This is a genomic window from Pseudoclavibacter endophyticus (assembly GCF_008831085.1).
In the GTDB taxonomy this organism is placed as follows: domain Bacteria; phylum Actinomycetota; class Actinomycetes; order Actinomycetales; family Microbacteriaceae; genus Pseudoclavibacter; species Pseudoclavibacter endophyticus.
Genome location: NZ_WBJY01000003.1, coordinates 1 through 112,364, shown reverse-complemented (window position 1 = coordinate 112,364; position 112,364 = coordinate 1). Strand labels below are relative to the sequence as shown.

Here is a 112,364-nt window from a genome sequence, read left to right as displayed (position 1 = left end):
GCCGCGACGTCACATGACGTCAAACCGTTGGTGACCGGGACATCCCTGCCTACCGTTGTCGGCACGCACCGCCCACGGGTGCCGACGAACGGAGGCCGACCATGGCGACACGTCGCCCCGCCGCGCGCCGCGGCCGGCGCTTCAGCGCCCTCCTGCGCTGGCTCTCGGTCGGCGTGCTGCTGCCCGACGCGCAGCTGTTCGACGCGCAGCGCGCTGCCGCGGCCTGACGGGCCGCTCGCCCCGGCAGCCGCGGGACCGACGCCAGCCGGCTATACCTCGCCGGCGAGCTCCTGCGCGAGCGCCTCGAGCTCCTGCCCGCCGGCCATGAGCCTCGTGAGCTCGTCGATGGTGATGTCGGCCTTCGCCCGGTTCGCGATCGAGCTGCCGCGCTTGAGCACGAGGAAGCGGTCGCCGACGGGGAATGCGTGGTGCGGGTTGTGCGTGATGAACACGACCCCGAGTCCCCGGTCGCGGGCGCGCGCGATGTAGCGCAGCACGATGCCCGACTGCTTGACCCCGAGCGCGGCCGTCGGCTCGTCGAGGATCAGCACGCGCGCGCCGAAATGCACGGCGCGCGCGATCGCGACGCACTGCCGCTCGCCCCCGGACAGCGTGCCGATCGGCTGTTCCACGTCGCGCAGATCGATGCCCATATCGAGCAGCTCCTGCTTCGCGATGCGCTTCATCTCGTTGACCCGGAGCGCGCCGAGGGCGTTCGTGAGCTCCGAGCCCAGGAAGAAGTTCCGCCACACGGGCATGAGTCCGACGACGGCGAGATCCTGGTAGACGGTCGCGATGCCGCGCTCGAGCGCCTGCCGCGGCGACGCCAGCGACGTGGGCTCGCCGTCGATCAGCAGCTCGCCGGAATCGTGCCGGTGCAGGCCCGCGATCACCTTGATGAGCGTCGACTTGCCGGCGCCGTTGTCGCCGAGCACGCACGTCACGCGCCCTGCCTCGACGGTGAGCGAAACCCCCTCGAGCGCGTTGACGCTGCCGTACCGCTTGCCGATGTCGCGCAGCTCCACGAGCGGCGCGTTGCCCGTGCTCATTGCGCCCGCTCCGCGCGGCGCTTGACGACGACGTTGATGACGGTCGCGACGAGCAGCATGAGCCCGAGGAAGAACTGGAACCAGTCGGGGTTCCACTGCGCGTACACGATGCCGCGATTGGCCATGCCGAAGATGAACGCGCCGATGGCCCCGCCGATCGCCGAGCCGTAGCCGCCCGTCAGAAGGCAGCCGCCGATGACGGCAGCGATGATGTACAGGAACTCGTTGCCGACTCCCTCGCCCGACTGCACGACCCGGTAGTTGAACAGCAGGTGCATGCCGGCGATCCATGCGCAGAAGCCGACGCCCATGTACAGCCCGATCTTCGTCTGCACGACCGGCACCCCGACCGCCCGGGCGGCCGCCGCGTCGCCGCCGACCGCGAAGATCCAGTTGCCGACGCGGGTACGCATGAGGATCCAGGTCGCGACGGCCACGAGCGCGATCCAGACGAACACCGTGATGTTCAGCTCGATGCCGAACACGGGGACGCTCGACGCGAAGACCGCGCGCGCGGATGCGAAGCCGTCCATGTCGTCGATCTTCGGTGACGCGACACCGCCCGTGACGGCGCGCGTGATCGCAAGGTTGAGGCCCGCGAGCATGAGGAAGGTGGCGAGCGTGACGATGAAGCTCGGCAGTTTCGTCTTGACGAGCAGCAGGCCGTTGACGAAACCGATCGCGAGCGAGAACACGAGCGCGACGAGCACGCCCACCCACACGTTGGCGGAGAGGCTCCACGCGAACATCGACGCCACGAGCGCCGACGAGATCACGGCGACACCCGTCGACAGGTCGAACTCGCCGCCGATCATGAGCAGCGAGACGCCGACCGCCATGATCCCGTAGGTCGACGCCCCGTACAGCACGGTCGCGATCGAGCTCGGCTGTGTGAATACGGGGTTGGCGACGACCGCGAAGAGTGCGAAGAGCACGACGGCGCCGACCACGGCGCCGAGCTCGGGGCGCCGGAGCAGGGCCGCGAATCGGCTCCGCGGCTGCCGGCCCTTCGGCACGGGGGTGCGATGGTTCCGGATGCTCATTTCGCTCATGTGCGTGCGTCGCCTAGCGCTTGCCCGCTTCCGCGTACGCCAGCACGTCGTCGATGTTCGTCTCGTCGACCATCGCGGGGCCGGTCAGCACGGCCTGCCCGCCGCCGACGACGAAGCCGCCGTCGTGGTGCAGTACGAGCGACTCGACGGCGAGGTAGCCCTGCAGGTAGGGCTGCTGGTCGACGGCGAACGAGATGCCGCCGTCGCTGACGGCGCCGGCGACGTCACCATTGAGGTCGAACGAGACGACGTCGATTTCCGACCCAAGTCCCTCGGCCACCTGCGCGATCGTGAGCGCGAACGGCGCGCCGAGGCCGACGATGACGTCGGCGTCGGGCGTCGACTGCAGCTTGGCGGTCACAGTCGACTCCACCTGAGTCATGTCGGAGCCCTGCACGTAGAGCAGTTCCGTGCCGGGCACCTTGTTCGTGATGCCCTGGCAGCGGGCCTCGTGGCCGACATTGCCCTGCTCGTGGATGACGCAGACGGGGTGCGTGCGGCCCTCCTGCGCGAGGCGATCCCCGACGGCCTCGCCGGCGACGAGCTCGTCCTGACCGAAGTGCGCGAGCACGCCGAGGTCTTGCCACGCATCGGCGCCGGAGTTGACCGAGACGACGGGGATGTCCGCGCTCACGGCCTGCTCCACCGACGAGCTCATCGCCTCGGGCTTGGCGAGCGAGACGGCGATGCCGTCGACGCCCTGGTCGACGTACTGCTGCACGAGCTGCGCCTGCTGCGCGCCGTCGGGGTCGTTCCCGTAGAGCAGGTTCACGCCGTAGATGGCGGCGGCGTCTTCGGCGCCCCTGCGCACGATGTCCCAGAACGTGTCTCCGGGAGCGCTGTGGGTGACGAGCGCGATCGTGAGGCCGGACTCGGTTCCCGGCGCGACCGCGTCGTCGCCCTCGTCGCCGCCCTGCGCGCCGCCAGTGCTCGAGCAGGCGGCGATGGTGAACGCGAGCGCGGCAGCACCGAGACCGGCGAACAGCTTGGTGATCTTCTTCACGTGATGGGCTCCTTCGACAACCTCGTGATCGGATTCGCGCGATCGTGACGAACGCATCCGACGGTCCGGGCGACCGCCCAATCCATGAAGGAGCATATTCCACCCCTGGCCTGCCGCGGGCGACGCCGGCCGTCCCGGGACCCGCGGAAGGGCCCGGGAGCCGCGTCGACTACCGCTGCAGGTACTTCTGGAGCTCCGCGAGCTCCTCCGCCGATGGCTGGCCGGGCGCACCGCTCGTCTCGTCGCCGCCGGGGCCGGCGGCGGCGCCGAAGACCGACCCGCCGAGCGAGGGCGTCGGCCGCTGCTCTTCCTGCGCTTGCTGGGCCGCTTTCGCGGGGTTGCCGCTGCGCGCCTTGCCCTTGCCCTTCTTCGCCTTGCCCGCCTTCAGCTGCTTGGCCCTGCCACCGCCGCCGCCCATTCCCGGGATCGGGCCCATGCCCGGCATCTGCGGCATGCCGCCGCGGGCGACGGTCTTCATCATCTTCGCCATCTGGTCGAAGCGCTTCATGAGCTCGTTGACGTCTTGCACCGTCCGCCCGCAGCCGCGCGCAATACGGGCGCGACGCGAGCCGTTGAGCAGCTTCGGGTTCTGGCGCTCAGCCGGGGTCATCGACTGGATGATCGCCTCGGTGCGTACGAGTTCGCGCTCGTCGAAGTTCTCGATCTCCGACTTCATGTGGCCCATGTTGGGCAGCATGCCGATCATCTTCTTGAAGTTGCCGGCCTTGCGCATCTGCTGCAGCTGCTGCAAGAAGTCGTCGAGGGTGAACTGCTCGCTCGCGAACTTGTCGGCGACCTTGCGGGCCTCGTCCTCGTCGAACGCCTGCTGTGCCTGCTCGATGAGCGAGAGGATGTCGCCCATGTCGAGAATCCGGCTCGCCATGCGGTCGGGGTGGAACACCTCGAGGTCGTCGAGTCGCTCGCCCGTGGACGCGAACATGATGGGCTGGCCCGTGACCTTCGCGACCGACAGGGCAGCGCCGCCTCGGGCGTCGCTGTCCAGCTTCGAGAGCACGACGCCCGTGAAGCCGACGCCCTCTTGGAACGCGTTCGCGGTCGCGACGGCATCCTGACCGATCATCGCGTCGATGACGAACAGCACCTCGTCGGGGTTCGTCGCCTTGCGGATGTTCGAGGCCTGCTTCATCAGGTCCGCGTCGACGCCGAGGCGGCCGGCCGTGTCAATGATGACGACGTCGTAGAGCTTCTCCCGGGCGAACTTCACGGCATCCTTGGCCACCCGCACGGGATCGCCGACGCCGTTGCCGGGCTCGGGCGCGTGGACGTGCACGCCCGCCTGCTCGCCGACCACTTGCAGCTGCTGCACGGCATTCGGACGCTGAAGGTCGGCCGCGACCAGCAGGGGCGCGTGCTTCTCGCCCAGGAGCCGCTTCGCGAGCTTGCCCGCGAACGTCGTCTTGCCGGTGCCCTGCAGGCCGGCCAGCATGATGACGGTCGGCGGCTGCTTCGCGAACGAGAGGCGCCGCACCTCGCCGCCGAGGATCGCGATGAGCTCGTCATTGACGATCTGCACCACTTGCTGAGCCGGGTTGAGCGCCCTGTTGACGTCGTCGCTCAGCGCGCGCTCACGCACCTGCGCCGTGAACTCCTTGACCACGGGCAGGGCGACGTCGGCCTCGAGCAGCGCGCGGCGGATCTCGCGCACCGTGCCGTCGACGTCGGAGGCGGAGAGCTTGCCCTTCGTGCGCAGGTTCGCGAGCGTCGCGGTGAGTCGCTCAGACAGGTTTCCAAACATGGCCATAGTTGCGGCAGTCTACCGTTCCGCGTCGCGCGACCGGCCGGATGCCGACGGTCGGTGCCCGAACCGACCGGGGCGCACGGGAGCCGTCGGATTCGACGGGGTGACGCCCGAAGGGGCGCATGTCTGAGGTCCCTGGGAGAATCGAGCCATGACCGACCACGGCCCGCTCATCCTTCCGTTCAACGGCATCGCACCGCGCATCCACCCGACCGCGTGGATCGCGCCGACCGCCGTCATTGTCGGTGACGTCGAGATCGGACCAGACTCCTCCGTCTTCTACGGCTGCGTGCTGCGCGCCGACGTCGGCCCCATCCGCGTCGGCGCCCGCACGAACATCCAGGACGGCTCGGTGCTGCACTGCGAAGACGACGCCCCCGCCGTGCTCGGCGATGACGTGACGCTCGGCCACCAGGCACTCGTCCACGGTGCCACGATCGGCGACGGCACCCTCATCGGGATGAAGGCGGCGGTGCTCTCGCGCGCGGTCGTGGGCCCCGGCTCGCTCATCGCCGCGGGCGGCGTCGTGCTCGAGGGCGCCGAGATCCCAGCGAGGTCACTCGCGGCCGGCGTGCCCGCCAAGGTGCGGCGCGAGCTGACTCACGAGGAGTCCGCGGCGTTCATTCCGCACGCCGGCGGCTACGTCGCGCTGTCGAAGGCGCAGGCGGGCCTCGAAGAGGCGGTTTCGCGCAGCGACGTCGCGGCGCCGCGTGAGCCGCACGGCGACGGAGAGTGAGCAGACCATGGCGGACACCGTGTCGATGACACACGGGCCTCGCACCGTGCCGCGAGCATCCGTGCGGATGTTCGCGGCAGCGAGCGTGATCGCGCTGCTCGCCGGGTGCGCCGGCGGTGAGGCCGAGCCGACGCCGGATGGCGCGGGATCGACCGAGACGGTCGCCGGCACCGAGGCGCCCGGGGGCGACGACGACGCGACGCCGGCGCCGATCCGCGATCCGTGGGCCGAGCTGCCCGGCCCCGTCACCGCGACGAGCGACGGTGCCGACGACCTCGCCACAGGACTCGACGCGCCTTGGTCGGTCGCGCGCTTCGCGAGTGGCGCGGCGGTCGTGAGCGAGCGCGACTCGGGCCGCATTCTCGAGGTGCTCCCCGACGGCACGACGCGGGAGGTGACCACCGTCGCCGGCGTCGCGCACGGCGGTGAGGGCGGGCTCCTGGGGCTGGCGATCGCCGAGCGTGGCGGCGGGCAGGGCGCCGACGGGGCGTTGCTCTTCGCCATGTTCACCGCCGACGACGGCAACCGAATCGTGCGCTTCGACGTGACCTCGGCGGATTCCGGGCAGGTCGCGGTCGCCGAGCAGGTCGACCTCGTCACGGGCATTCCGAGCGCTTCAAACCACAACGGCGGACGGCTCGCGATCGGGCCAGACGGGCACCTCTACGCCACGGCCGGCGACGCCGGGCGGCCGGAGCTCGCGCAAGACGAGTCGTCGCTCGCCGGCAAGATCCTGCGCATCGGGCTCGACGGGTCGGTGCCGGCCGACAATCCGTTCGGCAGCGAGGTCTACTCGATGGGGCACCGCAACCCGCAGGGCCTCGCATGGGACCGCGACGGGCGATTGTGGGCGAGCGAGTTCGGGCAAGACACGTGGGACGAGCTCAACCTCATCGAACCGGGCGCGAACTACGGCTGGCCGCTCGTCGAGGGCGTCGGCGACGACCCCGCGTTCCGCGACCCCGTGCTGCAGTGGACGACGAGCGAGGCGAGCCCGTCGGGCCTCACCTGGGTCGGCGACACCCTCTTCATGGCGTCGCTGCGGGGTGAGCGGCTGTGGCGCATCGACCTCAGCGGCGAGGAGGCCGTCGCCGAAGCGATGTTCGTCGGCGACTACGGGCGCATCCGCGATGTCGTCGTCGGCCCGGAGGAATCGATCTGGATCCTCACGAACAACACCGACGGCCGTGGCTCGCCCGGCGGCGACGACGACCGCCTCGTGCAGCTGCCCGTCGTGCGGGCCTAGTCCGCGTCCTCTGAGCAATCACGCGACAGCAAGCCTGGAATGCTCGGACCATGGCCGAGCAACCAGCGACGGCGGGTGGTGGCGCCCATGGAACACTTGAGAGATGCACGCGAACGACGAGGCGCCCCCGCCGAGGCGGGTCGACGCGCGCGCCACGCACGGGCATCCCCGAAATCTGCTCGAGCTCAGCAAACACCTCGACCTCGTCTCGGTCGACCGGGTCGAGTACGGCCCGCGGTGGCGGCGCGCGGCGGGCGCCGCGGTCCTGTTCCTCGCGCTGCTGCTGGCCGTCTCGGTCGGCGGCGCCATCTCGATCGTCGTCTTCGTCGACGCGCCCGCCGCGGGCGGTGTTGTGCTCGCTGTGCTGGCGGCACTCGCGCTGGTCCGCGCGGTCGTCTTCTCGTTCGCTCCCCCGCTGCGTTCCGCCATCAGGTCGGCAGAGCGCCTGCTCCGGTTCATCGTGCGCACGGCGGCGATCGTCGCCACCGCCCTCGGCCTCGCCATCGTCGTACTGCTCGTCGCCGTTCGCTACGAGTTTCCCGACGAGTGGACCACCGACGAGGACGACGCCGTCTACGCCGTCATCGCCGTCGCCGTCGCCAGCGTCATCATCGTGTTCATCGCGCGCGATCGCGCGCCCCTGCTGCGTGCGCACACGGCGTTCACCGACCTCGTCAACAGGGCTCGCCCCATCACGGCGATCCTGCTCGCCGTGCTCACGATCGCGGGGGCGGTCGTCGTACCGATCGTGCCCCGCGACGGCAGCCAGGCGGCCCCCGTGACCGCGATCATCCAGACGCTCGCAGCCGTGGCGTCGATCATGCTCGCCGGCGGGTTCGCGTGGATGACCGTAGCGGTCACGAGCACCCACCACGACGAGCGCACGGCCCGCGAACTCGCGGTCGACCTGCTGGCCCTTGCCAACGGAGCGAGGCGGATGCGCGCGGCGGTCGGACGGGGACGATCACCCGGCGACGAATCGGCCGAGAGCGACGCGCTGCTCGACGCCCTCACACGCGTGAGCACCGCCACCGGCGGGCGACTCGTGCGCCAGACCTTCGTGCCGATCACCGCGAGCCAGGGCATCCACTTGGCCTTCGAAGGCACGCTCTCGGGCCTCTACGGCATCCCGCTCGGGCCCGTCGCCGCGCGATTCGCGCGGTCGATCGACGGCGCGTTCGACGACGCGGCGATACCCGACGTCGGCACCCGGTTGACCGATCTCGAGATGTTCGCCCGCGAACTCGCCGCGCGCGCCCGCACGGGCGAGACGTCGGCGCCGGCGGCGTACGCGCGCAATCTGCGGGCAGCCGCGTCGTCGGCCGCTCAGACCACCGGCCGGAACCGAAACGCGCCGCGGTAGCCGAGCACAGTGCCGAGCAGCGGGTTCCGCACCCGCACGGCGACCGTGTGGCACGCGCGCTCGGCGTCATAGCCGTTGCACACATCGGCGCGCACGCCGAGGGCACTCGGCAGCCGAACCCGAAGCCGGCCGACGCGCACGTATGAGGCGACCGAACGCATCCGGAACCACCCCTGGCGCGTGACGGCGCACGCCAGCAGCAGCTCCACACGGCCGGCGTCGCCCAGGACGTTGCGCACGGTGCCGGGTTCCCTGCCGGGCACCAGCACATCGCCGAACGACTGCGGGCCGGTCGCGAACCACAGGGTGCGCCGCATACGTATGGCGGTGTGGCCGCCGGCGACGCGGGCCCCCGCGCCCTCGAGTTCGAAGGGCACGCTTCGGCCCTTCCCCGTCACGAGGAGACCGGGGCCCATGACCGGGCGGGCGAGCAGCCCGATCCGGCCGAATCGGCTCCCGGCAGCGTCGAAGACGCCCTCGCCGCGCATGGAACCGCCGAGGGCCTGGAGATACGCATGCACCTGCGGGTGGAGCCTGCCGGCGTTATCGCCGATGGCGGTCAGCAGCACCGATCGCTCGGCGCCGGCCGCTGGGCCACCGGGAGGCGGATGGGCGCGCCCGGCTCGGCCGGCCATGCGGCGTGACTGACGCCCCCGCCCACGCCGGGTCACTCGCGCCGCTCCTCACGGTACGGCTTCGCCGTCACAGGTGCGTCGGTGCCGTCGACGAACGTGCACGTGAACTCGCCTCGATACCCGAACAGCCGTCCGAACCGCCGATTGCGCACCTCGAGGTCGATGACGTACCGCTCCCGCGCATCGTCGTAGTGCTCGGTGAGGACCGCGCGGCCACTCAGCAGCATTGGGAACCGGAAGGCGATCGGCCCCTCGTAGAAGCGCTGCTCGCCCGAGACGAGCCGCAGTCCACCATCGCGAGTCACCGACAGCGCGAGATCGACCGCGAGGTGCTGGTGCGTGCCGAGGTAGTCGACGACCCGCTGCCTCGCGTCGCTCCAGACCATCGTCGCGTCGAACCGCCTGCGGACGCCGCCGCGGAGCGACATGGTCCGCACGAACGTGACCGTCTCGCGCCCGAAGCCGTCGATATAGGCGTAGTTGTCGATCTGGAACGGGATGTTCCTGCCGCGCTCGGGGAACATGATGTTGCGGGTGGCGCCGAACGCGAGGAACAGGCGCGTCCACAGCGGCCCCGGCCGCACGTCGGTCATGATTCCCGTGCCGACGCAGCCGTACCCCGCCCCGACGCCGACCCCGAAGCGACGCTGCAGCATGGGGTGCAGGCGGGCGAAGTCGTCGCCGAGGGCCCGTTGGAAGATCCCTGGCGAGACCATCTCACCGCGGTGCTCGCTCACTGCTCCCCCTCGCGGTCGAGCTGAGCCAGGGTCGCCGGCGCCTCACCCATCACGCCTGTCCGCGAGCGCCGCGCGGGCGCCGACCGGCAGCGGGATGCCCGGGCCCGTGGGCGCTTCCCGGGCAGCAGGCCGCGCCACCACGTCAGTCGCTCGGGTGGTGTGCCCGTCTCCGCCCAGATCCGCAGGCGATCGAAGCTGTACGCGGTGAGCCACCACACGAAGCGGCGCGTGATGATCGGATCGAGGATGCGGCCCACCGCGCCCCAGCCGGGCTCGTAGTCGTAGCCGGTGATGAAGCGCACGCCCGCGTCGGTCGGCACGTAGCGCCAGTACCCGCGGCCCTTGCCGAGCGGCGAGAGCCGGTCGTCGGTGTCGAACTGCAGGGCCGAGGTGCGCTGACCACCGGCCGCTCGGCGCTCGCCGAGCGAGACGCCCGTGCCGCGAATCGTGTGCAGCTTCAGATCGAGCTCGTAGCGGAACTCCTGCGCGCCGTCGGGGCGGGCGCGAGTGGGAATGATCGCCGAGAAGCGCGCATCCCATCGCGGATGCTCGGCCGAGTCCTGCGTCAATCGCCAGATCTGGTCGATGGGGGCATCGATCAGCGTTTCGACGTAGAGCGCCCGGTCTCGACGACGGCCGGCGCGCGGCTCGTCAGCCGACGAGCTTCTGCGCATAGACGTGCGGCTCGAAGCCCGCGAGATCGTCGATGCCCTCGCCCTGACCGATGAGCTTGATCGGCAACCCGGTGCGTTCCTGCACCGCGAGCACGAAGCCGCCCTTCGCCGAGCCGTCGAGCTTGGTGACGACGAGGCCGGTGACGCCGGCGTGCTGGATGAAGGCCTCGGCCTGATTGACGCCGTTCTGCCCCGTCGTCGCGTCGAGCACGAGCAGCACCTCGCTCACTGGCACGAGCTTCTCGACGACGCGGCGGATCTTGCCGAGCTCGTCCATGAGCCCGCCCTTCGTCTGGAGGCGGCCGGCGGTGTCGATGATCACCATCTCGATCTGCTGGCGGAGTGCGGCATCGACCGTTTGATAGGCGACCGACGCCGGGTCTTGCCCGGGCTGCTGGGGCCGCACGATGAGGGCGTCGGCGCGGGCGGCCCACGTCGTGACCTGGTCGACGGCCGCGGCGCGGAACGTGTCGGCAGCGCCGACGACAACCGAGCGGCCGTGTTGGCGCAGGAACTTCGCGAACTTGCCGATCGTCGTGGTCTTGCCAACCCCGTTGACGCCGACGACGAGCGTCACCGCGGGCCGGTCGCTGAGCTTCAGCGTCGTGTCGAAGCGGTCGAGGCGCTCCTCGATCGTCTCGCGCAGCAGCCGCTTGAGATCCCGCGGGTCTTCCATTCGGAACTCGTCGACCTGGCCACGCAAGCGCTCGACGATCTCGTCGGTGATGTCGGGGCCGAAGTCGGCGCCGATGAGCGCCTCTTCGAGGTCCTCCCATGTCGACTCGTCGATCGTGGGCTTACTGAACATGCCGCGAAGCGCGGCACCGAGTGACCAGGGAGTGCGTTCCGCCATTCGGCCAGCGTACCGGCGGAACGCGGCAGTCCGAGTGCTGCTCGTGCCTCGGCACGGAGCAGTCGACGGCGCGTCGCGCACCTGGTGCACTCAGAATGACGTAGACAGATCATCTTCAGCGACGGGAGCAGCATGCGCATCGGCCTCATTCGACACGGCGAGACCGAATGGAACGCGAGAGGGCTTCTCCAGGGCACGACCGACATCCCCCTGAACGCTCGGGGCCGCGACCAGGCTGAGGACGCCGCGTCGCTCCTGCGTGACGGCGGCTGGCAGCGCATCTATTCGTCGCCGCTGCTGCGGGCACGCGACACGGCCAAGATCATCTCCTCCCTCACGGGCATCGCCTCGGCGGGTGTGCACCCGGGCTTCATCGAGCGCTCGTTCGGTGCACTCGAGGGCCAGCCGTACGCCACGCCGCAGGGCACGCGCCGACCGCTCGACCACCCGAGCGTCGAGACGACCGCGCAGGTGCAGGCCCGGGCGCTCGCGGCCCTCGAGGTGATCGAAGACGCGCATCCCGACGACTCGACGCTCGTGATCTCGCACGGTTCGGTCATCCGGCTGCTCCTCGACCTCTTCCTTGCGTTCAAGGCGCCGAGCATCAACAACCTGGCGCTCACGGTGATCGAGAGAAGCGACACGGCGAGCGGCGGTCTCGCGATGTCCTCTCGCGTCGTCACGATCGCCAACGGCTACCCGCTGCCCCTCGCGGCGACGCACCGAGATCCCGTGCCCGAGACCGCCGTGCTCGCGCGGCCCTGACGCTGATGCCCAACATGCTCGATTCGTTTCTCGGTCTGCCGCTGCACCCGCTCGTCGTGCACGGCCTCGTCGTCATCGGGCCCCTCACCGCGGCGACGGCCATCGTCTACGCCGTCAGGCGGCGCTGGCGGCGCGCACTCCGCTGGCCGCTGCTCGTGGCTCTCGTCGCCACGGGCGTGCTGGCGATCGTTGTGAGGCAGAGCGGCGAAGCGCTTCGCGATCGGCTCTATCCGATGCTGTCGTCGGGCGGCGCCCCCGTGCAGGGATCGGAGCCGGTTTGGCTGCACTCGCAGCTCGGCTCGACCGCCGGCATCATCGGCCTCGTCTGGGCCGTCATCGCCATCGTGCTCGTGTGGTGGTTCGTGCGGCCGCCGGGCGCGCGAGGCTGGCGCGGCCGCATCGATGTGAGGGACGAGGATGCGCGGGGCAAGACCCCGCTGACGGTCACGGACGTCGTGTGGGCCGGCGTCCTCGCGGCCGCGTCGATCGCCGCGCTCGTCTGGATGCTCGTCGCGGCGCACTCGGGCGCGAGCGCCACCTGGGGCAACCTCCTCTGAGCCGCCCGGCCGGCACATCTACCGACACGCTCTCGGCTTCGTCGATCGACTCGTGTAACCTCGCCGCCGAAGGGGAGTATTCCTCTCGCGATGTCCTCGTCATCACGGAGCCGCAGTCGGCCGCCCGGGGCATCGGCCGATCTCATCGGCGGAAGAGACCTTCACCGATCGGCCGACCCCGCTTACCTTTTCGAGGTCGGCCCGTGTGAAGGGATAGTCCATGGACGTTTCGCTCTGGGTATGGGGCATTTCGATCGCCGGCATCGTCGGCTTCTTCATCTTCGACTTCTACTCGCACGTGCGCCACGCGCACGAGCCGTCGTTGAGAGAGTCGGGCTTCTGGTCGGTCTTCTACATCGTGATCTCGGTGCTGTTCATGGTCGGGCTCGGCTTCGTGTGGGACTGGGAGCACGCGGGCGAGTTCATCGCCGGGTACACCACCGAGAAAGCGCTCTCGGTCGACAATCTGTTCGTCTTCCTCATCATGATGACGAGCTTCAAGGTGCCGAAAGAGGCGCAGCAGAAGGTGCTGCTCATCGGCATCGCGATCGCGCTCGTCGTGCGCACCGCGTTCATCATCGCCGGTGCCGCGCTCCTCGACGCGTGGGCATGGGTGTTCTACATCTTCGCCGCCTGGATGTTCTACATGGGCGTCAAGCAGGCCATCGAGTCGTTCAAGCACGACGACCTGGAGATGCCCGGGTGGGTGAACATCGTGCGGCGGTTCATCCGCACGAGCGACAACTACAACAGCGACAAGTGGACCATCGTCGAGAACGGGCAGCGCGCGCTGACGCCGATCGTGCTCGTCGTTGTGGCACTCGGGGCCGTTGATGTGCTGTTCGCGCTCGACTCGATCCCCGCGATCTTCGGCATCACGCAGGAGCCCTACCTCGTGTTCATGGCGAACGCCTTCGCCCTGCTCGGCCTGCGCCAGCTGTACTTCCTCATCGGAGGCCTGCTCCAGCGCCTCGTGTTCCTCGACCTCGGCCTCGCGTTCATCCTGAGCTTCATCGGCGTCAAGCTGCTCTTCCACGCCCTGCACGAGAACGAGGTGTGGTTCATCAACGGCGGCGAGCACGTCGAGTGGATCCCCGAGATCCCGATCTGGTTCTCGCTCGTGTTCATCTTCGGCGTGCTCATCGTCGCCACCGTCGCAAGCCTCATCTACTCGAGCACCCAGAAGGACACGGCCGAGCCCGGCGGGAGCGGCCGCTCCGGCGCCGACGCGGGGGGCGACGCGACCGGTGCGGCGCACGGCGACGACGTGGACGGCCGGCTCGCCGCGCCCGGTGACGCCGAGACCGACCCCGACCGCGGCGCCGCGGCAGTCCCGGCGACCGGCGACGCACCAGCCGCCGGCCTGCCGGCCGCAGGCGACGCTGCCGGGCACACGGCCGATGGCGTGGCAGACGAGGTGCTCCGTCGCGCACGGGCGGGGCGCGAGGGCGGCACCGGCGAGCGGTGACCGCGTGACGCGCAGGCCCGTTCGCATCTCCCGTCGCGGGGTCACGCCAGGGCCGTCGCATCCCCTCCACTCGGACGTGCGCGCCGATCTCGGCGCGGACGGCGCGACACCCGCCATGTCGTGAGGCCGACCGCGACGAGGGCGAGGACGGCGAGCGCCGCCAATCCGAATGCCGACCAGGCCGCCGCGGCCGATTCGGCGGCGTGAAAGACGACGACGGCCACGAAGCCGCGGGTGTCACCCGCGTGCACCTTGACGTTTCGCCACGTGATCGCGCCGACGCCCGCCGACGATGTCGTGCCCGCCGAGCCAGGCGCCAGCACCTGCAGGCGAGCCTCATCGCTGATCGCCGAGAGGTCATGCGCGCCGTCGCCTCGCACGAGGGCGAGTCGCTCGCCGCCGTTCGAGGTGCCGGCGAGCAGTTCGCCCCGCCCCGCGACGCGCTGCGACAGGTACACCTCGATGAATCGGTCGGCGCTCTGGAACGCCCCGCCCGTCGCCGGATCGACCGCTGTCTGCGAGAAGAGCATGATCTCGGCGGCCACCCGCTCGACCGTGTCGACTGCGGCCGTCGACGCCACGGAGCGCAGCGCGAGCGACGCCGCCATGACGAGCACGGCGAGGCACGCGGCGACGACCCCCACGACCCGGCCGGTTTCGAGCATTCGCTCGCGGCAGGGACGCCCGGCCCGGGTGGATGCTGCACCGTCGGGCGCCGATGGGCGGGCGGATGATGTGCGTGGCGTCGAGTCGGGGTACGGGGTCTCGCCGCCCGCCGAATCAAACGGCGGTTCATCGACGGCGGCGGTATTTCGCGGCACCGAGGCCCAGAAGGGCGCGGACTCGGTAACCGGGGGCGCTGCCCGCCGAGGGTGTCGTCCCGGGCGCCCGAACGGCTGGGTCGCGTCGGTGGTCGACCTCGCCCGGCGGGCACGGTGCGGGGCATGTGTCGTGCTGTCGACGGGGGTCATAGCGGCCTTTCCGGGGAGCCGGTGCTGACACGGCCGGTTGCGAACGACTCGGCCCGCACCGGTACGGCCTGTTCGGGCCGATAAGAGGGAACCTACGAACGCGGGGTGAGGCACGTGTGAGGGCTCGATGAGAGGGCCCTCATCCGCACGCGTTCGCGCCCTGTGCACGCGCCGCCGCGGGGCGCCAGCGCCCGATCCACGACCTGACCCCGCCCCTCGAAACCGCGCGGCGGCGGCCGTCATGCCCCGGCGCCCGTCACGCCCGGCGCCCGTCACACCCCTGCGGCGGGAGCACCCGGCGGTCGCCTCAGAGGTGCACGAGCCCCGTGACCGTCACGATGGCCTCCCCGGCCTCCCCCGACGCGACGAGGTCGACCTCGGCCTCGATACGCCAGTCGTGGTCGCCGGCCGGGTCGTCGATGATCTGCGTGACACGCCACACGCCAGACGGCTCGCCCTTCTCGTCGCGCCGGTGGGCATCCGACTCATCGATCTCGCACAGCCGTGGCGAGCGCGCCGACCCGTCGGTGCCGATATCGTCGTGCTCGGCGAAGTAGCGGTCGAGGAAGTCGGGCCAGTCGACGCCGGGGTCGAGGGCCGTCAGCTCGTCGTCGCGCTCCGTGGCGGCGAGCTGGATGCGCCGGAAGAGCTCGTTGCGCACGAGCACGGTGAACGCCCGCCGGTTCTGCACGATGCTCGGCGGCGCCGGGGGCACGATCGGCGCCTCCCCTTCGGCGGCGGGGCGGGGATCGACGAGCTCGGACCATTCGTCGACGAGGCTCGAGTCGACCTGACGCACGAGGGCGCCGAGCCACTCGATGAGCTCGTGCAGCTCTTCGTTTTTGTCGTCGTCCGGCACCGTCTGGCGGATGGCGCGGTCGGCGTCACTGAGGTAACGCAGCACGAGGCCCTCGCTGCGAGCGAGTCCGTAGTGCGAGACGTACTCGGTGAACGTCATGGCGCGCTCGTACATGTCTCGCACGACTGATTTTGGACGAAGCTCGAAGTCACGCACCCACGGCTGCGTCTCGGCGAACGTCTCGAACGCCTCCTCGAGCAACTCCGCGAGCGGCCGCGGGTGCGTGATCTCCTCGAGCGCCTCCATGCGGGCGTCGTAGTCGATCCCCTCCTGTTTCATCGCGGCGACGGCTTCACCGCGCGCTTTGAACTGCTGCTGCGAGAGCACGGGGCGAGGGTCGTCGAGCGTCGCCTCGATGACGCTCACGACGTCGAGCGCGAAGTTGCCGCTGCCCGGGCCCTGGTCAGTGCCGTCGTCTTCGGGATCGAGCATGTCGATGACCGCGAGCGCGAACGGCGAGAGGGGCTGGTTGAGGGCGAAGTTCGGCTGCACGTGCACGGTCAGGCGGATCGATGGACGCCCGTTCGGCAGCGGCTGATCGCGGTCGATGACGACGACGCCCGAGATCACGAGGGTGCGGAAGATGGCGATGGCCCGTCGCGCGAGCTCGTAGCGTTGCGCGGGGGTCGCGTGGTTGTCGCGGATGAGGGTGCGCACGTGATCGTAGACGTCGCCGCCGCGGGCGATCACGTTGATGAGCATGGCGGCCGTCATGCGCATCGTCGGCCGCAGCGGCTCGGGCTCCCCGCCGATGAGCTTCTCGAACGACTTCTGCCCCCAGCTCACGAAGCCGGCCGGCGGCTTCTTGCGCACGACCTTCTTGCGCTTGCGCTCATCGTCGCCGGCCTTGCGGACGGCCTGGGCCGTCTCGATCTCGTGCTCCGGCGCGAGGCACACGACCGAGCCTGCGGTGTCGTACCCGGCGCGGCCGGCGCGGCCCGCGATCTGGTGGAACTCGCGGGCCGAGAGCTGGCGCATGCGCTCGCCGTCGAACTTGGTGAGCGCCGTGAACAGGACGGTGCGGATGGGCACGTTGATGCCGACGCCGAGCGTGTCGGTGCCGCAGATCACGCGCAGCAGGCCGCGCTGCGCGAGGGTCTCGACGAGCCGCCGGTAGCGCGGGAGCATGCCGGCGTGGTGGACGCCGATGCCCGCCCGCACGTACTTCGAGAGGGTCTTGCCGAAGCCGGTGTTGAACCGGAACCCGCCGATGGCCTCGGCGATCGCGTCGCGTCCCGCGCGATCGACGATCCGGATCGACGTCAGCGCCTGTGCCCGCTCGGCGGCCGCGGCCTGAGAGAAGTGCACGACGTAGACCGGGCCCTTGCCGTCACTCAGGAGCTGCTCGACGGTCTCGTGCGCGGGCGTGTCGACGTAGGCGAAGTCGAGGGGCACGGGGCGCTCGACGCCCGTCACGTGCGCAACCTCACGACCCGTGCGGCGCTCGAGATCGTCACTGAGTTCGGAGACGTCACCGAGGGTCGCCGACATGAGCAGGAACTGCGCCCTCGGCAGTGAGATGAGCGGCACGTGCCATGCCCAGCCGCGGTCGGACTCGCCGAGGAAGTGCACCTCGTCCATGACCACCTGGCCGACGTCGGCGTCGGCGCCCTCGCGCAGGGCCTGATTCGCGAGGATCTCAGCGGTGCAGCAGATGATGGGCGCGTCCGCGTTGACAGACGAGTCGCCCGTGACCATGCCGACCCGCTCGGCGCCGAAGATGTCGATGAGGTCGAAGAACTTCTCGCTCACGAGCGCCTTGAGGGGCGCCGTGTAATAGGTGCGTTCGCCGCGCGCGATGGCGACCGCGTGGGCCGCGACGGCAACGAGCGACTTGCCCGTGCCCGTCGGCGTGCTGAGGACGACGTGGTTGCCGGCGGCGAGCTCCATCGCCGCCTCGTCCTGCGCCGGGTACAGCGCAATGCCGCGGTCTTCCGCCCAGCCGACGAACGCGTCGTAAACGGCGTCCGCGTCATAGGCGCCGACGGCGCTGGCGAGTGCGCCACCGCCGCGGCCCGGCAGCCGCTCGGGCAGGGGCAGGGGCAGGGGGTGCGCGGTGTCGCTCGCGCTCGCAGCTTCAGCAGTCATCCCCTCGAGTCTGTCACCCATCGGTGCCGGCGTGGCGACGCTGCGGAGCGCACGACGACGTCACGAGCGCCCCGGGATCGACACCCCTCCGCCACTCGGACGGCGTCATGCCGTAGGAGCGCCGGAACGCCCGCGTGAATGTACTCGCGTCGCGAAAGCCACACCGCTCACCGACGGTTGCTGTCGACAGCGACGCGGTCTCGGAGGAACGCAGCATGGCTGCGGCTAGACGGAGGCGCACGGCCCGAAGAAAAGCTCCGGGTGATTCACCAGCGGTTTCGAAAACGGCGTACGCCCTCCGCACCGAAACGAAGCAGGCGCGCGCGAGCGCCGGCACGTCGAGGTCGGGATCGTGCGCGTTCGACACCGCGTGCGCCCTAAGCACGGCGAGCAGTGCGACGTCGTCGTCGCCCGCGGGCGGCCGGACCGCGCCCACGGCGGACCGCACGACGCTCGACAGCAGCTGCCCGAGCACGACGCCGAGCTCGGCGTCGATCCGTTCCACACTCCCGTGATCGGCCACGAGTCCGGTGACGTATCCCCCGAAAGCCGCCATGCCAGGTGCGGACGCCGAGAGCGCCCTGGCGCACGCGAGTCGAATCGCCGCGTCACCGAGCCCTAGCGCCGGGCGCGAGAGCCGCACCACCGCGAGATCCTGCCCATCGCGCGGCATCGACAGCCGATACGGGAAGCGCGTGTCGTAGAGCGCGGCCGAGCCAGGCGTGAGCACCGCGACACGATCGAACTGCGATACGGCACCGGTCGATGCGAGCTGAACGGTCACGAGCACGTCGTCGCGGGCATCTGCGCGCGTCTGTCGCAGCGTGCGCTCGACGCCAATCGCTCGCGAGCGCACGCGAGAGACGGAGGCGAGCCGACCGAGCGAGCGCGTCTCGATGCTCGCGCGAAACGCGGGAACTGGCGACCGGCACTCGAGTTCGACGAACCGGGCGCTCGAGAGGTCGCGCCACTCAGTGATGCTGTCGGCCGTCGCAACCTCCATGCCACCGCTCCTTCCAGTCACGAGTTCGCGGGCGGAACGCGGCCCGACCTCGCGCGCGAGCCTGTGCGACCGAAGCTAGCAAGCGAGGCAGAGAACGCCACCGGTGATGCAGAAAACGCCAGTGAGCATCCCGCCGCCGCCTCGTAGCGTGAGCGCGGGCCAAGATTCAACGAAGAAAAGGACCATGCCATGACCTCCACGATCCGTATCGCCGCCGTGCAGGCCGAGCCCGTGTGGCTCGAAATGGAAGCGACCACCGAGAAGACGATCCGCCTCATCGAGGAGGCCGGCGCCGGCGGGGCGCGGCTCGTGGCCTTTCCCGAGACATGGATCCCGGGCTATCCCGTGTTCCTGTGGTCGTATCCGGTGTTCGAGCAGGCTCCGTTCGTGGCTCGCTACCACGCGAACTCTCCGGCCGCCGACGGGCCCGAACTGAGGAGCATCCGGGAGGCGGCACGCCGCGCGAGGGTCACGGTCGTCGTCGGCTTCAGCGAGAAGGACGCCGGGTCGCTCTTCATGAGCCAGCAGCTCATCGGCCCGGACGGCGAGGTGCTGCAGCACCGGCGCAAGCTCAAGCCGACCCACGCCGAGCGCACCCTGTTCGGCGAGGGCGACGGCAGCGACCTCGCCGTGGTGGACAGCCCCGTCGGCCGACTGGGCGCGCTCAACTGTTTCGAGCACCTGCAGCCGCTCACGAAGTATGCGATGTACGCGCAGAACGAGCAGGTTCACGTCGCCGGCTGGCCGTGCCTCGGCATCCTTGGCACCGTGCCGGCGCTGAGCCCGGATGCCCTGCTCGCGACGACGCTCACGTACGCGCTCGAGGGCGGCACATTCGTCGCCATGGCGACGCAGATTATGAGCGACGAAGGTGCGCGCGCTTTCCCGACGGCTGACGGTGGCCCGACCCCCGTCTACACGGGCGGAGGCGGCTTCGCGCGCGTGTACGGACCCGACTCGTCGCTGCTCACGGAGCCCCTCGACCCGATGGCCGAGGGCATCGTGTACGCCGACATCGACCTCGCCGCGATCGACCTTGCCAAGAACACGGTCGACCCTGCCGGCCACTATGCGCGCCCCGACGCGACACAGCTCGTGCTTAACCAACAGCCGCGGCGCCCCGTTCTGCGGCCTCGCGACCTCGACTCGACCTTCGCGAGTGCACCGCGACAGGACGCTTCGGCGCCCAGCCAGGATGCGTCCGAACCGGAGGCCGTGTCTGCAGTGGAGACGCCGTAGCGCTGACTCCACGCGCGCCTCCGTTTCCGTTCGGTGTTGATCGGACGAGGACCGTGGCCCCTACGCGTCTGCCCGGCCCGGAGCATCCACCGCGAATCGCAGCCATGAGATCTGGCCGGCCTTGCGAGCATCAATGAGCGAGAGGCGATCCGATTCGACGCGGCGCGGGAACACCGGCTGGCCGCCGTCGAGCGCGACGGGCATGAGGTGCAACTCGATCTCGTCGAGCGCACCCGCGTCGGAGAACTGGCCGGCGAGGTCTCCCCCGCCGACGATCCACACGTCGGCGTCGCCCGCAGCCTCGCGGATTTCAGGCAGTACCTCGGCCACGTCGCCGCGCCGGACCCGGATATCGCTCCGCTCGGGCAGCTTCACCTCGCTGGTCGTGAACAGGAACACGGGACGCTCACCGGAGAACCCGAGCCACTTCTCGGGGTTGTCGAGCACGTCTTCGTGCGCGAGCAGCCACTCGTACGTACTGCGGCCCATGACGAGGGCGCCGGACGTGTCGAGCCGGTTCTCGATGCCAACATCGGTCGACTCGACGGCGAAGAGCCAGTCGAGCGAGTGGTTCTGATCGGCGATGTGGCCGGTGATGGTCGTGGCGGTGCTGTAGACGAAAGAGGTCATGTGCGTAGCCCAACACGACCCTCCGACAAATCGGGCAAGAGGTCTCCCGCTCGATCGGCGGCCTGTCGGGCTGAGGCAGCCGTGCGCCGCGACGCGCCGTCACTCGGGTCGTTCGTACCGCCCGTAGATGTCGGCGGCAGCCTCGCCGAGCCCGCGCGGCTGCCCCACTTCGCCGAACGTCGCGGCGATCTGACGCATCTCATCGTCCCAGCGCCAGCCCTTCGCGACGGCGCTCGACCGTGCGCGTTCGAGACGACGCGCGAGGTCCGGCTGCGATCTGGCCCATTCGGCGTGCAGGATATCGGCGACGCCGTACGCCTCGGCCGTGCCGTCGGCAGCGAGCACGAGCGCGGCGCTGATCTTGGTCCACGACGCGTACGTCATCTTGACGGCGGATGCGCCGAACTCGCCCGCCTCGACCGTCACCGCCTCGACGCGCGAGCCATCGAAGAGGGCAGCGATTCGGACCGCCTCGTCGCCGGAGAGGTAGAGCCGCGTGGTTCCGTTCTCGGTCGGCGGAGGCCCGACGACCCCGCCGTCGACGAAGGTCGCGCCACCGTTGCGGACGATGCTTGCGACCTCTGCGCTCCGGCCGGGGCTGATGGCGTTGGCGTCGACGTAGATGCCGGTGAATCCCTCGACCCGAGCAGCGGTCTCGACAGCGGCGGCCGGCGGCACCAGGGAGATCACGACGTCGGCAGCGCCGACGTCGGTCCAGGGCGCGAGACCGGCCGCGAAGGCCCGGTTGGCCGTGGCGGGGCTGCGGCCCTCGGGCAGCCACCCGACGTCGTGGCCGACATCGCGCAGCGCATGACCGACGGCCGCGCCCATGGCGCCGGGGTGGAGAATCGAGATGCGTGCCATGCCTGCCATGATCCCTTCCGCACCGGTGTCTCACCAGGCCGCGGCGTCAGTCGACGCGACGTGGGACGACTCCGCGGCGTCGTAGTCGTATCACCCGAATTCCGGTCTCAAGCTCATCATCGAGGACCGCGGACGGCACCGATCGCCGACGACCGTGGCGATTCACCGCGTGCGACGAGCGCGCCCTAGCTCGAGACGGGCAGGAACAGGTCGGTGCGCAGCGTCGACGGGTCCATGTCCGGCGTCGGCTCGGTGACGTAGACCTCCCAGAAGTGGCCGACGGGCCGGTGCCCGTGCGCCGCGGCCCACTGCAGCAGGCGCTCCCACGCGGTGCCGAGCCCGTCGAAGCCGCCGAGGTGGCTGAGCGTGGCGACGTGCCCGCCCGAGAGCTTCGACGTGATCACTTTCGTGTCGCCGGGGAACTCGAGGCCCGCGTACTCGGCGTCGGTCGGGAAGCCGAGCTCGACCGTGAACGGCTCGGTCGGCATGCGGTCGTAGTGGGCGAATGCTGGTCCCGCCGGCTGCAGCTGGGCTCGGCTCAGGGCGGCGCCGATCGCCTGGAACCCCTCGTCGAAGCGCTGCTCGATGCCCTCCTGGGATTCGAGGTGGTACCGCACGGCGATCGTCGGCTGCTCGGGCAGGCGAACGAGCTCGGGCTCGAGTCGGGGGGCGGCGGGGATCGCTTCGTGGGTCACGTGGGCTCCAGCTTCGTCGGTGGCGGCTCGAGGCGGACAGTTCAGACCGCCTCCTTTAGCGTGCCAGACGCGGCGGGGATGCTCGAGGAATCTTTCGGCGCCTCGGGCGTTGTCCCGTGCGTGACTACCCCGCTCTCAGTGCTCGACCTCGCGTTCGTCGCCCCGGGGCAAACCCCGGCCGACGCCTTCGCCGCCTCCGTCCGCCTCGCCCAAGCAGCGGAGCGGCACCGATTCGAGCGGGTCTGGTACGCCGAACACCACAACATGGCCGAAATCGCCTCGAGCGCCACCTCGGTCCTCATCGAGCACATCGCGAGCCGCACCGAACGCATCCGCGTCGGCGCGGGCGGCATCATGCTGCCCAACCACTCGCCGCTCACGATCGCCGAGCAGTTCGGCACGCTCGCCACGCTGCATCCGGGTCGCATCGATCTGGGGCTCGGGCGCGCGCCAGGCAGCGACCAGCGCACCCTGCACGCGCTCCGCCGCGACGCGATGAGCGCCGAGAGCTTCCCGCAAGACGTCGTCGAGCTGCAGGCCTACCTGCGGGGCGCGAGCGTCGTCGAGGGCGTCAGCGCGTACCCCGGCGCGGGCACCGACGTCGAGCTGCACATCCTCGGCTCGTCACTCTTCGGCGCCCAGCTCGCCGCCGCTCTCGGCCTGCCCTACGCGTTCGCGTCGCACTTCGCGCCCCAGGCACTCATGCAGGCCGTCGCGGCGTATCGAGAGCGGTTCGAGCCCTCGGGCGTGATCGACGAGCCGCGCGTCATCGTCGGCGCCAACGTGATCGCGGCCGAGGACGAGACCGAGGCCGAGACGACGCGCGACCGCGTGCTGCGCCAGCGCGCCCGACGCTTCATCAACCACGCCGAGCGTTACACCGACGAGCAGCTCGACGCGATCATCGCTTCGCCCCAGGGCCGACAGATCGCCGACATGATGCGCTACACCGCTGTCGGCACGAGCGAACAGGTCGGCGCTTGGCTCGACGACTTCGCGGCGAAGACCGGGGCCGACGAGATCATGATCGCCTTCCAGTCGGACACCGTCGAGGGCCGCATCCGATCGCTCGAGCTGACCGCGGCATCCGGCGCCATGGCCCCGGCGATCTCATGGCAGCCCTCCGGTGCCCACGCCGACGCGGAGCGCGCGCCGGCGCACCGCGCAGGTTGACCATTCGGGCTCGTGCCCGGCGGTATCACCCCGACACGCCTAGTTTTGACTCTTTCAAGAAAAGGCGAGACCATGAGGGCATGACCCCTGGACAGCGTTCGACGACGACCGCCGGCCAGGTACGGGCCCACGACGGGTCGCAGGTTCTTCGCACCGCATCACTCCGCGTGACGAAGCCGCGCCTCGCCGTGCTTGCGGCCGTCGCCGAGCATCCGCACGCCTCGACCGCGGTGGTCATCGCGGCGGCGCGCGAAGAACTGCCCGACGTGTCGCACCAGGCGGTCTACGACACGCTGCACACCCTCACATCGGCGGGCATCTTGCGCCGCATCCAGCCGTCGGGGTCCGTCGCGCGCTACGAGACTCGAGTCGGCGACAACCATCACCACCTCGTGTGCCGCGCGTGCCACTCGATCGTCGACGTCGACTGCGTCGTGGGCGAGTCGACCTGCCTCACGCCGAGCCACGACCACGGGTTCCGCGTCGACGAGGCCGACGTCACCTTCTGGGGCCTGTGCCCGTCGTGTTCGGCCAAACTCGAGGCCGACGAGCACGACGCCGGCGACCGCCCGCCCGCCGCCCACGAGTAGCCCCGCAAGGAGCGCCCGCGAGGAGCGCCCGCCAGGAGCGCCCGCCAGGAGCGCCCGCCAGGAGCGCCCGCGACGAAGAAGACCCCCGACCCAACGATCAACCTCGCCAGTCGTCAGCACGAAAGGATCAGCATGACAGACACCCAAACCGAGGCCGCGACCTGCCCGATGGGCTTCGGCAGTAGCCAAGCCGCCAATGAGGCAGCGCCTGCGGCCCCCGCGCTCGTGAGCCCCGTGAACGGCAACACCAACGACAAGTGGTGGCCGAACCGCCTCAACCTCTCGATCCTGGCCAAGAACCAGCCGGCCCGCGACCCGTTCGACGCCGACCTCGACTACGCCGCCGAGTTCCAGTCGCTCGACCTCGCTGCCGTCAAGGCCGACATCGCCGAGGTGCTCACGACCTCGCAGCCCTGGTGGCCGGCCGACTTCGCCCACTACGGGCCGTTCATGATCCGGATGGCGTGGCACTCGGCCGGCACGTACCGCGTGCAGGACGGCCGCGGCGGCGGTGGTGAAGGCCAGCAGCGGTTCGCGCCGCTCAACGCGTGGCCCGACAACGTCGGCCTCGACAAGGCGCGTCGCCTCATGTGGCCGGTCAAGAAGAAGTATGGGCGCAAGATCTCGTGGGCCGACCTGTTCATCCTCACGGGAAACGTGGCCCTCGAGACCATGGGCTTCAAGACCTTCGGCTTCGCGGGCGGCCGCGTCGACGTGTACGAGCCCGATAGCGACGTCTACTGGGGCTCCGAGACCGAGTGGCTCGGCACCGACAAGCGTTACTCCGGCGACCGCGAGCTGCAGAAGCCGCTCGCGGCGACCACGATGGGCCTCATCTACGTCAACCCCGAGGGGCCAGAGGGCGTGCCCGACCCGATCGCGGCCGCGCGCGACATCCGCGAGACCTTCAAGCGCATGGCGATGGATGACGAAGAGACCGTCGCCCTCATCGCCGGCGGTCACACGTTCGGGAAGACGCACGGCGCCGGCCCGGAGTCGCACAAGGGACCGGACCCGGAGGCCGCTCCGCTCGAGAACCAGGGCCTGGGCTGGCAGAGCAGCTTCGGCACTGGCCACGGCAACGACGCGATCGGCTCGGGCATCGAGGTCACCTGGACCTACCACCCGACGCGCTGGGACAACGAGTTCTTCCACATCCTGTTCGCATATGAGTGGGAGAAGTTCGTGAACGAGGGCGGCCACGTGCAGTGGCGCCCCATCGACGGCGGTGGCTCCGACATGGTGCCGATGGCGCAGGGCGACGGCCGCCGCGAGCCCCGCATGCTCACGACCGACCTGTCGCTGCGCTTCGACCCCGAGTACGAGAAGATCTCGCGTCGCTTCAAGGACGACCAGGCGGCGTTCGAGGATGCGTTCGCTCGCGCCTGGTTCAAGCTCACGCACCGCGACATGGGCCCCAAGGACCGCTACCTCGGCCCCGAAGTGCCCGAGGAGGATCTGCTCTGGCAGGACCCGGTGCCGCACGGCACGCCCCTCACGGACGAGCAGCTCGCCCGCGTGAAGCAGGCAGTCACCGAGTCGGGCCTCACGGTCTCGCAGCTCGTGTCGACGACGTGGGCCGCGGCATCCAGCCACCGAGTCAGCGACTACCGCGGCGGCGTCAACGGCGGGCGCCTGCGCCTCGAGCCGCAGCGCAGCTGGACCGCGAACGAGCCCGCGAAGCTCGCCTCGGTCATCCCCGTGCTCGAGGGCATCGCCTCGCAGTACGGAGCGTCGTTCGCCGACGTCGTCGCGGTCGCCGGCGCAGTCGGCGTCGAGCAAGCCGCTGCGGCCGCCGGCGTGCCCGTCACGGTGCCCGTCTCCACGGGCCGCGGCGACGCGACGCAGGAGCAGACCGACGCCGAGTCGTTCTCGTACCTCGAGCCGCAGCACGACGGGTTCCGCAACTACCTCGAGGACGGGCTACCGCTGCCCGCCGAGTTCCTGCTGCTCGACAAGGCGAGCCTGCTGGGGCTCACCCCCGTCGAGCTCACGGTGCTCGTCGGCGGCCTGCGCATGCTCGGCGTGAACTACGAGGCCTCCGACGTCGGCGTCTTCACGGACCGCCCGGGGCAGCTGACGAACGACTTCTTCGTCAACCTTCTCGAGCTCGGCAACACGTGGAAGCCCGTCGACGGCCCCTCGGAGTCGGCCACCGTCTACGAGTGCATCAGCGCGACCGGCGAGAAGCTCTGGAGGGGAAGCCGCGTCGACCTCGTCTTCGGCGCGAACTCCGAACTTCGCGCGATCGCCGAGGTCTACGGCGCCGACGACGCGCATGAGAAGTTCGTGAAGGACTTCGTCGCCGCGTGGTCGAAGGTCGTCGAGCAGGACCGGTTCGACATCTAGGTCGCAGCACACGGGCGCGGGCGGCCAGCCGCCGCGCACGAGGGCCCGTCACCGTCTCCCGCGGTGGCGGGCCCTCGCCGGTCGGGAACGAGGAGTTCGGCTAGGCCGCGTCGTCGTCACGGGCGATGCGTTGACCGACGACCGCGCTCACGCCGTCCTGCCGCATCGAGACGCCGTAGAGCGCGTCGGCGATCTCCATCGTGCGCTTCTGGTGCGTGATCACGATGAGCTGGCTCGACGCGCGCAGCTGCTCGAACACCTGCAACAGCCGCCCCAGGTTCGCATCGTCGAGCGCCGCCTCGACCTCGTCCATGATGTAGAACGGGCTCGGCCGGGCCTTGAAGATCGCGATCAGCAAGGCCACGGCCGCGAGCGAGCGCTCCCCGCCCGACAGCAGGGTGAGCCGCTCGATCTTCTTCCCCGCCGGGCGGACACTCACCTCGATGCCCGTGCGAAGCAGGTCGTCCGGCGCCGTCAACGAGAGGTCGCCGGTCCCCCCGGGGAACAGCACCGGGAACACCTCGTGGAACGCCTCGCGCGTGTCGTCGAAGGCCGCCTCGAACACTGTCTTCATCCGCTCGTCGATGTCATCGACGATCTGCAACAGGTCGGTCCGCGTTCGCTGCAAGTCGTCGAGCTGCTCCGTCAAGAATGCGCTCCGCTGCTCGAGCGCCGCGAACTCCTCGAGGGCGAGCGGGTTCACGCGGCCGAGCTGTGCAAGCTGCTTCTCCGCCGCCGCGAGACGCCGCTCCTGCGCCGCGCGGTCGAACGGCACGCCGTCCTCGGGTTCATCGTTCGCCGGCCGGCCGCCCTCGCCCTCGTGTCCGCCATGGGCCGGATGCCCGTCCTGATCGTGGGGCGACGGTTCCGTTGGACCTGTGGTCGCCTCGGCGGCCGCGCGCTCCTCGTCGCTCGCATGCAGGTCGCCGAGCCCGCCTTCGAGCTCGGCCTCGCGCCGTTCGCGGACGGACGCACCCCAATCGGCGGACCCCGGGCTTGAGCCCGGGCCCAGAGCGCCCGGCTGCGCTGGCGAGTCCTGCGATTCGGGAGCAGAAAGCCCCGGCTCGGCGGACGCGTCATCGTCCTCGCGGAGCGCCGCCGCCTCGGCGGCCAGGGCCGCCGCCCGCTCCGCGTGCGAGCGCAGCGCCTCGTCGTCACGCGGCACGAGCCGGTCTGGACCATACTCCGCGACCAGCACCTGCTCCCCCATCGATAGCTCGCTGGCGGCACGATCGAGCACGTTCTTGAGTTGCAGCTTCTTCTCGTAGATCCCCAGCTCGAGCGCGTGCACGTCTTCTGTGATCTCGCCGAGCCGTTGACGTAGCGTCGACTCCTCGGCCCGCAGCGCCGCCAGCTCCTCATTTTTCGCCTCGCGGTCGCGCTCGGCGTCATGCTGCGCGGTCCGCGCCTCGTCGACCGCTCCCTCGAGCGAGGCGAGCACGGTGGGCATCACCGCGAGCGCGGCTTCGATGCGGGCGAGCTCCCGGCGCCGGAGCACGGCCTCGCGAGCCGCCCGGTCAGCCGCCTCCCGATCGGCCTCGAGCTGGGTCGCGAGCCGTTCGGCCCTCGCACGCTCGCCCCGCACCCGCTCCTTGCGGGTCTCGACGGCCAGCCGCGCCTCGACCTCGGCGTCACGGGCGCGCTCGACGCGCGCCGCGGCCTCGTCACGCACGCCTGCCTCGAGCGTCGGGCGTGGCGTGGCCAGGTGCTCCTCGTACGCTCGCTTCGCCGCGGCGGCACGCTCCTCGGCCTCGCCGACCCCGGCGCTTGCCGTTTCCAGTGCCGTGACGGCGCGGGCATGCTCAGCCACCGCCGCGTCGCTGCGGGCCTGCGCGCGATTGAGCTGCTCGCGCTGCGACGCGAGATCGGCGTCGAACGCGCGAAGCGCATCCAGGGCCCCGGTCGACGCCTGCTTCGCTGCGCTCAGCGCCCCGCGCAGCTCGGCCACCTCGATCGACGCGGCGTCACGCGCGCGCGTGACCTCGTCGAGCCGCGCAACCGTGCGCTCGAGGTCGGCGCTCAGCTCGAGCCGCGATTGCCCGACGCCGCCGGACCCGCCGCGGTACACGCGCGGTGCCAGCACGTCGGCCTCTCGCGTCACGACCGTCGCACCCGCACGGGCCAGGGCCGCGCCGGACGGCCCGTCGAGCAGCGCGCCCGCCACCGCCAGGTCGTCGACGACGACCACGTCGCGCAGCATGGCGCGCACGGCCGCCGGCGCTGAGAGAACGACCTCGGATGCCCGCGTCGCGCCCGAGCCGGGCGTCACGTCGAAGCCCCGGTCCTCGGTATCGACATCGGCATCGACATCGACATCGACATCGACCACGAGTTCGACGCGTCCGAGCTTTTCGCCGCGCGCTCGCTCGAGCACGCCACGCCCGGCGGCGGCCCCGTCGACGAGCACGGCGTCGGCGAGCGACCCGAGCGCCGCCGCGACGGCCGCCTCGTACCCCTCGGCGACGCGCACGTGATCGGTCACGGTGCCACGCACGCCGACGAGCCCGGCCGCGAGCAGCGCGTCGGTGCCGTCCGGCGTCTTCGCCGCGAGTGCCAGCGCCGCCCGTCGCGCCTCGAGGGCGTCGCGCTCGCGCTCGAGGCTGTGCAGTCGGTCACGGGCCTCCTCGAGGTCACCCTCGGCGCGCGTCACGGCCTCGGCGGCCTCCCGGTAGGTTTCATCGAGCTCGGACGAGTCGGCCTCGCCGCGCGCCGAGGTTGCGAGCAGCTCGTCGAGGGTGGTCGCCGCCGCGTCGAGCCGCGACCGAGCGGCGTCACGGGCGTTCGTCTGTCGCAGCACCTCCCCGCGCACCGACGCGAGCCGCCCCGCGGCCGATTCGGCGCGCCCCTTGAGCTCGGTCTGCCGCACCTCGTGCTGTGCGATCAGCGCCGAGGTCGCTGCGACCTGCCGGTCGACCTCGTCGAGCGCTTGGCGCGCCACGCGGGTCGCCTCCTGCGCCTCGGCCCAGGCGGTCTCGGCATCGCCCACCTCCGACGCCAGTCGGCGGGCCTCGTTCACTGCCGACTCGACCTCCTCACGCGTGACGCTCGGGGTGAACTCGGGCGCTTCGAGGCGCTGGGCGACGAGCCCGCGTCGCTGCGACGCGAGCATCTGCGTGTTGCGCATCCGTTCCAGCACCGATTCGAGCTCGAACCGCGTCTTGCGGGCCCGGTCGACCTCGTCGCCCCGCTGCTCCGCGATGATGCGCTCGGCGCGCGCGAGTGCGCGCTGCAGCTTCTCGTTCAGCACGGCGCGCTCGGTACCGCGCTCCTGCTCGGTCGCCGTGGCCTCCCGCACCGCGCGGCGGAGACGGACCACGTCGTCTGCGAACAGCCTGGCTCGAGCATCCCGGGCGATCGCGGCGATGCCGTGCGCGCGCCTCGCGACCTCTGCCTGTCGCCCGAGGGGCTTGAGCTGGCGGCGCACCTCGGTCGCGAGGTCGTTCAGGCGCGTGAGGTTGGCCTCCATGCCCTCGAGTTTGCGCACCGTCTTCTCCTTGCGGCGGCGGTGCTTGAGAATGCCGGCGGCCTCCTCGATGAAGCCGCGTCGCTCTTCGGGGGTCGCGTGCAGCACGTTGTCGAGCCGGCCCTGGCCGACGATCACGTGCATCTCGCGCCCGAGCCCCGTGTCGCTCAGGAGCTCCTGCACGTCGAGCAACCGCGCCTGCTCGCCGTTGATGGCGTACTCGCTGCCGCCGTTGCGGAACAGCGTGCGGCGGATCGTCACCTCGGAGTAGTCGATGGGCAGCGTGCCGTCGACGTTGTCGATCGTGAGCGTCACCTCGGCGCGGCCCAGCGGCCCGCGCGTCGACGTGCCCGCGAAGATCACATCCTCCATCTTCCCGCCGCGAAGACTCTTGGCGCCCTGCTCGCCCATGACCCATGCGAGGGCATCGACCACGTTCGACTTGCCCGAGCCGTTCGGCCCCACCACGCACGTGACACCCGGCTCGAACACGAGCGAGGTCGGGTTCGCGAACGATTTGAACCCCTTGAGCGTCAAGCTCTTGAGGTGCATGCGGGCTCCGGTTCGGCGGGTGACGGGTGGATGCTGCTGCCGGCGCCGACGTGGCCGGTGCGCGGTCGCCGGTGCCTTCCGGCAGACTACCCGGCCGACTGCGCGCTGGCGGGGCACCGCGCGCCTCCTCGGCGCGCGGTGCGAGTACGATGCGGGGCATGATCCGCCGCAACGCCTCGGGCCCGGAGCAGGCGCTCCCCAATGCGCGCCGCCTGGCCGCGGCGGTGGCCGCTGCGTCGGTGACCGCCGCGCTGCTCGCGGCATGCGCCGCGGCTCCCCTGATGGAGGGGCTCCTGTATGAGCGCTTCGAGCGGGTGCCGCCGGTGACGACCGCGCCGGCCGACCCGACGGAGGCGCCTGACGGCATCGACGAGGCGCCAATCGCGACCGCGACCGTCTCGCCGCGTCCGACCGAGACCGACGACCCCGGGCCGAGCGGCCTGATCGGCAGCGGCATCCCGGTCGCGCCGGTCGCCGGGGAGGGCGCCGCGCCTCTGCGCTAGCTCGCGGCTAGCTCGCGCATCCCCGCGGCGGGTCCGCCGCGGTCGTCTCGCGAGCTCCGCGCGCTGCTACCGGCGCACGCCCTGCTCGGCGAGGCTGTCGAGGATGCGCTTCGCCACCTCGTCGACGCGCCCCTCGCCGTCGACGTCAACGAGCACGCCGCGGTCGCCGTAGATCGCGACGATCGGCTCGGTCTCCCTCGCGTACACGTCGAGGCGATTGCGGATGACCGTCTCGGTGTCGTCGACCCTGCCCTCTTTCACCGCGCGATTCCGCAGCCGGTCGACCACGACCTCCGTGTCGACGATGAGCCGCACGACCGCGTCGATAGCGGCGCCCGACGCCCCCAAGTGGTCGGTCAGGAAGTCGACCTGCTCGACGGTGCGAGGGTAGCCGTCCAGCAGGAAGCCGCCGTTGCAGTCGTCTTGCGCGATGCGGTCACGAACCAGCTCGTTCGTGAGGGAGTCCGGCACGAGCGAGCCGGACTCGATGATCGACTGCACCTTGAGACCGAGGTCGGTGCCGTTCTTGATGTTCGACCGGAAGATGTCGCCCGTCGAGATGGCGGGAACACCGTAGGCGCGCGCGAGCCCCGTGGCCTGCGTGCCCTTGCCTGCACCAGGGGGGCCGACGATCAGAAGCCGGACAGCGTTGTCTGCGGTGCGTGCGGTCATCGAAGGAGTCCCTCGTAGTTTCGTTGCTGGAGCTGGGCGTCGATCTGCTTGACCGTCTCGAGGCCGACACCGACGATGATGAGCATCGATGCCCCGCCGAACGGGAAGTTCTGATTGGCGTTCACGGTCGCCAACGCGATGAGCGGGATCACGGCCAGGATGCCCAGATACAGCGACCCAGGGAACGTGATGCGCGTGAGCACGTAGTTGAGGTACTCCGCCGTCGGACGACCGGCTCGGATGCCCGGGACGAACCCGCCGTGCTTGCGCATGTTCTCGGCGACCTCCTCGGGGTTGAACGCGATCGCGACGTAGAAGTAGGCGAAGCCGATAACGAGCAGGAAGTACACCGCCATGTAGAGCGGGTGGTCACCGGTCGTGAAGTTGTTGGAGATCCAGGTCACCCAGCCCGGCAGCTCACCGGTCACGGGGTCGGGCGTCTGGTTGAACTGCGCAACGAGCATGGGCAGGTACAGCAGCGATGACGCGAAGATGACCGGGATCACGCCGGCCTGGTTGACCTTGATCGGAATGTAGGTCGAGTTGCCGCCGTACGTGCGCCTGCCGACCATTCGCTTGGCGTACTGCACGGGGATGCGCCGCTGCGACTGCTCCACGAAGACGACACCCATCATGATGAGCAGGCCGATCAGGAGGATCATGACGAGCGTGATCATGCCACTGTCACCCTGCGCCATCGAGCCGATGGCCGACGGGAACGTTGCCGAGATCGAGGTGAAGATGAGCAGCGACATGCCGTTACCAATGCCGCGCTCGGTGATCAGCTCGCCCAGCCACATGATCACGGTCGTGCCGGCGGTCAGCGCGAGGATCATGAGAACCATGCGGATGACGTTGTTGATCTCGGCGCCGGGCTCGGTTGCCGGCAGCATGTCGAGGATGTTCTGACAGGCCGGGTTCGTCGAACCGCCGAACAGGGCACCGGAACGAGCGACCGTCACGAGCGTCGTGGCCTGCAGCACCGCGAGGCCGATCGTCATGTAACGCGTGTATTGGGTCAGCTTCTGTTGCCCGGTTTGACCCTCCTTGTGGAGCGCATCGAAGTGCGGGATCACGACGCGAAGCAGCTGCGTGATGATCGACGCCGTGATGTACGGCATGACGCCGAGCGCGAAGATCGAGAGCTGCAGCAGCGCGCCGCCGGAGAACAGATTGATCATGTCCTGGAAGCCGGCGGTCGTGCTGCCGGACGCCAGACACTGTTGCACGTTGGGGTAGTTGACGAACGGCCCCGGGATCACGGTCCCGAGGCGATAGATCGCCACCATGGCCAGGGTGAACAGGATCTTCCGACGGAGGTCGGGAGTCTTGAACACCCGCGCAATGGCACTGAACACGCTCTCGTCCTGCTTTCGTTGAAGTTACGACGCCGGCTGCAACTCGGCGCACGGCCACGATAGGCCGTTCACGTGACGAAGCGGGGGCCGGCTTCCGCCGACCCCCGCCTGAGACCCGACTTGTCTCGGGCGTGACTACTCGACCGAACCGCCGGCCGCCTCGATCTTCTGCTGAGCAGAGGCCGAGACCTTGTCGACTGCAACGTTCAGCTTAACCGCAATCTCGCCGCCGCCGAGCACCTTGACGAGCTCGCCTCGATTGATGACGCCCTTCTCGATGAGTGCGTCACGCGTGACCGAGCCGCCCTCGGGGAACAGCTCGCCGAGCTTGTCGAGGTTCACGACCTGGTATTCGGTGCGGAACGGGTTCTTGAACCCGCGCAGCTTCGGCGTGCGCATGTGCAGCGGCATCTGGCCACCCTCGAAGCCCGCGGGAACGCCCTTGCGAGCCCGCGTGCCCTTCGTGCCGCGGCCGGCCGTCTTGCCCTTGGAGCCCTCACCGCGGCCGACGCGAGTCTTCGCGGTCTTCGCGCCGGTCGCCGGACGAAGGTGGTGCACCTTCAGCTGAGGAACGGACTTCTTCTCGTTCTGCTCTTCGTTCTTGGTCATTCGCTGATCTCCTCGACCTTCACCAGGTGAGCGACCGTCTTGACGTAGCCGCGGTTCACGGCGTTGTCTTCCTTGACGACCGAGTCGCCGATCCGCTTGAGCCCAAGCGAACGGAGCGTGTCGCGCTGGTTCTGCTTCTCACTGATGACCGACTTGGTCTGCGTCACCTTGATGTTCGCCATTACGCACCAACCTTCGAGGCTTCGGCGGCCTCGACGCGGGCCTGCTCCTCAGCGCGCAGGATGCGCGCGGGAACCACCGCGTCGACGTCGAGCCCACGGCGGGCCGCGACGGCACGCGGCTCCTCGAGCTGCTTGAGCGCTTGGACGGTCGCGTGGACGATGTTGATCGTGTTCGACGACCCGAGCGACTTCGAGAGCACGTCATGGATGCCGGCGCACTCGAGGACGGCGCGAACCGGACCACCGGCGATAACGCCAGTACCAGCAGCCGCGGGCCGCAGCAGCACGACACCCGCGGCGGCCTCACCCTGGACGGGGTGCGGGATCGTCTTCTGCACGCGCGGGACGCGGAAGAAGTTCTTCTTGGCCTCTTCGACGCCCTTCGAGATCGCGAGGGGAACCTCGCGGGCCTTGCCGTAGCCGACGCCCACGAGGCCGTTGCCGTCGCCCACGACGACGAGCGCCGTGAAAGCGAAGCGACGGCCGCCCTTGACGACCTTCGAAACGCGGTTGATGGTGACGACGCGCTCGAGGAACGGGTTGCTCTTGTCGTCGCCGCCACGGTCGCGGCCGCCGCGTCCGCCCTGGCGATCTCCACGGCCGCCGCGACGGTCTGTGCGGCCACCGCCCTCGCGCTGCGAGGACTCGCTCGCGGCGGCCGTCTCGACGGGACGGTCGCTGATGTTGTCGGGAACGTTCTGTTCCGTTGTCTCGGTCACAGGTTCAGCCCTGCCTCTCGTGCTCCGTCAGCGATCGCTGCGACACGACCTGCGTACTTGTTGCCGCCGCGGTCAAAGACCACCGACTCGATGCCCGCCGCCTTGGCGCGCTCGGCGACCAACTCGCCGACACGCTTGGCCTTGGCCGACTTGTCGCCATCGATGCCACGAAGCTCTTGCTCCATGGTCGACGCGCTGGCGAGGGTGCGACCCTTGGCGTCGTCGACGACCTGCACGAACACGTGACGGGTCGAACGGGTGACGACGAGGCGAGGGCGCACCTCGGTGCCGACGATCTTCTTGCGAAGACGGTCGTGACGACGGCCGCGTGCGGCCTGCTTGCTCTTTCCTCGGGTACCGAGTCCCATGACTACTTCCCAGCCTTTCCGGCCTTGCGGCGGATCTGCTCGCCCTCGTAGCGCACGCCCTTGCCCTTGTAGGGCTCGGGCAGGCGAAGCTTGCGGATGTTGGCGGCGCACTCGCCGACAGCCTGCTTGTCGATGCCTTCGACGGTCACCTTGTTCTGGCCCTCGACCTTGAACGAGATGCCGGCGGGGGGCTCGACGAACACGGGGTGCGAGTAGCCGAGCGCGAGCTCGAGGTTCGCGCCCTTGGCCTGCACGCGGTAACCGGTGCCGACGACCTCGAGGCTCTTCGTGTAGCCCTGGGTGACGCCGATGATGTTGTTGTTGATGAGCGTGCGCGTCAGCCCGTGCAGGGCACGCGACTCGCGCTCGTCGTCGGGACGGGTGACGAGGACCTGTCCGTCCTCGACCGCCACCTCGATCGGCTCGGCGACGGTGAGCGACAGCTCACCCTTCGAGCCCTTGACGGTGACCTCGCGCCCGTCGAGCTTGACCTCGACGCCCGCGGGAATGGCAATTGGGAGTCGTCCGATTCGCGACATGTTCGATCACCACACGTAGGCGAGGACTTCCCCACCCACGCCCTTCTGCTCGGCCTCGCGGTCGGTGAGAAGACCGGAGGAGGTGGACAGGATGGCGACACCGAGGCCGCCGAGCACCGTGGGGAGCTCGGTCGAGCGCGCGTACACGCGCAGGCCCGGCTTCGAGACGCGCTTGATGCCACCGATGGACTGCTCGCGGTTGGGACCGAACTTGAGCGTCAGCGTCAGCGTCTCGCCGACCTTGGCCGGCGTCGTGGCGACATCGGCGATGTAGCCCTCGCGCTTGAGAATCTCAGCGATGCGGGTCTTGAGCTTGGACGCCGGCATTGAGACGGTGTCGTGGTGCGCCGAATTGGCGTTGCGCAGACGCGTGAGCATGTCTGCGACGGGATCGGTCATCGTCATGATGAGTGCCTTTCGCCTGGTTTCACGCCCCGTACACGGGGTCGTGACCTGTGGTGGATGCGCTGGGCGGCTGCCCAGCGCAGGGAGGACTAGGCCTGCTGCGCCTTTTCGCGGTAGGGGAACCCGAGCTTCGTCAGCAGGGCCCGCCCCTGGTCATCGCTCGTCGCCGAAGTGACGACGGTGATGTCCATACCGCGGGTGCGGTCGATCTTGTCCGGATCGATCTCGTGGAACATGACCTGCTCCGTGAGACCGAACGTGTAATTGCCGTGGCCGTCGAACTGCTTGTCCGAGAGACCGCGGAAGTCGCGGATGCGGGGAAGCGCGAGGCTCAGGAGGCGGTCGAGGAACTCCCACATGCGGTCGCCACGAAGCGTGACGTGCGTGCCGATGGGCTGGCCCTCGCGCAGCTTGAACTGAGCGATCGACTTTCGCGCCTTGGTCACCATGGGCTTCTGACCCGTGATGGCGGTGAGGTCGGCGATCGCGCCCTCGATGATTTTGCCGTCGCGCGCGGCCTCGCCGACGCCCATGTTGACGACGATCTTCACGAGACCGGGAACCTGGTTGATGTTGCTCAAACCGAGCTCCTCAAGCAGCTCGGGCTTGATCTCGTCGCGGTACTTCTGCTTCAGCCGGGGCTGGATGTTGCCAGCCACCGTCGCGGTGTCCGTCATCGTTACTCGCTGTCCTTCTCGGCGGCCGTGTCGTCCGAAGCGTCCGCGTCGGCCTTCTTCGCCTTGGCGGGCTTCTTGGCCGCGCTGTCGCTCGTGGCCTTCTTCGTGTCGGCCTTGGTGTCGTCCTTGGCCGGCTTCTCCGCCCGGCGCGACGGCTTGAAGTAGCGCGTGCGAACGGTGCGGGTCATGCCGTCCTTCGTGACCTCTTCCTCATGGAAGCCCACGCGAGCGGGCACCTTGGTGTCGGGGTCGACGAGGGCGACGTTGGAAATGTGAATGGGCGCCTCGACGGTCTCGATGCCGCCGGTCTTGCTCCCGCGCTGCGACTGGCCGATGCGCGTGTGCTTCGTGACGTAGTTCACGCCCTCGACGATGACGCGGTTCTGCTCGGCCAGCACCTCGAGCACCGTGCCCTGCTTGCCGCGCTCGGCGCGAGCACCCGAGATGACCTCGACGAGGTCGCCCTTACGGATATTCGCCATGGGTTACAGCACCTCCGGAGCGAGCGAAATGATCTTCATGAACTTCTTGTCGCGCAGTTCGCGCCCGACCGGTCCGAAGATGCGGGTACCGCGCGGGTCACCGTCGGTGCGGAGCACGACGGCCGCATTCTCGTCGAAGCGGATGTACGACCCGTCAGCGCGACGCGTCGGCTTGATCGTGCGAACGATCACGGCCTTGACGATGTCGCCCTTCTTGACGTTGCCGCCGGGAATCGCGTCCTTGACGGTCGCGACGATGACATCGCCGACGCCCGCGTAGCGACGGCCGGAGCCGCCGAGCACGCGAATCGTGAGCAGCTCCTTCGCGCCGGTGTTGTCGGCGACGCGGAGGCGGGATTCTTGCTGAATCATGTGTCTGGTTCCTTACCTACAAGGCGCGAGGCGCGCGGCCTACTTCGCCTTCTCGAGGATCTCGACGAGGCGCCAGCGCTTCGTGGCGCTGAGTGGACGGGTCTCGGTGATGAACACGAGGTCGCCGATGCCGGCGGCGTTCTGCTCGTCGTGCACCTTGACCTTGCTCGACCGGCGCAGCACCTTCCCGTAGAGGGGGTGCTTCACACGGTCTTCGACGAGCACGATGATGGTCTTGTCCATCTTGTCGCTCACGACGTAGCCGCGACGCGTCTTGCGGTAGTTGCGCTGCTGCGCGTCCTGCTCCGTGGCAGTTGTCTCGTGGGTCATGATCAGCTCTCCTCCTTCGCGGCCTTCTTCGCGCGCGCCTCGACGACCTCGGGCGTGGCCCGGATTCCGAGCTCGCGTTCGCGGATGACGGTGTAGACACGAGCGATGTCGCGCTTGACGGCCTTGATGCGGCCGCGCTCCTCGCCCTGACCCGTCGCCGCCTGGAAGCGCAGGTTGAACAGCTCTTCCTTGGCCTTCTTCAGTTCCTCGAGCAGACGTGCGTCTTCGAAGGTGTCGAGCTCGTCAATGGCGAGCTCCTTGGTACCGATCGCCATGGCTTACTCGCTCTCCTCACGGGTGATGATGCGTGCCTTCAGGGGCAGCTTGTGGATTGCTCGGGTCAGTGCCTCGCGGGCGAGCTCTTCGTCAACACCCGCGACCTCGAAGAGGACACGGCCGGGCTTGACGTTCGCGACCCACCACTCGGGTGAACCCTTCCCCGAACCCATGCGGGTCTCGGCGGGCTTCTTGGTGAGGGGGGCATCCGGGAAGATGTTGATCCAAACCTTGCCGCCACGCTTGATGTGGCGGGTCATCGCGATACGCGCGGCCTCGATCTGACGGTTGGTGACGTAGGCCGGCGTAAGCGCCTGGATTCCGTACTCACCGAACGACACTCGCGTGCCGCCGGACGCCTGACCCTTGCGGTTCGGGCGGTGCTGCTTGCGGTGCTTGACTCGACGTGGGATCAACATGGTTATGCCTCAGCTCCTGCCGTGGCCGGCGCCTGGTCACGGCGCGAGCCGCGGCGCGGACGGTCGTTGCGGTCGCCGCGCGAGGGCTTCATGTTGGCCTGCTCGCGAGCGAGTTCCTTGTTCGTCAGATCGCCCTTGTAGATCCAGACCTTCACACCGATGCGGCCGTACGTGGTCTTCGCCTCGTAGAAGCCGTAGTCGATGTTGGCGCGGAGCGTGTGCAGGGGCACGCGGCCCTCGCGGTAGAACTCCGAGCGGCTCATCTCGGCGCCGCCGAGGCGGCCCGAGACCTGGATCCGAATGCCCTTGGCGCCGGCTCGCTGCGCGCCCTGCAGGCCCTTGCGCATCGCGCGACGGAAGGCCACGCGAGCGCTCAGCTGCTCGGCGATGCCCTGCGCGACGAGCTGGGCCTCGGCCTCAGGGTTCTTGACCTCGAGGATGTTGAGCTGGATCTGCTTGCCCGTGAGCTTCTCGAGTTCGGAGCGGATGCGCTCGGCCTCGGCGCCGCGGCGACCGATGACGATGCCGGGGCGGGCGGTGTGGATGTCGACACGCACGCGGTCACGGGTGCGCTCGAGTTCGATCCGGGCGACACCGGCGCGGTCGAGCGACTTCGCGAGGTGCTGGCGGATCTTGATGTCTTCCTTCACGTAGTCGGCGTAACGCTGACCAGACTTCGTCGAGTCGGTGAACCACCGCGACACGTGGTCGGTGGTGATTCCGAGGCGGAAGCCGTACGGATTGATCTTCTGTCCCATGACTACTCCCCTGCCTCGGTCTCGTCGATCTCTGGCGTCGCGAGCACCACCGTGATGTGACTCGTGCGCTTGTTGATTCGGAAGGCCCGGCCCTGCGCTCGCGGCTGGAACCGCTTGAGCGTGGTGCCCTCGTCGACGTATGCAGTCGCGACGTAGAGGTCGCGCTCGTCGAGGTAGGCGTTCTCGCTGTCGGCCTTCACTCGCGCGTTGGCGATAGCCGACGCGACGACCTTGTAGACCGGCTCGGATGCGCCCTGTGGCGCAAATTTCAGGATGGCGAGCGCCTCGAGGGCCTGCTTGCCGCGGATCAGGTTGACGACGCGACGGGCCTTGCGAGGGGTCACGCGGATGTGTCGCACGCGGGCGATGGACTCCACCATGCTTGTTCCTCCTTCACATCGCCGCGTTAGCGACGACGCCCCTTCTTGTCGTCCTTCACGTGACCGCGGAAGGTGCGGGTCGGCGCGAACTCGCCGAGCTTGTGGCCGACCATGGTCTCGGTGACGAACACCGGGATGTGCTTGCGTCCGTCATGCACGGCGATCGTGTGTCCGAGCATGTCGGGCACGATCATGGAGCGGCGCGACCAGGTCTTGATGACGTTCTTCGAGCCGCTGTCGTTCGCCTTCAGCACCTTCTGGAGGAGGTGCTCGTCGACGAAGGGACCCTTCTTGAGACTACGAGGCATATTCTGCTCCTCCTGCTAGCGCTTCTTCTTGCCGGTCGGGCGGCGGCGGACGATGAGCTTGTCACTTTCCTTGTTGGGGCGACGCGTGCGGCCCTCGGACTGACCCCAGGGGCTCACGGGGTGACGACCACCGGACGTCCGGCCCTCACCACCACCGTGCGGGTGGTCAACGGGGTTCATCACGACGCCGCGCACCGTGGGGCGCACGCCTAGCCAGCGCTTACGGCCGGCCTTGCCGAGATTGATGTTCGACTGCTCGGCGTTGCCGACCTCACCGATCGTCGCGCGGCAGCGTGCGTCCACGTTGCGCACCTCACCCGAGGGGAGACGCAGCTGGGCGTACGGGCCGTCCTTTGCGACGAGCCGGACCGACGAACCGGCCGAGCGGGCGAGCTTGGCGCCGCCACCCGGCTTGAGCTCGATTGCGTGCACGACGGTACCGGTGGGGATGTTGCGCAGCGGCAGGTTGTTGCCGGGCTTGATGTCGGCGCCGGCGCCCTGCTCGATGATGTTGCCCTGCTTGATGCCGGCCGGCGCGAGAATGTAGCGCTTGGTCCCGTCGACGTAGTGCAGGAGCGCGATGCGAGCCGTGCGGTTGGGGTCGTACTCGATGTGCGCGACCTTGGCGTTGACGCCGTCCTTGTCGTGGCGACGGAAGTCGATCACGCGGTACTGGCGCTTGTGGCCACCACCGATGTGACGGGTCGTGATGCGACCCTGCGCGTTGCGACCGCCGGTCTTCGACAGGGGGCGCAGCAGCGACTTCTCGGGCGTCGAGCGCGTGATCTCCGTGAACTCGGACACCGAGGCGCCGCGACGACCGGGGGTCGTGGGCTTGTAATTGCGAATAGCCATTGTTCTTCGTCCTCTGTGTTCCGACTAGCCGGCGTTCGAGAAGATGTCGATGGAGCCGGACTTCAGCGTCACGATGGCGCGCTTCGTGTCCTTGCGCTTGCCATAGCCGAAGCGCGTGCGGCGCGTCTTGCCCTGGCGGTTCAACGTGTTGATCGTCGCGACCTCGACACTGAAGATGTGCTCGATGGCCTGCTTGATCTCGGTTTTGTTCGATCGGGGGTCGACCTCGAAGGTGTACTTGCCCTGGTCGATCAGGCCGTAGCTCTTTTCGGAGATCACCGGCTTGATGATGATGTCGCGCGGGTTCTTGTTGTTGCCGCTCATGCCTGCTCCTCCTCGCTGGCCTCGTCAGCTGCATCCGCGGCGGGCGCCGTGGCGTTGCGGTCATCACGACCGGCACGGCGCTCGACGAAGGTGTCGAACGCGGCCTTGGTGAAGACGATGTCGTCCGCGACGAGCACGTCGTACGCGTTGAGCTGATCGGCGTACACGCCGTGCAGCTGCGGGATGTTCCGCACCGACAGGGCGCCGAGGTCATCGTCGCGGTCGAGCACGACGAGCACGTTGCGCTCGGCACCGAACCGACGGATCGTGGCAAGCGCCTCCCGCGTCGACGGCGTATCGCCCGCGACGAGCGACTCGACCACGTGCAGCTTGTCGCCGCGGGCGCGGTCGCTGAGCGCCCCGAGGAGCGCCGCCGCGATCATCTTCTTGGGCGTGCGCTGCGCGTAGTCGCGAGGCACCGGACCGTGCACGACGCCACCGCCGGTGTGTTGCGGCATGCGGATCGAGCCCTGGCGGGCGCGGCCCGTGCCCTTCTGCTTGAAAGGCTTGCGTCCGGAGCCCGAGACCTCGCCACGGTTCTTGGCCTTGTGCGTGCCCTGGCGGCGGGCCGCGAGCTGAGCAGTGACGACCTGGTGGATCAGCGGGATGTTGGTCTGGGCGTCGAAGAGTTCGGCGGGGAGCTCGACCGAGCCGGACTTCTTACCGGCGGCGTCGAGAACGTCGATCGTTGCAGCCATTGGACTAGGCCCCCTTCACTGCGTTGCGGACGAACACGAGGCGGCCCTTGGCGCCGGGAACGGCGCCCTTGACGAGCAACAGACCCCGCTCGGCGTCCACGGCGTGGACGGTGAGGTTCTGCACGGTCACACGGTCGCCGCCCATGCGGCCGGCCATGCGCGTGCCCTTGAAGACGCGGCTGGGCGTCGCCGAGGCACCGATCGAGCCCGGCTTGCGGTGGTTCTTGTGGGCACCGTGCGATGCCCCGACGCCGGAGAAGTTGTGCCGCTTCATGACGCCGGCGAAGCCCTTGCCCTTGCTGGTACCGACGACGTCGACCTTCGAGCCGGCCTCGAAGACCGTCGCGTCGAGCTCTTGGCCGACTGTGTAGTCGGCGGCGTCAGCGGTGCGCACCTCGGTGAGGTGACGACGCGGGGTCACGTCGGCGGCGGCGAAGATGCCGGCGGCGGGCTTGTTCACCTTGCGCGGGTCGATGGCGCCGGCGGCGATCTGGATCGCGCTGTAGCCCTGCTTCGCTTCGGACAGGACCTGGGTGACGACGTTGGTCGGCACCTGGATGACGGTCACGGGCACGAAATTGCCGTTGTCGTCCCACACCTGGGTCATGCCGAGCTTCGTCCCCAGCAGACCTTTGTATGCCTTGGTCACGGTAGACATGTGTTCCTCTACGCTCCTCGTCGCCTTAGAGCTTGATTTCGATGTTGACGTCGTCGGGCAGGTCGAGGCGCGTGAGCGAGTCGACCGCCTTCGGCGTCGGGTCAACGATGTCGATGAGGCGCTTGTGTGTGCGCATCTCGAAGTGCTCGCGGCTGTCCTTGTACTTGTGGGGCGAACGAATCACTGCCACCACGTTCTTTTCGGTGGGGAGCGGCACCGGGCCGATGACGGTTGCACCGGCACGGGTCACCGAGTCGACGATCTTGCGCGCCGTGGCATCGATGACCTCGTGGTCATACGACTTCAGTCGGATGCGGATCTTCTGTCCCGCCATGTCCTAACTCTCTCTCTGTGTCGCGCCGCCGGGGCGGCCTCGCGTGCTGGCCAGCGGCATGCCGCTGGCCGGGTTCGCACCACTGTTCTTCTGTCAAGTGCACCCGCACGCGCTGCTCGCGCAAGCGAACGGATGACGGTGGCATCGGGGAGGGGTGGCCCTCTCGCACGCGCCGCCACCGATGAACCTGCGTCCTTCGATGTCTTGCGTGCCCGGTACGACCGGAGCTGTGCTCTGCTGCCGGCGGCGGGACCTGCGCCACTGTCTCCTCGGAGACGTTGCCCGGCAGGCAAGCCCTCCGGGGCGGGCGATCACGCACGACTCGGCAGTGATTCGAGCACGCATGTCACATGCCGCTCGAAATACTGAACTAGGAAAGTCTAGGCCGGAGGGGCATGTTTATGCAACCCGGGCGTGTCGCGCCCGGGAGACGAGAGGACCGGGAGGTGTCTGGCTCCGTTGCCAGCATTGCGCCGCCTTCTTCCGGTGCGGACGACGAAGCGGGGCCCAGCCCGAAGGCTGGACCCCGCTCGCGGGAGTCTGGACGACTACTCGGTGATCTTCGTCACCGTACCGGCGCCGACCGTGCGGCCGCCTTCACGGATGGCGAAACCGAGGCCCTCCTCCATGGCGATCGGCTGGATCAGCTCGACCGACATGTCGGTGGTGTCGCCGGGCATCACCATCTCGGTGCCCTCGGGCAGCGAGATGACACCCGTGACGTCGGTGGTCCGGAAGTAGAACTGCGGACGGTAGTTCGTGTAGAAGGGGTTGTGGCGGCCACCCTCGTCCTTCGAGAGGATGTAGGCCGTGCCCTCGAACTTGGTGTGCGGCGTGACCGAGCCGGGCTTGACGACGACCTGGCCGCGCTCCACATCTTCGCGCTTCGTGCCGCGAAGGAGCAGGCCACAGTTCTCGCCGGCCCACGCCTCATCGAGCTGCTTGTGGAACATCTCGATGCCCGTCACCGTGGTCTTCTGCGTCGGGCGGATGCCGACGATCTCGACCTCGGAGTTGATCCCGAGGGTGCCGCGCTCGGCGCGGCCCGTGACGACCGTTCCACGACCGGTGATGGTGAAGACGTCCTCGACGGGCATAAGGAACGGCTTGTCCTTGTCGCGCACCGGGTCCGGCACGTGCTCGTCGACGGCGTCCATGAGGTCGAGGACGGCCTGCGTCCACTTCTCGTCGCCCTCGAGCGCCTTGAGGCCCGAGACCTGCACGACGGGTGCGTCGTCACCGGGGAAGTCCTGGCTCGAGAGGAGCTCGCGAACCTCGAGCTCAACGAGCTCCAGGATCTCCTCGTCATCGACCATGTCCGCCTTGTTCAGCGCGACGACCAGGTAAGGAACGCCGACCTGCTTGGCAAGGAGGACGTGCTCGCGCGTCTGCGCCATCGGGCCGTCGGTCGCCGCGACCACGAGGATCGCGCCGTCCATCTGGGCCGCACCGGTGATCATGTTCTTGATGTAGTCGGCGTGACCCGGGGCGTCGACGTGCGCGTAGTGGCGCTTCGGCGTCTCGTACTCGACGTGCGAGATGTTGATCGTGATGCCGCGCTGGCGCTCCTCAGGAGCCGAGTCGATCGAGCCGAAGTCGCGCTGCACGTTGGTGTCGGACGGGAACTTGTCCGCCAGGACCTTCGAGATCGCTGCTGTCAGCGTCGTCTTGCCGTGGTCGACGTGACCGATCGTACCGATGTTGACGTGCGGCTTGGTCCGCTCAAACTTGGCCTTAGCCACTATGGTCCTCCTCAGGACGTTGGTAGGTCCGCCCGCGGTGGTCGTGCGAACTGGTTGCGGGAATGTGCAATTGGGTAGCTTACCGGTCGCGGGGATGCACGGCCCACGCGCCCGGAATCGTCAGGCGGGCTATTCGCCCCTGCTCTTCTGGATGATCTCTTCGGCGACACTACGCGGGACCTCATCGTAGGTCTCGAACGCCATCGAGTAGACCGCACGGCCGGACGTCTTGCTGCGCAGGTCGCCGATGTAGCCGAACATCTCCGAAAGTGGCACGAGGGCCCGGATGATCTTGACGCCGGAGGCGTCCTCCATCGACTGCACCTGACCGCGGCGCGAGTTCAGATCGCCGATGACTTCGCCCATGTACTCCTCAGGCGTCCGCACCTCGACCGACATGATGGGCTCGAGGATGACGGGGCTGGCCTTTGGCGCGGCCTCCTTGAAGGCCATGGAGCCCGCGATCTTGAATGCCATCTCCGAGGAGTCGACATCGTGGTACTGGCCGTCGAGCAGGCTGGCCTTCACACCGACCATCGGATACCCGGCGAGGACGCCGACCTGCATGGCATCCTGCATACCGGAGTCGACCGAGGGGATGTACTCCCGCGGGACGCGGCCGCCGGTGACGGCGTTCACGAACTCGTAGACGTTGTCGCCCTCGACCTCGAGCGGCTCAAGGCGGATCTGCACCTTGGCGAACTGGCCGGATCCACCGGTCTGCTTCTTGTGGGTGTAGTCCCACTTGTCGACCTTCTTGCGGATGGTCTCGCGGTAGGCCACCTGGGGCTTGCCCACGTTGGCCTCGACCTTGAACTCGCGCTTCATCCGGTCGACGAGCACGTCCAGGTGCAGCTCGCCCATACCGCCGATGACGGTCTGGCCGGTCTCCTGGTCGAGCTCCACGCGGAACGTCGGGTCTTCCTCGGCGAGCTTCTGGATGGCGAGGCCGAGCTTCTCCTGGTCCGCCTTCGTCTTCGGCTCGATCGCCACGTTGATGACGGGCTCGGGGAAGGTCATCGATTCAAGGGCGATGAGGTGGTTCGGGTCGCAGAGCGTGTCGCCGGTCGCCGTGTCCTTCAGGCCGATCACGGCGTAGATGTGCCCTGCCGACAGCTTTTCGACGGGGTTCTCCTTGTTGGCGTGCATCTGGAAGATCTTCCCGATGCGCTCCTTCTTACCCTTGGTCGAATTGATGACCTGGGCGCCCTGCAGCACCTCGCCCGAGTACACGCGTACGTAGATGAGGCGGCCGAAGAAGGGGTGCACGGCGATCTTGAACGCCAGCGCGGAGAACGGCTCCTCCGACGAGGGGCGGCGCGTGAGCGCCTCTTCCTCGTTGTTGGGGTTGATGCCCTCGATGGCCGGCACGTCGACGGGGCTGGGGAGGTAATCGACCACCGCGTCGAGCATCGGCTGCACGCCCCGGTTCTTGAACGCCGAGCCGCACAGCACGGGGTACGCGTCCCCGTTGACCGTGAGCTTACGGATCGCGGCCTTGATCTCGGCGATCGTCAGCTCTTCGCCACCGAAGTACTTCTCGAGCAGCTCGTCGTCGGTCTCGGCGACGGCTTCGAGCAGCCTCTTGCGGTACTCCTCCGCGCGCTCCTTGAGGTCGGCGGGGATCTCCTGCGTCTCGTACGACGCGCCGAGGGTGGTGTCACCCTTGGAGTCGGCCGGCCAGACCTTCGCGTTCATCTCGACGAGGTCGATGACGCCGATGAAGTCGTTCTCGGCTCCGATCGGCAGCTGCAGCACGAGCGGGGTCGCGCCGAGCCGTCCGACGATCGTGTCGACGGTGAAGTAGAAGTCGGCACCGAGCTTGTCCATCTTGTTGACGAAGCAAATGCGCGGCACGTTGTACTTGTCGGCCTGGCGCCACACCGTCTCCGACTGGGGCTCAACGCCCTCTTTCCCGTCGAACACGGCGACCGCGCCATCCAGCACGCGGAGCGAGCGCTCCACCTCGACCGTGAAGTCGACGTGGCCGGGAGTGTCGATGATGTTGATCTGGTTCGTGTCCCAGAAGCACGTCACCGCGGCGGAGGTGATGGTGATACCACGCTCCTGCTCCTGCTCCATCCAGTCCGTCGTCGAGGCGCCGTCGTGCGTCTCGCCGAGCTTGTGGTTGACGCCGGTGTAGAACAGGATGCGCTCGGTGGTCGTGGTCTTGCCGGCATCGATGTGCGCCATGATGCCAATGTTGCGGACCTTCGAGAGGTCACTCAGCACTTCCTGTGCCACAGGGGGTTCCTTCCGCGAGGAGTGGATGGTGAAGCGAGTTGGTGATCGAGGGCGCGTGCCCGAGGGGTGCGACTACCAGCGGTAGTGCGCGAACGCGCGGTTCGACTCTGCCATCTTGTGGGTGTCTTCGCGGCGCTTGACCGCGGCACCGAGTCCGTTGGACGCGTCGAGGATCTCATTGGTGAGACGCTCCGTCATCGACTTCTCCCGGCGGGCCTTCGCGTAGTCGGTGAGCCAGCGCAGCGCGAGCGTGTTGGCGCGGTGCGGCTTCACCTCGACGGGCACCTGGTAGGTCGAACCGCCGACGCGGCGCGAACGCACCTCGAGCGTCGGGCGGACGTTGTCGAGCGCCTTCTTGAGCGTCGCGACGGCGTCCTGGTCGGACTTCTTGCCGACAGCGTCGAGAGCGTCGTACACGATGCGCTCGGCGAGGCCCTTCTTGCCGTCGACGAGAATCTTGTTGACGAGCTGCGAGACGACGGGCGAACCGTATACGGGATCGGCGACGACGGGGCGCTTTGGGGCGGGACCCTTGCGTGGCATTACTTCTTCTCCATCTTCGCGCCGTAACGGCTGCGCGCCTGCTTGCGGTTCTTCACCGACTGCGTGTCGAGCGAACCACGGACGATCTTGTAGCGGACACCGGGGAGGTCCTTCACACGACCACCGCGCACGAGCACCATCGAGTGCTCCTGCAGGTTGTGGCCCTCGCCGGGGATGTAGGCGGTGACTTCCGTGCCGTTTGACAGCTTGACGCGAGCGACCTTGCGAAGGGCCGAGTTCGGCTTCTTCGGGGTCGTCGTGTAGACACGAGTGCACACACCGCGCTGCTGCGGGTTGGCCTTCAGGGCAGGCGTCTTCGACGCAGTCGCCTTGGGGCGACGTCCCTTACGGACCAACTGCTGAATGGTTGGCACGGGTTTACTCTCCTTGGGTTGTTGTACTGCTCGTTTGGATTCTCGGGCGGTTTCGCACCTGCCCGGTGACGGGCCTCTCCGATTACAGGCCTGCCCGTCTGGACCCACCGGCGGTACGAACAACGTGGTGATTGGTATCGCTGGCTGGTGAAGCGGTCATGGTCAGAAACCACGCCATGCTTCGGCGGGCGTCGTCCGACCGAAGAGGCCGAAACAACGCAGAGTTTCGGGCGCGATCGAGCGCGCGCACCAGAAAATCCTATCCCCATCCCCCTGTACGGTCAAGGCGGGGCCGACTCCTCGCCCGATCCGAGGCCGTCGCGGCCCGTTCGGGGATGCCGTCGCGTGTGCGTGCTCGCGTGTCAGGCGTCTCGCTCGGCCTCGTCCGGCGGCATGAGCTCGAGGCCCCGCACCATCGCGCGAAGGTCGTCGCCGATCGCCTTGACCTGCAGCACGCTCGCCGTGCCGACGGCGGTCAGCACGTCAGTGATGCCGTCGTGCGGGACGACGGCGGTGCGGTAGACGACGAGGAGCTCGCCGAGTCGCGGCTCGCGCTGCACAGCCTCGAGATAGACACCGTCGGGTTCGGTCAGGCCGGTCTCGACGCGCTGCTCGCGCCCCTTCACCTGCCCGATGCGAGCGCGCAGCACCTCGAGGCTCTGCTCGGCGGTCGCGGCGATGGGCCAACGCTCGACCGTGATGAGCACGTTCGCGTTGAAGCCGCCCGAGCCGACGACGTGGTGAGCGCCGAACACGGCACCGCCCTGCACGAAGGGCGTCCAGCCCGCCGGCAGCGGCACCGACGCCGCGGGGAACGCCGGGAACTTCGGTGAGGGCCAGCCGACGCGTGCGCCGGTCATCGTGCCGCGTCCCCGCCGCGGCGGCCACTCAGGTCGGCGTCGTGAGTTGCGTCGCGTGCGCGAGTGGCGTGCTCGTCATCCGCGGCTGCGGAGAGGTCCCGTTCGTAGCGCCGTTTCGCCATGCGGTTCCTCGCGTACAGGCGGCGCCCTCGCGACGCGATGATGGCGCCGAACCAGGTGACGACGAGCGCTGCGGCGAGCGCGGCGACGAGGCCGGCAGGCAGGTGCGCCTGGTCGGTCACGGTGGCCAGCGGGTCGACGAGCGTGAGGCCGCCCGTGTTGAGCGACAGCTGCAGGGCGACGCCGAGGTGGTAGCCGACATACCCGATCGCCGCGGCGAAGAGGCTCGCGACGGCGTACGACCAGTGCCCGGCGCGGTTGCTGACGACGGCCCACACGATGAAGAAGACGCCGACGAGCGCCGCCGGCACGTAGAAGGGGGCCGTAGGCAGGAACTCGAGCATCGACGCGACGATGTCGGTGTGCTCGGTGTAGAGCGCTCGGAGCCCGGCGAACGCGACCAGGAACAGCGCCGCGCACACGAGCGACCCGACGAGGGCCATCGCGAACGCGAACCCGCGGTTGCTCAACGGCCTGGGCGGCGACGGCACGCCGGCCGGTTCCTGGTCGTTCAGCCCGAGTGGCGCGAAGGTGTGCTCGTCGTCGTTGCGGTCGCCGGCGCGCCGATCGACTTCGATGGTCTTGGTCGACGACCGCGGTGCCGCCGCATCGTCGTCGGCCGCCTCCGCGCCGACTCGTGCGCCGACTCCCTCGGTATCGTCGGGGGCGTCCTCCGTCGTGTCGTCTGTGTCGTCGTACGAGGCGTTGTGCGCGGCGTCGTCTAAGGCGTCGTGCGGGGCGTCGGTCGCGGATGCGCGCGTGCTCGCGCGTTCGGCATCGCGCCCTCCGGCCGCCTCCGCCATCGGCATCGGCATGTCCGCATCCGCGGCCGGGGCGTCGGCACGCGCACCGGTGTCGGCACGCGCACCGGTGTCAGCACGCGCGCCGGTGTCGCTGAGGCGCCCATCGGCGCTGTGCGGGGCATCCGCCTCGGCTTCCCCGCCCTGCCCGTCGGTCGGCGGGGTCTCGTCGGCGGCCGGGACGTCCCCGCCGACGACGGCGGAGTCGCGCACCGGGACGCTCGCCGCCTCCGGGAGGTCGGAGCGCCCGGAGTCCTCCGCTGCCCACCCGGGCGCTGCGGCCCCACGGTCGGCGCCGGCGGCAAGACCCGGGTCATGCTCGGGTGGCTGCACCGCCGGCTCGAACGATTCGTGGCTCGGCTCGACACGGCTCACGCCGAGGTCGTCGGTGTACGCGCCGCGCGCGCCGTCCGCCGCCACGTCGTCATCGAGGCCTCCGTCGCGGCCGATCGCGCGGCTCCGAGCGACCGCGGCATCAAGGTCGCTCGTCGCGGAAGCGTCGTTCGGAGTGTCGGAACCGGGCGTCTGACTCATGGGCCTCAGCGTACGTGCGGACACCGCCGGCGAGCCGTCTCCGCGCCGTGTGTGTCGAAACCGCCCGGCAGCGCCCCGGCCGGCAGTGCCGGGATGCTAGCCGGAGGGTGCCTCGAGCGGCAATCCGGTCTCGGCGTCGACGCCGAGCATGTCCGCGATGAACTCGTCGACGTCATCACCGGACTGCACGCCGTCGAGGATGGGCGGCTTCGACTCCGTGCCCTCGCCGAGCGCGACCTCGAAACCGGCCTCGTCGTCCGGATGCCGGCGAACGAACATCGTCGACGACTGCTCGTCCACGTACTCGACGTTGAGGAAGACCGGATCGCCGCCCGGCGCGGCGGCCTCCAATCGCGCGGCCAGCATCCCCCCGATGACGTCCAGCAGGTGCTCGCCGCCCGGCACGAGCGTGACGATGAAGCTCCCGAGCGGCGCGGGGGCGATGAGGATGAGGGCGTCATCGACGGCAAGGCCGATCATCGCCTCGCCCGCGTCGTCGCCGATGGCGCCGAGCGTGATCCATGCCTCCAGCCGCTCGGCCGCCCGCGACAGCAGTGCCGCCTCGCGGACGGGGAGGAACGTCTCGCCGTCGGTCGTCACCAGCTGACCTTGCGCGAAGAGCGAAGAGCCGCCGACGAGCCGCGTGTTGTCGTTGACCTCGATCTCGGCGTAGCCGAGCTTCTGCGCCGTCTGCACCGCGGTGGGCGTGGGCTGCGCGAGAAGGGCATAGAGCAGCTCGGCCCTGCCGAAGCCCATCGTGGGCTCGTCGCCGCCGTCGGTCGAGAAGGGCACCCATTCCCGTGGTGTCGTCACGATGCGTCCGCTCCGTCCGTCGTCCCAGCCCCGTCACCGACATTGCCGCCGGCGACGTCGTCCGGGCCCCGCAGCGCCGCGTTCAGCACCGCGTCGAGCTCGTCCTCGGTCAGCACTGTGACCGCGTCTGCCGGCTCGTCGTCAAGGTCCTCGGTGATCGCGACGACGAACGCGGTGCCCGCGGCGGCATCCGCGTCGCGGTCTTCGCGCACCAGCACCAGCTTCGACGCCGAGCCGTCGGGGAAGACCGCGCCGATCACGACGGTTGCGTCCTCGACGGCGTGGAGATGCCGCTCGATGATGTCCCACACCACACCGGTCAGCCCGTCGGCGAGATTCGCCGGCGCCACCTGGAAGCTCATGAGCGCTCGCGGCACGACGAGCAGCGCTCCGCTCGGCGCTTGGATGAGGAAGACAGCATCCTGCCCGCCGGTCGGCGTGAAGAGCAGCAGGCTCACCCACCGGCTGGCGTTGGCCGCCGCGTGCGCGACGAGCCGCCCGACGCCGGCCGGTTCGATGGTCTCGCCATCGCCGGTCTCGAGCAGGCCGCGTGCGAACAGGCTGGCACGGCCGTACATGAGTGGCGCGGGCTCGAACAGCGCCTCGTCGTCGAGCCCGAGCAGCGAAGCGGTCACGCCGGAGCCGGCGGTGTTCTCGTGCATCACGAGGGCGACGAACTCGGCGACGCCGAGACCCGTGTAATTGGCGTCGCGATTGATCTGGCTCGTGCGCTCGGCGATCGTCTCGGGTGTCGTCATGGCCTCGCTCCTTGCGGCTGCGTGCGGGGGCGCGTGCCGGGGCCGGCGCGCCGTGCCGGACGGTGAGACGGGCGCCGGCCCGGAGTACCGCCGGAGGGCCCGCTCCGGTTCAGGTGGGCACTGTACACGCCGCGTACGTCGCGGCCGTGGCTCACGCGAACGCCGTGGCGTCCGCGCCCGATCAATCGAACGGGTTGATCGCGCGGATGCCGCTGCCGAACCAGTGCACGAGACCGTCGAACCAACTGCGGAAGGCCGGAATGTGCTCGTACAACGCGAAGCCGATGCTCGCGCCGCCGGCGGCCCAGCCGACCGAGCCGGGCACGAAGGCGGCGGCGCCGAGCACGGCGCGCAGCGTTCCCAGGAACCCGCCGTCATTGTGGCCAAGCTGCGGGACCGGGTTGAACCCCGTCATGCCGCCGACGAAATCGCGGCCCGTGCTTTCCTTCGCGAAGACGGCCACGGGTCCGCCGTCCGGAGCGCTCAGGGTCTGCAGGCCGGTCAGGCCTCCGGATCCGCCGATCGACTTCGCGACCGGCTCGGCCGCCGAGCCTCCTCCCCCGTTCCAGCCGCTGCCGCCCTGACTCAGGACACGATCGGCGGCGGCCGCGGGCTCGGTCGCGCGCGACGCGACGGGAGTGGATATCGTGGGCGCGGCGATCGCGGACGGGCTGGCCGTCACGGCGCGTTCGGCCGGGGTGCCCGTCGGGGCCCAGTCGGCCGCGTACGCCGTGATCTTGGTCCAGCTCACGGCGAAGATCGGGCCGAACAGACCGGGCTGGGCGATCGCGTACCCCGATTCGACCACGAACGCGCCGCCGGCCGCCCCGACCCCCGGCGGGACCAGATCGGGCAGCATCCGGAGCAGGTTCTGCCAGAGGGGCGGCCACTGCAGGGGAAACGAAGAAGGCTGCGGGAAACTCGCGGGAGGCTCCGATATCCGTCCGATGGGCGCTGTGAGGCGCGGGCCGCTGGGCTGCGGCCACACCGCGTACCCTCCAAGCCACGTCCCGAAGCCTCCGGACGAGCCGTCACTCTCGCTCGCTGCGTCTTGCTCGTCCGCCTGTCGCGCGAGCACGTTCGCCTGCACCTGGAGCACGATCGACAGGGCCCGGAGTTCCGTGACGAGAAACGCCTCGTAGTCTCCCTTGAACGCGTCGGCATCGGGACCGATCCAGTCTGTCGCCTCGACTTCCCTCCTGGTCGTCGCCGCGACCCCTCGGACGAGGTCGCTGCGAAGCTCGAAGCGCCGCGCGATCATGCGCAATTCGCCCGGATTCGCTCCGTACATTCCCGTGGCCAATGTCCCGCCCAACTCCCCGCCGACCGCTGCTCCGTTGACCGTGCTTCAGCGGCCTAGCCGAACGGGTTGATGGCGTTCCAGACGGACTTCGCGCCATTCGCGATGCCGCCCGCAACCGCGTCGACCGTGTTCTTGACCACCGGGATGTTCTCGTAGGCCGCGATACCGACGCTGACGCCGGCCGCCGCCCACCCGACGGGGCCGGGGATGAACGACATACCGCCGAGGACGGCCTTCGTCGTGCTCCACGCCGCCGAACCGTACTCGCCGTTGCCGAACTGCTGCACCGCGGCGAAGCCGTCCATGCCCACCGCGAACGCGCCGAGGCCACGACCGAGCAGGCGCCCCTCCTTGCCCAGGAACGACTGAATCGCGTCGCTCGTGCGGCTCAACTTGCTGACGTCGGTGACGCCGTCCGCGCCCGTGACGAAGTGCTGCAACGGCTTCAGGCCGAGCGCACCGTCGACGACGTTGGCGAGCTTGTTCTCAAGGAACACGGAGAGCGGCTTGCCCTGCAGGAAATCGGTCACCGTCTTGAGCGGCTTGTAGAGGAAGCCGGCGCGGCTGGCCTCGAGGGCAGCCTCGATGCCGGCTCCCGTCTTGCCCCAGCCGTTCACGTAGCCCGTGATGCCCGTCCAGTTCGTCGTGAAGAACTTGCCGAACACACCGGGGTGCGTGATGGCGTAGCCCGCCTCCATGAGGAAACGGAGGCCCCGCAGGGGGTTGCGGATGTCCGGGTAGAGGTGGGCGAGGTCGCGCCAGTCGAGCCGCAAGTGTTTCAAGAAGTCGAAGGGGCCCGGTCCGCCCTCGCCGGGCGAACGCTGGCCCGGTCCGCCGCCCGCCCCGCCGGCCAGGCTGGCGTCGTCCTGCTCGTCGGCCTGGCGGAAGAGCTCCTTCTCACGGTTCTCGAGCACGATCGCGAGCGCCTTCAGCTCGGTGACGACGCGCGTCTCGTAATCGTCGCGATAGGCGTCGGCGTCGGGGCCGAGCCACTCGATGGCGCGAACTTCGCCCAGCGTGTGCGAGGCGACGGACCGCACGCCATCGCTGCGACGCCCGAACCGTCCCGCGATGACGCGGAGCGCCGTCGTATTTGCGCCGTACATGCCGTTCGCCATGGGTGACCCGATTCCTCTCGATGGGGGTGGGCGCGCCGGGATCCACATCCCGGCGGTTGTTCAGTTGTCAGAGGTGCCGCGCCCGGAACGCTCGGTCAGACGGACGTCGTGGGCGATGGCTCATCGGCCGGCGCCGGAGGACGCCGAGCACGTCGTGCTCGCCCTCTTCCCCTGCAGCAGCCCGTGCCCGCCCACGCTCCCTGTCGTCAATGCGCCGCTGTCGCTTGGCAACCGCACCAGAGACCCACCTCGTGCGATTCCGCTCACAAAGTTAGGGGCCCGCGCGCCGGTTGTCGTTGGGGAGAACTCCCCATGCGCGTGTCGTGTCGTCGGACGCGCCGTCAGTCGCGGCCGTCGCCGCGACGACCCTCGGCGTCGAGGCGGTCGCTGCGCAGCGCGCGCCGCGCCTGCACGAAGCCCACCCAGCAGTTGAGCAGCGCGATCGCCAGCACGACGAGGGTCACGATCACGCCTCCCGTGTCACCCGCCCATGCGAAGCTGATCGCGAAGCCCGTTCCCGCGACCAGCGACACGACCGCGGCGACGGGCGCCAGCCAGACCAGGTATTTCGCGTAGGGCTCGGTCTCCTGCAGGCGCCCGTTCGCGTCGTGCTGGGGACGCACAGCAGGCTCGGCGGGCCTCCCCGGCCGGCGTCCATCCCGCCTCGACCCGCGGCCGTTCGGCCCCGGTCGTCCCGCGGGACCGGCCGATCCCGGCATCCCCGACGTCGAGTCCACCGGATCCTCCCGTCTGCCCGGGCCGCTCCCGCGCATCGCGAGGGTATCCGCCCCACGTGTCGACGGGCGGAAGGTCAGCAGTCGCTCCGAGCATCCCCGCGCGGGGGAGCTCTTCGGCGGGAACGCCATCGGCCCCCGACCGGAGTCGGGGGCCGATGATCGGCGCGGCGCGGGCGCCGGCTATCCTCGCGCCTCAGCGGCGCGACTTGAGTGTTACTTGTACGACCCCTCCTGGAAGTCGTCGCTCGTGAACGCCTCGTAGTCGACGAAACTCAGGTCGTTGTCGTCGAACTGACCATCGAGGGCCACGCCGTACGGGTAACGCTCGGCGCGCGCCTCCTCGGTGGGCTCCACGACCATCTCGCGGTACTTTGTGAGCCCCGTGCCGGCCGTGATGAGGCGACCGATGATGACGTTCTCCTTGAGGCCGACGAGCGGGTCCTTCTTGCCCTCCATGGCCGCCTGCGTGAGCACGCGCGTGGTCTCCTGGAACGACGCGGCCGACAGCCACGACTCGGTGGCGAGCGACGCCTTGGTGATGCCCATGACCTCCTGGCGACCCGAGGCGGCCTTGCGCCCCTCCGCCACGGCCGCGCGGTTCACGGCGGCGAAGTGCTGACGGTCAGCCAGCTCACCCGGCAGCATGGTGGTCTCACCGTGGTCAATGACCGTGACCTTGCGCAGCATCTGGCGCACGATGACCTCGATGTGCTTGTCGTGGATCGGCACACCCTGCGAGCGGTACACCGTCTGCACGCCGCCGACGAGGTACTTCTGCACCTCCCGGGCGCCCTTCACGCGCAGCACATCCTTCGGGTCGATCGGGCCCTCGTGCAGCTGCTGACCGAGCTTGACCTCTTGGCCGTCCTCGACGAGCAGCTCGGCACGCTTCAGCACGGGGTAGATGTGCGGCTCGTCACCGTTGTGCGGCGTGAGCACGATCTTGCGAGACTTGTCGGTCTCCTGGATCTCGATACGGCCGTCCGCCTCGGCGAGGGGCGATGCCCCCTTCGGCGTGCGTGCCTCGAAGAGCTCCTGCACGCGGGGAAGACCCTGCGTGATGTCGCCGGCCGACGAGACACCGCCCGAGTGGAAGGTGCGCATTGTCAGCTGCGTACCAGGCTCGCCGATCGACTGGGCCGCGATGATTCCGACGGCCTCGCCGATGTCGACGAGCTTGCCCGAGGCGAGCGAGCGACCGTAGCAGGCCGCGCACACCCCGACGGACGACTCGCAGGTCAGCACCGAACGCACCTTGACGTCGGTCACACCAGCGGCGATGAGCAGATCGATCTGCTCGTCGCCGACGTCGCCGCCGGCGGTCACCACGACCTCGCCGGCCGCGTTCGTCGCGTCGACCGCGAGGCTGCGGGCGTAGACCGAGTTCTCGATGTTCTCGTCGCGCACGAGCTCGCCGAGCGCGTTCGTCGTCGCGATCGGCAAGTCGAGGCCGCGACGCGTACCGCAGTCGTCATCACGGATGATGACGTCCTGCGACACGTCGACGAGACGACGCGTGAGGTACCCAGAGTCGGCCGTGCGGAGCGCCGTGTCGGCGAGGCCCTTGCGCGCGCCGTGCGTCGAGATGAAGTACTCCGCCACCGTGAGGCCCTCGCGGTACGAGTGCACGATCGGGCGGGGAATCGTCTCGCCCTTCGGGTTGGCGACGAGACCGCGCATGCCGGCGATCTGGCGGACCTGCAGCCAGTTGCCGTTCGCGCCGGCCGTCACCATGCGGTGGATCGAGTTCGTGCTCGGGAACGCCTCCTGCGTGTCGGCGGCCACACGAGCCGTCGCATCGTTCCAGAGCGCGATGACCTCCTTGCGGTACTCGCTCTCCGAGAGCAGACCGTCCTGCCACTGCTCGCGAATCTCGGTGACGCGCGCCTCCGTCTCGTCGACGATGGCCGACTTCGTCTCCGGCGTCACGACATCGCTGAGGGCGATCGAGATGCCGGAGCGGGTGGCCCAGTAGAAGCCCGCGTCCTTGATGCGGTCGAGTGTGAGGGCGACCTCGTCCTTCGTGTACCGCTCAGCGAGGTAGTTGACGACGCCGGAAAGGCGCCCCTTCGTCATCGTGTCCTCGGCGTACGGGTACGAGGCGGGAAGCAGCTCGTTGAACAGCGCGCGGCCGAGCGTCGTCTCCAGCACGACCGGCGCGCCCTCGACGTGCCCCTCCGGCGCCTGGCCCGGCGCCAGCGCGATGCCCGTGAGGCGCAGGCGGACCGGCGCGTTCAGGTGCAGCTCACCGCGGTCCATCGCCATGATCCCCTCGGCGACCGACGAGAAGACGCGGCCGGCGCCCTCGACCTCGTCGCGACGCGTCGTGAGGTGATAGAGACCGGCGACCATGTCCTGTGACGGGAGCGTCACGGGACGACCGTCGGACGGCTTGAGGATGTTGTTCGACGCGAGCATGAGCACGCGCGCCTCGGCCTGCGCCTCGACCGAGAGCGGAAGGTGCACCGCCATCTGGTCACCGTCGAAGTCGGCGTTGAACGCACCGCAGACGAGGGGGTGCAGCTGGATCGCCTTGCCCTCGACGAGCAGCGGCTCGAACGCCTGAATGCCGAGACGGTGCAGCGTGGGCGCGCGGTTGAGCAGCACGGGGCGCTCGCGGATGACCTCTTCGAGGACATCCCACACCTCGGGCTTCGACCGTTCCACGGCGCGCTTGGCCGCCTTGATGTTCGAGGCGTGACCGAGGTCGATGAGGCGCTTGATGACGTAGGGCTTGAAGAGCTCGAGCGCCATCTGCTTGGGAAGACCGCACTGGTGCATCTTGAGCTGCGGGCCGACCACGATGACCGAACGGCCCGAGTAGTCGACGCGCTTGCCCAGCAGGTTCTGGCGGAATCGGCCCTGCTTGCCCTTGAGCATGTCGCTCAGCGACTTCAGCGCACGGTTGCCGGTACCCGTGACCGGGCGGCCGCGACGGCCGTTGTCGAACAGCGCGTCGACCGCCTCCTGCAGCATCCGCTTCTCGTTGTTGACGATGATCTCGGGAGCGCCGAGATCGAGCAGGCGACGCAGGCGGTTGTTGCGGTTGATGACGCGGCGGTACAGGTCGTTGAGGTCGCTCGTGGCGAAGCGGCCGCCGTCGAGCTGCACCATGGGGCGAAGCTCCGGCGGGATCACGGGAACGACGTCGAGCACCATGGCTGCCGGGCTGTTGCCCGTCTGCAGGAACGAGCTGACGACGCGCAGGCGCTTGATGGCGCGGATCTTCTTCTGGCCCTTGCCCTCGGAGATCTGCTGGCGGAGCAACACCGACTCGGCCTGCAGGTCGAAGTCGGTGAGGCGCCGCTTGATCGCCTCGGCGCCCATCGCGGCCTCGAAGTAGTCGCCGAAACGGTCGACGAGCTCGTAGAAGTCGGTGTCCTCAGGCTTGAGCTCACCGATCTTGAGGTTCTTGAACCCCTCCCACACGCGCTCGAGCCGGGCGATGTCCTCGTCGAACCCCTTCCGGAGCTGACCCATCTCCTTCTCGCCGGCGTCCTTGGTCTTCTTCCGGACGTCGGCCGCGGCACCCGCAGCTTCGAGCTCGGCCAGCTCGTTCTCGAGACGCTGCAGGCGCGAGGCGATTGCAGCATCCTTCTGGTCGCCCAGCGTCTTGAGCTCGAGGCGTACCTCCTGCTCGAGCTCGGGCAGGTCGTCGCGACGACCTTCCTCGTCGAGCCCGATGATCATGTAGGCGGCGAAGTAGATGACCTTCTCGAGGTCCTTCGGCGCCATGTCGAGCAGGTAACCGAGGCGCGAGGGCACGCCCTTGAAGTACCAGATGTGCGTCACGGGCGCGGCGAGCTCGATGTGGCCCATCCGCTCGCGGCGCACGGAGGACTTCGTGACCTCCACGCCGCAGCGCTCGCACACGATGCCCTTGAAGCGCACGCGCTTGTACTTGCCGCAGGCGCACTCCCAGTCGCGAGACGGGCCGAAGATCTGCTCGCCGAACAGACCGTCGCGCTCGGGCTTCAGGGTGCGGTAGTTGATGGTTTCCGGCTTCTTGACCTCGCCGTGCGACCACTTCCGGATGTCATCGGCCGTTGCGAGGCCGATGCGCAGTTCGTCAAACGTTGTTGCGTCGAGCACTGAATTTTCTCCTTGAAAAGCTTCTTTGACCTGCGGATCCGGCTTAGATCTCGTCGACGGACGACGACTCGAAGCGGGAGGAGATGTTGATGCCGAGCTCTTCCGCAGCGCGGTAGGCCTCGTCATCCGTGTCGCGCAGGCTGACGGTCTGGCCGTCCGCCGCAAGCACTTCGACGTTCAGGCAGAGCGACTGCATTTCCTTCATGAGCACCTTGAAGGACTCGGGAATACCCGGCTCCTGGATGTTCTCGCCCTTGACGATCGACTCGTAGGCCTTTACGCGGCCGACGATGTCGTCGGACTTGATCGTGAGCAGCTCCTGCAGCGTGTAGGCGGCGCCATAGGCCTCGAGGGCCCACACCTCCATCTCGCCGAAGCGCTGGCCACCGAACTGCGCCTTCCCGCCGAGCGGCTGCTGCGTGATCATCGAGTACGGACCCGTCGAGCGCGCGTGGATCTTGTCGTCGACCAGGTGGTGCAGCTTCAGGATGTACATGTACCCGACCGCGATCGGCTCGGGGAACGGCTCGCCCGAGCGACCGTCGAAGAGCCGCGCCTTGCCGTCGCGGCCGATGAGCCGCTCGCCGTCGCGCGTCGGGCGCGTCGACTCGAGCAGGCCCTCGAGCTCCACCTCGCTCGCACCGTCGAACACGGGCGTCGCGAGCTTCGCGCCAGGCTCGACGTCGTGCATGTCCTCGTGGAGCTGGCCTGCCCACTCGGGCTCGCCCTCGATCGTCCAGCCGTTCTTGGCGACCCAGCCGAGGTGGGTCTCGAGCACCTGACCGAAGTTCATGCGCTTCGGGATACCGAGCGGGTTGAGGATGATGTCGAGCGGCGTGCCGTCCTCGAGGAAAGGCATGTCCTCCTCGGGCAGGATCTTGGCGATGACGCCCTTGTTGCCGTGACGGCCCGCGAGCTTGTCGCCCTCGGTGATCTTGCGCTTCTGGGCGATGAAGACGACCACACGCTGGTTGACACCCGAGCCGAGCTCGTCGTCGCCGTCCTCGGCGTCGAACATCTTCACCGCGATGATCGTGCCGGCCTCACCGTGGGGCACCTTCAGCGAGGTGTCGCGGACCTCGCGGCTCTTCTCGTTGAAGATCGCGCGAAGCAGGCGCTCCTCCGCGCTCAGCTCGGTCTCGCCCTTCGGCGTGACCTTGCCGACGAGGATGTCGCCCGGCTGTACCTCGGCGCCCACACGGATGATGCCGCGCTCGTCGAGGTCCTTGAGCAGCTCGGGAGAGACGTTCGGCAGGTCGCGCGTGATCTCTTCCTTTCCGAGCTTCGTGTCGCGAGCATCCACCTCGTACTCCTCGATGTGGATCGAGGAGAGCGTGTCGTTCTTCACGAGGTTCTGGCTGAGGATGATCGCGTCCTCAAAGTTGTGGCCCTCCCACGGCATGAACCCGACGAGCAGGTTCTTGCCGAGCGCGAGCTCACCGTTCTCGGTCGACGGGCCGTCGGCGATGACCTCGCCGGCCTCGACTCGGTCGCCGACCGAGACGATGACGCGGTGGTTGTAGCAGGTGCCGTGGTTCGAGCGATCGAACTTGCGGAGGAAGTAGGGCTGCGTGCCCCCCTCGTCGAGCTGCACGACGACCTGGCTCGACGACACCGACTCGACGACGCCTGGCGCCGACGCCGTGATGACGTCGCCCGCGTCGATCGCGGCGTAGCCCTCCATGCCGGTGCCGACGAGCGGCGACTCGCTGCGCAGCAGCGGCACGGCCTGACGCTGCATGTTCGCGCCCATGAGAGCGCGGTTCGCGTCGTCGTGCTCGAGGAACGGGATGAGGGAGGTGCCGACCGACACCATCTGGCGCGGCGAGACGTCCATGTAGTCGACCTCGTGGTTGGGCACGAGTTCGACCTCGCCGCCCTTGCGACGCACGAGCACGAGCTCGTCGGCGAAGCGGCCCTCGCTGTCGAGCGGGGCGTTCGCCTGTGCGACGACGAATTCGTCTTCCTCGGAGGCCGTGAGGTAGTCGATCTCGGCGAGCACCTTGCCGTTGTCGACGCGGCGGTACGGCGTCTCGATGAAGCCGAACGAGTTGATGCGCGCGAACGACGCGAGCGAGCCGATGAGGCCGATGTTCGGGCCTTCCGGCGTCTCGATGGGGCACATGCGGCCGTAGTGCGACGGGTGTACGTCGCGCACCTCGACGCCGGCACGCTCGCGCGAGAGACCACCGGGGCCCAGCGCCGAGAGCCGGCGCTTGTGCGTGAGGCCCGCGAGCGGGTTGTTCTGGTCCATGAACTGCGACTGCTGCGAGGTTCCGAAGAACTCCTTGATCGCCGCCACGACCGGGCGCACGTTGATGAGCGTCTGCGGCGTGATCGCCTCGACGTCCTGCGTCGTCATGCGCTCACGCACCACGCGCTCCATACGGCTGAGCCCCGTGCGCACCTGGTTCTGGATCAGTTCGCCGACGGCGCGGATGCGGCGGTTGCCGAAGTGGTCGATGTCGTCGACGTCGAGGCGCACGTCGATCGGCTGGCCCTTGCGCACGCCGGGCAGCGTCGCGTCGCCCGCGTGGAGGGCGACGAGGTACTTGATCGTCGCGACGATGTCCTCAACCGAGAGCACCGACGTCGACATGGGCGCGTCGAGGCCGAGTTTGCGGTTGATCTTGTAGCGGCCGACCTTGGCCAGGTCGTAGCGCTTGTCGGAGAAGTAGAAGTTGTCGAGAAGGGCGCGAGCCGCCTCGGTGGCGACCTGCTCACCCGGCCGAAGCTTCCGGTAGATGTCCTTGAGCGCGTCTTCCTTCGAGACGATGTCGTCCTTCTCGAGCGTCATCTCGATCGACTCGTAGCCGGCGAACTGCTCACGGATGTCATCGTTCGTCAGACCGATGGCCTTGAGGAACACCGTGACCGATTGCTTGCGCTTGCGGTCGATGCGCACGGCCACCTGGTCGCGCTTGTCGACCTCGAACTCGAGCCACGCGCCGCGCGACGGGATGATGCGCGCCGAGAAGATGTCCTTGTCGCTCGTCTTCTCGGTCGTGCGCTCGAAGTACACGCCGGGCGAACGCACGAGCTGCGACACGACGACGCGCTCGGTGCCGTTGATGATGAAGGTGCTCTTGTCGGTCATGAGCGGGAAGTCGCCCATGAAGACCGTCTGCGTCTTGATCTCGCCAGTGTTGTGGTTCATGAACTCGGCCTCGACGTAGAGCGGGGCCGAGTAGGTCTTGCCGCGCTCCTTGCACTCGTCGATCGAGTACTTCTCGGGCTCGAGGTAGGGGTTCGCGAAGCTGAGTTGCATCGTCTCGTTCAGGTCCTCGATCGGCGAGATCTCCTCGAAGATCTCCTCGAGGCCCGAGGGGGCGACGGTGTCGCCTTCGGCCGGCGTCGCATTCGCGCGCCACTCGTCGGTACCGACGAGCCACTGGAACGAATGGCTTTGCAGTGCCAGCAGATCAGGCACCTCAAGCGTGTCGCTGATCTTGGCAAAGGAACGCCGGTGAGCGTTCCTGCCGGTTGCGGGGGTAGACGATGCGTTGCGCGCAGCAGCCAAGAGTGTTCCTCCGCGGACTCGCGTCGCATGGCGCGCAGCCCGTTCGTGTCATCGGTAGGTGGCAGGGGCCTCGCTCATGACGAATCGCCCCGGCGAGGGCCGCGCACCCGCACGACGACATGACGTGCAGAGTGGACCACCGAGGGCGACTGCCGTGCCGACCGCAATATGAAGGCAAGGAGAGACGAAGCGCAAAGAACCAGTGTAGGGACGGCGTATGCAAAAGTCCAGCGGTGTGCTTGCGTTCCCTGGGAATCTCCGGTAAAGGTGCGCGTCCTCGTCGTCGGCCGGAACCATCATCGACAGCGCAGGAGCCGATCGGTACCGTGGCGGCATGAGTCCGGTTGCCGCCTCCCCCGCAGACCTCGAGGTCACCGTCGACGACGCCGGTGCCGTCGAAGTGAGCTTCGCAAGCGTCTCGGACGAGAACAACATCGCCTACCTGCTCGTCGAGGTCGCGTCGGGAGCGGCCCTGCTCATCGACGCGGCCGACCACGCCGAGCTCATCGGCGAGCTCGTGTCGCGCGCCGCCGAACGCGCCGGCGCGCGCGGGACGCCCTCGCCCCGCGTCGAGCACATCGTCACGACGCACCAGCACTGGGATCACCACCGTGCCCTCGAGGCGTTCGCCGCCGAGACGGGCGCCACGATCTCGGCCGGGGCCGATGACGCGCCGGAGCTCCCCGTCGAGGCTGACCGGCGACTGCACGACGGCGACACCATCGGCCTCGGCCAGGTCTCGCTCGATGTCGTGCACCTCCGCGGCCACACTCCGGGCTCAGTCGCGCTCGCCCTCACCACCGACCCCGAGACGCCCCGCCTCTTCACCGGCGACTCGCTCTTCCCCGGCGGTGTCGGGAACACCTTCGGGAGGGCCGAGGACTTCGCGAGGCTCATCGACGACGTCGAGCACCGCATCTTCGACGTCTACCCGGACGCGACGGTCGTCTATCCGGGGCACGGGGCCGGCACGACGCTCGGTGCCGAGCGCCCGCGCGTCCCAGAGTGGCGCGAGCGCGGCTGGTAGCGAGCGCCCCGCCCCGCATCCGCACGGTCCCCGCGACCGCGCACGGGCGTCGCGGTCTCCCGCGCGTCACTCCGACCCGCTACGGTGCGCCCCGCATGGCGCGGCCGGAGTTCGACGGCCTCGTCGTCCGGTGTGCGAAGGGGGATGCGCATGGCAGGCAGCGAGCGGGTCACAGCGACCGAGCCGGCGACGCCGAGAGTGGACCCAGCGCGGCAGCCGGACCGGCGAGCCAGGGGGCTCCCTCCCCTCGACATCACGCACGAGCGCACGGCAGCCCTCGATGTGTTCGGCGTGGTCGTCGAGCCGGCGGAACACGACGGCGACGAGCCGCGCACCTACCTCGTGGTTGATCGCGCGACCGGCGAGGCGATGCTGATCGATCCTGCCGGCGACCGAGCCCGCGTGCTCGAGCTCGTCTACGACGCGCAGGAACGCGCGCAGGACGAGGGAACACCCGAGCCGCGGGTCGCGCGAATCGTCATCACGCGGCGCGACGAACGCGCGTGCGCCACCCTCGGACGCGTGCGCCGCCGGCTCGCCGCGCCCGTGTTCGCCGGCGCCCCCGACGGCGGTCCGGTCGACGCCCCGCTCGGCGCGTCGATCGACGCCGTGGCCCCCGTCGGCGGCGAACTCTCCCTCGGCGCATCGCGCGTGCGCGTCATCCCCCTGCACGCCGGCTCGCCCGACGGGATCGGCCTCATCGTCTCGACCCCGTCGGCGACGAATGGTGCCGATCAGGTCTTCGTGGGCGACGCCATCGGGGCATCCGGACCCCCTTCGCTCGGCCGTGACCGTATCGCCGCCATGACGCTCACGATGCAGCTCGAGCGCGGACTGCTCGAGGGCGCCGACGACAACGCGGTCGTGTGGCGCCGGCGCGCGGGCCGTGCCATCGTCCGCGAGCTCCGCGGCGCGACGACGGCGTGGCGGCGCGGCTACGGGCTGCCGGCGACGACCGCCGACTCGCCGGTGTGGTTCACCCCGGCGGGCTCGACCCTGCGCGTACGGCGGTTGCACGCCGACCCGGAGCATCCCGACCACCGCTTCGTCATGTTCATGATCGGCTCGACCGTGCACGGCCTCATCGACCCGGACGACCCGTTCGCCTTCTCCCCCGCCTTCGGCGTCTTTCCGCCCATCGCCGCGTTCCTCGGTCTCGGGCCGGGCGACCGGTCCCGCAGCCGGCGACGCGCGGGCGACGGCGCCGTGCGGGCGCTGCACCTCGGCGCGGGCGCGCTCGTCGTCCCGCGCATGATCCACGCGGCCCTGCCCGGGTCGACGCACGTGGTCGTCGACATCGAGCCGATCGTCGTCGACTTCGTGCGCGAGCACCTCACGCTGCCGCCCGGCATCGCGTTGACGGTGATCGGCGACGACGCGCGAGCCGCGATCGAGCGGTTCGCGAACGAGGATGCGAGCGCGTTCGACGTGATCGTCGTCGATGTCTTCGACCGGCTCACCGTTCCGCGATCGATCTCCAGTGTCGAGGCGTTCCGCGTCCTGCGCCGGGTGCTCGCGCCGAGCGGTACCGCGATCGTGAATCTCCCCGCCGACCCGGGCTCCGAGGCGGCCCGCGTCGTCGTCGCGGCCATGCTGCGCGTCTTTCCGCACGTCGCTCTCGCCGGCCCGGCGCGGGTCGTCGACGACCTCGCGGCCGGCAACGTGATCGCCGCCGCGGCGGAGACCGCGATCGATCTCGACGACGTGAACCGTCGCCTCGCCGCCGACGCCACGCCCCACGTGACCCTCGCGGGCGACGACCTCAGGAGCTGGCTGGGCGATAGCGCAACGCGCGCCCTGCACGACGCCTAGCGCCGCTTCGGACCGGACGCGCTGGGTGCATGCTTGGATGGGGCCGTGGGATCACGGCGCGACGGAGCACGACGACGGGGCCGGCGCAGCGATGCGCGAGGGGTCGACGGCGCGGCCGCCGACCGCGACGACCTGAGCATCACGCTCGGGTCGGGCGCCCGAGCGCACCTCGAGCGCGATGGCGCGGAGTGGATCCTCGTCGTCGACGGGACGCCGCAATCGGCGATCGACGTCGACGATCCGCGCCACCTGAGCTTCGCGTACATCCGTCATATGGGGCATGTCATCGACCTGGCGTTCCCCGAGCACGAACCACTCACCGCACTGCACCTGGGAGCGGGCGCCATGTCGATCCCCAGGTTCATCGACGCGACGAGACCCCGATCGCGCCAGCAGGTCATCGAACTCGAGCCCGACATCGTCGAGCTCATCAGACGCGTCGCCCCGTTGCCCGCGAACGCGAGCATCCGCCTGCGGTACGGCGACGCGCGCGCCGAGCTCGCCCGGCTCCCCCGCGGCCTCGTCGGCGCGGTTGATCTCGCCGTGGTCGACGTGTTCGCGGGCCCGCAGACGCCGGCGCACGTGACCACCGTCGAGTTCTTCGAGGAACTCAGCGCCTTCGTCGCGCCCGACGGCGTCCTCCTCGTGAACATCGCTGACGGACACGGGATGCGCTTCGCGCGTGGCGTGCTCGCGTCGCTCCACGATGTGTTCGGCCACGAGACCGTGATCGGCGATCCCGGCGTGCTGAAGGGCCGCCGTTTCGGCAACCTCACCGCCGCCGTCACGCGGCAGCCCCGCGACCTGCCCGGACTCGCGCGCCTCACCGCGAGTGGCTTTCCTGCTGCGTCGGTGCTCGCGGGCGCGGACGTCGCCGAGTGGCTGCGCGGGGCAGCGCCCGTTCACGATGAGAACGCGACGCCATCACCGCTCCCGGGCGGGACCGTCTTCAGCGAGCGGTAGCCGACCCGCGGCGCGGCGGGCGAATTCCGGCCGCCGGCCGTGTCTCGCCGCGCGACCGGCTTGGGCGACGCGCGGACCCGATCGACCACGCTCGGCGGGATGCGCGGGTACCCTCGTCGCGTGCCCGAACCGATCATCCTTGGCTACGACCCCGAGACGCTGCGCGAGCGAATCGATGTCGAGGCCGCCGAGGCGCGGCTCGACGAGGTTCGCCAGTACCGATCCCTCGCCGCGCTCACCGAGCAGGTGGTGCTGCTGCGAATGCTCGGTCGGCTCGACGAGGCCTTCGAGGTGGCGCAGGCGGCGTATCGGCAGTCGCGCTTCACCGGCGCACGCGAAGACGCGCTCGGCGCGCGCATGCGACGAGCGCAGGTGCAGCACTACCAGGGCAAACTCGACACCGCGCTCGTCGAGCTCACGGGGTGCGTCGACGAGGCCGTCGCGCACGAGTGGCACGAACACGCGGGGTTCGCCCTGCAGTACCGGGGCCGCGTGAAGTTCGAGCAGGCCGACTACCGGGGGGCGCTCACCGACTTCGAGGCAGCGCAGGACCACCGCGAGCGCCAGGGCGTTCCGCCGAGTCAGCTCGAGCCGACGACATTCGCCATCCGCGTCACCCGAGCGGTCCTGGAGGGCGCCGAGTCGCCGGCCGATGACGCGCCGCTCGGTGTCGGCATCCCCACCCTCGACGCCTAGGCGATGGCCGACCTCGCCGAGGTTGAGCGCCTCGCGATCATGCTCATGCGTCAACATCTGCCGGCTGGCTGGTCGTTCGCCTTCGACCGCGCGAAGAAGCGCGCCGGTGCCTGCGACCACACCAAACGACGGATCACGCTGTCCAGATACCTCGCGGCGAAGCATCCCATTGACGCGATGCAGCAGACGATGCTCCATGAGATCGCACACGCCGTCGCAGGCCCCAGGGCGGCGCACGGGCCGGATTGGCGCACAACTGCTCGCCGGCTCGGCTACACGGGCGGCACGACGCACACCCTCGAGGTCGCGACGGAGTACGCCCGCTGGATCGGGCACTGCCCGCACGGCCACGAGTTCGTGCGGTTCCGACGCCCGGCCGCGGGCCGCGCCAGGTCGTGCGGCCGGTGTTCGAGCCGGTTCGACCGCCGCTACGTCATCACCTGGCGTGAACGGACTCCGTCGACCGACGCCGCCGCGTGAGCGCAGACCGCGTGCCCCAAGTCGGGCGGGTGCCCCAAGATGGAAGGCATGGCATCGCACTCCGAGACGACCGCAGCATCCGCCGCGAACCCTGACCCCCGCCGCTCCGCGTCAACTGCGCCAGACCCCCGACACGACGTCGAGCACCGCGGCTTCTCGAGCGACAACGCCTCGGGCGCGCACCCCGAAGTGCTCGCGGCGATCACGGCGGCGAACGGCGGCCACGTCACGGCGTACGGGGCCGACCCGTACACCGGGGCCCTCCGCGACTGGGCGAGGCGGGAGTTCGGCGAGCGCGCGCTCATCCTGCCCGTCTTCAACGGCACGGGCGCCAACGTCGTCGCACTGCAGGCCATGTCACCGCGCTGGGGAGCCGTCATCTGCACGGCGGATGCCCACGTCGCCACCGACGAGAACGCGGCGGCCGAGCGCGTGGCCGGCCTGAAGCTCCTGACTCGCCCGACGCCTGACGGCAAGCTCCGGCCCGACGACGTGCGGGCGTTACTCGCCGGGCGCCGGGACGTGCACACGGCGCTGCCGACGGTGCTGAGCCTGACACAGTCGACCGAGATCGGGACGGCCTACTCGGTCGACGAGCTGCGTGAACTGAGCGCGCTCGCGCACGCCAGTGGCCTGCGCGTGCACGTTGACGGCGCACGGATCGCCAACGCGGCCGTGGCGCTCGGCCGCGGCATCGGCGAGCTGGCGCTCGAGACCGGCATCGACGTGCTGAGCCTCGGGGCGACGAAAACGGGGGCCCTCGGCGCGGAGGCGATCGTCGTGCTCGATCCGGACGCCGTCGACGGCGTCGAGTTCCTGCGCAAGATCGACCTGCAGCTGGCGTCGAAGCAGCGCTTCCTCTCGGCGCAGCTGCTCGCCATGTTCGACGGCGACCTGTGGCGGCGGACCGCCGGGCACGCCAACGCGATGGCGCAGCGCCTCGCCCGCGGGTTGCAGGGCCTTCCCGGCGTCTCGCTGCCCCTCCCCGTCGAGGCCAACGGCGTGTTCCCCGTGCTGCCCTCGCACGTCGCCGCGGCGCTGCACGAGCACGCCTACTTCTACGACTGGGTCGAGCCCGGCATGGTGCGCCTGCTGTGCTCATGGGACACGACCGACGCCGAGGTCGACGCCTTCCTCGAGGTGGCGCGAGCGGCGACGAACTCGGGTGCCGCGTAGGCGAGCCGCGCTACTGGCGCCCGCGCCCGGTCCCGCCGCCCGGCGTCGCGGTCGGCCACGACAGCGGCGTGGCCCCGGGGTGTGCGACCGGACGCGCCGCAGGGTGCCCCGCAGGATCTTGCCGCTGAGGTGCCAGCGGCCCCGGGGCACCGTCACCGACCCCGCCCGCGGCGCCCGCGGCGCCCGTCTCGCGCAGCATCCCGAGCACGAGGCCGCTCGGCTCGGGCGCGGGGCGGCGCACCGCATCCTCCGCGATCAGGAAGTCGCGGCGGGTGAGCTCGAGCCAGCCGTCGCGGAGCTTCTCGCCCCAGTACCGGCCGCTCGTGAACTCGAGCAGGTCGCGAAGCGGGCGCACCGGGGCGATGCGCGCCTCGTGCATCCACTCGATGTGGCGCCGCCACGGCGACGCGCCTCGGCCGCCAGGCTGGTACGCCTCGCCGGGCAGCACACGGCCCGCCTGCACGAAGGCGCGCAACGGCTCGCCGTCGGGGTTGTGTGCTCGCGGGCTGTAGAGCACGACGCCGTCCGCCTCGCGCATCGCATCAACCGGCTCGCGGGCGCCGCCGGGAACTTGCACGAACCCGCCCTCGACCTGCAGCCGTGCACGGTCGAGCGGCTGCACAACGAGCCAGTAGCGAATGGACACGCTGGCATTCTGCCCCGCTCCCCCGACATCCGCCTCCCCCGCCGCGGGCGACCGAGTCCGGGCGCTCCCACTTCTCCTGCTACCGACTTCCCCTGACCGAGCTCATTGCGAGAGGCACAGCGGAGCGCTCGTACGGCCTCACGGGGCCATCGTCACCGCGAACGGTCAGCGGGCAAGGAGCAAGGCGACCGGCTTACGGCCACGCCCCGAGGTGGCCGATGGCTGACCGGAGGACCGCGCCGCGCCCGCCTTCGAGCTCGTCGAGCAGGTCGGGGTCGAGGGCCTCTTCGGCGGTCAACCACGTCAGCTCGAGGGCGTCCTGCCGCGGATTGCAGTCGCCCTGCACGGGCACGATGTACACGAGCGCGACCGCGTGCTGGCGCGGGTCGTACAGGCCATCCCACGGCATCGGGCCATACTCGGCGATCGTGAACGGCGTCAGCGTGGCCGGCAGCTGCGGGAAGGCGACCGTGCCGAGGTCCTTCTCGAGGTGCCGCAGCAGGGCGCTGCGCACGGTCTCGCCGTACTGCACGCGCCCCGAGACGAACGTGCGGGCCATGATGCCCGTCGCGCCGTCGGCGCGCAGCAGCATGCCGAGCTGCTCGAGCCTGCCGGTGGCGTCGAGCCGCACGGGAATGGCTTCGACGTACAGCATGGGCACGCGCCGCCGCATGCGTTCGAGCTCGTCATCGCTCAGCCAGCCTGACTCGGGATCGGGAGTTCGCACGCTCATGTGCTCATTGTGTCGCAGCCGGGCTGCGCGGTGGGGATCTGTCGATGCGGGCAGGCGTGCCCCGCATCCCACCTCCCGCCCGGGCATTCTGAGTGCATCGGAGGCGCGACACGCCGTGCGATTCGCCGCGCCATGGCACGAGCGGCACGCTCTTCGCCATTTGCCCGATCCAGCCATCCGCTCGGCGCGCTACCGTGCTGCCATGACCAGTGACGCGCACGCCGACCACGCCGGGGCGACCGCAGCATCCGGCACGTCATCGCCCACCGACGCCGTCGTGCTGTGGTCCGAGCCGGTCGCCGAGGGGCGCCCGCTCGTACTGCTCCTGCACGGCTACGCCTCGAACGAGGCCGACCTCTTCGCCCTCGCCGAGCGGCTCGGCGACCGCGACGCGGACGGTCGTGACGGCGCCGGACGAGCACGGCCGGTCTTCGCGTCGCTGCGCGCGCCCGGACTGAGCGACACCGCCTTCGTCGGGTACGCGTGGTTCGACCTGCGGGTCGGCCGTGACGGGGCGCTCCTCGGCGCTGGCGACACCGACGCCGACCGTGAGGCGACCGCCGACCTCGATGCGGGCGCGACGCGCGCCGCCGAACACGTCATCAGGTGGCTCGACGGCGTGCTCGCATCGGGACCGACCCCGTCGAGCATCGGGCTCGTCGGCTTCTCCCAGGGCGGCATCGTCGCGCTGCAGATGCTCCGGATGCACCCGCGGCGGTTCGCTGCGACGGTCGCGCTCGGGAGCATGGTCGCGCCGGGCCTGCACCCGGGCGATGAGGCGCTCGCAGCGACGCGTCCGCCCCTGTTCGTGGGTTGGGGCGGCCACGATGAGGTCATCCCGCAGGCCGCCACCCGCTTCTCGCTCGACTGGGCCACCGAGACGACGACGCTGACCGAGTACGGCGAGCCCGGCGCCGGGCACGAGGTGACGCCCGCGCAGCTCGACGCCGTTACGAGGTTCCTGGCCGAGAATCTCACGTGACCCGTCGCGTCCGGCCTGCCGATGAGCGCCGGATGCGCGGCTGACGGCGCGGACGGCGCGAGGCGGGTGCCCGGCGACTCGTCGCCGAACACCCGCCTCGACGCACTCCGCGACGGATCGCGAACGCCCTACGACGCCCCGAGGTACCCGTTCGGGTCGAGCACGTACTTCTTGGCCGCGCCGCCGTCAAACTCGGCGTAGCCGCGCGGCGCATCCTCGAGCGTGATCGCCGTCGCCTTGACGGCCTTCGCGATCTGCACCTTGTCGTGCAGGATCGCCATCATGAGCTGCCGGTTGTACTTCATGACGGGGCACTGGCCCGTGGTGAATGACAGCGACTTCGCCCAGCCGAGCCCGAGCCGCAGCGAGAGCGATCCGACCTTGGCCGCCTCGTCGACGCCGCCCGGGTCGCCCGTCACGTAGAGGCCGGGAATGCCGAGGGCGCCACCGGCCGCGGTGATGTCCATAAGCGAGTTGAGCACGGTCGCCGGCGCCTCGGTCGACGCGTCCTCGCCGTGGCCGCGGGCCTCGAACCCGACGGCGTCGACGCCGCAGTCGACTTCGGGAACGCCGAGCAGTTGCTCGATCTGATCGCGCGGGTCCCCCTTCGAGACGTCGACGGTCTCGCATCCGAACGATCGCGCCTGCGCAAGCCGGTCCTCATTGAGGTCGGCGACGATCACGGCCGCCGCGCCGAGGAGCTGCGCGCCCACGGCAGCGGCAAGGCCGACCGGGCCGGCCCCGGCGATGTACACCGTCGACCCCGGGCCGACGCCGGCCGAGTAGGCGCCGTGGAAGCCTGTCGGGAAAATGTCAGAGAGCATCGTGAGATCGAGAATCTTCTCGAGCGCCTGGTCCCGGTCGGGGAACTTGAGCAGGTTCCAGTCGGCGTAGGGCACGAGCACGTACTCGGCCTGCCCGCCGACCCAGCCGCCCATGTCGACGTAGCCGTACGCCGAACCGGGGCGTTCGGGGTTCACGTTGAGGCAGATACCGGTCTTGCCCTCTTTGCAGTTGCGGCATCGGCCGCAGGCGATGTTGAACGGCACCGACACGATGTCGCCCACCTTGATGAACTCGACGCCCGGGCCCACCTCGATGACCTCGCCGGTGATCTCGTGGCCGAGCACGAGACCCTCCGGAGCAGTCGTCCGGCCTCGGACCATGTGCTGGTCAGAACCGCAGATGTTCGTCGCCACCGTCTTCAAGATCGCGCCGTGCGGCACTTTGCGCCCCACGTTCGCCGGGTTCACGCCCGGCCCGTCCTTCAACTCGAACTCCGGATACGGGGTGTCAATGACCTCGACGACTCCCGGCCCCTTGTACGCCACCGCTCTGTTTCCCGACATCGTTGTCCTTTCGCTCAGTGCGTGCGCGACAGCTCAGCCGCGCGTGGTGTCCGACAAGGGTGGGGTACGCACCTGAATATCGACCTGCATGACGACGGCGAGGGCGACGAGATCGTCGCCACGGGATGGCTGCCGGGGGGCGCGCCAGCGGGTTCGCGCCCCGGCGGCAGCCGCACCGCCAACGCGACGCCCGAACGGTGAGCCGATGCGCTAGCGCCCGGCGGGTTCGGCCTCGACCGGATCCGCGCGGTCTCGACCCCGGGACCGCGAGGACCCACCGCGCGCGAGGGCCACGCGCAGCCGGCCGATCGCGTGCATCACGACCGAAACCGCCAGGAACGCGACGAACACCTGGGCCGTCGTGGCAAGCACCTGCGCCCAGCCGCCGGGCCCGAGGGGATCCAGGAACCCGTACGGATACCAGGCCGCGGAGCCGCCGCGCGCCCACGTGTAGAGAAGGTAGGCGACGGGGAAGAGCAGCCAGGCCAGCGGGCGGCCCCAGCCCGATCGGCGCGTCATGCTCACGAGTGCCCAGTCGAGCACGGCGAAGACCGGGGCAACGCGGTGCAGGGCGATGCCGGTCCAGCCGATGTCCCACGTGAAGAGCTCGCCGGGCGGCGCGACGAGAATCGCGTAGATGAGGCCCGTCATGACGAGGTAGAAGGCGACGGCGCCGCGCACGTCGTCCCACCACGCCGGCAGTCGCCTGCGCACGCTCACGGCGCCGACACCGAGCACGGCCACGAGCATGAGGTTCGACTGGATCGTGAACAGGGAGAAGTGCTGCACGAGGTCGGTCTCGCCCGCGCCCGTCGCCGCGTCGATCGTGTTCTTCACGAGGGCCGCGCCGGCGAAGGCGGCGACGGCGATGCGCAGCACGCGTACCCATGCCCGATCCGGATGCATGGCGAGGTTGAACCGGCGGTTGCGGGTGACGGGCGGCGTGAGCCGAGGTTCGCTCATCCGTCAAGTCTGGCACCGGGGGCACGGCCGGACGCGACGCGACGTGCCCCGAGTTCGCGGGGCTGGTACCGGCGTTGCGAACGTGGAGGCGGATGCCGGGCGCGGGAGGCGGGAGCGGCGGTGTCGGCGGTCTGTGATTGGCTTGCGCCATGGCTCAAACCGACCCGCCTGGCGACGGTCTCGACGCCTTCTCGCGCCCGACGCGCGAGTGGTTTCGAGGCGCGTTCGACGCGCCGACGCGCGTGCAGCGCGAGGCGTGGAACGCCATCGCGGCGGGACGGCACGCGCTCGTGGTCGCGCCCACCGGATCCGGCAAGACGCTCGCCGCGTTCCTGTGGGCGATCGACACGCTCGCCCGCGAACGGGCAGCTGCCGAGGCGGTCGCCGGGCGCGACCCCGCATCGCCGGCCACGTCGCACGCGAAACGACGCACGCGCATCCTGTACCTCTCGCCGCTGAAGGCACTCGGGGTCGACGTCGAGCGCAACCTGCACTCGCCACTCGTCGGCATCACGCAGACCGCGAGGCGCCTGGGGCTCGCGGCGCCGCCGATCACGGTCGGGGTGCGATCTGGCGACACCCCGACGAGCGAGCGTCGGCGGCTGTTGCGCGCGCCGCCTGACATCCTCATCACGACGCCCGAGTCGCTCTTCCTCATGCTCACCTCGCAGGCGCGGGACACACTGGCCGGCGTCGAAACGGTCATCGTCGACGAGGTCCACGCGGTGGCCGCCACCAAGCGCGGCAGCCACCTGGCGCTCACGCTCGAGCGGCTTGACGCCCACCTCGAACGGCCCGCCCAGCGAATAGGCCTGTCGGCGACCGTGCGTCCGCTCGACGAGGTCGCACGGTTTCTCGCCGGCAACGCACCGGTCGACGTCGTCGCGCCGGCGAGCACGAAGGCCTTCGACCTGCGGGTGACCGTGCCGGTCGACGACATGAGCGACCTCAGCGTCGCCCGCGTCCGGCGCCACACGCACGAACCCGAGCGGGAGGACCCCTTCGACGTGACGCCCGGGGTCGGCGCGGGCACGGGCGCGGGCACGCGATCCGCGCCGGCAGGTCCACGGGATCCCGATGCTCCGAGCGACGGGCGCGGCGACGCGAGGGCCGGGTCGATCTGGCCACACATCGAGGCATCGATCGTCGAACGCGTGCTCGCTCATCGGTCGACGATCGTGTTCGTCAACGCGCGCGGGCTGGCCGAGCGCCTCACCGCCCGCCTCAACGAGCACTACGAAGAACTGCTGGTCGAGGCCGAGCAGGAGACCGGCTCCGCCGGGTCAGGCGGAGAGGCCGGTGGAGACGCCGGCGGCGGCACGGCCCTCGCACGCGACGGGTCGGCGCGCCTGCCCCTGCCCAACCGCACGCCACCGGCCCAGCTGCTCGCGGGCTCGGGGCAATCGTTCGGCGCCGACCCGGTGCTCGCTCGCGCGCACCACGGCTCGGTCTCGAAAGAGGCGCGGGCGGAGGTCGAGGAAGCGCTCAAGTCCGGCCGGTTGCGCTGCGTGGTCGCGACGTCGAGCCTCGAGCTCGGCATCGACATGGGCGACGTCGACCTCGTCATCCAGGTCGAGTCGCCGCCGTCGGTCGCCTCGGGCCTGCAACGCGTGGGCCGCGCGGGCCACCAGGTCGGCGCGGCGTCACGGGGCGTGCTCTACCCGAAGCACCGCGCCGACGTTCTGCACTCCGCCGTCGCGGCCGCGCGGATGGCCTCGGGCCAGATCGAGCGCATGCGCGTGATCGCCAATCCCCTCGACGTGCTCGCGCAACAGACCATCGCCGCCGCCTCGGTCGACGAGCTCGACGTCGAGGAGTGGTTCGACACGGTTCGCCGCTCGGCGCCCTTCGCTTCGCTGTCACGGCCCGTGTTCGACGCGACGCTCGACCTCGTGTCGGGCCGGTACCCGTCCGAGGCGTTCAGCGAGCTCCGCCCGCGCGTGGTCTGGGATCGCGACAACGGCACGCTGACGGGGCGGCCCGGCGCGCAGCGACTCGCCGTCACGAGCGGCGGCACGATCCCCGACCGCGGCATGTTCGGCGTGTTCCTCATGGCGTCGAGCGACGCCGCGCAACCCGGCGTCACCGACGAGGGCGCGTCGACGCCCGCGGCGCGGCGCGGCGGCATGCGCGTCGGCGAGCTCGACGAAGAGATGGTCTACGAGTCGCGCGTCGGCGATGTCTTCGCCCTCGGCACCTCGAGCTGGCGCATCGCCGAGATCACACACGACCGGGTGCTCGTCACGCCGGCGTTCGGGGAGCCCGGGCGCCTGCCGTTCTGGATCGGCGACGCGCAGGGCCGCCCCGCCGAGCTCGGTGAGGCCATCGGCCGCGTCACCCGCGAACTCGACCGCGCCGCATCCGTCGCGTCTCGCGCGGCGCTCCCGCAGGAGCTTGCCGAGGTCGTCGACGAGCGGGCCGCCGCGAACCTGTTGTCGTACGTGCGCGAGCAGCGCGAGGTGACCGGCGCCGTCCCGAGCGACACGACGCTCGTCGTCGAGCGGGTGCGCGATGAGCTCGGCGACTGGCGGCTCATCCTGCACTCGCCGTACGGCCGTCCCGTGCACGCGCCGTGGGCGCTCATCGTCGCCGATCGCGTGCGCGACCGATTCGGCATCGATGGGGCGGCCGTCGCGAACGACGACGGCATCGTCGTGCGCATCCCCGACGGGGACGCGGCTCCGCCCGGCGCCGAACTCTTCGTGCTGGAGCCCGACGAGATCGAGCCCATCGTGACGCGCGAGGTCGGCGGCTCGGCGCTGTTCGCGGCCCGGTTCCGCGAGGCGGCGGCGCGAGCGCTCCTCCTCCCCCGCCTGCATCCGGGCAAGCGCGCACCCCTCTGGCAGCAGCGGCAGCGATCAGCGCAATTGCTCGAGATCGCGCGGCAGCATCCAAGCTTTCCGATCATTCTCGAGGCCGTCCGTGAGGTGCTGCACGACGTGTACGACCTCGACGCGCTCCAGTCGCTCGCGCGCCGCATCGAGCAACGCACCGTGCGGGTCGTCGAGGTCGCGACCGAGACGCCGTCGCCCTTCGCCACGACGATCCTGTTCGGCTACGTCGGCTCGTTCATGTACGAGGGCGACTCGCCGCTCGCCGAGCGCAAGGCGGCCGCGCTCGCCCTTGACCCGACCCTGCTGGCAGACCTGCTCGGCCGGGTCGAACTGCGTGAACTGCTCGACGCGAGCGTCATCGACCGGATCGAGCTCGAGCTGCAACGGCTCGCACCGGGGCGCCAGGCGCGCGGTCTCGAGGGCGTCGCCGACCTCCTGCGGCTGCTCGGCCCCCTGACCGTGGCCCAGATTGCGGCGCGGCTCGAAGATCCGGATGCCGACACGGCGGATCTCGACGGAGCTGCTCCATCCGAGGCGACGCACGAACACCCAGCGGGTCCCTCGCCCGCCCGGCTCGCCCTGACCGAGGCGCACGTCGCCGAGCTCGTGGCGGCTAAGCGCGCGCTACGGGCGCGCATCGCGGGCGAGGAGCACATTGCGGCCATCGAAGACGCCGCCCGACTCCGCGACGCGCTCGGCGTGCCCCTGCCGATCGGCGTGCCGGCCGCCTTCGTCGATCCCGTCGACGACCCTGTGGGCGACCTCGTCGCACGATTCGCCCGCACGCACGGCCCGTTCGCGCTCGCCGCGATCGCCGCCCGTTTCGGGCTCGGACGCGCCGTCGTCCGCGAGGCCCTGCAACGTCATGAACTCGCGCGGCGCGTCGTCGAGGGCGAGTTCCGACCGGATGCGACCGGTACCGAGTGGGTCGACGCGCAGGTGCTCCGGCGCATCCGAGCACGCTCGCTCGCGGCACTCCGCAGCGAGATCGAACCGGTGCCGGCTTCGTCGTACGCCCGTTTCCTGCCCGAGTGGCAGCACGTCGGCGGCGGCCTCCGCGGTGTGGACGGCGTGGTCACCGCGATCGACCAGCTCGCCGGCGTGCCGATTCCCGCGTCCGCATGGGAGTCGCTCGTACTGCCGGCACGCGTCCGCGACTACACGCCGTCGATGCTCGACGAGCTCACGACCACCGGCGAGGTGCTGTGGCGCGGCCACGGGGCGATCCCCGGCGGCGACGGGTGGGTGAGCCTGCATCTGGCCGACACCGCGGCGCTCACGCTGCCGGCCGAAACCCCGTCGTCGGCAGCGGGTACGCGCGCCGGGGCCGCGAACACGAGGGCCGCGAGCGCCGCCCCCCGCGCAGACGACGACACGACGGCATCCGCGGCCGGCGGCCGGGATGCGCGGCAGCCCGACGCGCTCGGCGCACGCGTCCTCGAGGTGCTCGCCGACGGGGCACAGTTCTTCCGGCACCTGAGTGACGCGCTCTCGGCCCGTGGTGACGCGATCGACGACCAGGCCCTCACCGATGCCCTGTGGCGGCTCGTGTGGCAGGGGCACATCACGAACGACTCACTCGCGCCCCTTCGGGTGCTCGTCTCGGGCGCACCCGGAGGCTCGTCATCGTCGGCGCACCGGGCACCGCGGCGAGCGGCCCGCGGGCGCCTCTATCGCGGGCGGGTCGCGATGCAGCCGACGGTGAGCGGCGACGGATCTCGCGCCTCCGGGCTGCCCGGCCACGCAATACCTCCACACGCGGCCGGCCGGTGGGCGCTCGCCGTTCACGGCGACCCCGACCCGACCGAGCGCGGGCTGGCAGCGGGCGAACTGCTGCTCGACCGCTACGGCGTCGTCACGCGCGGCGCCGTCATGGCCGAAGACCTCCCCGGCGGCTTCGCCTTCGCCTACCGCGTCCTCGCCCGCTTCGAAGAGTCGGGGCGCGCGCGCCGCGGGTACTTCATCGAGCGACTCGGCGCCGCGCAGTTCTCGACGGCCGGCGCCGTCGATCGACTCCGAACGTTCCAGGTCGATCCCGCCGACGTGCGCCGCCGACTCGCCGCCGTCACCCTCGCCGCGACTGATCCCGCCAACCCCTTCGGCGCGGCGCTGCCCTGGCCCGCGTCGGCCGGCGACCCCGGCCGAGGGCACCGTCCGGGACGGAAGGCGGGCGGGCTCGTGACGATCGTCGATGGCGAGCTGGTGCTCTACGTCGAGCGCGGGGGCAGAACGCTGATCGCCTTCACCCGCGATGATGACGTGCTGCGGGCGGCCGCGGCATCGCTGGCCGAAACGCTCCGGGCCGCGCGCATCCCGAACCTCGTCCTCGAGCGCATCGACGGCGGCTACGTGCTCGACCACGCGATCGCGACGCCGCTGCAGGAGGCCGGGTTCACCGCGACCCCGAAGGGCCTTCGTCTGCGAACGGGCGCTCATGCCTGAGGGCGATAGCGTCTACCGCGCCTGCGCCGATTTGCACGTCGCGCTCGCCGGCCGTCGCGTCACCCGCGTCGATCTGCGGGTGCCGCGACTCGCGACGGCCGGCGCGGCACTGCGCTCACGCACCCTCGACGAGGTCGTGCCGCGCGGCAAGCACCTGCTCATGCGGCTCGGTGATCACACACTGCACTCGCACCTCGGCATGGACGGCGCGTGGCGCCTCGTGCGCCCGGGCGGCCGCTGGCCCGCGCCCGCGCACCACGTGCGCGCGGTGTTGGAGACCGCAGACGCAACCGCCATCGGCACCCTCCTTCCGGTCCTCGAGCTCCTCCCGCGCGACCGCGAGGCCGATGCCGTCGGCCACCTCGGGCCCGACCTGCTCGACCCCGCCTGGGGACCGCAACTCGCGGCGGACGCCGCCGCCAACCTGCGGCGAGATCCACACCGCGAGATCGCCGCGGCACTGCTCGACCAGCGCAACCTCGCCGGGCTCGGCAACGTGTACGTCACCGAGCTCTGCTTCCTCCGGGGCGTGCGCCCCACCGTGCCCCTCGCACGGGCCGGTGACCTCGACGCGCTCGTCGCACTCGCGCGCCGGACGCTGCACGCGAACCGGATGCGCCCGGCCGGCCGCGTCTTCACCGGAATCGACCGCCGAGGGGCGCGCACGTGGGTGTACGGGCGTGAGGGGCAGCCGTGCCGACGCTGCGGCACGCCAATCGAGGCCGGCAGACACGGTGACGACGGCGACGGCAACGAGGAGCGGTCGGATCGCTCCCGACGCAGCGCGTGGTGCCCGCGCTGTCAGCCGCCGCCCGAGTGACGCTGCGAGGATCGCACCCATGGCACCGTCGCCCGACGCATCCGACCAGCCCACGGCATCCGGCGCGAACCTGGCCCCCGACCCAGCGACCGGCCGCATCCCGGTCGGCACCACCGAGCCACATCTCTCGGCCCCGGGATTCCGCATGTTCGACCGCGGCGCGCACGTCACCCACTGGCGACCCGGGGACGCACGGCATCCGGTGCTCTACTCGTCGAGCCTCGCGAGGATCGGGCCCGGCACGGCGTGGCGCGGCGGCATTCCCATCTGCGCGCCCTGGTTCGCGTCAGGCCCCGACGGCGCACGAACCCCGAGCCACGGACCGGCCCGCACGGCCATGTGGCTCCGCGAGGCCGAGACGGCCGGCGGCACGCACCACGCCCTCACCATCGACGTCGACGCGTCGGGCGCCCCCGCGCTGCTCGAGCTCGAGTACACGACGAAGCGCAGCGATCGGTCGCTCGAGGTGGCGCTCACGATCACGAACACGGGACGCGACGCCGCGCTTGTCGAGGCCGCCCTGCACACCTACCTCGCCGTGAGTGACGTGCAAGGCATCACCGTGCGCGGGCTCGAGAACGCCGCGTTCTTCGACAAGGCCGCCGATGCCGATGTCGGCCCCGGAGCGCCCCTCGAGTTCGGCGAACTGGTCGACCGCGTCTACGACGACGCGGCGTCGGTCGTGGAGATCAACGACACCGAGTGGTCGCGTCGGCTCATCGTCGAACGATACGGGGCCACGAAGGCGGTCGTGTGGAATCCGGGACCGTCGGCGCCCGCCGACGTGGGCGAGGGCGAATGGCGCGCATTCGTCTGCGTCGAGGCGGCGATCGCCGGCGACCGCGCCGTCACGCTCGCCCCCGACCAGTCGCATTGCCTCGCGACGACCGTTGTCGCGCACGGGCCGGGGTGACGACCGGCTGCTCGAGGCGCGGACGCGTGACCGCGCACCATCGACGCGGCTGTGACACGCCCGGGATGCGCGCCGGCGGCGCTGGCTGTCACGTTTCGGGCCCGAGCGGTGACTCATGAGCATGCGAACGAACGATGACCGACTCCACCGGCTTCCGGCGACTGACCACGACACCCCGGCGACCGGCCCCCGTCCCCGGTCAACGCAGCGAGTGCAGGTACCGCACCCCCCGCGCGCGATCCCGCCCCAGGCGGCCACGACGGCATCGGCCCGGACTCCCCGCGCGGCCGAGACACTGCGCGTGGTCGTCATCGGCGCCGGCTATGCCGGCGTCATGGCGGCGAACCGGCTCGCGGGGCACCGGACCCGATCCGCCGCGCCGATTCGCGTCGCGCTCGTGAACCCCGTCGACGTGTTCACCGAGCGCATTCGCCTGCACGAGGCCCTCACGGCGGGCGGCGACGCGTCGATCCCGCTGCATGAGCTCCTCAACGAGCACGTCGAGCTCGTCGTCGGGCGCGCAACGCTGGTCGACCGGGACGCGGCCGTCGTGCGTCTCGACGACGACCGGACGCTGCCGTTCGATCGCGTCGTCATCGCGACCGGCAGCTCCGCCGCCGGGCCCGCGGGAACGCTGCCCCTCTCGACACGCGAACATCTCGCGCCGCTGCGGCAGGCCCTCGAGGCGACGGACACGTCGGACACCCCGAGCATCCGGGTCATCGGTGGCGGGCTCACGGGCATTGAAGTGGCCGCGGAGCTCGCGAGCGCGCCGCGGAAACCGTCCTCCGCCCGCCTCGGCGTGCCCCGCGCCGGCCGCAGCGTCGAGCTCATCGACACCCGCATCGTGGGCGGCACCCTCGGGGCCCGGGCCCGACAGCACGCACGTGCGCGGCTCACCAGACTCGGCGTCCACCTGGTCGACCGTGCGACGAGCACCCCGGGCGCCGGTCCGGCCCCCGGCGCGCTGATGATCTGGGCAGGCGGATTCCGGCCGGTCACCGTGCCGATCGAACCGCCCGTCGCGATGGCCGGCGACGGTCGTATCGTCGTGGATGCTGCACTCCGATCGCCCGATGACCCGCGCATCCTCGCCGCCGGCGACTGCGCATCCAGCCCCGCCTCGCACGTGCGTGCGAGCTGCGCGGCGGCCCTGCCGCTCGGAGCCGGCGCGGCGAGCACGGTGATCGCCGAGCAGGAGGGCGGGGTCGCGCGGGATGTCCGCGTCGGGTTCCTCGGCCGCTGTCTCTCGCTCGGGCGCGAGTACGGTCTGCTCGACGTCGCGCGAGCGGACGACCGCTCGATCGGGCTGATCGTCGGTGGACGCACAGGGCGCCTCGTGAAGGATCAGATCATGAATCGCACGACATTCTGGCTGCGGGGCGAGGCGGCCCGAAGCGGCTGGTATCGCGGCACACCGGGGCCGGCGTGAACGACGGAACCTCCCGCGCGCACAACGACGCGGGCAATGGGGCGGGGGCGCGTGAGACGTCGGGCGCGATCGTCCCTTCGGGCGCGGATGCCGCCGCTCGCGAATTCGAACGGCACCGGTCGGTGCTCTTCACCCTCGTCTACGAACTGCTCGGCTCGGCGGCGGATGCGGACGATGTCGTGCAGGAGACGTGGCTACGGCGTCAGCGGGTGACGGGTCCCGTCGAGCACGAGCGCGCGCTCCTGTGCCGCATCGCGACGCGCGTGGCGCTCAACGCGATGCGGGCGCAGGCGCGACGGCGCGAGGACTATGTGGGGCCGTGGCTTCCAGAGCCGATCGCGGTGTCTCCCGACGTGCTCGACGATGTCGTGCTCGCCGAGTCGGTGTCGCAAGCGACGCTCGCGGTGCTCGAAACGCTGTCGCCCGAGGAGCGGGCGGCGTTCGTCCTCACGGAGGTCTTCGGTAGCACCGCGGCCGAGGCAGGTGAGGCGCTCGAGCGGAGCGAGGCGTCGGTGCGCCAGCTCGCCCATCGCGCCCGCGACCGCCTCCGGGAGGGGCGCCCCCACCGCCGCGCGGGTGCGACGCCGGAGGTCTGGCACGCGTTCACGAGCGCGATCCGGGCGGGAGACCTGGCAGCGACGACCGCGCTGTTGACGGGCGACAGCGTGCTCGTGAGCGACGGCGGCGGCAAGGTCTCGTCGGCGCGTCGTCCCGTACTCGGCGCCGAGAACATCGCCCGTTTCCTGCTGGGACTGGCGACGCAGCATCCGGACATCTCGATCGACCTGGTGCCTGTCAACGGCGAGCACGCGCTCCTCGTGCGCGAGGACGGGGCGGTCTCTCTCGTGCTGTTCCTCGAAACCGGGGACGGGGGCATCCGAACGGTTCGAATCATGCGCAATCCCGAGAAGCTCGGCCGGCTCGAGAAGCCGGTCGCGATCGCGAGGTAGCCTCGCGGGGCCACACCCCGCAGCGGCGCCACGCCCCGCAGCAGCGCGCCACGAGACTCAGCGGCGGCGGGGCGGACGCAGGTGCCGCGTCATTCGAGAGAAGACGAGAGCGACGCCAAGGCACACGACGTAGGCGGCGCCGATGACGGCCCAGCCGCCGGTGAACCCCACATCCGAATCGATGACCGCACCGGCCAGGACCGGCCCCGTCGCGAAGCCCGCGTAGAGTCCCGTGGATGTGACGCCCGTCGCGAGGCCGAGGCGACGCCGGCCCGCGACCTTGATGACCGACGCGTTGATGACGACGTTCGCGCCCAGCACGGAGATGCCGTGCAGCGCGACCCCGAGCCAGATGAGCGCGTCGACGTGCGCGAGCGCGCTGACGGTGAAGCAGACTGCCGCGGCGATGGAACCAAGCGACATGATGACGAGCAGGGGACCCGCACCGGCGCCCCGCACAAGCGCCTGCGCCCACCAGATGCGGCTCGCGACGCCGATCAGCCCGCCCATCGCGACGAGCAGCCCCCCGAGTACGAGCGGATAGTCGAACTGCTGCACGGCGAACAGCGACAGGTAGCTGTTCGTCGACATGAGGCCGAACGCCGACAGGAACGACAGGGCCGCGAGCATCCCGACGATGAGCCACACCATACGGGGCGATGGGGCGACGGTCGATGTCGCCGGTTCCGTTCCCGGGACGTCGTTGGCCGTCGGTGTCGGGGACGTCTCGGTCACGCCGGATGTCCCCTTCGTCCAGTCGGGAATCACCGTGAGCGCGGCGACCAGCATGGCGATGCAGAGCGCCGAGACCGCGAGGGCGGCGCCGGTCCAGCCCAGCCAGAGAGCGAGGCCGGGGAAGGCCAGCCCCGCGAACAGCTGGCCAACCTGCACCCCGGACTGCTTCACGCCGATCCAGCCGATGCGTTTCGCCGGCGGAGCGAGCGCCGTCACGGCCCGATTCGTGGTCGGGTTGGACATCGCCTGCGAGACCCCGGAGAACACGGCCGTCGCGAGCAGGAACCCGTAGGTCGGCGCGAGCCCCGCGAGCCCGAGCGCGATTGCGGCGCCACCGAAGAGGATGCCCCACTGGGCGGGCGGCGCAAGACGGTCGGCGAGCCAGCCGAGAGCGAGGCTGACAACTGCAGCCGAGGCGAACACGACCGTGAGAATGAGCCCGAACTGCGCCGTGGTCAGCCCGAACGTCGCGATCACGAGGGAGCTCGTGCTCGCGAGGCCGAAGTTCAGCAGCGGCCCGGCGCCCATGCCCGCGGTCACGAGCGCGAGGACGGGCCAGGTAGGGCGGTTGGTCGGCGGCACGACGGCCAGCATAGGACTGGGCGCCGTTCGTCGACGCACCGATGCGCCATCCCGCGAGTCATCCGGATGCCGAAAACGGATTGGACTGACCAACCGGTCGACCGTACGCTCCGAGTGCACGACCTATGACGAAGCACAGTGCCTGGGCGACCGAGGATGGGATGACGAAAAAGAAGACGGCCGACCGCAACCCCGCGGCAGCCCTGCCGCAACACATCGCCGTCATCGGCGCGGGCGCCATGGGCACCCTCTTCGCGGCACGCATCGCCGAGCAGGGCATCGGCGTCACCCTCGTCGACATCGACCGCCGGCGCCTCGACGCGATCGCCGGGCACGGCATCGCCCTCACCGATGACGCCGGGACGCGCACAGTCGCGGTCGGAACGGCCTCGGCGGACCAGCTGGGACCCGGCGTGCAGCTCGCCATCGTCTTCACGAAGAGCATGCACACGCGCGCCGCCGCGGCATCGATCGCGCACCTCGCGGCATGCGGCACGACCGTGCTCACGCTGCAGAACGGGCTCGGCAACGCCGAGTCGATCGCGACCGCCTTCCCGCCGACGCAGATTCTCAAGGGCATGGCAGCCCTGCCTGCGGACCTCGCCGGCGTCACCGAGGTGCGCACCCACGGCTCGGCGCACGTCGTTCTCGGCCCGTTCCAGGCGTCGCCGGTGAGCGACGATGCCGCCGCATCGGCGGTGGCGCTGCTCTCGGGCGCCGGCTTCGACGCCGAGCTCGCCACGACCGCCGACGTCGACGTCGCCGTGTGGGAGAAGGTCGCCTTCAACGCCGCGCTCAACACGATCGCCGCCGTCACCGGCCGCACCAACGGCGGGATGGACAACGAGCCGGGGCGGGCGATCGCCGCCGCAATCGTCGATGAGGTGGCCGCCACGGCCATGGCGACCGGCATCGCCGTCGACGCCCCGCGCATCCACGTCACCGTCATCGACGCGCTCGTTCAGCACCGCCACCACGAGCCCTCGATGCTGCAGGACGTGGCGGCGGGCCGCCCGACCGAGATCGAGGCGATCGCCGGCGCGGTCATCGAGCGCGCCGAGGCAGTCGGCGTCGACGTACCCGTCACGCGCACGCTTGCGAACCTCGTGCGCCTCGTCGAAACGCCGCGGACCTGACATGACGACGATGGATGCCGCAGGTACCGGGGCACCGGCGTCAGCCGATGCCCCAGGCACCGAAGCGGGTGGCGGGCACGACACCCCGCCGTCGCTGAGCGGCCCGGCCGCCGCCCCGGAGGACGCGTCGTCCGCGCTGCAGGTCGACCGCTCGCAACTCGGCCGCCGCCGCGTGCCGTCGGTGCGCGAGGCGCTCTCGATGGTCCGGTTCGAGCGGGTCGGGCGCACGCCCGCCGAGCGGATGGCGCGGGCGCACGACATCGACGACCTCCGCGCGCGGGCACGCGCGGCCACACCGCGCCCGATCTTCGACTTCGTCGACGGAGGCGCCGGCGACGAGGGCGCCGTGCACCGCAACCGCGCCGCCTTCGACGCGCTGCAGCTGGTGCCCCGAGTCCTGCGCGACGTCTCGACGATCGATACGTCGACGACGCTGCTCGGCCGCCGCGTCGCCGCACCCATCGTCTTCGCGCCGATCGGGCTCGCACGAGCCGCGCATCCGCTCGGCGAGATCGGGCTCGCGCGCGCCGCCGCCCGGTACGGCCTGCCCACCGTGCTGTCGACGATGGCGTCGGTCTCGCCGGAACAGCTCGCGCGCCAGGTTCCCGAGGCCGACCGCTGGATGCAGCTCTACCTGTGGCGTGACCGCGACGCCTCGCGGGCGGTCGTGCGACGCGCCGCCGACGCGGGGTTCCGCGCCCTCATGCTCACGCTCGACGTGCCCGTCGCCGGAAACCGGCTCCGGGACGTGCGCAACGGCCTCGGTTTCCCGCCGAGCATGCCGCTGCGCTCCGCGCTCCGCGTCGCGGCGAAGCCGGCGTGGGCGTGGCGCACCCTGACGCACGAGCCCATCCGCTACGCCCTGACCGAGACGGGCGGAGGCGACTTCGTGACCCAGACCGACCGCACCCTCGACCCTTCCGCGACCTTCGCCGAACTCGAGTGGCTGCGCGAGGTCTGGCCCGGTCCGCTGCTCGTCAAGGGCGTGCTCGACTCCCGCGACGCCCGCCGGCTCGTCGACGCCGGCGTCGACGGCCTCGTCGTGTCGAATCACGGGGGTCGCCAGCTCGAGCAGGCCGTGGCGACCGCCCATGCGTTGCCGCGCGTGCGCGAGGCAGCCGGCGACGACACCCTCGTGCTCGTCGACGGGGGCATCCGCAGTGGCGCCCACGTCGCGGCCGCGCTCGCGCTGGGCGCCGACGCCGTGCTCGTCGGACGCCCCGCAATGTACGGGCTCATGGCGGGAGGACAGGCGGGCGTCGATCGCGCCGCCGAGCTCCTGACATCCGGCCTGACTCGCACGATGGCCCTGCTCGGCGCCGCCCGCGTCGCCGAGCTCGAGCCCGGCATGATCGCGAACTGACCCGTCCCACAACCAAACACACCCGCGGCATCGTCGCCGCGTCCCGCCCGCCGTCGACGCCGACCACGCCGACCCAGACCGCGTCACCGCAGACCACCGCCACAGGAGGCCACATGTCCACGCCCCGCACTACCGTCGCCGATGCCATCGGCCGCACGCTCGCCACGCTCGGCGTGCAACACGCCTTCGGCGTGGTGGGCAGCGGGAATTTCACCGTCACGAACGCGCTCGTCGAGAACGGCGTCCCGTTCACCGCCGCCCGGCACGAGATGGGCGCCGCGTGCATGGCCGACGCCTACGCGCGGATGAGCGACACCGTCTCGGTGCTCAGCCTGCACCAGGGGTGCGGCCTGACGAACGCGCTCACCGGCATCGCCGAGGCGGCCAAGAGCCACACGCCCATGGTGGTGCTCACGGGCGACACCGCGATCGGCGACCGGATCTCGAACTTCGACATCGACCAGGACGCGTCAGCCGCGGCGCTCGGCGCGATCCCGATGCGGGTCGACCGTGCCGAGGATGCCGTGCGGACGACGGCGCGCGCCTACCGCGTGGCGCTCCACGAGCGCGCGACCGTCGTGCTGTCGCTGCCCGTCGACGTGCAGGAGCTCACGGCTCCCGCCGACGAGGTCGCCATTCCCGAGGCGGCGCCCCGTCCCCGGCTCGCGCCGGAGTCGGTCGAGGCTGCCGTGGAACTGCTGGCGGGCGCGCAGCGACCGCTCATCGTCGCCGGCCGCGGTGGCCGTGCGGCCGGCCCCCAGCTGCGCGCCCTCGCCGAGGCCGCAGGTGCGCTGCTCACGACGTCGGCCACGGCGCGCGGCCTGTTCGTGGACGACGACTGGGCGCTCGACATCATGGGCGGATTCTCGACCGAGCCGGCGGCCGACCTCATCCGCGACGCCGACGTCATCGTGGTCTTCGGCGCCGCGCTCACCACCTGGACCACCCGTGGTGGCGATCTCGTCTCGCGGGCAACCGTCGTGCAAGTCGATGATCGCCCCGAGGCATTCGGCCTGCACCGCCCCGTCGACCTCGCGGTGCTCGGCGACGCTGCCGCGGTCGCCGAGGCCATGACGAGCGGGCTGCGCGACCGCGGCGCCTTCGCGACCTCCGAGCATCCGCGCTACCGCACCGCCGAAACCGGAAAGCGCGTACGCGCCGCGAGGTACTGGAGCGAGCAGCCCCACACCCCCGAGCGGACTGTCGGCTTCATCGACCCGGTCGAGCTCATCAACGAGGTCGACCGCCTGCTGCCGCTCGAACGGGTCGTGGCGACCGACGGCGGCAACGTCAACTGCTTCGCGGGCGCGCACCTGCGCGTGCCGGACGAGCACGGCTATTGCCTGCCGTTCGCGTTCCAATCGATCGGCCTCGGGCTCGCAAGCGCGATCGGCGCGGCGATCGCGCAGCCGGACCGACTGCCGGTGCTCGGCACGGGCGACGGGTCGCTCCTCATGACCGGCGTCGAACTCGAAACCGCCGTGCGGCTCGGGCTCGGCATGGTGATCGTCGTGTTCAATGACGCCGCGTACGGCGCCGAGGTGCACCTCTTCGCAGACCAAACCGACCGGCACGGCATCGTGCGCTTTCCCGACACCGACATCGCCGCCATCGCGCGCGGATACGGATGCGAGGGCGCGACCGTGCGCAGCCTTGACGATCTCGGCCCGTTGCACGCGTGGCTCGCCGGCCCGCGCGACCGTCCGATCGTGCTCGACGCGAAGATCACGGGCGCCAAGTCCTGGATGATGGCGCGCGGCCACTGAGGCCGGACGTATCGGGTATTCCGGTCACGATGTCGTCACGGGCTTCCGCCCACCCCAAATTCAGGTAGCCTGATATCCCGAGCGCGGCCGCACGGTTACGCTCGCACCACGGTGCCTCGACGAAGTGGCGCCGACACCATCTCAATGCAGAGTTTGGGGACATCATGTCGTTCACCAGGAAGCGCCTCGCGACCGCCGCGGCCGCAGTGGCCCTCGCAGGACTCGTCGCCGGTTGTTCCGGCGGAGGGGGTGGCGGCGCCGATCAGACGCTCGATCCCGCCAACCCTGTCGCGATCACGGTGGGCACCCTCCCCGCCGGTGACTACGCGCCGCTCTACATCGCCGAGCAGGAGGGCTACTTCGAGGAGGAGGGTCTCGACGTCACCATCGAGATCATCGCGGGTGGCGCCGTCGGCATGACGCAGTTGTACTCGGGCGACCTCGACTTCAGCTCGGCGACCTGGACGAACGTGCTGCTGGCCAACTCGCAGGGTTTCGACATCCAGGTCGTGCGCGAGGGCACCGACTCGAACAAGGAGGGCATCAACGGCCTCATCGTGCAGGCCGACGGCCCGATCGAAGAGGTGGAGGACCTCCGCGGCGAGACCCTCTCGGTCAACACCCTCGGGTCGGCGACCGAGCTGCAGATCCGCGACTGCCTCGCCACCGAAGGTCTCGAGCCCGGCGACTACGAGCTCGTCGAGGTCGCGTTCCCCGACGCAGCCGCGGCCGTCAGCCAGGGCCGCATCGCGGCCGGCTTCGTGCCGGAGCCGTTCATCACGATCGGCTCCGACCAGGGCCTCGAGCCACTCTTCTACGCGTCGACGTGCAACGACGTGCAGCGCACCCTGCCGCTCATCAACTGGACGACTTCGGAGAGCTACGCGAACGACAACCCCGCCGTCGTCGCCGCGTTCAAGCGGGCGATGGATCGCGCGACCGAGCTCGCGATCGAAGACCCGCAGGTCGTCGTCGACATCCTGCCGACCTTCACGACGCTCACGCCCGAGCTCGCCGAGCAGATCGTGCATCCGAGCTTCGTCGAAGACGGCACGCCGAACCTCGACGCCGCGCAGATCACGATGGATCTGATGATCCAGTACGGCCTGATCACCGAGCCGCTCGACGACCTCGCGCAGTACGCCTGGACACCGCCGAGCGAGTAGGCCGGCGACCACCTGGGCGCCGGCCGGATCGCGGGAGCCGCGACTCCCCGCCCCGGCCGGCGCTCATTCGCCCGCGGACCACCTGAGCACCGCCAACCGCACCTCGCAAGAAGGCGTCATGACCGCACCTCCAGCATCCGCCCAGGCCCCGGCGCCAACGCAGCCGACACAGCGCCGCACCGGCCTCTCCGAACGCACGAAGTCCATCCTGTTCGGCGCCATCGGCGTCGTCGTACTCTTCCTCGTCGCCGAGATCGTGTCGCGCAGCGGTATCGTCAGCGAGTTCTTCCTGCCGCCCACTTCCGTCGTGCTCGGCACGACACTCAGCCTCCTCGTCGACCCGCAGTTCCTGTTCGCCGTGCTCTCCACGCTGCAGGCATGGGCCATCGGACTGGCGATCTGCACCATCGCGAGCGTGGCCCTCGGTCTCCTGCTCGGTTCGTCCGACATCGCCTACACGGGCAGCCGCACGCTCATCGAGTTCCTGCGGCCGATCCCGTCGGTCGCGCTCATCCCCGTCGCGATGGTGATGCTTGGCAACGGGCTCGAGATGAAGGTGGGGCTCATCATTTATTCGGCCGCCTGGCCCATCCTGTTCAACACCATCTACGGGATGCACGATGTCGACCCGGTCGCCAAGCTCACGTCGCAGAGCTTCGGCCGCGGCCGACTCTCGACGATGCTGAATGTCTCGTTGCCGAGCGCCCTGCCGTTCATCTTCACGGGCATCCGCGTTTCGGCCTCGGTCGCGCTCATCGTCGCGGTCAGCGCCGAGTTCTTCGGCGGGGCTTCTGAGGGGCTCGGGCGCTGGCTGCTCGAGGCGAGCTCGACCGGCAACCGGCCTGACCTCGTCTACGCGGGCACGATCATCTCGGGCCTCCTCGGCCTCGCGATCAACGCGCTGCTGGCGCTCATCGAGCGGCGATTCCTCGCCTGGCAACCGGCGCTCCGGCAGACGGGCAACTAGGAGGTCGTGATGACAATCGATCGTGATCCGAAGACGAGCATCGTCGGCCTCAAGCAGCGCCCATCGAACCGGCCCGGCCTGCCCGGGTGGCTCAGAAAGCTCGGCGTCTCGGCGCTCGTGCTGGTCGTCTTCCTGGTCGTCTGGGAGATCGCCGGGCGCCTGCTCGGTTCGCCCTTCTTCCCGCCGTTCTCCTCCATCGTCACCCGGTTCTTCGACCTGTGGTTCTCGGGGCCTGCGTCGAGCCTCTTCCTCACCGATCGCGTGGGGAGCGACCTCGTTCCGAGCCTCGGGCGCCTGTTCTCCGGCTGGGCGCTCGGCGCCGCCCTCGGCGTCCTCTTCGGACTGCTGATCGGCAGGTACCGGACCTTCGGCTACTTCGTCGAGCCGTTCGTCCACTTCGCCCGCGCGATTCCGCCTCCCGCGTTGCTGCCGATCTTCTTCATTTTGCTCGGCATCGACAACACGATGATGGTCTCGCTCATCGCGTTCGCCGTCGTGTGGCCGGTGCTGCTCAACACGATCGACGGGGTGCGGGCGGTCGAATCGCTCCACATCGACACGGCGAGCGTGTTCGAGTTCGGCCGCATGAAGGTCTTCTTCAGCATCATGCTGCCGAGCGCGGCGCCGAAGATCTTCGCCGGATTGCGCGTCAGCCTCGCCATCGCCCTCATCGTCATGGTCGTCGCCGAGATGACCTCGTCGTCGGGGCTCGGCTACAACGTCGTCAATGCCCAGCGCACGTACAACTTCCTCGACATGTGGGCCGGCATCCTCGTGCTCGGCATCCTCGGGTACGTGCTCAACACCGTCCTCGCGCTCGTCGAGAACCGGGTCACGCGCTGGCACAAGGGTTCTAGGGAAGGCCTGTCATGACCACCACCGAAACGCCGTCAACCGACCTCCTGACGATCGAGGGCCTCGGCCACACGTACGGGGGCGCGACCCCGTTCACCGCGGTCGGCCACCTCGACTTCACGGTGCCCCAGGGCGCGTTCGTGTCGATCGTCGGCCCGTCGGGCTGCGGCAAGACCACCATGCTGCGATGCATCTCGGGCCTCATGCGGCCCACGCAGGGCACGGTCGCGCTTGAGGGCGCGCCCGTCACCGGCGTGCCGCGCGACCTCGCCCTCGTGTTCCAGGACTACAGCCGATCGCTCTTCCCGTGGCGCACGGTGAGCGGCAACATCTCGTTCGTGCTCGACAAGAACACCCTCTCGTCTGAGGAGCGCAAGGAACGCATCGCCGAGGTGCTGAACGCCGTCGGCCTCGATGGTGCGGGCGGCAAGTACCCGTGGCAGTTGTCGGGCGGAATGCAGCAGCGCGTGGCGATCGCACGGGCCCTCGCCTACCGGCCGAAGATCCTGCTCATGGACGAGCCGTTCGCCTCCGTCGACGCGCAGACGCGCGCCGAGCTCGAGGACCTCATGCTGCGGGTGCGAGACCAGTTCGGCATGACGATCCTGTTCGTCACGCACGACATCGACGAGAGCGTGTACCTCGCCGACCAGGTGCTCGTGCTCTCGAAGTCGCCGTCGACGATCGTCGCCAAGATCGACATCGACCTGCCGCGGCCCCGCGATCAGGTCTCGACGCGCGAGCTTGAGCAGTTCGTGCACCTGCGCAGCGACATCGCGCGCATGATTCGGGAGCAGTCGCAGCTGAAGAAGGCGGCGTAGGGCGGCCGCGGGACGCGGACCGCGTTGCTGCGTCGCTCCGCACCGCAAGGTCTGCGCGATGGGGCACGGATGCTCGAGCAGCGCATCCGGACCCCATCGCGTTTCGCGGCCTACCGCTGGCTGCCGACGGCTCTGCCGACGAATCTGCCGACGAATCGATCTTTGGTCGAACGACCAAAAAGCTGTTAGCGTCTGATCCGACCGCGAGGGGCGCCGTGCACCACGACCCCGTATCGCGTCAGGTCAGTGCGCCGGCGCAGGATGCGTCGGCGCTCATTGCGTCGAAGGAGTCGCGTGTCCGTCACCACCGTGAAGCGCTCAACCGCCCTGCAATCGATCACCGCGGGCCCCGGATTCAACCGGTGGCTCATCCCGCCCGCCGCGCTCGCCGTGCACCTCTGCATCGGCCAGGCGTACGCCACAAGCGTCTACAAGAGCTCGCTCATCGACCACTTCCAGGCCAGCCAGACCGCAATCGGGGTCATCTTCTCGATCGCCATCGTCATGCTCGGGCTGTCGGCCGCCGTGTTCGGCACCTGGGTCGACCGCTTCGGCCCGCGCCGCGCCATGATCGTCGCGGCGATCTGCTGGGCCGTCGGCTTCTTCGTGGGAGCGCTCGGCATCGCGACCGGCCAGCTCTGGCTCGTGTACCTCGGCTACGGGGGCATCGGGGGCATCGGTCTCGGCATCGGCTACATCTCACCGGTCTCCACGCTCATCAAGTGGTTCCCCGATCGGCCGGGCCTCGCGACCGGACTCGCGATCATGGGCTTCGGCGGCGGCGCGATGATCGCGAGCCCGCTGTCGTCGTGGCTGCTCGGCGCGTTCGACCCGGCGTTCGCGACGAACGACGGGGTCGCGACGGGCGACGCGGTCATGAAGCTCTTCCTCACGCTCGGCGCCATCTACCTCGTCGTCATGCTGTTCGGTGCGTGGATCGTGCGCGTGCCCGCGCCCGGCTGGGCTCCGAAGGGCTTCGACCCGGCGGCACTCAAGGCGAAGCCGCTCGTGACCACGTCGCACACGTCGGCGAACAGCGCTCTCCGCACGCCGCAGTTCTGGCTGCTGTGGGTGGCGCTGTTCTGCAACGTGACCGCGGGCATCGGCGTCCTCGAGCAGGCGGCGCCGATGATCCAGGACTTCTTCCGCGACAGCCCGTTCGCCGTGTCGGCGACGGCGGCCGCCGGCTTCGTCGGCCTGCTGAGCCTGTGCAACATGGGCGGGCGATTCGTCTGGTCGAGCGTCTCCGACTTCATCGGTCGCAAGAACATGTACCTCGTGTACCTCGCCGGCGGCGTCGGGCTCTACCTGCTGCTCGCGTTCACGGGGTCGTCCACGGTGGTCGTCTTCATCCTGGTGACGGCCGTGATCATCAGTTTCTACGGCGGCGGATTCGCGACCGCGCCCGCCTACCTGCGCGACCTGTTCGGCACTTACCAGGTCGGCGCGATCCACGGGCGCCTGCTCACCGCCTGGTCGGCGGCGGGCATCGCGGGACCGCTCATCGTGAACGGCGTGCTCGACACGCGCGGCGAGCCCGGCACCCTGCACGCCGGCGACTACCGGCCGGCACTGCTCCTGATGGTCGGCATCCTCGTCGTCGGACTCATCGCCAACCTGCTGATCCGGGCGGTGGCGTCGAAGCACCACGCCGATCCCGAGGTCGTGCGGGCGGCGACCGGGGTGGGCTCGGGGTCGGCGATTTCCGGGGCGTCCGGCGATGGCCCGGATGCCGTGGGCGCGGGAGCGTCGGGTGTCGCGACCGCGACCGGTGCGGCCGCGAAGCCGCGGGTGCCGCCGATCGTCGCATGGATCATCGTCGGCGTCCCTCTCGCCTACGGCGTCGTGCAGACATTCATCAACGCGCTGAAGCTGTTCGAGTAACGGCGGGGCGACCAGGTGGCGACGCGCGAGCTCGAGGAGTTCGTGCACCTCCGCAGCGACATCGCGCGCATGGTCCTCGAGCAATCACAGCTCAAGAAGGCCGCGTAACGCGCGGGGGCGTCCCGCCGCCGGAATCCAGCGATCCTTCGGCTGGGCAGGCAGCGATCGACGTCGGTTAGCCTCGGACCTGCCGCAGCATCAGCGCAGAGACGTACACGGAACGGAGCTCACCATGCAGATCAGGATCACCGATTCGGCCGAGGTCGAGGTCGTCGACGCCGACGATCTGAAGGCCCTCGGGCTCGCCTCGGCGGGCCATCCCCCTCAGAAAGTCGCCGATGCCCTCGAACGGACCGGTCTCGGCCGGGTTGAGGGTGAACACGCGTGGCTCAGCGTCGACGCGTTGCGCGCCGGCGCCCGTGGCGACCGCGGCGACGAGTGGGTGAAGAAGTTCGACGGCATGATCGACTACGCCCGCACGAAGGGCTGGGTCAACGATGCCGGCGAGGTGCGCGCGCACATCGAGTAGCGGCGGGGCACACCCCGAAACGCGAGGGGCCCGGATGCTCGAGCAGAGCATCCGGGCCCCTCGCGCCGTCGGGGGCGGCGACTAGTCCGCGCGGTATTTCGTGCGCGCGTAGTCGTGGTACGGCGCCGGGGCGACGGTGGCGCGGATGCGCACCTGACGGTGGTTGCGGTCGACCTGCGGCTTGTTCGAGATCGGGTCCTCGCCCCACACGACCTCGACCTCGTCACCCTCGGCGACCTCGTTGTCGAGGGTCGCGAGTGACATGTAGAGCTGGTCGTAGGCGACGTACCCGGCGTCGGTCGAGATGCCGACGCGTGCACCGTCCTTCTGCACGTCGTCCATCTGGTAGAAGCCGTAGCGCGCCTTGGGGAAGTCGAGGAACTTCGCGGGCGTGCCCGCCTCGACCTGCGACCGCACGACCATGGCGACGTCCTCGGCGTTCCACAGCAGCGTGGCCTTGCGGCGCGAGGGCGCCTCGGCGATGCGCTCGAGCGCCTCGCGGCCGTGGAAGTCGTGGTCGAAGCGCACCGACCGGCCGAGACCGATGTCATAGGGCGTGAGGTAGTAGTCGTGCACGTCGGTCGAGATGAGCGAGCCCGCGATCGAACCCGCGCGCGCCGCCGGCAGCCATTCGCGGTACTCGGCGAAGTCCTCGTCGAAGATTGCCGGGAAGGGGGTCGGCACCCAGCCCGACACGAGCGGCGACGACGAGTACGCCTTGGCGCCCACGAGGCGGATGTCGAACTCGGCGCCCGCCTCGAGCATCGCGTCACGCACGGCGGGGCCGTCCGCGTAGGCGCCGTAGAACTCGAATCCGGGTTGCCCGGCCATGCCGTGGCGGAGTGCCCGCACGGGCTTGCCCGCGATGGTGAACTCAGCGATGTGGAAGAACTTCACCTCGGGCACGGGGCCGCCGATGAGGCGCTCCATGACGGTGTCGGCGTGCGGGCCCTGCAACTCGTACCGGAAGAACGTCGGGTCGCCCTCGCGCATGTTCGAGTTGGCCTCGAGGCGGGAGTGCACGTCCTTGCCCGCGGCCTCGGCCTTCTCGATGTTGAAGCGCACCCAGTCGATGAGGATGTGGTGGCCGATCAGCACACGCCCCTCTTCGCCCTCGTCGTTGTAGAAGAGGATGCCGTCGCCGACGAGAAAACCGTCCTTGTTCACCGAGATGAGCTGCTTGGCGCGGCCCCGCTTGAAGTTCTTGAACGTGTTCGGCGAGATCGACTCGAGCAGCGCCGTGAGATCGTCACCCCACACGAAGAGCTGCGTCATGTGGTGCGACTGGTCCATGATCGCCACGCTCGCCGACCAGGCGCGCTGCTCGTCGCGCCAGTTCGTGAACTCGGGCTGGATCGGGAAGGTGATCGAGGGCCAGTCCTGGTTGCGCAGCAACTCGACGGGGTTGCCGACTCGGGCGATGGCCTGGGCGAGGGTCTCTGCGGTCATGGTTCGCTCCTGCTCGTTGTCCGCGCAGCGTCTGTGATGCCGCGGCATGCCTGAAGTCTAGGAAGGGGGCAGCAGCGGCGTCGCCCGGTATTCGATTGAACGGAATCGATGCTCGTGCCGCACCCCACGAAAACGCGGGGCCCGGATGCTCGAAGTGAGCATCCGGGCCCCGCGTGCGTTCGCGCCCGCGCCTAGTTGTAGGGGTTCGGCGTGAGCGTGTACTTCGTGTAGAGGTACTCCTCGATGCCCTCGAAGGAGCCCTCCTTGCCGAGGCCCGACATCTTCACGCCGCCGAATGGGGCCGCCGCGTTCGAGGCGACGCCCACGTTGAGGCCCATCATGCCGGCCTCGATGCGGTCGATCATGCGCTGGCCGCGCTTGAAGTCGGTCGTGAAGACGTACGACATGAGGCCGTACTCCGTGTTGTTGGCGAGGCGGACGGCCTCGTCCTCGTCGGCGAACGTGATGATCGGCAGCACCGGTCCGAAGATCTCCTCCTTGAAGATGTCGAAGTCCTCGGCGATGCCGTTGATCACGGTCGGCTCGTAGAACGAGCCGGGGCCGTCGACGGCCTTGCCGCCGGTGACGACGGTCGCGCCCCGCTCGACGGCGTCACCGACGAGCTCGACGACCTTCGTGACGGCCTTGTCCTCGACGAGCGGCCCGATCGTAACGCCCTCTTCGGTACCGCGGCCGACCTTCATGGCGTTGACGCGCTCGGCGAGGCGCTGCGAGAACTCCTCGGCGATGTCTCGGTGCACGATGATGCGGTTCGCCGCCGTGCATGCCTGACCGATGTTGCGGAACTTCGCCGCGAGCACGCCCTCGACGGCGACATCGAGGTCGGCGTCTTCGAAGACGACGCAGGGCGCGTTGCCGCCAAGCTCCATCGAGGTGCGCAGCACGTTCTTCGTCGCCTCCTTCATGAGGCTCTGCCCGACCGCGGTCGAGCCGGTGAAGGAGAGCTTCCGCAGGCGCGGGTCGGCGATGATCGGCGACGAGACGCCCGACGTGTTGCGGGTCGTCACGATGTTGACGACCCCCTTCGGCAAGCCGGCCTCTTCGAGGATCTTCACCATGTAAAGGGTCGTGAGCGGCGTGAGCGACGCCGGCTTGATGACGACCGTGCAGCCGGCCGCGAGCGCCGGCGCGATCTTGCGGGTCGCCATTGCGAGCGGGAAGTTCCACGGCGTGATGAGGAAGCAGGGGCCGACCGGGTGCTTCGACACGATCATCGTGCCGGTGCCTTCCGGGTTGGAGCCGTAGCGCCCGTGCACGCGAACGGCCTCTTCGCTGTACCACCGGAGGAACTCGCCGCCGTAGGTGACCTCACCGTTCGACTCCGCGAGGGGCTTGCCCATCTCGAGGGTCATGATGAGCGCCATCTCGTCACGGCGCTCCTGCAGGATCTCCCACGCCCGGCGCAGGATGTCGCCGCGCACGCGGGGCGCGGTCGCCGCCCACTCGCCCTGCACGGCGACGGCCGCGTCGAGAGCCCGCATGCCCTGCTCCGGCGAAGCGTTCGCCAACCGCGTGAGTTCGTTGCCGTTCGATGGGTCGTTCACGGCGAACGGTTCGCCGTCACCATCGACCCATTCGCCACCGATGAACAACTGACCGGGGACCTTCGCGATGAGCTCTGCTTCGTTGAGATTGGCCATAGGGAACTCTCCTCGTGGTGACTCGATGGTTCACCAACGCTACACCGGCAGCATTCCCCGATTCCCATCCCTGCGCACGATGGAACGTGCCCCTTGTAGTGCACGTGCACAGCCCCCCACTCCCCCTAGGCTTGAGCGCGTCGCGGAGGGGGAACCGCGCCGGTGCGCCAGCCCGCCGACCCGCCCCGCGCACGCCAGACCACCTCAAGGAAGGCTTCTCATGTCAAAGAAGATCGCGCGTGCCGGCGTCATCGGCGCCTCGACCCTGGCCCTGACGCTCGCGCTCAGCGGCTGCTCGCTGCTCGGCGGCGTGCTCGGCGGCGGCGGCGCCGACCGCGGCGACGACGGCCAGGTCACCGAGACGGCCGAAGACAGCGTCTTCGCCGTGCAGGTCGGCGACTGCCTCAACGAGCCCGATGGCACCGAGGTGTCCGACGTCGAGCTCATCCCCTGCGCCGAGCCGCACGACTACGAGGTCTTCGACGAGCTCGAACTGCCCGAGGGCGACTTCCCGAGCGACATCGAAGATCAGGCGAAGGAGTTCTGTGAAGGGGACGCGTTCACCGAGTTCGTCGGCGTCGACTACGGCAGTTCGCAGCTCTACGCGACGTACTTCGTGCCGACGCAGGATGGGTGGGAGCAGCAGGACGACCGCCTCATCCAGTGCATCATCTACGACCAGGAGCCGACCGCCGGCACGCTCGCGGGCTCGAACAAGTAGCCCTCCGCATACGACGACAGGGGTCCTCGCGTCGAGCGAGGGCCCCTGCCGCGCTTCTTGGCGCTGGTGAAGCGACCGGAATGCGCACACGGCTGCACGCCACAATGCGGGCAGCGCAGCGGATTCCGGATATCGCACAAATCTGCGGCACTCTGGCACCATGTGAGCATGACGAACACACGTGCGGATGCTCGGGCAGCGTCGACCACGGGCGCCCGGTCGACGCATTCGCAGACCCTGAGCCGGGGGCTCCAGGCACTCGAACTGCTCGGCGAGGCGAACGGCCCCCTCACGATCGCCGAGGTCGCCGAGGGTCTCGGCCTTCATCGCTCGGTCGTGTATCGGATACTGCGCACACTCGAGGACCACGGGCTCGTCAGCCGCGACGCCTCGGGTCGGCTCCGGCTCGGCCCCGGCATCGCCGCGCTCGCCCGCGGGGTGTCGCGAGGCCTGCAGCAGGTCGCCCAGCCGGAGCTCTCGCGCATCGCCGAGCGGTTCGGGGTGACGGCGTTCGTCGGCGTACTCGACCGCTTCCAGGTCGTCACGCTGCTGAGCGTGGAGCCGCGCGACGCGCACGCGTCGATCGCGCAGCGCCCCGGCACGAGGCACGACGTCAATCGCGGCTCGACGGGCTACGCGGTGCTCGCGGGCATGAGCGACGACGAGCTGGCCTCCGTCGTGGAGTCGGGGCTCGCGGTCGACGAGGAGCGGGTGCGCGAGACCCGCACCCGCGGCTACGCCACCAGTCACGACGAGGTCATTCCCGGCCTGCGGTCGATCGCCGTCCCGATGCCGATCTCGAGCGAGCCGAACCTGCTCGCCATCTCGATCGTGTCGATCGCCGAGCTCGATGACGCGGAACTCGTGGCCGATTCGTTGACGGCGGCCGCTGCGCGCATCGCGCGAGCCGTTTCGTGAGGGCGCGTTCGCGCGCCTTTACGCGACCGCCTCGGCGTTGAGCAGCTCGCGGACGCGGGGGATCACCTCGGTGCCGTACAGCTCGATCGACCGCATCGAATGCTCGTGCGGCAGCGTTCCCGCCGAGTACTTGAGGTCGAACCGGGCAAGGCCGAGCACGCGCACGGCGTGCGCGATTCGCCGGGCGACCGTCTCGGTCGAGCCGACGAAGAGCGCCCCGTGCTCGACCTCCTCCTCGAAGTGCTCGCGCGTCATGCGGCTCCAGCCCCGCTCGCGCCCGATGCGGGCCATCATTTCGATATAGCCCTCGTAGTACTGATCACGCGCCTCCCGGTCACTCTCGGCGACGTGGCCAGGCGAGTGCGCGCCCACCGGGAGATCGACCGGCCGCTCGAACTTCTCGAGCGCTTGGCGGTAGAGCCGCACGAACGGCGCGAAGCGCTCATGACCACCGCCGATGATCGCCAGCATGAGCGGCATCCCGTACTGCGCCGCCCGCACGACCGACTCGGGGGTTCCACCGACGGCGACCCAGGTCTTCAGCGGCCGGTGCTCCAGCCGGGGATACACGGTGACCTCGTCGAGTCGCGCCCGCACGCTGCCTGACCACGAGACCGGCCCGTCGGCCTCGACGAGCTTGGCGAAGAGGTCGAGCTTCTCGGCAAACAGGACGTCGTAGTCCTGGAGGCTGAGCCCGAACAGCCCGAACGACTCGGTGAACGAGCCGCGCCCGACGATCGCCTCGGCCCGGCCGTTCGAGACGGCATCGAGGGTCGCGAACCGCTGGAACACGCGCACGGGGTCGTCGCTCGAGAGCACGGTGACGGCGGTGCCGAGGCGGATGCGTTCGGTCACGGTCGCGATCGCCGCGAGCACGGTCTCTGGTGACGACACCGCGAAGTCGTCGCGGTGATGCTCGCCGATCCCGATGAAGTCGACGCCGACCCGGTCGGCGAGCCGCGCCTGCTCAACGACGTTGCGGATGACCTGAGCCTGCGACAGTGGCTCGCCGTCGAGACCGTCGGTCACGTCACCGAACGTGTCGAGGCCGAGTTCGACCGCTCCGAGAGATGCATTCGCCATGACGCCATCATGGCACGTCTATGCAAACGCAACAACTTTGGATGCGGTCGTGGCGCTTTCATGAGGGCGTCGCGCCATCGCCAACGGGCACCGCCCCCGTTCGCAGTGGAAAAGGGGCGGTGGCCGGGGTGCCGGGAGGAGGTGGCGTGGGTCGTCCGGGATTACTGCGTTCGGGAGCGTCGTCGGAGGCACGCGAGCGCCGTTGCGCCCGCCGCGAGCGCAAGGAGGCCGATGCCGGCGATGCCGAGGTGGTCATCGGAACCGGTCGGAGCGAGCTGGTCGCCGCCGTCGACGGGCTGCGCGGCAGCGGGGTCCGGTTCGACGACGGAGAAGGTTGTCGTTGCTTCGAGGGGAACCGTCGGGCCGCATGCGGACTTGACGGTCTCGCTCTCCGGGGCAGGGCCTAGGGCGCCCGTCGTGCCGTCATCGGCGTCATCGCCCGCGTCGGCGTGGGCGCCGTCGGTGCCGGGGATGCTGTCGGTGCCGTCGTCGCCGCCGGTCTCGCCGGGCGCCTGGGCGTCGTCGTCGCCGTCCGTGCCCGTCGTGGCGGTCGGGGTCGGGGTCATCTCCGGTGGCGTGGGCGTCGGCGCGTCCGAATCGACCGGCGCCAAGCACTCGGGCTCGGCGACGGGCACCTCCTGCGACAGGGTGAGCGTGTAGTGGCCCGGCGTCCAGTCGAGGGTGTTGCCCGTCGTCACCCCGTCGTCGGTGACCTCGACGATCTGCAGCGTGCCGCCGACGGAACCGTCGGCATCAGCCTCGCCGTCAAAGGCGCCGCTCAGCGGACCTTCCACGATGATCCTGACGGGATCACCCGGGACGAAGTTCGTGCCAATGTACTCGACGGTCCCGGTGGTCAGGTACTCGCCCTTGTCGGTCGTTACAGCCGGCGTCGCCTGGCCCGGCGCCTCGGCGCCGTCGGCAGCGCTCGCGAAGGCCTGGGGCGAGGCCGGGGCCATGCCCACCGTAATGCCGCCCGCCACGACGCCGAGCGCCAGCGCGAGCGCGGGGATCCGCCTCGTCGCCCTGCGTCGCGATGTCGCCATAACTGCATATTTCCAGAGCTTTCAGCCGGTGTCGAGGCATTTCCCAGCCGACTCGCGACCTCTATCGATTCGTTACCTCGGCGGCGTCACTGAGGGAGGTCATGGGTGATCCCAGCGAGGACCCTGCCGCAGCGTTCCTGTTGGGCGGAGTGCAGATGTCAGTTCGGCAGCTCGATGTAGCGTTGCGCGACTTGACACCGGAACGGGTCGCCCTCGAGGTAGATTTCGCGCGGCGACCCCGATGGTCGGTATGCACCGCGTGCCGCCGCGTCCCGCACCGCATCGAAGAAGCGGAGGATCGTAGGGAATTGGACCTCGGCGAACGCAACCTCGGCGTAGAACTCCATCCCCTCAGGCTCGACACCGTCGGCGGCAGCCCTGTCGACGATGGGCACGCGGACTTCAATCGGCCCGTCCGACTCCCAGCTCACTTCGCCGTGGTACACGACCATGAGTGGCTGAGCCCGATCGACCGTCGCCCCGGCCCGGTCGAGGAGCCCGGCAGCGCTTCGCTCAATGTGCGCGGGGAGATCGGCTGCGGTTGTTCGAAGTGTGGTCGAGATGAATGCCCGAGGGGTCACAACGCGGCTTTGCACACTCGGCGGGTCCTCGGGCGTCTCCTCATCGGCGAGGCTGCCGGCGAGGCCGTCGAGCAGCACAACAGCGCGTTGATGTGCACGAGTGGTTTCAACGCGGTACGCCTCGATCAACGCACGCCGATGCTGCCCCGTGGAGCCGAGCACCGCGCCGATCCGCTCCAACGGCATCCCCACACGGCGGAGCAACGCGATCGTCCGCGCGCGCTCCGCCTGGGAAGGTCGGTAATAGCGGTAGCCCGTGTACTCATCGACGAAATCCGGAAGGAGAAGACCACGCCGCTCGTACAGTCGAAGCGCCTTCGGTGACAGCCAGGTGAGACGGCTGAACTCCCCGATCGACAGTCTGGCCTTCGCGCTCACTGCAGCAAGTATGCGACTTCGACCGCCCACTTGCTGCGATCAGGCTCGGTCTGCGGGTCGGTCAGGAACTGCTCGGTTCGCGCACGCCAGTGGATGCCGTCGGCCCGTTCCTCGATCGCCAACTCCAGTCCTTGTACGTTGGCCCACTGCCACATCTCTCCGTGCACCCGGCCCAACGTATCTGGGCCACCTTCCGGGCGAGCCACGAGGTAGCGGCCAGCGGGGATGACGCCGGTCTCGAATCCGTCGCCAACCTCCACGACCGCGGCCACCGGAACCGAAACGGTGATGTCCATCGGATCAGCGACCGTTCGCATCCGGTGGTACTGGTAGATCGGTCCACCCTCGGGAATCTCCCCGGCCGCCGCGAGCGCGGCGTAGATCAGCGGGACGTGCGCGTTCACGCGGCCCCAGTGAGCAAGGTCGCCGGTCAAGGAAACTCCGACCCAGGGACGTTCAGCGCGCTCTTCGACAGTGAATGCCGTCATCGGTACTCCTCCTGGTCGCCACCCGGCTCTCGGATGGGCCGGTTCTGAGCACACTGGTTGCCCCAGGGGCAAGGTCAACCCTCGTCACGGCCTCGTGCAGCCTCATGCCGGCCGCACGAGTCGAGCTGGGGAAGAGCACCGCCCCGGGGGAACACGGCATCCCCAACGCCCCGCCGGATGACGGAGAACACGCCACGATCCGCATCACTCTAGGCGAGTACAGCGCAGTTCGATCATGGCGAGAGGAGCGAATCGCCCGCAAGTGTGGGCAAAATGTGGGCACGTCGAGCCGCGATCCGATCGGGGGCGACATGCTGGGCCCATGACCACGTCCGTACGCACTGGCAGGAGCGAGACCCTGCCCCAGTACCTCTCCCCTGCCCAGGTCTGCGAGCGTATCCCGGGCATGACACTCCGGAAGCTCGCGGATCATCGCGAGAAAGGCACCGGCCCCGTCTGGGTCGAGATCGATGCCCGCACGAAGGCGTACGACTGGGCAGACGTGGTCGCCTGGCTCGAGAAGCGAAAGCGATCGCAGACGGACCGGTTCGCTCGTCGACCATAGCGATCTCCATAGACCGTGTCTGTGACTCTGCGCCACCATGGCCTCGTGACCAAGAAGACAGTGACCGTCCCTGTTATTCCAGACCGCGAGCCGCTGATGAACGAACATGAGGTCGCCGCACGACTCGGCGTCCGTGTCGGGCTGCTGCGGGAATGGCGCTACCTGGATTCGAAGGGCAGCCGGAGCCGCGGTCCGAAGTACTTGAAGCTCGGCCGGCTGGTTCGCTACCGCCAGTCCGAGATCGATCGCTACATCGACGAGTGCAGCAGGATCTGATCCGCCCAAGTCTCAGGTGAGGCAGGTCTCTCCAACGGTGAATTGGTCGCGTACCTCATTAGGGCGGGATGAGCCGGCGCCAGATCGGTAAGACTTACCGCACGCCGGATGTCGGTGGTCGGGTGCACGCTGGGCGCATGAACCACGATCAGGACGCAACGCCCGCCGCCAACACCGCACGGAACACCCCTGTGAAATTCGATCGCTACATCGGTCCGAGAGCGCTCGCCGAACGCATCGAACGGTCCGAGAAGACGCTCCGGAACTGGCGGAGCGAGGGCAATGGCCCGCCCTGGTACAAGCGCGAGGGCGTCATCATGTACGACCTCGACGAGGTCACGAACTGGCTCACAGAGAGAGGACACGCGGGCTGATGGCCAGACTCACCGTCCGCGAGGCCGCCGACATTGCTCGGCGCCACCCCGACACGATCCTGAAGGCCTTACAGCGGGGCGAACTCCCAGGCATCCAGCGAGTGCGCGCCGGCAGATGGCTCGTAGAGGATGAAGCCCTCGAGGCATGGGTCAACGGTGTGCCTCAGCAACAGACGACGCTCCGACGTCTCCACGACCACCGGAGGGGCTGACCTTGCTGAACGCATGTACCGCGTCGCGTGCGTCACCGAACTACCTTGATTCGAATCACGGCAGGGCTGCTATGCGAGTCACCTGGGAGGATCGCTATCAACAAAGGGGACTGACAACGGCGTTGAGCGAGGCTCCACTGCACGCGCCGTCGTATGGGTCAGTTCCTAAGAGTCGAATGCGCATCGATGCACTGGGCGCACTCTGGGAGACCGTCGGGTGCGGTTGTAGGCACGAACCAGACGCCGCACAATGCCGGCACCGGCTCGCCATTGATGTACCCCTCAACGATGCTTGGCTTCCTCACATAGTGAGACGTCACACCTAGCAGGAGCGTCCTGTTCGCGATCTCTTCCGGTAACTCGCCTGCATCGGCACACTGCCGACTAGCATCCACGGTTTCTGGGGCTACGAGTGCAGACCAGATTTGCCCATCGGCGGCGCCGGGCGTGACACGCCATTCATCCGACGCGGTATTCAAGGTGCTGCGCAGCGTGTCGATCCCGAGGTTAGCAACCGCTTGGTGCTCGCGCTCTGGAGCTGTGAACGACAAGACCGCCTCCACAAGCTGGTCACTACCGTCGCTCGCGACGCCCACGTCGATGGTGAGGTGAAAAAGTAGCTCGTCCGAACCCACCTTTGGGTTGGCCACATGCACCATCGTGGACTCTTGGCGGGTGAGGCTCTCGTGCACGCCGATGAGCACGGCAAGACGTAGTTGGGCCTTCCATGCTTCCAATGAAGCAACTGTGGCCTCGACTTCCTGCAACCGACGGTCATCCTCGCTCGGCAAGTAGCGGCCTGCACCGTGCCGTTGGAGCCGCTGTGTGAATTGAGCGTAGAAGTCTCGATCATCCTTGGCTACCCGAAGGCCTCCCGCACAGAGCCAGACCTCGCGACGCTCGCGGCCTGGACATTCCACGTCTGTCGCCGCTCCCCTCCACCGGGTGGATTTCTGCTTCCACCACATGGGATCGGTTAGGCCGGAGATGCCTTCCCGGCTGATCTCACTGCTGTCATCTGCAAACGCGGCAATGAAGCTGTTCACAAGCGGGTGGTCTGCGCGCCCACCGGGGTGCAATGACTTCATGGCTTCAGCGATCGAACTGGTCGAAGCGCCGTCAAGAATCAGTCGCCGGAGGTTCAGAAACCCTTGCTGTTCGGCATGGTTGCCCCAGTCCGTATTCAGGTCCTCGCAAAGGCACCGCAACGTGACACGTCGATCGAATCCCACTCGACTACCTTAGCTGCGGTGATCCGCATGCCTACATGCTGTCCAGGGCCTCCGAGTAACCCTGGTCGGCGCGAGCAGCCCGCCGGGCGGCGGCCTTGCGGAGTTCCTCCGCCCGTGCCACGTAGTTTCGAAGGTCCGCCATCCTGATCCGACGGTCCTTGGACCCGACGATCGCGCAAGGGAGCGCGCCCGAGTCCAGCACCTTGTACAAGTGCGTGCGGCTAACGCCAAGGATGCGCGCAGCCTGCGACGGCGTCACGTAATCGTCGACACGCGCGACAATCAAGTCACGACCGGTCTCGACACTGCCGACAACAGTCTCGAGAAGACTCCGCGCGGATCCCGCATCCATTGAAGCAGCCATCTGGCGAAGCACAGCCACATCTTCGTCGGGAACGGTCGCAGCAGAAAACGTCAAAGTTGACATGGTTTCCTCGCCTTAATAAGCATGCCCACCGCTCAGGTTCGGCAACTGAGACCCGGCGTGCAAGTGTCACAAGTGTCACACAGTGCGTGACACGGAGGCAACACAAGGTCTCCTCACGGGCGTGTCGTCCACATACCGTGCCCGTTCAACATACTTCGCGTTAGGCGCTGATCGCGACTGGGGCCACTTCAAGAAGGAGATCGATCCCATCGCCCCGTCCTACAAGGACAATCCCCAGCTGTGGACCGACTCCCAGTTCGGCCTATAAGGGGCCAGGCCCGAGTTCGCGGGTCCGGCGCCGCATCTCCCCGGCGTGCTGCACGGCCCAGGCGCACGCGCTCGTCGACGTTGGCAAGGCTCTGCACCAAGCCATGTGGCCGTGCTCGTCGGTGCCGTCGTAGTACACGTGCCAGGGCGTTGGGCTCGTCTGGGTGCCTTCGAGGGGGATGAACCGCATCCAGCCGAGCGTGGCGCCGTGCCGCTGAATGCGCCACACCCTCGTGCCGTGCGAGACGGCGGCCGGGTGCGTGACTCGCTCGCGCTCCTCGAGCCGGCGCAGCACATCGCCCGCGCCCGGCCCTTGCTTGCTCATGCGCGGATCGTAGAGCGGGCCGCCGACAGAGAGGTGTGCCCCTCGCGCACGGGGAATGCGGAGGGGCACGGGCCGGTCCGCCAAGGGGATGCGGGTGTCCGGCCGGGGTGGATGGTAGCGGGTGAAGTTGGCGCCTTTGGGAACTAAGAGACACGCCCCTCGCCGCTGCAACCGCCTCAACCAGTCGGCAGGTAGAGCGACCAGACGGACGCCACCGTCGAGATACCGACACCACCGAGCGCGATGATTCCGCCTAGTTTGAAGGATGCGACCGCGTCCCTCAGGGCACTCCGCTTGGCCCAGTAGTCCATAGGCAGCCGCATGTCCTTCAGCCTCGCTCCGTCCGGGTTGAACCCCGACTCCGCAAGCAACTGTCGCAGCGCTGCACTCTCAGCATCCTCGCGCTCCTTCTGCGCCTTCGCGGAATCAGCGTCCCCGCCGAAACTCAGGTCCACGTCAACATGCGACTCATGAGTCTCGGCGACCTTTTCCGCCACACGGAGGTCGCGTCGCGCACGCCCGTACGCAAGGACCGCACCGAAAGCTGTCGCTACGGCGCCGAAGACATAGAGAAGAGCAACGATGTCACGCACGCTATGAGTATGCCTGCGTACAGACCTCTCAACTGTCGCTACTCGCCGCAGACGACGTTGGTAACACCAAATCGCCCCCTCACGGGGCACGCGGTCCGCGGTGTCGCGGTGCGTGCTCTCCCGTGAGGGGGCGCAGTCTCGTGTGGTGGGTCTAGTCGGTTCGAGGGGGCACCTCGATCGGGGTGCGGTCGCCGACTGCCTGCACGGCGTCGGTCGCGCCGGTGGGCTTCAGCAGGCCGTAGTGCACACCGACGGCGGTGACGAACGTGACGAGTCCGATGAGGAGTCCTTGGCCGACGTCGTAGGGCCTGTCGGTCTGGGCGGCGTTGAGGATCTCGGTGAGCAACGACGACACGAGCGCGAGGCCGGCGAGCAGGAGTGCCTTGAGGCCGCTGCTCGTCGAGTGCTTCGTGACGAGGCCGACGACGAGCGGGAGCACGACGCCGATGATGAGCTGCAGGAACAGGACCCAGCTGAACGTGAAGGTCAGCTCTGGTGCGTCGCCGGCAGCATTGGTCGCGAGCGCGACCGCGAGTGGGTGGGTGATGGGCATGGTCAGTTCTCCTTGATGCGGTTGTGGGCGCCCCAGCGGATCGGCACGACGCCGTCCTCCTCGAGGAAGTTGAGGTCGCTCTGGATGGGGCCGAGGTCGGGGGGCTGGTCCATGTGGCGGTCGAGGTGGAGCAGGATGCGGCCGACGGCGCGCATCTTGTCGCGCAGCTGACCGCGGAGGATGTCGAGTTGCTCGCGCAGCGTCGTCACCTTCGCGTCGAGCTCGGTGTAGGCGGCGTTCAGTCGGGCGACCTCCTTGCCGAGCCCGTCGAGCAGGGTCTTGGTGCCCTGCTCGACGATCTCGTCACGCCCGACCGCGCGGTCGCCGCGCATCTTGACGATGACGCCGATGAGACCGAACACGGCTATGACCAGCCCGCCGCCGGTGGTGATGAGGATGGTCAGCACGCCCTCGGAGACACCGAGTGCGGGGGCCGCGAGGGTTACTGTCACGCGGCCCCCTGGCGGTTAATCGGGATCTCGGCGGTCGTGATCTCGCGCACGAGACGGCGGGCGGCTCGACGAGCGTCCCGCCGGCGAAGGGCTTTCGTCACGAGGTATCGCATGCGGCCCTGTGGCGGGATGATGAGACCGCACGCCAGCACGGCGATCGCGTGCCGCTCGCCGACGTCGCCGAGCGCGAGCGTGAGCAGCGCCGAGGGGTACGTGATGAGCATCGCCACCATGACGCCCTTCGAGAAGAGCTCGAGCATCTCCAGTCGGAACACGAGCCCGATGAGGGCGACGATGGCCGACGCGAGCATGACGCCCGCGACCACCTTCATCACTGCCTCGCCCCACACGAGCTGTGTCGCGGGCATCGAGTAGATCAGCCCGAGCGTGGCGAAGGCGATGATGATGAGGTCGTAGATGGGGAGGTCCATCTGGGCAACGAGGTGGTAGTCCCTCTCCCCCTCGGGCTGCGACTCCGGTGCCCACACCGTCGACCGAAGCAGGCGCCGTGCCAGCCCGGTCATCGTCAGGCCTCGAGGCGTCGGGCGAGCTCGTCGGCGATCTCCGCGGCCGTCGACCCGGTCACGGCGCCTTCTGCGATGGCGGCCTGGATGACCGGGGTGAGGTTGTCGGCGATGGACTTGCCGAGCGCGGCCTCGTCGACCTCGACCGGCTCCTTGCCCTGTTCCTCGCGCACCGCGTTCACGATCGCGGTCGCCATGTAGTACGGCGCCCCGGGGTAGCGGATCCGGCCGGCGAGCACGTCGTCGACCTTCTTCTCGAGACGCTGCGCGATCTTGATGATCGCGTCCGTCTTGTAGTAGTAGCCGCCTGACGTGTTCACGAGCGAGTCGTGAACGGCCTTCTGCGCGGTCTCGTTCAGTGCCATGAGAAACCCTTCTTCCTGAATCAGTGACGTGTTGGTGCCGCGGGAGACGTACTCCGCGACCTGGGATGCGGTGAGGTTGATGCCGGTGAAGTCGAAGTGCCACGGCTCGCCGAAGTTGCGCCCCGTCCACTCCCACCCGAATAGGGGTGCGGTCGCCGCGACCCACGCATGCTCGGCCGTGGCTGATGACGTGATCGGCCAGGCGAGATCGACCGCGAGTCCCCATCCGTGATTCGACGTGCCGGGTTGCGCGGCGACGGTCCATCCGGGGCGCCGGTTGATGTACCGGTCCCAGTAGTAGTTCTGCATCGCGATTGACCGCATGCCCTCGGATGCTGCGAGGGGCTTCCCGAACTGCCGCTGGTAGTGCCAGGCGAGTGCGTCGAGTGCGCCGGCCGCTTCCGCCCGAAGGTCCACGCCGAGCGCTCGCCCGGTCGCGTTGCGCCAGTCCCCGTTGGGGTATCCGATGTTCTTCGTGACCATCACAGCTCCTGCACGAGCGCCCGGTAGACGGCCTGCTGCTGCGTGTCCGACAGGGCCGACAGGAAGTCGGCCGCCGTCAGGTCCGCCCCGGCGAGCCGCTGCCGCCACACAGCGGCCTGGCGTACGAGGTCGTCCCCGTATGACTGGGCGCCGTTGTAGGCGGTGCCGGCGCGGCGGATGCCCGCGTCGGAAAAGTCCCCGCCCAGGTAGCCCGCGAGGAGCCGCAGGCCGAAACGGATGTTCTGGAGCGGGTCGGTCAGGTCGACGCCTTCTCGGTCGGCCTGCGTGAAGAACCCCTTCCAGGTGATCTGTGCGGGCCCGACACCGTTGGAGGTGTGCCCGGCTGCGATGAGGCGCCGGAACTCGGCGTACTTGGCCGGCGTGACTTCGCCGGCACCGCGCATCGCCCCGCCGACGTCGTGGCCGAACACGTTCCGGCCGTTCGACTCCTTCGCGATCACCGCGGCGCCCAGCCATACCGGGATGCTGACCTCGAGCGACGCGCGCACGGTCGCGGCCGCGTTCTGCTGGCCGTGCGCGGCCATGATCTCGACTGCTGTCGCCATCAGCGACCTCCCTCTCTGGGAATGCGAAAGCCCCGGCCTAGTGGCGCGGGGCGTTGTGATGTAGATCTATGCGAGTGAACAGCTATACGAGCACCGCGGACGAAAGGCACTCGGCGTCGGCCGCCACGTCTCTATTAGTCGCGGTTGGCCGTCAGATCTCTCCCGTCTTCCTGCAAGAGCCAAGTGGGGGCACCTTGCGGGTCGACGTGGCGAGCGGGATCTACATGGCTGCCCAGACCGCCGCGCTTCACAGAGCCGTCGCTACCGATCACCTCGCTGCCTTCAGCACTTTGCTGAGCGCGCCCACCGAGCACGGGCCGAGTCTCGCCACTCTCGTCAGGAGCTGCGCCGAAACGTGGAGCCGTGCCTGGTGGATCATTACTGCCCCGGACTGGCCCCAAGCCGAGTATCGCGCGAGGGCAATGAAAGTAGACGAATTGATTGCCGGCCATCGCCGAGGAATCCGCCTTTTGTCAGGTGAATCGATGGAAGACGCTACTGCCAGGGCCTCTGCAGAGCGAGAATCAGTTCTTGCTGTTGGCGCTCAGCCCGAACCGGTCCCTCGATACACGAAATTGACAAAGGATCTCTTCGTGGCATTGGGGAAATCGGATGACGATGCAGCAGCGCTTTATTCGCACTTGTCCGGGGTGGCACATGGGGAGTCTGTGTTCACGGAATCCCTTTCAGACAAGCCTCCCCAGAATGGCGCATCTGGGCTCGCCCTTCCACGGCAGAATCTCCGCACCTACGGCTCAATGATGCACGGCATCACTTTCATCGGTACGATTCGGCTTCTGAAAGCTTGGGGGGCGCCTTCGGACATCGTCGATGCATATTTCAATGCGGCGAAGAGGGCCGGGGACATGCTGCCCAAGGACACCGCCGTTTGACTCGACCTGGTGCGTGACCGCCCGCATGCGGGCGGAGCTTCTCGCGACCCGGTCGGGGATGCTGGGGCCGGACTGGCCGACGGTCCTCCCCCGGAAGCCCGTCTAGCCGGCCTGCTCTTCCTCGTCGAGCGGCGTGAGTGCCGCGGCGAGCTCGGCGGGGTCGCCACCGTCACCCGCGTACTGCCGCGCGAGGTCAGCGACCTGCCCCGGTATCGACGCGAGCCGTGCTCGGCGTTCCTGCTCACACAGCACGTCCACACGGAGCGCGTTGAGCTCGTCGTCCTCGAGGGCAGTGAGATCGGTCATGGCGAGTCCTCTCGTGGGTGACTACTTCGGTGCGCCGGGGAGAACAGTCGGCGGGGGTGCGTCGGTGCTCCACGACGCTTCGGCGCCGTAGAGCGTCGTCTGCGCCGGCAGGTAGCTGTCTCTGATCGAGCGGATACGAACGACGCTCACGCCGACCTCGACCGAGGCCGCGACAATCGCGCTCGCCGCCGCGCCAGCGCGGGCGATGAGGGGCACGACTGGGTACGGCATGCCCGTCGTCGATCCACGGAATCCGACCGGCGATGTGAACTCGACCGCATCAGCCGTCATCCTCGCGGCGACGATCGACATCTCCACGCGGTCGAGCTTGCGGCGCATGAAGATTCCGCCCTCATAGATCGAGTGGCCCGGCTCTAGTCCGGCGGGCATCGTGCCGAACGTCACTTGACCTTGAGCCCACCGGACAAGCGCCCGCCATCCGGTGTCACCGAAGACGATGGTCCATCCGGTCGTTCCGGTGCCGGCGATCTTGAGCCACCGCCACATGCCCGCAGTCCCGAGCTGGTCGGTGTAGTAGGTGCCGGGCGGGGCAGCGACGACGCCCTCGGGTGAACCTGTGCCGCGCAGCTCGTACGGGGTCTCGGCGACGGCGCGCAGGGTCGGGGCGCTCATGACGCCCCGCCCGACGTCAAGCCGGCAACCCCGGCAGCACGGTCGGCCACGGGTCGGTCGTGAAGAAATTCACAGTCAGGTCGCGCCACGCGGCGGGAGACGTCGTGTTGTTGCACTGGACGGCTCCGCCGATCGCGCGGCCATAGATCGGAAGCGTCCCCGACCCGATATAGGCGGACGCCGCCGCCCGTCCCGTCGCCTTGAACCCGGTGGGGAGAACCGCCAGCGAGGTCGACGTCCCGGGCACGAGCCCCTCTCCCTGCACACTCACCAGGGCGCCAATCCGTCGAATGCGCAGTCCGGGGTGCCCGGGTGAGGCCGTCCACCCGTTCTCGAGCAGGCCGGTGATATCGCGCCAGCCCGTGTCCGGTAGCGACGCTTGCAGCGTGGGGGCGCTCATGCGAGCCGCCCCGCGAGGTCAGCCCGGCGTGCCGGGAAGGACCGTCGGCCAGGGATCGGCCGTACGGAACGTGACCTCTCCTTGCAGCCCCCTCGAGGGTCGAACAAGCGAGATACCGCCCGTGCCGATCCCGAGGTTCCACCAGACCGCTGAGCCGAAGACGCTGATGGCCTGAATGTTGAGTGCGTTGTTCGATAGCCCCACGAACCCCGAGATACGTGACGAGCGCACGAGCATGATGCCCCGGAATCCGCCGGGGAGCGTGACGATATGCCCCGACCCGCTCCCGGCCACGAGCAGCACGTCCTCGAGGAACAGGGTGACGAAGTCGCCGGTGCGGCGAACATGAAACTGCCCCGACGTGACGAGTGGATGGGCCACAGGATCGGCCGGGAAGACCCGCCACCCCGTGTC

At 69.5% G+C, this 112,364-nt stretch carries 113 protein-coding genes and 1 pseudogene; 40 read left to right on the top strand and 74 right to left on the bottom strand.

What is annotated here, in order from left to right:
- Window positions 1-101: 101 nt before the first annotated feature.
- Complete coding sequence (locus F8O04_RS15185) at window positions 102-227, top strand: hypothetical protein (protein ID WP_263971342.1); 126 nt, start codon at window positions 102-104, stop codon at window positions 225-227.
- A gap of 42 nt (window positions 228-269) precedes the next feature.
- Here the strand turns inward: F8O04_RS15185 and F8O04_RS12740 are convergent, their stop codons facing one another.
- The 4 genes from F8O04_RS12740 to ffh all read right to left on the bottom strand — a co-directional run bounded on the left by F8O04_RS12740 (window position 270) and on the right by ffh (window position 4,866).
- Window positions 270-1,049, bottom strand: coding sequence for an ATP-binding cassette domain-containing protein (locus F8O04_RS12740; RefSeq protein WP_158029770.1), 780 nt, complete (start codon window positions 1,047-1,049; stop codon window positions 270-272).
- Window positions 1,046-2,101, bottom strand: a complete 1,056-nt coding sequence (locus tag F8O04_RS12735) for an ABC transporter permease (RefSeq protein WP_158029769.1) — start codon at window positions 2,099-2,101, stop codon at window positions 1,046-1,048. Before F8O04_RS12735 ends, F8O04_RS12740 begins: the two co-directional genes overlap by 4 nt.
- A 13-nt stretch (window positions 2,102-2,114) precedes the next feature.
- Window positions 2,115-3,104: a substrate-binding domain-containing protein gene (locus F8O04_RS12730; protein ID WP_225735058.1), complete on the bottom strand. Its 990-nt coding sequence runs from the start codon at window positions 3,102-3,104 to the stop codon at window positions 2,115-2,117.
- A 169-nt stretch (window positions 3,105-3,273) separates the two neighbouring features.
- Window positions 3,274-4,866, bottom strand: a complete 1,593-nt coding sequence (gene ffh, locus F8O04_RS12725) for a signal recognition particle protein (protein WP_158029767.1) — start codon at window positions 4,864-4,866, stop codon at window positions 3,274-3,276.
- A gap of 148 nt (window positions 4,867-5,014) precedes the next feature.
- Here ffh and F8O04_RS12720 point away from each other — a divergent pair, with 148 nt between their 5' ends.
- The 3 genes from F8O04_RS12720 to F8O04_RS12710 all read left to right on the top strand — a co-directional run bounded on the left by F8O04_RS12720 (window position 5,015) and on the right by F8O04_RS12710 (window position 8,208).
- On the top strand, window positions 5,015-5,599 hold the full coding sequence (locus F8O04_RS12720) for a gamma carbonic anhydrase family protein (protein WP_158029766.1): 585 nt from the start codon (window positions 5,015-5,017) through the stop codon (window positions 5,597-5,599).
- Window positions 5,600-5,606: 7 nt separating this feature from the next.
- Complete coding sequence (locus tag F8O04_RS12715; RefSeq protein ID WP_225735057.1) at window positions 5,607-6,845, top strand: PQQ-dependent sugar dehydrogenase; 1,239 nt, start codon at window positions 5,607-5,609, stop codon at window positions 6,843-6,845.
- Between the two features lie 103 nt (window positions 6,846-6,948).
- Window positions 6,949-8,208, top strand: a complete 1,260-nt coding sequence (locus tag F8O04_RS12710; protein WP_158029765.1) for a hypothetical protein — start codon at window positions 6,949-6,951, stop codon at window positions 8,206-8,208.
- On the opposite strand, the gene F8O04_RS12705 is transcribed toward F8O04_RS12710, so the two are convergent.
- From F8O04_RS12705 to ftsY, 4 genes are read right to left on the bottom strand one after another with little or no spacing between them, the layout of a single operon-like run.
- A complete protein-coding gene (locus F8O04_RS12705) occupies window positions 8,172-8,843 on the bottom strand; it encodes a DUF4166 domain-containing protein (protein WP_158029764.1) in 672 nt (223 codons plus the stop codon). The two genes, F8O04_RS12710 and F8O04_RS12705, sit on opposite strands and share 37 nt — an antisense overlap.
- A 32-nt stretch (window positions 8,844-8,875) precedes the next feature.
- Entirely contained in the window at window positions 8,876-9,580 is a 705-nt protein-coding gene (locus F8O04_RS12700) for a DUF4166 domain-containing protein (protein WP_225735056.1), read from the bottom strand.
- Window positions 9,577-10,254 (bottom strand): SRPBCC family protein, encoded by a 678-nt coding sequence (locus F8O04_RS12695; protein WP_225735055.1) that lies wholly within the window; start codon window positions 10,252-10,254, stop codon window positions 9,577-9,579. Before F8O04_RS12695 ends, F8O04_RS12700 begins: the two co-directional genes overlap by 4 nt.
- Window positions 10,232-11,107, bottom strand: coding sequence for a signal recognition particle-docking protein FtsY (gene ftsY, locus F8O04_RS12690; RefSeq protein ID WP_158029763.1), 876 nt, complete (start codon window positions 11,105-11,107; stop codon window positions 10,232-10,234). Before ftsY ends, F8O04_RS12695 begins: the two co-directional genes overlap by 23 nt.
- Window positions 11,108-11,239: 132 nt before the next feature.
- Here ftsY and F8O04_RS12685 point away from each other — a divergent pair, with 132 nt between their 5' ends.
- From F8O04_RS12685 to F8O04_RS12675, 3 genes are all read left to right on the top strand, one after another.
- Window positions 11,240-11,872, top strand: a complete 633-nt coding sequence (locus F8O04_RS12685; RefSeq protein WP_158029762.1) for a histidine phosphatase family protein — start codon at window positions 11,240-11,242, stop codon at window positions 11,870-11,872.
- A gap of 14 nt (window positions 11,873-11,886) precedes the next feature.
- Complete coding sequence (locus tag F8O04_RS12680) at window positions 11,887-12,429, top strand: DUF2231 domain-containing protein (RefSeq protein ID WP_158029761.1); 543 nt, start codon at window positions 11,887-11,889, stop codon at window positions 12,427-12,429.
- 220 nt (window positions 12,430-12,649) lie between these two features.
- Window positions 12,650-13,897, top strand: coding sequence for a TerC/Alx family metal homeostasis membrane protein (locus F8O04_RS12675; protein ID WP_158029760.1), 1,248 nt, complete (start codon window positions 12,650-12,652; stop codon window positions 13,895-13,897).
- 41 nt (window positions 13,898-13,938) lie between these two features.
- On the opposite strand, the gene F8O04_RS12670 is transcribed toward F8O04_RS12675, so the two are convergent.
- The 3 genes from F8O04_RS12670 to F8O04_RS12660 all read right to left on the bottom strand — a co-directional run bounded on the left by F8O04_RS12670 (window position 13,939) and on the right by F8O04_RS12660 (window position 18,818).
- Window positions 13,939-14,562, bottom strand: coding sequence for a hypothetical protein (locus F8O04_RS12670; protein ID WP_158029759.1), 624 nt, complete (start codon window positions 14,560-14,562; stop codon window positions 13,939-13,941).
- Window positions 14,563-15,175: 613 nt separating this feature from the next.
- On the bottom strand, window positions 15,176-17,815 hold the full coding sequence (locus tag F8O04_RS12665) for a DEAD/DEAH box helicase (protein ID WP_158029758.1): 2,640 nt from the start codon (window positions 17,813-17,815) through the stop codon (window positions 15,176-15,178).
- Window positions 17,816-17,828: 13 nt separating this feature from the next.
- Complete coding sequence (locus F8O04_RS12660) at window positions 17,829-18,818, bottom strand: AraC family transcriptional regulator (protein WP_158029757.1); 990 nt, start codon at window positions 18,816-18,818, stop codon at window positions 17,829-17,831.
- A 189-nt stretch (window positions 18,819-19,007) separates the two neighbouring features.
- Here F8O04_RS12660 and F8O04_RS12655 point away from each other — a divergent pair, with 189 nt between their 5' ends.
- Window positions 19,008-20,057 (top strand): carbon-nitrogen hydrolase family protein, encoded by a 1,050-nt coding sequence (locus F8O04_RS12655; RefSeq protein ID WP_158029756.1) that lies wholly within the window; start codon window positions 19,008-19,010, stop codon window positions 20,055-20,057.
- A gap of 60 nt (window positions 20,058-20,117) precedes the next feature.
- Here F8O04_RS12655 and F8O04_RS12650 read toward each other — a convergent pair whose 3' ends face one another.
- The 3 genes from F8O04_RS12650 to F8O04_RS12640 all read right to left on the bottom strand — a co-directional run bounded on the left by F8O04_RS12650 (window position 20,118) and on the right by F8O04_RS12640 (window position 22,246).
- Window positions 20,118-20,687, bottom strand: coding sequence for a dihydrofolate reductase family protein (locus F8O04_RS12650; RefSeq protein WP_158029755.1), 570 nt, complete (start codon window positions 20,685-20,687; stop codon window positions 20,118-20,120).
- 99 nt (window positions 20,688-20,786) lie between these two features.
- Window positions 20,787-21,551, bottom strand: coding sequence for an NAD(P)-dependent oxidoreductase (locus tag F8O04_RS12645; RefSeq protein WP_158029754.1), 765 nt, complete (start codon window positions 21,549-21,551; stop codon window positions 20,787-20,789).
- A 185-nt stretch (window positions 21,552-21,736) separates the two neighbouring features.
- Entirely contained in the window at window positions 21,737-22,246 is a 510-nt protein-coding gene (locus F8O04_RS12640; RefSeq protein WP_188726439.1) for a GyrI-like domain-containing protein, read from the bottom strand.
- A 120-nt stretch (window positions 22,247-22,366) separates the two neighbouring features.
- Here F8O04_RS12640 and F8O04_RS12635 point away from each other — a divergent pair, with 120 nt between their 5' ends.
- The 3 genes from F8O04_RS12635 (at window position 22,367) to katG (ending at window position 26,358) form a co-directional block, all read left to right on the top strand.
- Window positions 22,367-23,419: an LLM class flavin-dependent oxidoreductase gene (locus F8O04_RS12635; RefSeq protein WP_158029752.1), complete on the top strand. Its 1,053-nt coding sequence runs from the start codon at window positions 22,367-22,369 to the stop codon at window positions 23,417-23,419.
- 80 nt (window positions 23,420-23,499) lie between these two features.
- Window positions 23,500-24,009 (top strand): Fur family transcriptional regulator, encoded by a 510-nt coding sequence (locus F8O04_RS12630; RefSeq protein WP_158029751.1) that lies wholly within the window; start codon window positions 23,500-23,502, stop codon window positions 24,007-24,009.
- 132 nt (window positions 24,010-24,141) lie between these two features.
- Entirely contained in the window at window positions 24,142-26,358 is a 2,217-nt protein-coding gene (gene katG / locus F8O04_RS12625) for a catalase/peroxidase HPI (protein ID WP_158029750.1), read from the top strand.
- Between the two features lie 100 nt (window positions 26,359-26,458).
- On the opposite strand, the gene F8O04_RS12620 is transcribed toward katG, so the two are convergent.
- Complete coding sequence (locus F8O04_RS12620; protein WP_158029749.1) at window positions 26,459-30,373, bottom strand: AAA family ATPase; 3,915 nt, start codon at window positions 30,371-30,373, stop codon at window positions 26,459-26,461.
- Window positions 30,374-30,531: 158 nt separating this feature from the next.
- Between F8O04_RS12620 and F8O04_RS12615 the strand changes: the two genes are divergently transcribed.
- Window positions 30,532-30,876, top strand: a complete 345-nt coding sequence (locus tag F8O04_RS12615) for a hypothetical protein (protein WP_158029748.1) — start codon at window positions 30,532-30,534, stop codon at window positions 30,874-30,876.
- 66 nt (window positions 30,877-30,942) lie between these two features.
- On the opposite strand, the gene F8O04_RS12610 is transcribed toward F8O04_RS12615, so the two are convergent.
- From F8O04_RS12610 to rpoB, 35 genes and pseudogenes are all read right to left on the bottom strand, one after another.
- Window positions 30,943-31,548: an adenylate kinase gene (locus F8O04_RS12610; protein ID WP_158029747.1), complete on the bottom strand. Its 606-nt coding sequence runs from the start codon at window positions 31,546-31,548 to the stop codon at window positions 30,943-30,945.
- Window positions 31,545-32,906 (bottom strand): preprotein translocase subunit SecY, encoded by a 1,362-nt coding sequence (gene secY / locus F8O04_RS12605; RefSeq protein ID WP_158029746.1) that lies wholly within the window; start codon window positions 32,904-32,906, stop codon window positions 31,545-31,547. The genes F8O04_RS12610 and secY overlap by 4 nt, the downstream gene beginning before the upstream one ends.
- Window positions 32,907-33,041: 135 nt before the next feature.
- Window positions 33,042-33,515: a 50S ribosomal protein L15 gene (gene rplO, locus F8O04_RS12600; RefSeq protein ID WP_158029745.1), complete on the bottom strand. Its 474-nt coding sequence runs from the start codon at window positions 33,513-33,515 to the stop codon at window positions 33,042-33,044.
- Entirely contained in the window at window positions 33,512-33,697 is a 186-nt protein-coding gene (gene rpmD / locus F8O04_RS12595; protein ID WP_158029744.1) for a 50S ribosomal protein L30, read from the bottom strand. Before rpmD ends, rplO begins: the two co-directional genes overlap by 4 nt.
- Window positions 33,697-34,416 (bottom strand): 30S ribosomal protein S5, encoded by a 720-nt coding sequence (gene rpsE / locus F8O04_RS12590; protein WP_225735054.1) that lies wholly within the window; start codon window positions 34,414-34,416, stop codon window positions 33,697-33,699. The genes rpmD and rpsE overlap by 1 nt, the downstream gene beginning before the upstream one ends.
- Window positions 34,413-34,784, bottom strand: coding sequence for a 50S ribosomal protein L18 (rplR, locus tag F8O04_RS12585; protein ID WP_158029743.1), 372 nt, complete (start codon window positions 34,782-34,784; stop codon window positions 34,413-34,415). The genes rpsE and rplR overlap by 4 nt, the downstream gene beginning before the upstream one ends.
- Before the next feature lie 2 nt (window positions 34,785-34,786).
- Window positions 34,787-35,323, bottom strand: coding sequence for a 50S ribosomal protein L6 (gene rplF / locus F8O04_RS12580; RefSeq protein WP_158029742.1), 537 nt, complete (start codon window positions 35,321-35,323; stop codon window positions 34,787-34,789).
- A 6-nt stretch (window positions 35,324-35,329) separates the two neighbouring features.
- Window positions 35,330-35,728, bottom strand: coding sequence for a 30S ribosomal protein S8 (gene rpsH, locus F8O04_RS12575; RefSeq protein ID WP_158029741.1), 399 nt, complete (start codon window positions 35,726-35,728; stop codon window positions 35,330-35,332).
- 89 nt (window positions 35,729-35,817) lie between these two features.
- Window positions 35,818-36,405: a 50S ribosomal protein L5 gene (gene rplE / locus F8O04_RS12570; protein ID WP_158029740.1), complete on the bottom strand. Its 588-nt coding sequence runs from the start codon at window positions 36,403-36,405 to the stop codon at window positions 35,818-35,820.
- A 149-nt stretch (window positions 36,406-36,554) separates the two neighbouring features.
- Window positions 36,555-36,887 (bottom strand): annotated as a pseudogene (gene rplX / locus F8O04_RS12565) (50S ribosomal protein L24); the annotation flags it as partial.
- 3 nt (window positions 36,888-36,890) lie between these two features.
- Window positions 36,891-37,259: a 50S ribosomal protein L14 gene (gene rplN, locus F8O04_RS12560; RefSeq protein ID WP_158029738.1), complete on the bottom strand. Its 369-nt coding sequence runs from the start codon at window positions 37,257-37,259 to the stop codon at window positions 36,891-36,893.
- Between the two features lie 39 nt (window positions 37,260-37,298).
- Window positions 37,299-37,589, bottom strand: coding sequence for a 30S ribosomal protein S17 (rpsQ, locus tag F8O04_RS12555; RefSeq protein ID WP_158029737.1), 291 nt, complete (start codon window positions 37,587-37,589; stop codon window positions 37,299-37,301).
- A 2-nt stretch (window positions 37,590-37,591) separates the two neighbouring features.
- Window positions 37,592-37,864: a 50S ribosomal protein L29 gene (gene rpmC / locus F8O04_RS12550; RefSeq protein ID WP_158029736.1), complete on the bottom strand. Its 273-nt coding sequence runs from the start codon at window positions 37,862-37,864 to the stop codon at window positions 37,592-37,594.
- A gap of 3 nt (window positions 37,865-37,867) precedes the next feature.
- A complete protein-coding gene (rplP, locus tag F8O04_RS12545; protein ID WP_158029735.1) occupies window positions 37,868-38,284 on the bottom strand; it encodes a 50S ribosomal protein L16 in 417 nt (138 codons plus the stop codon).
- Between the two features lie 2 nt (window positions 38,285-38,286).
- On the bottom strand, window positions 38,287-39,042 hold the full coding sequence (rpsC, locus tag F8O04_RS12540; RefSeq protein ID WP_158029734.1) for a 30S ribosomal protein S3: 756 nt from the start codon (window positions 39,040-39,042) through the stop codon (window positions 38,287-38,289).
- Between the two features lie 2 nt (window positions 39,043-39,044).
- On the bottom strand, window positions 39,045-39,422 hold the full coding sequence (gene rplV / locus F8O04_RS12535) for a 50S ribosomal protein L22 (RefSeq protein ID WP_158029733.1): 378 nt from the start codon (window positions 39,420-39,422) through the stop codon (window positions 39,045-39,047).
- A gap of 26 nt (window positions 39,423-39,448) precedes the next feature.
- Window positions 39,449-39,730, bottom strand: coding sequence for a 30S ribosomal protein S19 (gene rpsS, locus F8O04_RS12530; RefSeq protein ID WP_158029732.1), 282 nt, complete (start codon window positions 39,728-39,730; stop codon window positions 39,449-39,451).
- Between the two features lie 15 nt (window positions 39,731-39,745).
- Complete coding sequence (rplB, locus tag F8O04_RS12525) at window positions 39,746-40,585, bottom strand: 50S ribosomal protein L2 (RefSeq protein WP_158029731.1); 840 nt, start codon at window positions 40,583-40,585, stop codon at window positions 39,746-39,748.
- 24 nt (window positions 40,586-40,609) lie between these two features.
- Complete coding sequence (rplW, locus tag F8O04_RS12520) at window positions 40,610-40,909, bottom strand: 50S ribosomal protein L23 (protein WP_158029730.1); 300 nt, start codon at window positions 40,907-40,909, stop codon at window positions 40,610-40,612.
- Window positions 40,906-41,607, bottom strand: coding sequence for a 50S ribosomal protein L4 (gene rplD / locus F8O04_RS12515; protein WP_158029729.1), 702 nt, complete (start codon window positions 41,605-41,607; stop codon window positions 40,906-40,908). Before rplD ends, rplW begins: the two co-directional genes overlap by 4 nt.
- 4 nt (window positions 41,608-41,611) lie before the next feature.
- Window positions 41,612-42,265 carry a 50S ribosomal protein L3 gene (gene rplC / locus F8O04_RS12510; protein ID WP_158029728.1) on the bottom strand — a complete coding sequence of 218 codons (654 nt, stop codon included), beginning with the start codon at window positions 42,263-42,265 and terminating at the stop codon, window positions 41,612-41,614.
- A 25-nt stretch (window positions 42,266-42,290) separates the two neighbouring features.
- A complete protein-coding gene (gene rpsJ, locus F8O04_RS12505) occupies window positions 42,291-42,599 on the bottom strand; it encodes a 30S ribosomal protein S10 (protein ID WP_158029727.1) in 309 nt (102 codons plus the stop codon).
- Between the two features lie 548 nt (window positions 42,600-43,147).
- On the bottom strand, window positions 43,148-44,341 hold the full coding sequence (gene tuf, locus F8O04_RS12500) for an elongation factor Tu (protein ID WP_158029726.1): 1,194 nt from the start codon (window positions 44,339-44,341) through the stop codon (window positions 43,148-43,150).
- Window positions 44,342-44,470: 129 nt separating this feature from the next.
- Window positions 44,471-46,585, bottom strand: a complete 2,115-nt coding sequence (gene fusA / locus F8O04_RS12495) for an elongation factor G (protein ID WP_158029725.1) — start codon at window positions 46,583-46,585, stop codon at window positions 44,471-44,473.
- Between the two features lie 72 nt (window positions 46,586-46,657).
- Window positions 46,658-47,128 (bottom strand): 30S ribosomal protein S7, encoded by a 471-nt coding sequence (gene rpsG / locus F8O04_RS12490; protein ID WP_158029724.1) that lies wholly within the window; start codon window positions 47,126-47,128, stop codon window positions 46,658-46,660.
- Complete coding sequence (rpsL, locus tag F8O04_RS12485; protein ID WP_158029723.1) at window positions 47,128-47,502, bottom strand: 30S ribosomal protein S12; 375 nt, start codon at window positions 47,500-47,502, stop codon at window positions 47,128-47,130. The genes rpsG and rpsL overlap by 1 nt, the downstream gene beginning before the upstream one ends.
- A gap of 362 nt (window positions 47,503-47,864) precedes the next feature.
- Window positions 47,865-48,362, bottom strand: coding sequence for a hypothetical protein (locus F8O04_RS12480; protein WP_158029722.1), 498 nt, complete (start codon window positions 48,360-48,362; stop codon window positions 47,865-47,867).
- Complete coding sequence (locus F8O04_RS12475; protein ID WP_158029721.1) at window positions 48,359-49,816, bottom strand: YihY/virulence factor BrkB family protein; 1,458 nt, start codon at window positions 49,814-49,816, stop codon at window positions 48,359-48,361. The genes F8O04_RS12480 and F8O04_RS12475 overlap by 4 nt, the downstream gene beginning before the upstream one ends.
- A gap of 96 nt (window positions 49,817-49,912) precedes the next feature.
- Window positions 49,913-50,629, bottom strand: coding sequence for a hypothetical protein (locus F8O04_RS12470; protein ID WP_158029720.1), 717 nt, complete (start codon window positions 50,627-50,629; stop codon window positions 49,913-49,915).
- On the bottom strand, window positions 50,626-51,387 hold the full coding sequence (locus F8O04_RS12465; RefSeq protein WP_158029719.1) for a hypothetical protein: 762 nt from the start codon (window positions 51,385-51,387) through the stop codon (window positions 50,626-50,628). The genes F8O04_RS12470 and F8O04_RS12465 overlap by 4 nt, the downstream gene beginning before the upstream one ends.
- A gap of 181 nt (window positions 51,388-51,568) precedes the next feature.
- Window positions 51,569-52,678 (bottom strand): WXG100 family type VII secretion target, encoded by a 1,110-nt coding sequence (locus tag F8O04_RS12460; RefSeq protein ID WP_158029718.1) that lies wholly within the window; start codon window positions 52,676-52,678, stop codon window positions 51,569-51,571.
- Window positions 52,679-52,743: 65 nt separating this feature from the next.
- Window positions 52,744-53,808, bottom strand: a complete 1,065-nt coding sequence (locus F8O04_RS12455; RefSeq protein WP_158029717.1) for a hypothetical protein — start codon at window positions 53,806-53,808, stop codon at window positions 52,744-52,746.
- Between the two features lie 341 nt (window positions 53,809-54,149).
- Complete coding sequence (locus F8O04_RS12450; protein WP_158029716.1) at window positions 54,150-54,431, bottom strand: hypothetical protein; 282 nt, start codon at window positions 54,429-54,431, stop codon at window positions 54,150-54,152.
- Between the two features lie 327 nt (window positions 54,432-54,758).
- On the bottom strand, window positions 54,759-58,637 hold the full coding sequence (gene rpoC, locus F8O04_RS12445; protein WP_158029715.1) for a DNA-directed RNA polymerase subunit beta': 3,879 nt from the start codon (window positions 58,635-58,637) through the stop codon (window positions 54,759-54,761).
- A 43-nt stretch (window positions 58,638-58,680) separates the two neighbouring features.
- Window positions 58,681-62,157, bottom strand: coding sequence for a DNA-directed RNA polymerase subunit beta (rpoB, locus tag F8O04_RS12440; protein WP_158029714.1), 3,477 nt, complete (start codon window positions 62,155-62,157; stop codon window positions 58,681-58,683).
- Window positions 62,158-62,491: 334 nt separating this feature from the next.
- Here rpoB and F8O04_RS12435 point away from each other — a divergent pair, with 334 nt between their 5' ends.
- The 6 genes from F8O04_RS12435 to F8O04_RS12410 all read left to right on the top strand — a co-directional run bounded on the left by F8O04_RS12435 (window position 62,492) and on the right by F8O04_RS12410 (window position 68,311).
- Window positions 62,492-63,184 (top strand): MBL fold metallo-hydrolase, encoded by a 693-nt coding sequence (locus F8O04_RS12435; protein WP_158029713.1) that lies wholly within the window; start codon window positions 62,492-62,494, stop codon window positions 63,182-63,184.
- Between the two features lie 150 nt (window positions 63,185-63,334).
- Entirely contained in the window at window positions 63,335-64,996 is a 1,662-nt protein-coding gene (locus F8O04_RS12430) for a fused MFS/spermidine synthase (protein ID WP_158029712.1), read from the top strand.
- A 45-nt stretch (window positions 64,997-65,041) separates the two neighbouring features.
- Window positions 65,042-65,959 carry a spermidine synthase gene (locus F8O04_RS12425; RefSeq protein ID WP_225735053.1) on the top strand — a complete coding sequence of 306 codons (918 nt, stop codon included), beginning with the start codon at window positions 65,042-65,044 and terminating at the stop codon, window positions 65,957-65,959.
- A gap of 120 nt (window positions 65,960-66,079) precedes the next feature.
- The gene (locus tag F8O04_RS12420; RefSeq protein ID WP_225735052.1) at window positions 66,080-66,655 is read left to right on the top strand and encodes a hypothetical protein; all 576 of its coding nucleotides are present in this window, start codon (window positions 66,080-66,082) and stop codon (window positions 66,653-66,655) included.
- A 3-nt stretch (window positions 66,656-66,658) separates the two neighbouring features.
- Window positions 66,659-67,135, top strand: coding sequence for a SprT-like domain-containing protein (locus F8O04_RS12415; RefSeq protein ID WP_158029710.1), 477 nt, complete (start codon window positions 66,659-66,661; stop codon window positions 67,133-67,135).
- A gap of 48 nt (window positions 67,136-67,183) precedes the next feature.
- On the top strand, window positions 67,184-68,311 hold the full coding sequence (locus F8O04_RS12410; RefSeq protein ID WP_158029709.1) for a threonine aldolase family protein: 1,128 nt from the start codon (window positions 67,184-67,186) through the stop codon (window positions 68,309-68,311).
- A gap of 10 nt (window positions 68,312-68,321) precedes the next feature.
- Here F8O04_RS12410 and F8O04_RS12405 read toward each other — a convergent pair whose 3' ends face one another.
- Window positions 68,322-68,957, bottom strand: coding sequence for an EVE domain-containing protein (locus F8O04_RS12405; RefSeq protein ID WP_158029708.1), 636 nt, complete (start codon window positions 68,955-68,957; stop codon window positions 68,322-68,324).
- Window positions 68,958-69,150: 193 nt separating this feature from the next.
- Window positions 69,151-69,690, bottom strand: coding sequence for a DUF4916 domain-containing protein (locus F8O04_RS12400; RefSeq protein WP_158029707.1), 540 nt, complete (start codon window positions 69,688-69,690; stop codon window positions 69,151-69,153).
- 202 nt (window positions 69,691-69,892) lie between these two features.
- Between F8O04_RS12400 and F8O04_RS12395 the strand changes: the two genes are divergently transcribed.
- Window positions 69,893-70,672 carry an alpha/beta hydrolase gene (locus tag F8O04_RS12395; RefSeq protein ID WP_188726438.1) on the top strand — a complete coding sequence of 260 codons (780 nt, stop codon included), beginning with the start codon at window positions 69,893-69,895 and terminating at the stop codon, window positions 70,670-70,672.
- A 128-nt stretch (window positions 70,673-70,800) separates the two neighbouring features.
- On the opposite strand, the gene fdhA is transcribed toward F8O04_RS12395, so the two are convergent.
- Together fdhA and F8O04_RS12385 are read right to left on the bottom strand one after the other, a co-directional pair.
- Complete coding sequence (gene fdhA, locus F8O04_RS12390; protein WP_158029705.1) at window positions 70,801-72,021, bottom strand: formaldehyde dehydrogenase, glutathione-independent; 1,221 nt, start codon at window positions 72,019-72,021, stop codon at window positions 70,801-70,803.
- 210 nt (window positions 72,022-72,231) lie between these two features.
- Window positions 72,232-72,984, bottom strand: coding sequence for a Pr6Pr family membrane protein (locus F8O04_RS12385; protein WP_158029704.1), 753 nt, complete (start codon window positions 72,982-72,984; stop codon window positions 72,232-72,234).
- A 149-nt stretch (window positions 72,985-73,133) separates the two neighbouring features.
- Between F8O04_RS12385 and F8O04_RS12380 the strand changes: the two genes are divergently transcribed.
- The 5 genes from F8O04_RS12380 (at window position 73,134) to F8O04_RS12360 (ending at window position 82,375) form a co-directional block, all read left to right on the top strand.
- Window positions 73,134-78,260: an Lhr family ATP-dependent helicase gene (locus F8O04_RS12380; RefSeq protein ID WP_158029703.1), complete on the top strand. Its 5,127-nt coding sequence runs from the start codon at window positions 73,134-73,136 to the stop codon at window positions 78,258-78,260.
- Complete coding sequence (locus F8O04_RS12375; RefSeq protein ID WP_158029702.1) at window positions 78,253-79,080, top strand: DNA-formamidopyrimidine glycosylase family protein; 828 nt, start codon at window positions 78,253-78,255, stop codon at window positions 79,078-79,080. Before F8O04_RS12380 ends, F8O04_RS12375 begins: the two co-directional genes overlap by 8 nt.
- 19 nt (window positions 79,081-79,099) lie before the next feature.
- Window positions 79,100-79,993 carry an aldose epimerase family protein gene (locus F8O04_RS12370; protein ID WP_158029701.1) on the top strand — a complete coding sequence of 298 codons (894 nt, stop codon included), beginning with the start codon at window positions 79,100-79,102 and terminating at the stop codon, window positions 79,991-79,993.
- A 115-nt stretch (window positions 79,994-80,108) separates the two neighbouring features.
- Window positions 80,109-81,425: an NAD(P)/FAD-dependent oxidoreductase gene (locus F8O04_RS12365; protein WP_225735051.1), complete on the top strand. Its 1,317-nt coding sequence runs from the start codon at window positions 80,109-80,111 to the stop codon at window positions 81,423-81,425.
- Window positions 81,422-82,375, top strand: coding sequence for a sigma-70 family RNA polymerase sigma factor (locus F8O04_RS12360; RefSeq protein ID WP_225735050.1), 954 nt, complete (start codon window positions 81,422-81,424; stop codon window positions 82,373-82,375). Before F8O04_RS12365 ends, F8O04_RS12360 begins: the two co-directional genes overlap by 4 nt.
- A gap of 57 nt (window positions 82,376-82,432) precedes the next feature.
- On the opposite strand, the gene F8O04_RS12355 is transcribed toward F8O04_RS12360, so the two are convergent.
- Window positions 82,433-83,692 (bottom strand): MFS transporter, encoded by a 1,260-nt coding sequence (locus F8O04_RS12355; RefSeq protein WP_188726437.1) that lies wholly within the window; start codon window positions 83,690-83,692, stop codon window positions 82,433-82,435.
- 161 nt (window positions 83,693-83,853) lie between these two features.
- Here F8O04_RS12355 and F8O04_RS12350 point away from each other — a divergent pair, with 161 nt between their 5' ends.
- From F8O04_RS12350 to F8O04_RS12310, 9 genes are all read left to right on the top strand, one after another.
- Window positions 83,854-84,828: a ketopantoate reductase family protein gene (locus F8O04_RS12350; RefSeq protein ID WP_158029699.1), complete on the top strand. Its 975-nt coding sequence runs from the start codon at window positions 83,854-83,856 to the stop codon at window positions 84,826-84,828.
- A gap of 1 nt (window position 84,829) precedes the next feature.
- The gene (locus tag F8O04_RS12345; protein ID WP_188726436.1) at window positions 84,830-86,191 is read left to right on the top strand and encodes an alpha-hydroxy acid oxidase; all 1,362 of its coding nucleotides are present in this window, start codon (window positions 84,830-84,832) and stop codon (window positions 86,189-86,191) included.
- 113 nt (window positions 86,192-86,304) lie between these two features.
- Complete coding sequence (locus F8O04_RS12340) at window positions 86,305-87,957, top strand: thiamine pyrophosphate-binding protein (protein ID WP_158029698.1); 1,653 nt, start codon at window positions 86,305-86,307, stop codon at window positions 87,955-87,957.
- 164 nt (window positions 87,958-88,121) lie between these two features.
- The gene (locus tag F8O04_RS12335) at window positions 88,122-89,123 is read left to right on the top strand and encodes an ABC transporter substrate-binding protein (protein WP_158029697.1); all 1,002 of its coding nucleotides are present in this window, start codon (window positions 88,122-88,124) and stop codon (window positions 89,121-89,123) included.
- 118 nt (window positions 89,124-89,241) lie between these two features.
- Complete coding sequence (locus tag F8O04_RS12330) at window positions 89,242-90,090, top strand: ABC transporter permease (protein WP_158029696.1); 849 nt, start codon at window positions 89,242-89,244, stop codon at window positions 90,088-90,090.
- Between the two features lie 9 nt (window positions 90,091-90,099).
- Window positions 90,100-90,963 carry an ABC transporter permease gene (locus F8O04_RS12325; RefSeq protein WP_158029695.1) on the top strand — a complete coding sequence of 288 codons (864 nt, stop codon included), beginning with the start codon at window positions 90,100-90,102 and terminating at the stop codon, window positions 90,961-90,963.
- Window positions 90,960-91,766 carry an ABC transporter ATP-binding protein gene (locus F8O04_RS12320; RefSeq protein ID WP_158029694.1) on the top strand — a complete coding sequence of 269 codons (807 nt, stop codon included), beginning with the start codon at window positions 90,960-90,962 and terminating at the stop codon, window positions 91,764-91,766. The genes F8O04_RS12325 and F8O04_RS12320 overlap by 4 nt, the downstream gene beginning before the upstream one ends.
- Before the next feature lie 294 nt (window positions 91,767-92,060).
- Window positions 92,061-93,650 (top strand): OFA family MFS transporter, encoded by a 1,590-nt coding sequence (locus tag F8O04_RS12315; protein WP_225735049.1) that lies wholly within the window; start codon window positions 92,061-92,063, stop codon window positions 93,648-93,650.
- A gap of 232 nt (window positions 93,651-93,882) precedes the next feature.
- On the top strand, window positions 93,883-94,179 hold the full coding sequence (locus F8O04_RS12310; protein ID WP_158029693.1) for a hypothetical protein: 297 nt from the start codon (window positions 93,883-93,885) through the stop codon (window positions 94,177-94,179).
- 81 nt (window positions 94,180-94,260) lie between these two features.
- Here the strand turns inward: F8O04_RS12310 and F8O04_RS12305 are convergent, their stop codons facing one another.
- Window positions 94,261-95,628, bottom strand: a complete 1,368-nt coding sequence (locus F8O04_RS12305) for an aminomethyltransferase family protein (protein ID WP_158029692.1) — start codon at window positions 95,626-95,628, stop codon at window positions 94,261-94,263.
- A gap of 191 nt (window positions 95,629-95,819) precedes the next feature.
- The gene (locus tag F8O04_RS12300; RefSeq protein WP_158029691.1) at window positions 95,820-97,289 is read right to left on the bottom strand and encodes an NAD-dependent succinate-semialdehyde dehydrogenase; all 1,470 of its coding nucleotides are present in this window, start codon (window positions 97,287-97,289) and stop codon (window positions 95,820-95,822) included.
- Window positions 97,290-97,509: 220 nt separating this feature from the next.
- Here F8O04_RS12300 and F8O04_RS12295 point away from each other — a divergent pair, with 220 nt between their 5' ends.
- Together F8O04_RS12295 and F8O04_RS12290 are read left to right on the top strand one after the other, a co-directional pair.
- The gene (locus tag F8O04_RS12295; protein WP_158029690.1) at window positions 97,510-98,010 is read left to right on the top strand and encodes a septum formation family protein; all 501 of its coding nucleotides are present in this window, start codon (window positions 97,510-97,512) and stop codon (window positions 98,008-98,010) included.
- A 168-nt stretch (window positions 98,011-98,178) separates the two neighbouring features.
- On the top strand, window positions 98,179-98,928 hold the full coding sequence (locus F8O04_RS12290; protein WP_158029689.1) for an IclR family transcriptional regulator: 750 nt from the start codon (window positions 98,179-98,181) through the stop codon (window positions 98,926-98,928).
- Between the two features lie 18 nt (window positions 98,929-98,946).
- Here the strand turns inward: F8O04_RS12290 and F8O04_RS12285 are convergent, their stop codons facing one another.
- The 4 genes from F8O04_RS12285 to F8O04_RS12270 all read right to left on the bottom strand — a co-directional run bounded on the left by F8O04_RS12285 (window position 98,947) and on the right by F8O04_RS12270 (window position 102,504).
- The gene (locus F8O04_RS12285; RefSeq protein ID WP_158029688.1) at window positions 98,947-100,011 is read right to left on the bottom strand and encodes an LLM class flavin-dependent oxidoreductase; all 1,065 of its coding nucleotides are present in this window, start codon (window positions 100,009-100,011) and stop codon (window positions 98,947-98,949) included.
- A gap of 161 nt (window positions 100,012-100,172) precedes the next feature.
- A complete protein-coding gene (locus tag F8O04_RS12280) occupies window positions 100,173-101,057 on the bottom strand; it encodes a hypothetical protein (RefSeq protein ID WP_158029687.1) in 885 nt (294 codons plus the stop codon).
- A gap of 158 nt (window positions 101,058-101,215) precedes the next feature.
- Window positions 101,216-102,016: a MerR family transcriptional regulator gene (locus tag F8O04_RS12275; protein ID WP_188726435.1), complete on the bottom strand. Its 801-nt coding sequence runs from the start codon at window positions 102,014-102,016 to the stop codon at window positions 101,216-101,218.
- Window positions 102,013-102,504 (bottom strand): GyrI-like domain-containing protein, encoded by a 492-nt coding sequence (locus tag F8O04_RS12270; protein ID WP_158029685.1) that lies wholly within the window; start codon window positions 102,502-102,504, stop codon window positions 102,013-102,015. The genes F8O04_RS12275 and F8O04_RS12270 overlap by 4 nt, the downstream gene beginning before the upstream one ends.
- Before the next feature lie 322 nt (window positions 102,505-102,826).
- Here F8O04_RS12270 and F8O04_RS12265 point away from each other — a divergent pair, with 322 nt between their 5' ends.
- The 4 genes from F8O04_RS12265 (at window position 102,827) to F8O04_RS12250 (ending at window position 103,931) form a co-directional block, all read left to right on the top strand.
- On the top strand, window positions 102,827-103,069 hold the full coding sequence (locus F8O04_RS12265) for a helix-turn-helix transcriptional regulator (protein ID WP_158029684.1): 243 nt from the start codon (window positions 102,827-102,829) through the stop codon (window positions 103,067-103,069).
- A 45-nt stretch (window positions 103,070-103,114) separates the two neighbouring features.
- On the top strand, window positions 103,115-103,345 hold the full coding sequence (locus F8O04_RS12260) for a helix-turn-helix transcriptional regulator (protein ID WP_225735048.1): 231 nt from the start codon (window positions 103,115-103,117) through the stop codon (window positions 103,343-103,345).
- A 137-nt stretch (window positions 103,346-103,482) separates the two neighbouring features.
- A complete protein-coding gene (locus F8O04_RS12255) occupies window positions 103,483-103,719 on the top strand; it encodes a hypothetical protein (protein ID WP_158029683.1) in 237 nt (78 codons plus the stop codon).
- Window positions 103,719-103,931 (top strand): helix-turn-helix domain-containing protein, encoded by a 213-nt coding sequence (locus F8O04_RS12250; RefSeq protein ID WP_158029682.1) that lies wholly within the window; start codon window positions 103,719-103,721, stop codon window positions 103,929-103,931. Before F8O04_RS12255 ends, F8O04_RS12250 begins: the two co-directional genes overlap by 1 nt.
- A 158-nt stretch (window positions 103,932-104,089) precedes the next feature.
- Here the strand turns inward: F8O04_RS12250 and F8O04_RS12245 are convergent, their stop codons facing one another.
- The 9 genes from F8O04_RS12245 to F8O04_RS14890 all read right to left on the bottom strand — a co-directional run bounded on the left by F8O04_RS12245 (window position 104,090) and on the right by F8O04_RS14890 (window position 109,718).
- The gene (locus tag F8O04_RS12245) at window positions 104,090-105,163 is read right to left on the bottom strand and encodes a DUF3039 domain-containing protein (protein WP_158029681.1); all 1,074 of its coding nucleotides are present in this window, start codon (window positions 105,161-105,163) and stop codon (window positions 104,090-104,092) included.
- A gap of 31 nt (window positions 105,164-105,194) precedes the next feature.
- On the bottom strand, window positions 105,195-105,590 hold the full coding sequence (locus F8O04_RS12240; RefSeq protein ID WP_225735047.1) for a helix-turn-helix domain-containing protein: 396 nt from the start codon (window positions 105,588-105,590) through the stop codon (window positions 105,195-105,197).
- A 262-nt stretch (window positions 105,591-105,852) separates the two neighbouring features.
- A complete protein-coding gene (locus tag F8O04_RS12235) occupies window positions 105,853-106,182 on the bottom strand; it encodes a hypothetical protein (RefSeq protein WP_158029680.1) in 330 nt (109 codons plus the stop codon).
- A gap of 176 nt (window positions 106,183-106,358) precedes the next feature.
- Window positions 106,359-106,775: a hypothetical protein gene (locus tag F8O04_RS12230; RefSeq protein ID WP_158029679.1), complete on the bottom strand. Its 417-nt coding sequence runs from the start codon at window positions 106,773-106,775 to the stop codon at window positions 106,359-106,361.
- Window positions 106,776-106,926: 151 nt separating this feature from the next.
- A complete protein-coding gene (locus F8O04_RS12225; RefSeq protein ID WP_225735046.1) occupies window positions 106,927-107,328 on the bottom strand; it encodes a hypothetical protein in 402 nt (133 codons plus the stop codon).
- A gap of 2 nt (window positions 107,329-107,330) precedes the next feature.
- Window positions 107,331-107,780 carry a hypothetical protein gene (locus F8O04_RS12220; RefSeq protein WP_158029678.1) on the bottom strand — a complete coding sequence of 150 codons (450 nt, stop codon included), beginning with the start codon at window positions 107,778-107,780 and terminating at the stop codon, window positions 107,331-107,333.
- Window positions 107,777-108,304 (bottom strand): hypothetical protein, encoded by a 528-nt coding sequence (locus tag F8O04_RS12215; RefSeq protein ID WP_158029677.1) that lies wholly within the window; start codon window positions 108,302-108,304, stop codon window positions 107,777-107,779. Before F8O04_RS12215 ends, F8O04_RS12220 begins: the two co-directional genes overlap by 4 nt.
- 2 nt (window positions 108,305-108,306) lie before the next feature.
- Window positions 108,307-109,152, bottom strand: coding sequence for a M15 family metallopeptidase (locus F8O04_RS14895; RefSeq protein WP_188726434.1), 846 nt, complete (start codon window positions 109,150-109,152; stop codon window positions 108,307-108,309).
- Window positions 109,152-109,718 carry a hypothetical protein gene (locus tag F8O04_RS14890; protein ID WP_188726433.1) on the bottom strand — a complete coding sequence of 189 codons (567 nt, stop codon included), beginning with the start codon at window positions 109,716-109,718 and terminating at the stop codon, window positions 109,152-109,154. The genes F8O04_RS14895 and F8O04_RS14890 overlap by 1 nt, the downstream gene beginning before the upstream one ends.
- Window positions 109,719-109,942: 224 nt before the next feature.
- On the opposite strand from F8O04_RS14890, the gene F8O04_RS12205 reads away from it, so the two are divergent.
- Window positions 109,943-110,611 carry a hypothetical protein gene (locus F8O04_RS12205; RefSeq protein WP_158029675.1) on the top strand — a complete coding sequence of 223 codons (669 nt, stop codon included), beginning with the start codon at window positions 109,943-109,945 and terminating at the stop codon, window positions 110,609-110,611.
- Window positions 110,612-110,713: 102 nt separating this feature from the next.
- Here the strand turns inward: F8O04_RS12205 and F8O04_RS12200 are convergent, their stop codons facing one another.
- The 4 genes from F8O04_RS12200 to F8O04_RS14885 all read right to left on the bottom strand — a co-directional run.
- Window positions 110,714-110,917, bottom strand: coding sequence for a hypothetical protein (locus F8O04_RS12200; protein ID WP_158029674.1), 204 nt, complete (start codon window positions 110,915-110,917; stop codon window positions 110,714-110,716).
- Between the two features lie 21 nt (window positions 110,918-110,938).
- Window positions 110,939-111,550: a hypothetical protein gene (locus F8O04_RS12195; RefSeq protein WP_158029673.1), complete on the bottom strand. Its 612-nt coding sequence runs from the start codon at window positions 111,548-111,550 to the stop codon at window positions 110,939-110,941.
- Between the two features lie 16 nt (window positions 111,551-111,566).
- The gene (locus tag F8O04_RS12190; RefSeq protein ID WP_158029672.1) at window positions 111,567-111,950 is read right to left on the bottom strand and encodes a hypothetical protein; all 384 of its coding nucleotides are present in this window, start codon (window positions 111,948-111,950) and stop codon (window positions 111,567-111,569) included.
- Window positions 111,951-111,968: 18 nt separating this feature from the next.
- Window positions 111,969-112,364: hypothetical protein (locus F8O04_RS14885; protein ID WP_192497429.1), on the bottom strand; the 396-nt coding region annotated here is incomplete at its 5' end.

Coding starts and splice junctions, on each gene's coding strand:
- F8O04_RS15185 (WP_263971342.1), top strand. CDS start 102: ATGGCGACACGTCGCCCCGCCGCGCGCCGCGGCCGGCGCTTCAGCGCC.
- F8O04_RS12740 (WP_158029770.1), bottom strand. CDS start 1,049: ATGAGCACGGGCAACGCGCCGCTCGTGGAGCTGCGCGACATCGGCAAG.
- F8O04_RS12735 (WP_158029769.1), bottom strand. CDS start 2,101: ATGAGCGAAATGAGCATCCGGAACCATCGCACCCCCGTGCCGAAGGGC.
- ffh (WP_158029767.1), bottom strand. CDS start 4,866: ATGGCCATGTTTGGAAACCTGTCTGAGCGACTCACCGCGACGCTCGCG.
- F8O04_RS12720 (WP_158029766.1), top strand. CDS start 5,015: ATGACCGACCACGGCCCGCTCATCCTTCCGTTCAACGGCATCGCACCG.
- F8O04_RS12715 (WP_225735057.1), top strand. CDS start 5,607: ATGGCGGACACCGTGTCGATGACACACGGGCCTCGCACCGTGCCGCGA.
- F8O04_RS12710 (WP_158029765.1), top strand. CDS start 6,949: ATGCACGCGAACGACGAGGCGCCCCCGCCGAGGCGGGTCGACGCGCGC.
- F8O04_RS12705 (WP_158029764.1), bottom strand. CDS start 8,843: ATGGCCGGCCGAGCCGGGCGCGCCCATCCGCCTCCCGGTGGCCCAGCG.
- F8O04_RS12695 (WP_225735055.1), bottom strand. CDS start 10,254: ATGCGCAGAAGCTCGTCGGCTGACGAGCCGCGCGCCGGCCGTCGTCGA.
- ftsY (WP_158029763.1), bottom strand. CDS start 11,107: ATGGCGGAACGCACTCCCTGGTCACTCGGTGCCGCGCTTCGCGGCATG.
- F8O04_RS12685 (WP_158029762.1), top strand. CDS start 11,240: ATGCGCATCGGCCTCATTCGACACGGCGAGACCGAATGGAACGCGAGA.
- F8O04_RS12680 (WP_158029761.1), top strand. CDS start 11,887: ATGCTCGATTCGTTTCTCGGTCTGCCGCTGCACCCGCTCGTCGTGCAC.
- F8O04_RS12675 (WP_158029760.1), top strand. CDS start 12,650: ATGGACGTTTCGCTCTGGGTATGGGGCATTTCGATCGCCGGCATCGTC.
- F8O04_RS12670 (WP_158029759.1), bottom strand. CDS start 14,562: ATGCTCGAAACCGGCCGGGTCGTGGGGGTCGTCGCCGCGTGCCTCGCC.
- F8O04_RS12665 (WP_158029758.1), bottom strand. CDS start 17,815: ATGACTGCTGAAGCTGCGAGCGCGAGCGACACCGCGCACCCCCTGCCC.
- F8O04_RS12660 (WP_158029757.1), bottom strand. CDS start 18,818: ATGGAGGTTGCGACGGCCGACAGCATCACTGAGTGGCGCGACCTCTCG.
- F8O04_RS12655 (WP_158029756.1), top strand. CDS start 19,008: ATGACCTCCACGATCCGTATCGCCGCCGTGCAGGCCGAGCCCGTGTGG.
- F8O04_RS12650 (WP_158029755.1), bottom strand. CDS start 20,687: ATGACCTCTTTCGTCTACAGCACCGCCACGACCATCACCGGCCACATC.
- F8O04_RS12645 (WP_158029754.1), bottom strand. CDS start 21,551: ATGGCACGCATCTCGATTCTCCACCCCGGCGCCATGGGCGCGGCCGTC.
- F8O04_RS12630 (WP_158029751.1), top strand. CDS start 23,500: ATGACCCCTGGACAGCGTTCGACGACGACCGCCGGCCAGGTACGGGCC.
- katG (WP_158029750.1), top strand. CDS start 24,142: ATGACAGACACCCAAACCGAGGCCGCGACCTGCCCGATGGGCTTCGGC.
- F8O04_RS12620 (WP_158029749.1), bottom strand. CDS start 30,373: ATGCACCTCAAGAGCTTGACGCTCAAGGGGTTCAAATCGTTCGCGAAC.
- F8O04_RS12615 (WP_158029748.1), top strand. CDS start 30,532: ATGATCCGCCGCAACGCCTCGGGCCCGGAGCAGGCGCTCCCCAATGCG.
- F8O04_RS12610 (WP_158029747.1), bottom strand. CDS start 31,548: ATGACCGCACGCACCGCAGACAACGCTGTCCGGCTTCTGATCGTCGGC.
- rplO (WP_158029745.1), bottom strand. CDS start 33,515: ATGACCAAGAACGAAGAGCAGAACGAGAAGAAGTCCGTTCCTCAGCTG.
- rpmD (WP_158029744.1), bottom strand. CDS start 33,697: ATGGCGAACATCAAGGTGACGCAGACCAAGTCGGTCATCAGTGAGAAG.
- rplR (WP_158029743.1), bottom strand. CDS start 34,784: ATGGGACTCGGTACCCGAGGAAAGAGCAAGCAGGCCGCACGCGGCCGT.
- rplF (WP_158029742.1), bottom strand. CDS start 35,323: ATGTCGCGAATCGGACGACTCCCAATTGCCATTCCCGCGGGCGTCGAG.
- rpsH (WP_158029741.1), bottom strand. CDS start 35,728: ATGACGATGACCGATCCCGTCGCAGACATGCTCACGCGTCTGCGCAAC.
- rplE (WP_158029740.1), bottom strand. CDS start 36,405: ATGACGGACACCGCGACGGTGGCTGGCAACATCCAGCCCCGGCTGAAG.
- rplN (WP_158029738.1), bottom strand. CDS start 37,259: ATGATTCAGCAAGAATCCCGCCTCCGCGTCGCCGACAACACCGGCGCG.
- rpsQ (WP_158029737.1), bottom strand. CDS start 37,589: ATGACCCACGAGACAACTGCCACGGAGCAGGACGCGCAGCAGCGCAAC.
- rpmC (WP_158029736.1), bottom strand. CDS start 37,864: ATGGCGATCGGTACCAAGGAGCTCGCCATTGACGAGCTCGACACCTTC.
- rplP (WP_158029735.1), bottom strand. CDS start 38,284: ATGTTGATCCCACGTCGAGTCAAGCACCGCAAGCAGCACCGCCCGAAC.
- rpsC (WP_158029734.1), bottom strand. CDS start 39,042: ATGGGACAGAAGATCAATCCGTACGGCTTCCGCCTCGGAATCACCACC.
- rplV (WP_158029733.1), bottom strand. CDS start 39,422: ATGGTGGAGTCCATCGCCCGCGTGCGACACATCCGCGTGACCCCTCGC.
- rpsS (WP_158029732.1), bottom strand. CDS start 39,730: ATGCCTCGTAGTCTCAAGAAGGGTCCCTTCGTCGACGAGCACCTCCTC.
- rplB (WP_158029731.1), bottom strand. CDS start 40,585: ATGGCTATTCGCAATTACAAGCCCACGACCCCCGGTCGTCGCGGCGCC.
- rplW (WP_158029730.1), bottom strand. CDS start 40,909: ATGAGCGGCAACAACAAGAACCCGCGCGACATCATCATCAAGCCGGTG.
- rplD (WP_158029729.1), bottom strand. CDS start 41,607: ATGGCTGCAACGATCGACGTTCTCGACGCCGCCGGTAAGAAGTCCGGC.
- rplC (WP_158029728.1), bottom strand. CDS start 42,265: ATGTCTACCGTGACCAAGGCATACAAAGGTCTGCTGGGGACGAAGCTC.
- rpsJ (WP_158029727.1), bottom strand. CDS start 42,599: ATGGCGGGACAGAAGATCCGCATCCGACTGAAGTCGTATGACCACGAG.
- rpsG (WP_158029724.1), bottom strand. CDS start 47,128: ATGCCACGCAAGGGTCCCGCCCCAAAGCGCCCCGTCGTCGCCGATCCC.
- F8O04_RS12480 (WP_158029722.1), bottom strand. CDS start 48,362: ATGACCGGCGCACGCGTCGGCTGGCCCTCACCGAAGTTCCCGGCGTTC.
- F8O04_RS12475 (WP_158029721.1), bottom strand. CDS start 49,816: ATGAGTCAGACGCCCGGTTCCGACACTCCGAACGACGCTTCCGCGACG.
- F8O04_RS12465 (WP_158029719.1), bottom strand. CDS start 51,387: ATGACGACACCCGAGACGATCGCCGAGCGCACGAGCCAGATCAATCGC.
- F8O04_RS12460 (WP_158029718.1), bottom strand. CDS start 52,678: ATGTACGGAGCGAATCCGGGCGAATTGCGCATGATCGCGCGGCGCTTC.
- F8O04_RS12455 (WP_158029717.1), bottom strand. CDS start 53,808: ATGGCGAACGGCATGTACGGCGCAAATACGACGGCGCTCCGCGTCATC.
- F8O04_RS12435 (WP_158029713.1), top strand. CDS start 62,492: ATGAGTCCGGTTGCCGCCTCCCCCGCAGACCTCGAGGTCACCGTCGAC.
- F8O04_RS12430 (WP_158029712.1), top strand. CDS start 63,335: ATGGCAGGCAGCGAGCGGGTCACAGCGACCGAGCCGGCGACGCCGAGA.
- F8O04_RS12415 (WP_158029710.1), top strand. CDS start 66,659: ATGGCCGACCTCGCCGAGGTTGAGCGCCTCGCGATCATGCTCATGCGT.
- F8O04_RS12410 (WP_158029709.1), top strand. CDS start 67,184: ATGGCATCGCACTCCGAGACGACCGCAGCATCCGCCGCGAACCCTGAC.
- F8O04_RS12400 (WP_158029707.1), bottom strand. CDS start 69,690: ATGAGCGTGCGAACTCCCGATCCCGAGTCAGGCTGGCTGAGCGATGAC.
- F8O04_RS12395 (WP_188726438.1), top strand. CDS start 69,893: ATGACCAGTGACGCGCACGCCGACCACGCCGGGGCGACCGCAGCATCC.
- fdhA (WP_158029705.1), bottom strand. CDS start 72,021: ATGTCGGGAAACAGAGCGGTGGCGTACAAGGGGCCGGGAGTCGTCGAG.
- F8O04_RS12385 (WP_158029704.1), bottom strand. CDS start 72,984: ATGAGCGAACCTCGGCTCACGCCGCCCGTCACCCGCAACCGCCGGTTC.
- F8O04_RS12380 (WP_158029703.1), top strand. CDS start 73,134: ATGGCTCAAACCGACCCGCCTGGCGACGGTCTCGACGCCTTCTCGCGC.
- F8O04_RS12375 (WP_158029702.1), top strand. CDS start 78,253: ATGCCTGAGGGCGATAGCGTCTACCGCGCCTGCGCCGATTTGCACGTC.
- F8O04_RS12370 (WP_158029701.1), top strand. CDS start 79,100: ATGGCACCGTCGCCCGACGCATCCGACCAGCCCACGGCATCCGGCGCG.
- F8O04_RS12365 (WP_225735051.1), top strand. CDS start 80,109: ATGAGCATGCGAACGAACGATGACCGACTCCACCGGCTTCCGGCGACT.
- F8O04_RS12350 (WP_158029699.1), top strand. CDS start 83,854: ATGACGAAAAAGAAGACGGCCGACCGCAACCCCGCGGCAGCCCTGCCG.
- F8O04_RS12345 (WP_188726436.1), top strand. CDS start 84,830: ATGACGACGATGGATGCCGCAGGTACCGGGGCACCGGCGTCAGCCGAT.
- F8O04_RS12340 (WP_158029698.1), top strand. CDS start 86,305: ATGTCCACGCCCCGCACTACCGTCGCCGATGCCATCGGCCGCACGCTC.
- F8O04_RS12335 (WP_158029697.1), top strand. CDS start 88,122: ATGTCGTTCACCAGGAAGCGCCTCGCGACCGCCGCGGCCGCAGTGGCC.
- F8O04_RS12330 (WP_158029696.1), top strand. CDS start 89,242: ATGACCGCACCTCCAGCATCCGCCCAGGCCCCGGCGCCAACGCAGCCG.
- F8O04_RS12325 (WP_158029695.1), top strand. CDS start 90,100: ATGACAATCGATCGTGATCCGAAGACGAGCATCGTCGGCCTCAAGCAG.
- F8O04_RS12320 (WP_158029694.1), top strand. CDS start 90,960: ATGACCACCACCGAAACGCCGTCAACCGACCTCCTGACGATCGAGGGC.
- F8O04_RS12310 (WP_158029693.1), top strand. CDS start 93,883: ATGCAGATCAGGATCACCGATTCGGCCGAGGTCGAGGTCGTCGACGCC.
- F8O04_RS12305 (WP_158029692.1), bottom strand. CDS start 95,628: ATGACCGCAGAGACCCTCGCCCAGGCCATCGCCCGAGTCGGCAACCCC.
- F8O04_RS12300 (WP_158029691.1), bottom strand. CDS start 97,289: ATGGCCAATCTCAACGAAGCAGAGCTCATCGCGAAGGTCCCCGGTCAG.
- F8O04_RS12295 (WP_158029690.1), top strand. CDS start 97,510: ATGTCAAAGAAGATCGCGCGTGCCGGCGTCATCGGCGCCTCGACCCTG.
- F8O04_RS12290 (WP_158029689.1), top strand. CDS start 98,179: ATGACGAACACACGTGCGGATGCTCGGGCAGCGTCGACCACGGGCGCC.
- F8O04_RS12285 (WP_158029688.1), bottom strand. CDS start 100,011: ATGGCGAATGCATCTCTCGGAGCGGTCGAACTCGGCCTCGACACGTTC.
- F8O04_RS12280 (WP_158029687.1), bottom strand. CDS start 101,057: ATGGCGACATCGCGACGCAGGGCGACGAGGCGGATCCCCGCGCTCGCG.
- F8O04_RS12270 (WP_158029685.1), bottom strand. CDS start 102,504: ATGACGGCATTCACTGTCGAAGAGCGCGCTGAACGTCCCTGGGTCGGA.
- F8O04_RS12265 (WP_158029684.1), top strand. CDS start 102,827: ATGACCACGTCCGTACGCACTGGCAGGAGCGAGACCCTGCCCCAGTAC.
- F8O04_RS12255 (WP_158029683.1), top strand. CDS start 103,483: ATGAACCACGATCAGGACGCAACGCCCGCCGCCAACACCGCACGGAAC.
- F8O04_RS12250 (WP_158029682.1), top strand. CDS start 103,719: ATGGCCAGACTCACCGTCCGCGAGGCCGCCGACATTGCTCGGCGCCAC.
- F8O04_RS12240 (WP_225735047.1), bottom strand. CDS start 105,590: ATGTCAACTTTGACGTTTTCTGCTGCGACCGTTCCCGACGAAGATGTG.
- F8O04_RS12235 (WP_158029680.1), bottom strand. CDS start 106,182: ATGAGCAAGCAAGGGCCGGGCGCGGGCGATGTGCTGCGCCGGCTCGAG.
- F8O04_RS12225 (WP_225735046.1), bottom strand. CDS start 107,328: ATGCCCATCACCCACCCACTCGCGGTCGCGCTCGCGACCAATGCTGCC.
- F8O04_RS12215 (WP_158029677.1), bottom strand. CDS start 108,304: ATGACCGGGCTGGCACGGCGCCTGCTTCGGTCGACGGTGTGGGCACCG.
- F8O04_RS14895 (WP_188726434.1), bottom strand. CDS start 109,152: ATGGTCACGAAGAACATCGGATACCCCAACGGGGACTGGCGCAACGCG.
- F8O04_RS14890 (WP_188726433.1), bottom strand. CDS start 109,718: ATGGCGACAGCAGTCGAGATCATGGCCGCGCACGGCCAGCAGAACGCG.
- F8O04_RS12205 (WP_158029675.1), top strand. CDS start 109,943: ATGGCTGCCCAGACCGCCGCGCTTCACAGAGCCGTCGCTACCGATCAC.
- F8O04_RS12200 (WP_158029674.1), bottom strand. CDS start 110,917: ATGACCGATCTCACTGCCCTCGAGGACGACGAGCTCAACGCGCTCCGT.
- F8O04_RS12195 (WP_158029673.1), bottom strand. CDS start 111,550: ATGAGCGCCCCGACCCTGCGCGCCGTCGCCGAGACCCCGTACGAGCTG.
- F8O04_RS12190 (WP_158029672.1), bottom strand. CDS start 111,950: ATGAGCGCCCCCACGCTGCAAGCGTCGCTACCGGACACGGGCTGGCGC.